We start from the raw sequence: 107,288 nt of genomic DNA, 5'->3' as shown, positions 1-107,288 counted from the left end.
CTTTTGTGGGGGGGATTTTGGGGTTCTTGGTGTGTGATGGGGGGTGGTGGGGGTGGTGTTGTAATCAACCGCCCGGCGCCGCGGGGGGGAGGACGGGAATGTGACGACAGGCCCCAGGGCCGGAGCCGGACTTCCCGATTCACAGTGGCGAGGGCCGCACCGGCATCACACCGGATTTCCCGTTCACCAAGGCGTGGCGACAGTAGTGCTCCCACGGGGGCGGGCACAAGCGGGCCTCGGGCCGGACGGGCACCCCACCGGTCCGCCCCACAGGCCTCAGGGCTGCGGAAACGCCCGGTGCCGCCGCTCGGACATCAGCCGCCTCTCGTCCTCGCCCGTCGTGGCGAAGATCTCCGCACGCCTGTGGTGCAGGGCACGCAGCTCCTCCTCGCCGAGCGACTCGGCCCAGCGGCGGCGCGCCTCGCCCAGGCGGGCGACCTCTTCCGGTGTCAGGGGGCGTTCCACGGCGGTCATCTCCTCGATCACGTCCAGATAGGCCTCGGTCGAGCCGTCGGCGGCGGCGTCCAGCGCGCTCAGCGCGCCGAGCAGCCTCAGCCGCAGCTCGGCGGTCTGCCGCAGCCGCTCCTCGACGACGTCGAGCTGGCGCCGGATCAGCTCCGCCGGATCGTGGTCCGGCTCGGCGTCCAGCGCCGCGCGGATCTGCGCCAGGGGGAGCCCGAAGCTGCGCAGCGCCAGGACCCGGTGCAGGCGCCGGACGTCGTGGGCGTCGTAGCAGCGGTGGCCGCCCTCGCTGCGGGCGGACGGGGTGAGCAGCCCGAGCCGGTCGTAGTAACGCAGGGCGCGGACGCTCAGCCCGGTCTCCCGCGCGAGTTCGCCGATGCGCCGGGTGCCGCCGGTCGTGTGGGTCATGGGTTCCTCCGGGCTCCTGCACGCGTGTGCGACCGAGGCCAGGAGGTGACGCGGCGGCAGTTTCAAGGCCCGTCTCGGCGCGAGCGGCCCCGCTCGGGCCGTCGGACCACCATGTCCCGCAGTCGGGTGGTCAGCGCGGTGGCGGCGGCCGTGAGGAAGACGAAGCTGTAGGTGATCTGCAGGACGGTCACGACCCGCGCGACCTGGCCCTGCGGGTGGATGTCCCCGTAGCCGACGGTCGCGAGCGTCACCACGGTGAAGTACAGGGCGTCGATCTTGGTGTGCAGCCCGCTGAACTCGCCCGGCGACTTGGCCATGGCGTAGTACGTGGCCGAGAAGACGTGCACGGACAGGACGATCAGCAGGGAGATGACCACGCCGGGCCGGCTGTCCGGACGGTTGAGGAGCACGTGCCGGATCTGCCGGAGCAGCAGCACGGCCACGACGGTCAGCAGGACGGCGAACAGCACCCAGCTCAGCACGGGGCGTTGCGGCCCCAGGTTGTCGAGGGGGAGCAGGAAGTAGGCGACGACCACGGCGGCCGCGATCCCGACCCGCACGAGCCAGGACCGCACGGCGTCCCAGCCGGTAAGGCGGCGGGCGCCCCGGCCGGCCGTTCCGTCCGCGGGGTCCGCGGGGTCCGTCCGGTCCGTGGGGCCGGGGTCTTCGGGGCCCGTCGCGCCGGTCACCGTTCCGCCGCTCCCGTCGCCGGCGCTCCGCCCGTCGTCCTGCCCGCCTCCGGCCCGTCCCGGCGCACCATCTGGGCGACGACGAAGGCGACGACCGAGGCCATGACGATCAGCGGCATCTGGTCGTGGGCGTCCCGCCCCATCAGCAGCGCCGCCAGGACCGCGCTGGCCAGCGGCAGCCCCGTCACCGCGGCCGCCGCGGCGGAGATGCCGAGAGCGAGGGCCGGGGTCGCGCCGAAGCCGGGCAGTCCGGAAAAGGCCAGGGCGGCCGCCGCGCCCAGCAGCACGGACGGGAAGATCGGGCCGCCGCGCAGGGCGCCCAGTGCGATGCCCCAGGCCAGTCCCTTGCACGCGACCAGCGCGACGAGCGCCCCCACGGACCAGGCGTGCGGGTGGGCGGCGAGCTCGGCGAGGGTGGCCTGCCCGGACAGCGCGGCCTCGGCCGGGGAACGGCCCGTGATCAGCGCGTACGCGGCGACACAGACGCCGACCGCGGTGGCGCAGGCGACGGTGCGGGCCGCCGTGCGGTGCCGGGTCCAGGTGACCGTGCGGCGGCCCAGCCCGCGGGCCAGCGTGACCAGTACGGCGATCAGGGCGGCCGTGGGAAGGCCCCACAGGAAGTCGCCCGCGTCCGGACCGGCCTGCGGCGGCAGCTCGGGCAGGGCCAGCGCGCCGATCTTCAGCCCCGTCCACTGCCCGAAGCCGGTGAAGACCAGGGCGCCCGTCGCGCTGGCCAGCAGACAGGGCAGCAGCAGTGCGACCAGCTGCGTCCCGGCGAGCCCCGCCCCCTCGATGAGCAGGACCGCCGCCGCGATCGGGCCGCCGAGGATGGTGGAGATCGCGGCGGTGGAGCCGGCCGTGGCGAGGATCGCGCTCGCCCGCTGGTCCGCGTCGCCGCCCGCCCGCCGCAGCGCCAGCAGGGCGAGCCCGCTGCCGACCGCCATGAGCGGGGCCTCCGGGCCCAGTACGACGCCGAGCGGCAGCGTGGCCAGCGCGGCGAGCACCGCGCCGGGCAGGGCCCGGGGGCCGACGGGCGCGCCGCCCAGACCGTTCACCGGCAGATGGCCGCCGCCGCCCGGCATCCGGGTCACGATCGGCGCCAGGATCAGCCCGGCCAGGACCAGCGCGGGCAGCGGCCACCACCAGGGCGGGGTGTCGTAACCGGCCGCCTCGGGCAGCGAGGTCCACACCCAGTGCTGCAACTCGTGCTGGAGCCCGACGAAGAAGAAGCAGGCCAGCGCGATGGGAACGCCGAGCAGCACGCACAGCAGCAGCAGCCGCCCGTAGCCGGGGCTGAGCAGGGTCTCCCGCAGCGACTGCTCCGCCCGGTCCGGGGCGGCGTTCGCCGACGCGGTCACGGAACCCGTGCGCGGGGCCCGCGCCCGGACAGCGGGCCCCGCCGGGGCAGCGGCCGACTCGTCACACGCCCTCCTTGTTCCGCCCCGGGCCTTCGCGTCACCCGTGGCAGCGGATGGCTTCAGTCAACGCGAGTCCGCGAACGACCGCATGCGTACGCCCGCGGGCGGTTCACCCGTCCGGCGGACCCACGTGGCCGGGGAGCGCGGTCGCCCGCAGGCTCTAACAGACCTGTCGGTGCCGTCGGCACCAGTGGGCAGCTGCCCCGTACGGGGGACACAGAAAGGACTCCGCTCATGAGCCAGCACGCCGAACCCTCTCCCGGCCGGCCGTCCCACGGCGGCGACGCCAACTGGGCCCAGCGCCCGGGCGACCGCGCCGACGGCTGGGTGACCGGCGGTGTCGTCTTCGCGGGCGTACTGCTGCTGCTGAACGGCGCCCTCGCCGTCCTGCAGGGCATCGCGGCCATCGCCGAGGACGACGTGTACGCCCGTATCGGCACCTACGTCTACGAAATGAACCTCACCGGCTGGGGGATCCTCCACGTCGTCCTGGGCGCCCTCGTGTTCATCACCGGGTACGGGCTGCTCAAGGACATGGCCTGGGCGCGGATGGCGGGCATCGTCCTGGCCTCGCTGAGCCTGATCGCCCAGTTCCTGTTCCTGCCGTACTCGCCCGTCTGGTCCGTGATCATGATGGCGATCGACGTGTTCGTGATCTGGGCCCTGGCCCGGCGCCAGGAGAGTTCCTCCCGCGTCTGAGACCCCGCGCCCCCGTCGATCACCCCGCGCCCCCGGCGATCGCCCCGGGCACGCCCGGCACCCCCGGCACACGGCGGTCACCCCGCGTCCGCGGCGGTGACCGCCCCCGCGCCCGGGGAGTTCGTCCACGTGGGCTCCCGGACACGGGCTGAACCACCTGGGCTTGTCGCCCCCCGCGCCCGCTCAGTGGCGGCGCAGGCTCCGGGCCAGCACCGCCGCCGCCCCCGCGGTGCCCACCGCGGCCGCAGCCGTGCCCGCGAGGGCCAGAACCCGGGCCCGGCGGCTCGGATCCTGCGGACGGGCACCCGGCGCGGTGCCGTACGCGCTGCCCGGGACCTCGGGGTCGGCCGCAGGGCCGCCCGGCAGGGCCGAGGCCAGCAACTCCGCCAGGTGCACACCCTCGTGGCCGCCGCTGTCGAACTCGTGGATCTGGGTGCGGCAGCTGAACCCGTCCGCGAGGACGACGGTCGACTCGTCCTCCTCCCGCAGCCGGGGCAGTAGCACCCGCTCCGCGCACGCCTCGCTCACGTCCAGATGCCCGCGCTCGAAACCGAAGTTACCGGCCAGCCCGCAGCAGCCGGAGTCCAGCCGCTGGGCGTCCACCCCGGCCCGGCGCAGCAGCTCCCGGTCGGCCTCCCAGCCCAGTACCGCGTGCTGGTGGCAGTGCACCTGGGCCAGCGCACGCGCGGACCGCTCGGGCACCCGCGGCGGTTCGTAGCCGGGGGAGTGCTCGGTGAGCAGCTCCGAGAGCGTCACCGTCTGCTCGGCCAGCCGGCGTACGTCCTGGTCGCCGGGGAACAGCTCGCCCGCGTCCGCCCGGAACACGGCCGTGCAGCTCGGCTCCAGCGCCACGACCAGGCCGCCCGACCGGACGCGCTCGGCCAGGGCCCGCACGGTGCGGGTGAGGACCCTCTCCGCCGTGCCGAGCTGTCCGGTGGAGATCCAGGTCAGCCCGCAGCACAGCGGCTCGTGCGGCAACTCCACCCGCCAGCCCGCGTGTTCGAGGACCCGTACCGCCGCCCGGCCGATGTGCGGGTGGAAGTGGTTGGTGAACGTGTCCGGCCACAGCAGCACGGAGCCGCGATGCCCGTCGCCCTCCGGCTCGTGGTCCGCGAACCACTGCTCGAAGGTCCGCTCCGCGAACAGCGGCACCTCCCGGTCCGCCACCCCCGCCACCAGCACCGCGGCCTTCGACAGCAGCGGGGCGTGCGTGAGCGCGTTGACGACCGGCCCCAGCCGGGTGCGGCCCACCACCTGCGCGAGCGCGGGCAGCCAGCCCATCGACCAGTCCGAGCGCGGCCTGCGCCACGGCCGGCCCGCGTAGTGGTGGGACAGGAACTCCGCCTTGTACGTGGCCATGTCCACGTCCGCCGGACAGTCCTTCTTGCAGCCCTTGCAGGCCAGACACAGATCGAGGGCGTCCTTGACCGCCTCCGAACGCCAGCCGTCCCGGATCGCGCCGTCGCCGTGCCCGTCGAGCATCTCGAACAGCAGCCGGGCCCGCCCCCGCGTCGAGTGCTCCTCCTCCCGGGTCACCTGGTACGACGGGCACATCACCGTGCCGTCGCTGGTGTGCTGCCGGCATTTCCCGACGCCGACGCAGCGGTTGGCGGCCTGCGAGAACGAACCACCGTCGTGCGGGAACCCGAAGTGCAGGTCGCGGGGCTCGAACGGGGCCCAGCCGCTGCCCAGGCGCAGATTCTCGTCCAGTCCGTACGGCGCGACGATTTTTCCCGGGTTCATCCGGTCCAGCGGGTCGAAGACGGCCTTGAGCCGCCCGAACGCCTCGACGAGCCGGTCCCCGACCATCCGCGACAGCAGCTCGCCCCGGCTCTGCCCGTCCCCGTGCTCACCGGAGAGCGAGCCGCCGAACTCGACGACCAGATCGGCCGCCCGCTCCATGAACCGCCGGTACGTCGCCACCCCGTCCGCCGTGTAGAGGTCGAAGGGGATGCGGGTGTGCACGCACCCCTGCCCGAAGTGGCCGTACAGGCTCGGACCGGTGTCGCTCAGGTACCCGAACTCCTCGAACAGGGCCCGCAGCCGCCGCAGATAGTCGCCCAGCCGGTCGGGTGAGACCGCCGAGTCCTCCCAGCCCTCGAAGGTGTCGGGCCTGCCCGGGATGTGCGCGGTGGCGCCGAGCCCGGCCTCGCGCACCTGCCACAGGTCCCGCTCGTGCCCCGGGTCGTCCAGGAACGCGCAGTCGGCGTCGTGCTCCGAGCGGTGCACCGCCTCCAGCATCCGGTGCGCCTGCGCGTCGGCCTCCTCGACGGTGTCTCCTCCGAACTGCACCATCAGGTAGGCGTTGCCCTCGGGCATCTCGGCCAGCGTCTTCTCGTTCAGGTGCTTGATCCGCTCGTCGCGGACCAGCCGGGCGTCGACGCCCTCCAGCGCGATCGGCTCGTGCGGCAGGATCTCGGGCACCGCGTCGGCGGCCTTGTCGATGCTGTCGAACCCCAGCACCAACAGGGAGCGCTTCTTCACCACCGGCACCAGTTCCAGCTCCGCCCGCAGGACGGTGACCAGCGTCGACTCGCTGCCCACCAGGAGTCCGGCCACGTCGAAGCCGTGCTCCGGCAGCAGCGAGTCCAGGTTGTAGCCGGAGACCCGGCGCGGGATGTCCGGGAAGCGGCGGCGGACCTCGTCCCCGTAGGTGTCGCGCAGCGCGCGCAGCCGCCGGTACACGGTGGCCCGCAGATCGCCCTGCCGCTCGATCTCGGCGTACTCCTCGTCGCCGGTCTCCCCGCACCAGAAGCGGGTGCCGTCGTACAGCAGCACCTCCAGGCGGGCGATGTTGTCGACGACTTTGCCGTGCGCCTGCGCCGTGGCACCGCACGAGTTGTTGCCGATCATGCCGCCGATGGTGCAGTTGGGGTGCGTGGCGGGCTCGGGCCCGTACCGCAGGCCGTACGGCGCGAGCTGCCGGTTGAGGTCGTCGAGCACGATCCCGGGCTGGACGACGCAGGTGCGGGCGTCGGGGTCCACCGACTCCACCCGTGTGCAGTACTTGGACCAGTCGAGGACCACGCCCGCGTTGGTGCACTGCCCGGCCAGGCTCGTCCCGCCGCCGCGCGAGAGCACGGGCGCGCCGAACTCCCGTGCCACGGCCACCGCTTCGGCCCCGGCCTCAGGGGTGCGCGGGACGACCACGCCGATGGGGGTCTGCCGGAAGTTCGAGGCGTCCGTGGAGTACGCGGCCCGGCTCCCGGCGTCGAAGCGGATCTCACCGTCCACCCGCTCGCACAGGGCGGCCCGCAGCCCGTCGGTGTCGACCGGCGGCGGTGCCCCTTCCCGCGTGACGGGCTCGGGCAGATCCAGCGCACCCATGGGCACTCCTCCGTGTGGCGGTGTACGACCTCCGGCGCGCCGGCGGCACCCGCCCGGACACGACGGCGTGTCGCTGAGTACCCCGCCCGGCGCCGGGCAATCACCGGACACGGAGCGTCGCCAACCGTGTCGCTGTTGGGCCGAACGGGTGACTTGGCGTAAGAATTGGCTGGTGCACGCAATGAAGGCGAGTGGAATCGGGGGGAGCCGGTGAACAGCCACGACGTCACCGATGAACAGTGGGAAGGGCTCGCCCAGGTCGTTCCCCTGCGCGGGCGGGACGCCTGGCCGTCGGCGGTCGGTCACCGGGCGATGCCTGAGGCGGAGACGGAGCGGCGCCGCCGGTTCGTCGTGCTGCGGGTCAATGTGTTCGCGGACGCCCGTGAGGTCGCCGAGACCCTGATGGCGGGCATCCCGGTCCTCCTGGACCTGACCAGCGCCGAGGGCGAGGTCGCCAAGCGCGTCCTGGACTTCAGTACCGGCGTCGTCTTCGGCCTGGCCAGCGGGATGCACCGGGTCGACCGGAACGTCTTCCTGCTGACCCCGGCGGGGACCGAGGTGAACGGGCTGATGGAGGGCGCGGTGGGGGTCCCCGGGATGTGACGGCCCCGGGTCCCCGGGGAGTGAGGGGACGCCCCGGTTCTGACCGGCCGGTCCCCCGATCGTAGGAAAGCCGTCCGGGCAAAACGGTTCGCCGTCCGGCGGAGTCCTACGGTCCGCATATGGCAGCGTCAACGTCACCTGCGTCCTCAACGTCACCGGAATCGCCCGGATTACCCCGGTCCGCCGCGTCGCCGGCGTCCTCCGGCCCACCCGGGACCTCCCCGTCCTCGACGTCCTCGGAATCACCCGGGTCCGCCGCGTCGCCGGCGTCCGGCGTGGCGCTTCCCGACCGGCCCCGCGTCACCCAGTTGAGGCTGGCCGCCTTCGCCGGGCACCGGCGCTCCGTGCTGCGGCTCGGGCCGCTCACCCTGCTCGCCGGGCCCAGCGGCAGCGGCAAGACCAGCGCGCTCCGGGCCTACGACGCCCTGGCCCGGCTCGGCGGCGGCGCGGAACTCGGCGCGGTGTTCCCGGACCCCGGTGCCTGCGTGCCCGAGCGGGCCCGGCCCGACGCCCAGCTTCGCCGGGGCTTTCGTATCGGCTGCACGGCCGACGGTGCCGAGGGACCGGTGCACCTGGACGTCGCCGTGCAGGCCGAGCCCGAGCTGCGCATCGTGGGGGAGCGGCTGTCGGCGGACGGCGTCGTGCTCCTCGAGACGGCCCTGCGCGACCCGAGCCGCCGTGCCGTGCAGGCGGCCTGGCACACCGCAGGGTCGGCGCCCGTGACCCGCGCACCCCTGCCGGACGACCGGCTCGGCACCCCGCTGCTGCCGCTGCGGGTGGCCGGCAAGACGGAGGGGCAGCGCAGGGTGCTGGCGGCGGCCGAGCAGATGGTGGTCGCGCTGCGCTCCGCCTTCGCCTGCGATCCGCGGCCGGGCCGGATGCGCGAGCCCGTGCCCACCGGCTCGGGGCGCCTGCTCGGCGGCTGCGACAACCTCGCCGACGTCCTGTGGCGCACCCGCGCCGAGTGCGGCCGGCGGCACGCGCAGTTCGTCGCGGCGGTACGCGCCGGATGCGCGGGCCCCGTCGCCGACGTCCTGGCCGAACCGGACGTCGGCGGCGTGGTCCGCGCGCTGGTCGACCGGGGCGACGGCACCCGCACCGGCCTCGCCCGCCTCGGCTACGGCGAACTGCGCTACCTCGCCCTCGCGCTCGTGCTGTTCACCGGCCCCGGTGTACTGGAGATCGACCCGGCCGGTGAGGTGCCCGCCGCCCTGCAGACGCTCACCGTCCTCGCCGACGGCTTCGACCGCGGGCTGGACGTGGACCAGCGCGCCGAACTGCTCCGGCTGGCCGCCCGGATGTGCGACCGGGGGCACATCCGCTTCGTCGGAGCGGTCGCCGACGCCTCGTGGGCGGCGGAGGCGGTCGGTGCCGCGGGGGCGGCGGGAGCGGACGGCGGGCCGGGCGGCGTCACGGTGGTACACCTGGAGCCGTGACCGATCATCCCCGTGACCTTCCGGCCCTGCGGCGCAGGCTGGCCGAGTTCGCCGCCGCCCGCGACTGGCAGCCGTACCACACCCCCAAGAACCTGGCCGCGGCCCTCAGCGTGGAGGCCTCCGAACTCCTGGAGATCTTCCAATGGTTGACGCCGGAGCAGTCGGCCCGTGTGATGACCGTCCCGGACACCGCCCACCGGGTCCGGGACGAGGTCGCCGACGTCCTGGCGTACCTCCTCCAGTTCTGCGAGGTGCTCGGCGTCGACCCGCTGGCCGCGCTGGAGGCGAAGATCGAGCGGAACGAGACCCGGTTCCCCGTGCCCGGCGCACCCCCCGAGGTGAGGGGACCGAAAGGCTGAACCGGGAGGCTGAAGCGAAGGGTCAACCGGGAGGAGTCAACGACTCCGTTATCACTCTCCGCAGTCGGGATCAGGCCAGAAATCGATGTGGTGTCCGAAGATTTCCGCCTTCCTCTAGCTTTTCGCCCCACACACCTTCACTCTGGGTAGTGGACAACGGAGTTCGGGAGGACGCGCCGCGCGCGCGTCGGAAAAGACGGGGGCAGCGCATGGACGCTGTGCGGCTCATCGTGACGAGTGGGCGTGCCCTGGCCGCCGGCGGCGAGGTGCCGGAGGTCTTGGCGGAGGTGTGGCAGGTGCAGGCCCTCGCCCAGGCGATCGGCAGCCGGCTGGCGGTGTACGGACCACCGGAACTGCGGGGCGAGGCCATCGGACTGACCGAGCTGGCGGGCCGGGGCTGCGGGGTGCTGGGCACTCCGGTGCTGCCCCCGGGTGAGCTGCGCGCCGCCCAGCTCACCGAACTGGGCGACGCCCGGCAGGCCCTGATGCGCCTGGGCACCCTGCTCGGCGAGACCGGTATCGCCCTCGTGGGCGTCGCCTGCGCCGCCGACGACGAGGCGACGTACTGGCAGTGCATGGAGGCCATCGACGCGGCCGACGAGTCACGGGACCGGGTCCTGGAGATGCTGCGCAAACTGGCGGACCGCGACGCGCACTTACCGCGGCGGGAGGCCGGCTAGCGTCCCCGGCGTCCCGCGCGTCGCGACCGGAGCCTGTGCCCGACACCCGCGCCCAGCGGGCAGGATGGACGACATGGATCTCCGTATCTTCACCGAGCCCCAGCAGGGGGCCACCTACGACACCTTGCTCACCGTGGCCAAGGCCACCGAGGACCTCGGCTTCGACGCCTTCTTCCGCAGCGATCACTACCTCCGCATGGGGGCCGTGGACGGCCTCCCCGGCCCCACCGACGCCTGGATCACCCTCGCCGGCCTCGCCCGGGAGACCAAGCGCATCCGCCTCGGCACCCTGATGACCGCCGGCACCTTCCGGCTGCCCGGCGTCCTCGCCATCCAGGTCGCCCAGGTCGACCAGATGTCCGGCGGCCGCGTCGAGCTGGGCCTGGGCGCCGGCTGGTTCGAGGAGGAGCACAAGGCCTACGGCATCCCCTTCCCGAAGGAGAAGATCGGCCGCCTGGAGGAGCAGCTGGCCATCGTCACCGGCCTGTGGGCCACCGAGACCGGCAAGACCTTCGACTTCCACGGCAAGTTCTACGACCTCACCGACTCGCCCGCGCTGCCCAAGCCCGCGCAGGCCAAGGTGCCCGTGCTCATCGGCGGTCACGGCGCCACCCGCACCCCGCGGCTGGCCGGCCAGTACGCCGACGAGTTCAACATGCCGTTCGCCTCCATCGAGGACACCGAGCGCCAGTTCGGCCGGGTACGGGCCGCCGCCGAGGCGGCCGGCCGTGCGGCCGACGCGCTCACCTACTCCAACGCCCTCGTCGCCTGTGTCGGCAAGGACGACGCCGAGGTCGCCCGCCGCGCCGCCGTCATCGGCCGCGAGGTCGAGGAGCTGAAGGCCAACGGCCTCGCGGGCTCCCCGGCCGAGGTCGTCGAGAAGATCGGCCGCTACGCCGAGGCCGGCGCTCAGCGGATCTACCTCCAGATCCTCGACCTCGACGACCTGGACCACCTGGAGCTGATCTCCTCCCGGGTCCAGTCGCAGCTCTCCTGAACCGTCCCCGCCGCACGGCCGAATAACCGAAGGCGCCGGTCACCCGCCCTGTGCGATCGTATGACCGTCGCTTTGCCGGAGCCCTCGGGGTACCGCCCCGGGGGCTCCCGCGCGTACGGCGTCAGCAGTCGTCCGTTGCACCGTCGACCCGGCCGGAGAGGCCCATGTTCCTGACCGTCACCACCACCGGCACCCCCGAGCACCCCGCGACCGACCTCGGTTTCCTGCTGCACAAGCATCCCGGGAAGGCGCAGGCGTTCTCCACCTCCTTCGGCACGGCCCACGTGCTCTACCCCGAGGCGGAGGAACAGCGCTGCACGGCGGCGCTGCTGCTGGAGGTCGATCCGGCGGCGCTGGTCAGGCGCGGCAAGGGCAAGGGCCGCGGCGGCGCCCCCGACGCCGCCCTCGCGCAGTACGTCAACGACCGCCCTTACGCGGCCTCGTCGCTGCTCGCCGTCGCGCTGAGCAACGTCTTCTCCAGCGCCATGCGCGGCGTGTGCAAGGCCCGCCCCGAGCGCGCCGCCCGGCCACTCCCACTGCGGATCGAGATCCCGGCGCTGCCCGCCCGCGGCGGTCCCGACCTGGTACGGCGCCTGTTCGAGCCGCTCGGCTGGGCGGTCGCCGTCGAGGCGGTCCCGCTGGACACCGAGTTCCCCGAGTGGGGCGACTCGCGCTACGTCCGGCTCGTGCTGGAGTCCGAGACCCTCACCCTCTCCGACGCCCTGCGCCATCTGTACGTCCTCCTCCCGGTGCTCGACGACGCCAAGCACTACTGGGTCTCCCAGGACGAGGTCGCCAAGCTGTTGCGGGCCGGCGGTGCCTGGCTTTACTACCACCCCGAGGTCAAGCTGATCACCAACCGCTACCTGTCCCGCCGCTGGTCCCTGACCCGCGAGGCGATGGAGCGGCTGGAGCTGCTCCGGCTGGCCGAGACCGACGACAGCGAGGTCGAGGAGATCGACAACGCGGTTGAGGCGGAGGCCGAGCACGAGGAGAAGCCGACCCCGCTCGCCGTGCGGCGCCGCGAGGCCATCCTCACCGCGCTGCGCGAGAGCGCCGCCGCCCGCGTCCTGGACCTCGGCTGCGGCGAGGGGCAGCTGGTGCGCGAGCTGCTCAAGGAACCGCGGTTCACCGAGATCCTCGGCGTGGACGTGTCGGTGCGTGCGCTCACCATCGCCTCCCGGCGACTGAAGCTCGACCGCATGGGCGAGCGGCAGGCCGCACGCGTCCAGCTCCTCCAGGGCTCCCTCTCCTACACCGACAAGCGCCTGAAGGGGTACGACGCCGCCGTGCTCAGCGAGGTGATCGAGCACCTCGACCTGCCGAGGCTGCCCGCGCTGGAGTACGCCGTCTTCGGCTCGGCCCGCCCGCGCACCGTCGTCGTCACCACCCCCAACGTCGAGTACAACGTGCGCTGGGAGAGCCTGCCCGCCGGACACGTCCGCCACCGCGACCACCGCTTCGAGTGGACCCGCGAGGAGTTCCGCACCTGGGCGCGGACGGTCGCCGAGCGGCACGGATACGACGTGGAGTTCCGCCCGGTCGGACCCGACGACCCCGAGGTGGGCCCGCCCACCCAGCTGGCCCTGTTCACCCTGCCCACCACCACGACCGCGACCGAGAGGGAGGCGAAGGCCGCATGAGCACCGAGGACACCACCGGCACCACCGCGGAAACCCCCGTGCGGGCCCGCGCCCTGCCCGTCACCGACCTCTCCCTCGTCGTGCTGATCGGCGCCTCCGGCTCCGGCAAGTCCACCTTCGCCCGGCGCCACTTCAAGCCGACCGAGGTCATCTCCTCCGACTTCTGCCGGGGCCTGGTCGCCGACGACGAGAACGACCAGAGCGCCAGCCGCGACGCCTTCGACGTCCTGCACTACATCGCGGGCAAGCGGCTCGCCGCCGGCCGCCGCACCGTCGTCGACGCGACCAACGTGCAGCAGGACGCCCGCCGTCAGCTGATCGACCTGGCCAGGAAGCACGACGTGCTGCCCATCGCCGTCGTGCTCGACGTGCCCGAGCAGGTCTGCGCCGATCGCAACGCCGGCCGCACCGACCGCGCCGACATGCCCCGCCGGGTCGTCCAGCGCCACACCCGCGAACTGAGCCGCTCCCTGCGCCACCTGGAGCGCGAGGGCTTCCGCAAGGTGCACGTGCTGCGCGGCGTCGCGGAGGTGGAGCACGCCACCGTCGTCACCGAGAAGCGGTTCAACGACCTCACGCACCTCACCGGCCCCTTCGACATCGTCGGCGACATCCACGGCTGCGCCGTCGAGCTGGAGACCCTGCTCGGCAAGCTCGGCTACACCGACGGCGTCCACCCCGAGGGCCGCACCGCCGTCTTCGTCGGCGACCTCGTCGACCGCGGCCCGGACAGCCCCCGCGTGCTGCGCCGCGTGATGTCCATGGTCAAGTCGGGCAACGCCCTGTGCGTGCCCGGCAACCACGAGAACAAGTACGGCCGCTTCCTGAAGGGCCGCAAGGTCCAGCACACCCATGGACTCGCCGAGACGATCGAGCAGATGGAGGGGGAGAGCGAGGAGTTCCGCGCCGAGGTACGGGACTTCATCGACGGCCTGGTCAGCCACTACGTCCTCGACGGCGGCCGACTGGTGGTCTGCCACGCCGGTCTGCCCGAGAAGTACCACGGCCGCACCTCCGGCCGGGTCCGCAGCCACGCCCTGTACGGCGACACCACCGGCGAGACCGACGAGTTCGGCCTGCCGGTGCGCTATCCGTGGGCCGAGGACTACCGGGGTCGCGCGGCCGTCGTCTACGGCCACACCCCGGTCCCGGAGGCCACCTGGCTGAACAACACCATCTGCCTGGACACCGGCGCCGTCTTCGGCGGCAGGCTCACCGCGCTGCGCTGGCCGGAGCGGGAGATCGTCGACGTTCCGGCCGAGCGGGTCTGGTACGAGCCGGCCAAGCCGCTGCGCACCGAGGCGCCCGGCGGCCACGACGGCCGCCCGCTGGACCTGGCCGACGTCCAGGGCCGCCGGGTGGTGGAGACCCGGCACGCCGGGCGGATCACCGTGCGCGAGGAGAACGGGGCGGCCGCCCTGGAGGTCATGAGCCGCTTCGCCACCGACCCCCGCCTGCTGCCGTACCTTCCGCCGACCATGGCACCGACCGCCACCTCGGGCGTGGACGGCTACCTGGAGCACCCCAAGGAGGCTTTCGCGCAGTACGCGTCGGACGGCGTCGCCCGGGTGGTGTGCGAGGAGAAGCACATGGGCTCCCGGGCGGTGGTCCTGGTCTGCCGCGACGCGGACGCGGCCCGCTCCCGCTTCGGTGTGGACGGCCCCACCGGGTCCCTCTACACCCGTACCGGCCGCCCCTTCCTCGACGACGCGTCCGTCACCGAGGAGATCCTCGACCGGCTGCGTACCGCGATCGGGGAGGCCGGTCTGTGGGACGAACTGGCCACCGACTGGCTGCTGCTGGACACCGAGCTGATGCCGTGGTCGCTCAAGGCCGCCGGGCTGCTGCGCTCCCAGTACGCCGCCGTGGGCGCCGCCTCCGGCGCGGTGTTCCCGGGCGTGCTGGCCGCCCTGGAGGGCGCCGCGGCGCGCGGCGTCGAAGTGAAGGACCTTCTCGACCGTCAGCGCGGCCGGTCTGCCGACGCGGCCGCCTTCACCGACGCCTACCGCCGCTACTGCTGGCCGACCGACGGCCTGGACGGCGTACGCCTGGCCCCGTTCCAGATCCTCGCCGTCCAGGGCCGCAGCCTGGCCGCACTGCCGCACGACGAGCAGCTCGCCCTCATCGACCGGATCGTCGAGCACGACGGCAGCGGCCTGCTGCGGACCACCCGAAGGCTGTACGTCGACACGGGCGACCCCGAGTCGGTGGCGGCGGGTGTCGACTGGTGGCTGGAGATGACCGGCCGAGGCGGCGAGGGCATGGTGGTCAAGCCGATCGGCGCCCTCGTCCGGGACGGGAAGGGCCGCCTGGTACAGCCCGGCATCAAGTGCCGCGGCCGGGAGTACCTGCGCATCATCTACGGCCCCGAGTACACCCGCCCCGACCGCCTCGCGCGCCTGCGCAAGCGCTTCCTGAACCACAAGCGGTCCCTGGCGATCCGCGAGTACGCCCTCGGCCTGGAGGCCCTGGACCGGCTCGCGGACGGCGAGCCGCTGTGGCGCGTGCACGAGGCGGTGTTCGGGGTGCTGGCCCTGGAGTCGGAGCCGGTGGACCCGCGGCTGTGACCTCCGTGGTCCGGTGACCCGGCCCCGGCGGTGGGGCGTGCGCCTGCCGGTGTCGCCCGGCGTACGGCTTCACCGCCGTGGACCGGGCCGACTCCGGCCGGCGTTCGCGCGTGGCGATCCGGGCGTTCAGCCGCAGGAGCGGCTGGGCCAGCAGCGTCGTGGCGAGGGCCATGAAGACGAGGACCGTGTGGAGCGGGGCGCTCAGCAGGCCGGCGTCCAGGCCCGCGTCGAGGGCGATCAGCTCGGTCAGCCCCCGGGTGTTGAGCAGGATGCCGACGGTCCGCGCGTCGTGCCGGTCGAGGCCGCCCAGGCCGGCCGCCACCGTCCCGCTGCCGACCTTCGTCGTGACCGCGAGCAGCGTCACCACCGACAGGGCGGCCCAGCCCGTGCCGGTCTTGTTGTCCAGGGCCACGGACCGGCCCGAGAGCACGAAGAAGAACGGCAGCAGCAACGAGGCCACGGACAGCGGCGGCCGCAGCAGATCGGGGTCGAGCGTGCCGCCCCTCTCCCGGGGGACGGCCACACCGGCGAGCAGCGCGCCGAAGATCACGTGCAGCCCCAGCGCGTGCGTGACCCACGCCGAGCCGAGCGCGAAACCGATGAGCAACGCCATCCGCAGCGAGGGCTCCAGGCGGGTGCGCCACAGCAGCAGGCGCAGCAGCGGCCGGGCCGCGCACGCCATCAGGACGACGTAGCCGACGGTGAGCCCCGCTCGCCACGGCCGGCCGAGTCCCCCTCCTCCGCCGCCCGCGTTCAGCAGGACGCCCGCCAGCACGGTCCAGCAGAGCGCGTCCAGCACCCCGGCGGCGGAGACGGCCAGCACCCCGGGGACCGTGCGGGACAGCCCGTTCTCGCGCACGATGGCCGTCAGCACCGGTACCGCCGTAGTGGCCAGGGCGACCCCGGCGAAGACCACCATGGCGGGGGAGAGGTCCCGGGGCATGCCCAGGTCGTGCAGCGTGCCCCGGAACAGCAGCGCGCAGCCGCTGCCCCCGGCCATCGGCACCGCGAACGAGGCCGGTGCCACGGTCACCGAGCTGCGCGCCCGGACGCCGAGCACCTTCAGGTCCAGTTCGTAGCCCACCGCGAACAGGAACACCACCAGCGAGAACTGCGCGAGAGCGGTCAGCGCCGGGCCGATCGCCGCCGGGAACAGGGCCGCGTACACCGTCGGGACCGTGCTGCCGAGCAGCGAGGGGCCGAGCGCGATGCCCGTCGCCAACTGGCCCACGATGTACGGCTGCCCGAGCCGCCGGGCCAGCCACCCGCCGCTGTGGGCGGCCACCAGGATCAGCGCCGACGCCCCGACGAAACGGGTGATCAACGCGTCCGGACTCAGCGCGTCGGCACTCGACGCATCGGGACTGGAAGCGATACCGGAGTTCAACGGGTCTCCCCCCTGACGCGCGGCCGGGTGCTTCGGCCGTCGCCAGGCCTTACGCGGCGCCGCCGGGGGCACCCCGGCGTCGCATGGGGCACCCGGAGGGCGCACTGTGGTCACGGACCCGGGAAAGCAGGGGGTGAACCCGCGTCCGAGTGGTCAGGATGGAGACATGGGATTCCATGTCGACTCCGAAGCCGGGCGGCTCGCCCGCGTCATCCTGCACCGGCCGGATCTCGAGCTCAAAAGGCTCACCCCCAGCAACAAGGACGCCCTTCTCTTCGACGACGTGCTGTGGGTGCGCCGGGCGCGCGCCGAGCACGACGGGTTCGCCGACGTGCTCCGCGACCGCGGGGTGGCGGTGCACCTCTTCGGTGACCTGCTCACCGAGACCCTGGACGTGCCGGCCGCGCGGCGGCTCGTCCTGGACCGGGTCTTCGACGAGAAGGAGTACGGAGTGCTGGCCACGGACCACCTCCGGGCCGCCTTCGAGACCCTGCCCGCCCACGAACTGGCCGAGTGGCTGGTCGGCGGCATGACCAAGCGGGAATTCCTGGAGGCGCACCCGGAGCCGACCTCCGTGCGCTTCCACGCGATGGAACTGGACGACTTCCTGCTCGGCCCGCTGCCCAACCACCTCTTCACCCGGGACACCTCGGCCTGGATCTACGACGGCGTGTCGATCAACGCCATGCGCTGGCCCGCCCGGCAGCGCGAGACGGTGCACTTCGAGGCGATCTACCGGCACCACCCGCTCTTCCGCGACGAGACCTTCCACCTCTGGTCCGAGGGGCAGGCCGACTACCCCTCCACCATCGAGGGCGGCGACGTCCTGGTCATCGGCAACGGCGCCGTGCTCATCGGCATGAGCGAGCGCACCACGCCCCAGGCCGTCGAGATGCTCGCCCACAAGCTGTTCGCCGCCGGGTCGGCCCGGACCATCGTGGCTCTCGACATGCCGAAGCGGCGCGCCTTCATGCACCTGGACACGGTGATGACGATGGTCGACGGCGACACCTTCACCCAGTACGCCGGGCTCGGCATGCTCCGCTCGTACACCATCGAGCCGGGCGCCGGGGAGAAGGACCTGAAGGTCACCGACCACCCGCCGGAGCACATGCACCGCGCGATGGCCGCCGCCCTCGGGCTCGGCGAGATCCGGGTCCTCACCGCCACCCAGGACGTCCACGCCGCCGAGCGCGAGCAGTGGGACGACGGCTGCAACGTCCTGGCCGTCGAACCGGGCGTCGTCGTCGCCTACGAACGCAACGCCACCACAAACACCCACCTGCGCAAACAGGGCATCGAGGTGATCGAGATCCCGGGCAGCGAACTGGGCCGGGGCCGGGGCGGGCCGCGCTGCATGAGCTGCCCGGTGGAGCGGGCGGCCGTGTAGCGGGGCGGGAAGGGGGCTTCTGTATATAAATTCAGAAGTTCGTATAGACTTCCAGAAGTCAGTCCCCGACCCCGCACCTCTGGAGTGCCCCATGGCGACAGTCCCGACCGCCCTCGCCGGCCGCCACTTCCTCAAGGAGCTCGATGTCACCGAGGAGGAGTTCTGCGGCCTGGTCGAGCTGGCCGCGGAACTGAAGGCCGCCAAGCGGGCCGGGACCGAGACGCGGTACCTCACCGGCAAGAACATCGCGCTGATCTTCGAGAAGACCTCGACCCGCACCCGCTGCGCGTTCGAGGTCGCCGCCGCCGACCAGGGCGCCTCGACCACGTACCTGGACCCGGCCGGCTCGCAGATCGGCCACAAGGAGTCCGTGAGGGACACCGCGCGCGTGCTGGGGCGGATGTTCGACGGCATCGAGTACCGCGGTGACAGCCAGGCCAAGGTCGAGGAGCTGGCGGCCTTCTCGGGCGTCCCCGTCTACAACGGCCTGACCGACGACTGGCACCCCACCCAGATGCTCGCCGACGTCCTCACCATGACCGAGCACAGCGACCGCCCCCTGCGGGAGATCACCTTGGCCTACCTCGGCGACGCCCGCTTCAACATGGGCAACTCCTACCTGGTCACCGGCGCCCTGCTCGGCATGGACGTGCGCATCGTCGCCCCGAAGTCCTACTGGCCCGCCCAGGAGGTCGTCGACCGGGCGAACGCGCTCGCCGAGACCAGCGGGGCGCGCATCACCCTCACCGAGACCGTGGCCGAGGGGGTGCGCGGCGCCGACTTCGTCGTCACCGACGTCTGGGTCTCCATGGGCGAGCCCAAGGAGGTGTGGGCCGAGCGGATCAAGGCCCTCGCGCCCTACGCCGTGACCATGGACGTCCTGCGTGCCACCGGCAACCCGGACGTCCGGTTCCTGCACTGCCTGCCCGCCTTCCACGACCTGGGGACCAAGGTCGGCCGGGAGATCTTCGAGGCCCACGGGCTCGACTCCCTGGAGGTCACGGACGAGGTCTTCGAGTCGGAGCACTCCGTGGTCTTCGACGAGGCGGAGAACCGGCTGCACACCATCAAGGCCGTCCTCGTGGCCACCCTCGCCTGACTTCTTCGTCACAGCCCGCCCGACCAGGACCTATGCTGACCGGCGGTTCCGGAGCCACCCCTTCCGGCGCCGCCGGCCGCGACCACCGTCGCGACCCCGCACCACCAGAAACGAGCACCACCCGCAATGCCCGCTTCCCGCGTCAAGTCCCCCCACCTGCTGGTCGCCGAATCCGGCGCCGACCGCGAAGGCCACGGCCTCAAGCGCACGATGGGGCTGTTCCAGCTCGTGTGCTTCGGCGTCGGCGCGATCGTCGGCACCGGCATCTTCGTCGGCCTGTCCGACTCCGTCGCCGAGGCCGGCCCGGCCGTCGTCGTCTCCTTCGTCCTGGCCGCGATCACTTGCGTCTTCACCGCGTTCTCCTTCGCCGAGCTGGGCGGCGCGATCCCGGTCTCCGGCTCCTCGTACTCCTTCGCCTACGCCGGGCTCGGCGAGCGCACCGCCTTCCTCGTCGGCTGGTGCCTGCTCCTGGAGTACGGCGTGTCGGTCTCGGCGGTCGCGGTCGGCTGGAGCCAGTACGTCAACGAACTGCTCGACAGCGTCCTCGGCCTCCGGCTCCCGCACGCCCTGTCCGCGGGCCCCGGCGACGGCGGCGCCGTCAACCTGCCCGCGGTGATCGTCATCGCCCTGGCCTGCGTGCTGCTGGTGCGCGGGGTGCGGGAGAGCGCCCGCGCGACGGCCGCCATGGCCGTCCTCAAGCTGGCCGTCCTGATCGCCTTCTGCGGCATCGGCTTCTACGCCTTCAAGGACGGCAACCTCACCCCGTTCTCCCCGGCCGGCCTCGGCGGCATCGGCGCCGGCACCACGGCCGCCTTCTTCTCGTACATCGGCTTCGACGCGATCACCACGGCCGGTGAGGAGGCCAAGAACCCCCGCCGGGACATCCCCGTCGCGATCCTGGTCTGCATCGGCCTGGTCACGCTGCTGTACTGCGCGGTCGCCGTCGCCGCGATCGGTGCCGTGGGCGGCGACCGGGTCGGGAACCGGCCCGCCGCGCTCTCCTACGTCGTCGACGACGTGACCGGCTCCGCGATCGGCGGCGGCGTGGTCGCCTTCGGCGCGGTCGTCGCCATCGCCTCGGTGGTGCTCGCCGTGATGTACGGCCAGACCCGCATCCTGATGTCGATGTCGCGGGACGGACTGATCCCCCGGGTTTTCGAGAAGGTCTCCCCGCGCACCTCGACGCCCGTCGCCGGCACCCTGATCGTCGGTGTGGTCTTCGCCCTCCCGGCCGCCTTCGCCCCGCTCGACGCGGTGGTCAACCTGTGCACCATCGGCACCCTCGCCACGATGGCCGCCGTCAATGTCTCGGTGATCACCCTGCGTCGGCGGGAACCGGGTCTCGCCCGCACCTTCCGGGTCCCGCTGTACCCGGTGACGCCCCTGCTCGGGGTTGGCTTCTGCCTGTACCTGATGTACGAGACGGGCGGCGCCACCTGGCTGCAGTTCGCGGTGTTCCTCGCGGTGGGCCTGCTGGTCTACAGCGCCTACGGCCGCCGCCACTCCCGCCTGGCCCGGTCCGCCGTCAGCGCGGACGACGCTGAGCGGGTACCGCAGGAAGCCTGAACCAGACCGCCTTGCCCGCCCCGGTGGGCCGGTGGCCGCAGGACGAGCTGAGGGTGCGGATCAGCAACAGACCGCGCCCGCCCTCCCCCCACGGGTCCGGCGGCTCCACGTCCGGCCGGGTGAGGTCGGCGGGCGGCGCCGGGTCCGGGTCGTGCACCTCGACCTGGCAGCCGGTCGGCCGCAGCTCCACCACCAGCTCGATCGGGGTCCGGCCCACCGAGGTGTGCTCGACGGCGTTGGCGACCAGCTCCGCCGTGAGCAGCTCCGCGGTGTCCCCGTCGGCCGTGTGTTCCAGCTCGGCCAGGGCGTTGCGCACCAGCGCACGCGCCACCGGCACGGCCGCGGCGGAGTGCGGCAGCGCGATGCGCCAGGAGGCGGGTACGGGGGAGTGATCGTGCACGGCGGGTCCGTTTCGTGGAGCAGGGGCGTCCTGTCCTGCTTTCAACCTTATGAATGGTACGGCGCCACCCGACAGAGCCGTTCGACGGGCACCCCTCGGGACCTTCGCCCCTCGACACGGACGCCTCCGACGCCCCCCCCGGGCCTTATCGCGCACTCGTGACGACAGTCATGGATGAGTGATAACTTCGAGTGTCATGAGTCCCTTCACCGGCTCGGCCGCCCCCACCCCCGACTGGCGGCACCTGCGTGTCGAGATCACCGACGGCGTCGCCACCGTCACCCTCGCCCGCCCCGACAAGCTCAACGCGCTCACCTTCGAGGCCTACGCCGACCTGCGCGACCTGCTCGCCGAGCTGTCCCGCCGGCGATCCGTGCGCGCCCTGGTACTGGCCGGCGAGGGGCGCGGCTTCTGCTCCGGCGGCGACGTGGACGAGATCATCGGCGCCACCCTGTCCATGGACGCCGCGACGCTCCTCGACTTCAACCGGATGACGGGCCAGGTGGTGCGGGCGGTACGGGAGTGCCCGTTCCCGGTGATCGCCGCCCTGCACGGCGTCGCCGCGGGCGCGGGCGCCGTCCTCGCCCTGGCCGCCGACTTCCGCGTCGCCGACCCCTCCGCCCGCTTCGCCTTCCTCTTCACCCGCGTCGGCCTCTCCGGCGGCGACATGGGCGCCGCGTACCTGCTGCCCCGCGTGGTCGGCCTCGGCCACGCCACCCGCCTGCTGATGCTCGGCGACACGGTCCGCGCGCCCGAGGCCGAGCGCATCGGCCTGATCAGCGAACTGACCGAGGAGGGCCGCGCCGACGAGGCCGCCCACACCCTGGCCCGCCGCCTGGCCGACGGCCCGGCCCTGGCCCACGCCCAGACCAAGGCCCTCCTCACGGCCGAACTGGACATGCCGCTGGCGGCGGCGGTCGAACTGGACGCCTCGACCCAGGCCCTGCTGATGACCGGCGAGGACTACGCCGAGTTCCACGCCGCCTTCACGGAGAAGCGCCCCCCGAAGTGGCAAGGGAGGTAAGGGATGCTCTCGTCCCAGGGAAGGGCAGTCGCCCCAGGGGCGCGGGGAACCGCGCGACCAGCCACGACGTACCCGCAGTCGCGCGACAACCCGGACCGCCCCCACCGCGTAGCGATCGTCGGCGGCGGCCCCGGCGGCCTCTACACCGCCGCCCTCCTCAAACGCCTCGCCCCCGACCGCGAGATCACCGTCTACGAGCGCAACGCCCCCGACGACACCTTCGGCTTCGGCGTAGTCCTCTCCGACGAGACCCTGGGCGGCATCGAACACGCCGACCCCGTCGTCCACGAGGCCCTGAGGGCCCACTTCGTCCGCTGGGACGACATCGACATCGTCCACCGGAACACCCGCCACACCTCCAAAGGACACCGCTTCGCCGCCCTCGGCCGCCGCCGCCTCCTCGGAATCCTGCACGACCGCTGCCGCGACCTCGGCGTGGACCTGCGCTTCCGCACCGAGGCACCGCCCCCGGACCGCCTCGCGCGCACCCACGACCTCGTCGTCGCCGCCGACGGCGTGCACAGCACCACCCGCGAGGCGTACCGCGACGTCTTCCGGCCACGGCTCACGCCCCACCGCTGCCGCTACATCTGGCTCGCCGCCGACTTCGCCTTCGACGCCTTCCGCTTCGAGATCGCCGAGACCGAGCACGGCGTGATGCAGCTCCACGGCTACCCCTACTCCCGCCCGTCGCCCGACCACCACCCCTCAACGAGGCCCTGCGGGCCGCGGAACGAAGCCGCCTCCACCGTCATCGTCGAGATGCGCGAGGAGGTCTGGCGAGCGGCCGGCTTCGACGAACTCGACGAGGCGGAATCCACCGCCCGCTGCGCCGAGATCTTCACCGAAGCCCTCGGCGGCCGCACCCTGCGGTCCAACAAGTCCGCGTGGACCACCTTCCGCACGGTCGTCAACGAACGCTGGTCGCACGGCAACGTCGTCCTGCTCGGCGACGCCGCCCACACCGCCCACTTCTCCATCGGCTCCGGCACCAAACTCGCCGTGGAGGACGCCCTCGCGCTCGCCGCCTGCCTGGAGGAACAGCCCACCCTCCCGCAGGCACTCGCCGCCTACGAGGAGGAGCGGCGCCCCGTCGTCGCGTCCACGCAGCGGGCGGCCAGGGCCAGCCTGGAGTGGTTCGAGGACCTGACCCGGTACCTCGGCCAGCCACCGCGCCAGTTCGCCTTCAACCTGCTCACCCGCAGCCGCCGGGTCACCCACGAGAATCTGCGGCTGCGCGACGCCGGCTTCACCGACTCCGTCGAGCGCGAGTTCGGCTGCCCGCCCGGCACACCGCCGATGTTCACCCCGTTCCGGCTGCGCGGCCTGACCCTGCGCAACCGTGTCGTCGTCTCCGCGATGGACATGTACTCGGCCACCGACGGCGTCCCCGGCGACTTCCACCTGGTCCACCTGGGGGCCAGGGCCCTGGGCGGGGCCGCCCTGGTGATGACCGAAATGGTGTGCGTCAGCCCCGAGGGCCGCATCACCCCCGGCTGCGCGGGCCTCTACACCGGCCGCCAGGGCGAGGCGTGGCGGCGGGTCACCGACTTCGTGCACGCCGGCGCACCCGGCACCGCGATCGGCGTGCAGCTCGGCCACAGCGGCCGCAAGGGCTCGACCCGGCTGATGTGGGAGGGCATGGACGAACCACTGCCCGACGGCAACTGGCCCCTCGTGGCCCCCTCCCCGCTGCCGTACCGGCCGGGCAGCCAGATTCCGCGCGAGCTGTCCCGGGCCGAACTCACCGACGTACGTCGGCAGTTCAGATCGGCCGCGGAACGGGCCGCCCAGGCCGGCTTCGACCTGCTCGAACTGCACTGCGCCCACGGCTATCTGCTCTCCGGTTTCCTCTCCCCGCTCACCAACCACCGCACCGACGCCTACGGCGGCTCACTGGAGAAGCGGCTGCGTTTCCCGCTGGAGGTCTTCGACGCCGTACGCGAGGTGTGGCCCGGGGAACGGCCCATGACCGTGCGGATCTCCGCCACCGACTGGGCCGAGGGCGGCACCAGTGGCGAGGAGGCGGTGGAGATCGCCCGCGCCTTCGCCGCGCACGGCGTCGACGCCGTCGACGTGTCCACGGGCCAGGTCGTGTCCGGTGAACGCCCGGAGTTCGGGCGGTCGTACCAGACGCCGTACGCCGACCGCATCCGGCACGAGGCGGGCGTGCCGGTGATCGCCGTCGGCGCGATCTCCTCCTGGGACGACGTCAACTCGCTGATCCTGGCCGGACGCACCGACCTGTGCGCGCTGGCCCGCCCCCACCTCTACGACCCGCACTGGACGCTGCACGCCGCCGCCGAGCAGGGCTACGACGGGCCGGGCGCCGTCTGGCCGGCGCCGTACCGGGCGGGCAGCCGACCGCCGCGCACCGGACGCACCGACGCCCCCAAGCCGAGGCTGACGCTGCACGGCCCCCGTCAGGACGTGTAGCCCCAGGCCGCGCACATCGGGCGCAGCCGCTCCGTGATCTCGTCCTGTCGGGGCAGCGCGCGGCCGGGCTGCACGGTGCCGGTGCGGATGTTCTCGCGCCAGTCGCCCAGGCCCCGGACCAGTTCGGCGCTGCTCTTCCTGCCGTAGTTCAGCATGGCCGGCGCGTAGTCGACGTCGAGGTACGCGCACAGGCGGCGCATCTCGCGCTCGGGGTCGTCGGTGATGTCCTCGTAGCGCACGGTGAAGCCGTCGGCGTCGGCCGTGCGGGCCTCCTCGACGGCCGTCATGTAGCGCAGCACGTCCGTGACGGCCGTGTCGTGCGGGCGCTTCGCCGGGTCGCTCTCGTGCCAGGAACGGGCGATCGACTCGGGGTGGCGCAGCAGGAAGACGAAGCGCGCGTCGGGCCAGCAGTCCTTGAGGCGCCGGTACATGTACGCGTTGGCCGGGGTCTTCTCGACCACGTGGTCCTTGCCGGACCTGGTGAGGTCGCGGTGCAGGACCCGGTCCCACAGCAGGTGCTCCAGGTCGCCGCGGAGCAGGCCGAGTTCGCTCATCGCACGCTCGGAGTGCCAGTTGGTGCAGGTGACCTCCAGCCGGCCGATGTGCAGCTCGTGCGGGGCGTGCAGCCGCGGATGGGCGCCCATCATCATGCGCAGCAGGGTGGAGCCGGAACGGATGGACGAGATGATGAAGACGGGGCGGCGCAGCAGGCGCTCGGTCGCCAGTTCCCCGGCCGGCGGACATCGGTAGTCGGCCGCCTGCCGTGCCGCGGGCTCGGCCGCGGCGGACTTCTTCCCCTGCTTCCCCTTCGCCGCCCGGGGTGCTCTCCGTACCTGGAGGCCGGTGGTGACGGTGAGGGCCCGGTTCAAGTTGCGCGCGAGACTCATGCCTCCGCACGGTAGGTGGGAAACCTGAGAAGAGGGTCTGAGAGGGCTGAAGGTTCGCTGATCCCGTTTGAATGTGACGTAAGTCACTGTCCGGAAAGTGAAGTTGATCCCGTCGCGGGCCCCATGTCCGCATAGCGGGCGCCCGCGTCGCGCAGCCGCTCGTGCAGGGCCCGGAAGACGGCCGCCGAGCGCGTGCCCGGCCAGTCCCCGGGCAGCAGCCGGGCCGGCAGCCCCGGGTCGGTGTAGGGCAGGTGCCGCCACGAGTCCAGGGCGAGGAGGTAGTCGCGGTAGGCCTCCTCGGGCGGGGTGTCCGCGCGGCGCTCCCAGTCGTGCAGTACGCGCGCGTGCCGGTCGAGGAACGCCTCGTGCTCCTTGGCGATCGCGGCCAGGTCCCACCAGCGGGCCACCGCATCGGCGGTCGGCGTGAAGCCCAGGTGCTCCCCGCGGAAGAAGTCCACGTAGGAGTCCAGGCCCAGGCGGCCCAGGGCGTGCCGGGTCTCCTCGTACAGCCGGGCCGGGGCGATCCACACGCCGGGGGCGGCGGTGCCGAAGCCGAGCCCGGCCAGGCGCGAGCGCAGGACGTGCCGCTTCTGCCGCTCCGACTCGGGCACGGAGAACACGGCGAGCACCCAGCCCTCGTCCTCGCGGGGTGCGGTGGCGTAGACGCGCCGGTCTCCGTCCTCCAGCAACTCGCGGGCCTCGGCGGAGAGCTCGTAACCGGCCGCGCCCTCGGCCGTACGGGCGGGCAGCAGCAGCCCGCGCCGCTTCAGCCGGGACACGGACGAGCGTACGGAGGGCGCGTCCACCCCGACCGCCGCCAGCAGCCGGATCAGCTCGGCGACGGGCACCGGGCCCGGCGCGTAACGGCCGTAGGCGCCGTAGAGCGTGACGATGAGGGACCTTGGGGCGTACTGCACGTGCTGGTCGGACACGTTGATCATCTTATGTCGTCGGCGTCAGGCCCGGCCGCCCAGGGCATCCGGACGAGCACCGGGAGCGGCGGCGGGACCGGGACCGGGGCCGGGAGCGTCCAGGAGGCGATGGCGCTGGAGCTTTCCGGTCGCCGTGCGCGGCAGCGCGTCCAGGAAGACGATCTCCCGCGGGCACTTGTACGGCACCAGCTCCGACCGCAGGAAGGAGCGCAGCGCGTCCGCGTCCCGCACGGCCCCCTCCCGCAGCACCGCGTGCGCCACGACGACCTGACCCCGGTGCCGGTCGGGCCGGCCCACCACCGCCGCCTCCACCACGTCCGGATGGCGCAGCAGCGCGTCCTCCACCTCCGGCCCGGCGATGTTGTACCCGGCGGAGATGATCATGTCGTCGGCGCGGGCCACGTACCGGAAGTACCCGTCGGGTTCGCGGACGTAGGTGTCCCCGGTGACGTTCCAGCCGTCGCGCACGTACTCGCGCTGCCGCGGATCGGCGAGGTAGCGGCACCCGACCGGCCCGCGCACCGCCAGCAGCCCCGGCTCCCCGTCGGGCACCGGCCCGCCCCGCTCGTCCTGCACGCGCGCGTGCCACCCCGGCACCGGAACGCCCGTCGTGCCGGGCCTGATCGCGTCGTCCGCCGCGGACACGAAGATGTGCAGCAGTTCGGTGGCACCGATGCCGTTGATGATGCGCAGGCCGGTGCGCCCGTGCCAGGCCCGCCAGGTGGCCTCGGGCAGGTTCTCGCCCGCCGAGACGCAGCGCCTGAGGCTGCTCACGTCGTATGCGTCCAGCTCGTCCAGCAGCGTCCGGTACGCCGTCGGCGCGGTGAACAGCACCGACACCCGGTGCTCGGCGATCGCCGGCAACAGCTGCTTGGGCCCCGCCTGTTCGAGCAGCAGGGCACTCGCCCCGGCCCGCAGCGGGAAGATCACGAGACCGCCGAGCCCGAAGGTGAACCCGAGGGGCGGGCTGCCCGCGAAGACGTCGTCCGGGCGCGGCCTCAGCACCTGCGCGGAGAAGGTGTCCGCGATCGCCAGCACATCGCGGTGGAAGTGCATGCAGCCCTTGGGGCGCCCCGTGGTGCCGGAGGTGAACGCGATGAGCGCCACGTCGTCGGCGGCGGTGTCGACGGCCTCGTACGGCGTGCCGGGCACCGCGCCGGACGCCGTACGGGACCGCAGGTCGTCCGGCGCGTCTCCGCCGAAGGCCGTGATGCGCAGGCCGGGGATCTCCGCCTTGGCGAGGTCGTCGACCGCCCGGACGTCGCACAGCGCGTGCCGCACCCGGGCGATGTCGCAGATCGCGCGCAGCTCGTGGGGGCGCTGCTGGGCCAGTACGGTGACCGCCACCCCGCCCGCCTTCAGCACCGCCAACCAGCAGGCGGCCAGCCACGGGGTGGTGGGGCCGCGCAGCAGCACCCGGTTGCCCGGGACGACACCGAGGTCGCCGGTCAGCACGTGCGCGATCCGGTCGACGCGCTCCCGCAGCCCGCCGTAGGTCCAGGTGTCCCCGGACGCGGTGCGGAAGACCGGGCGGTCGTCGAGCGGGCCGGTGAGCAGCTCGGCCGCGCAGTTCAGCCGGGCCGGGTAGCGCAGCTCGGGCAGCTCGAAGAGAAGCTCCGGCCACTGCTCGGGGGGCGGCAGGTGGTCCCGCGCGAAGGTGTCGACGTGGGCGGAGCGGTGCGGGTCCGCGTGGCGCGGATCGGCCATGGCGGTTCGCCCCCTTTGTCGTGGTGGGCTCGCGCAACGAGCGTATCGTGTTGGTGACGACAGTCAACGGGGCGCGATAGCCTGGGTCGTGGACGGGCGGCCCGTTCGGCGGCCCGTCCGGTGGGCCGGAAGTCGGGCGCAGGCAGGGCAGGGGAGCAGGGGAAGGGACGGCTGATGACCGCGTTCTCGCTCGAACCGGCACAACTCACCTGGTGCGACGAGCTGCGCGCCCTCGCCGCCGAACGGCTGCGCCCGCTCGCGGAGAAGGGCGAGCCGGGCCGCGTCAACCGCGCCCTGGTCGCCGAGCTCGGTGCCCTCGGTCTGCTGCCCCGCCTGTTCACCTCGGGCGCGCTCGACCTGTGCCTGATGCGCGAGTCCCTCGCCCGCGCCTGCACCGAGGCCGAGACCGCCCTCGCCCTCCAGGGCCTCGGCGCCCACCCGGTGCACGCCCACGGCACTGAGGCCCAGCGCGCCCGCTGGCTCCCCCGCGTGAGCGACGGCACCGCGGTGGCCGCCTTCGCCCTCAGCGAGCCCGACGCGGGGTCCGACGCGGCGGCCCTGTCGCTGCGGGCGGAACCTGACGCCGGGAGCGGCGCGGGCGGCCCCGGCTGGCGGCTCACCGGCGAGAAGTGCTGGATCTCCAACGCCCCCGAGGCCGACTTCTACACCGTGTTCGCCCGCACCACCCCCGGCGCCGGCGCCCGCGGCGTCACCGCCTTCCTCGTGCCCGCCGACCGCCCCGGCCTCACCGGCACCCCGATCGACATGCTCTCGCCGCACCCCATCGGCGCCCTCGCCTTCGACGCCGTGCCCGTCAGCGCGGACGACGTCCTGGGTGAACCGGACCGCGGCTTCCGGGTCGCCATGGACACCCTCAACCTGTTCCGCCCGAGCGTCGGAGCCTTCGCCGTCGGCATGGCGCAGGCCGCCCTGGACGCCACCCTCGCGTACACCACCGCCCGCGACGCCTTCGGCGGCAAGCTGCGCGACCTGCAGGCCGTCTCCCACCAGGTCGCCGAGATGGCACTGCGCACCGAGGCGGCCCGCCTGATGGTGTACGCGGCGGCGACGGCGTACGACGCGGGCGCGCCGGACGTCCCCCGGCGCGCGGCGATGGCGAAACTCCTCGCCACCGAGACCGCCCAGTACGTCGTCGACAAGGCCGTCCAGCTGCACGGCGCCCGCGCCCTGCGCCGTGGCCACCTCCTCGAACACCTCTACCGCGAGGTGCGCGCACCCCGCGTCTACGAGGGCGCGAGCGAGGTGCAGCGCGGCATCGTCGCCAAGGAGCTGTACCGGACGTACGAGACTCAGCAGGCTTAAGGACACCACCACCGAGGAGGCCGGAGCATGACCGCCGAACGGGTGAACCCGCCCGAACTCTCCCCGCCCACCGGCTTCTCCCACGCCGTCGTCGCCACCGGCACCCGCGTCGTCTTCCTGGCCGGCCAGACCGCCCTCGACACCGACGGCAAGACCACCGGCGACACCCTCCCCGCCCAGTTCGAGCAGGCCCTCACCAATCTCCTCGCCGCCCTGCGCGCCGCCGGCGGCACCCCCGCCGACCTCGCCCGCGTCACCGTCTACGCCACCGACGTCGCCGCCTACCGCACCCACGCCGCCGACCTCGGCCGCACCTGGCGGGAGCTGGCCGGCCGCGACTACCCGGCGATGGCGGTCGTGGAGGTCGTACGACTCTGGGACGAAAGGGCGTTGGTCGAACTCGACGGGTTCGCCGTACTGCCGTAGCGCACCCGCCGCGCCTACCATTCCGGCATGTCGGACATCGAACTGAGCGCGGGAACCATCGAGTACGAGGACACCGGCGACGGCCCGGTCTTCGTCCTCCTCCACGGCCTCGTCCTCCCCCACGCTCGGCTTCGCTCGCGCGGGAGGTGCCCCCATCCGGACCGTCTGGCGCAAGGTCATCGCCGACCTGCGCACCGACCACCGGGTGATCGCGCCGACCCTGCCCTACGGCGCCCACCGCCGCCCGATGCGCCGGCCGCCCACCCCCGACCTGGTCAACGAAATGATCGCCGAGCTCCTCGACCGCCTCGACCTCACTGACGTCACCCTCGTCGAGAACGACTGCGGACGCGCCCAGACGGTGGCCGCCCGGCACCCGCAGCGCCTCGCACGGCTGGCCCTCGTCGCGTGCGAGGCGTTCGACAACTACCCGCCGGGCCTGCCGGGAAAGCTGATCGGCGTCGCCTGCCGGACGCCCGGCGACGTGGCCGCGCTGGTCCGCACCCTGGGCCTCAAGCCGCTGCGCCGCCTGCCCGTCGGCATCGGCGCCCTCACCAAGCGGCCGGTGCCGGACGCGGTCGTCGACGGCTGGCTGCACCCGCTGCGCACCGATCCGGCGATCCGCCGCGACTTCCGGCACTACGGCACGCACGTGCGCCGCGACGAACTCCTGGAAGCCGCCCAGGGTCTGCGGAGGTTCGACCGGCCCGCACTCGTCGTCTGGGCGACCGAGGACCTGATGATGCCCCGCGCCCACGGCCGACGCCTGGCCGAACTCCTCCCCCAGGGAGGCTGGTGGAGGTCGAGGACAGCCGGACGCTGATCCCCGAGGACCAGCCGGAGCTGCTCGCGACTCTGCTGCGGGAGTTCGTCGCCGGGAAGCGCAGACCTTATGACTTCACCGGCCCCCGTTTGATCCCTACTGGCTCCTGTCGACCGCTGCCGGGCCGGCCGGCGGAAGCGGTCAGGCGGCCGTCGTCAGATGTCCGACCGGCAGCCGGTGCGGGGCGACGACCAGGCCGTCGGACCGCAGTTCGCCGGTGTCGTCGAAGACGACCGTGCCGTCGCACAGCAGGTGCCACCCCTGCTCCGGGTGGGCGGCGACGACGTGCCCACGGGCGTCGGTTGCCGGGCAGGAAGGCCGGTGGGTACACATGGCGCACCTCCGTGTCGGGAGACCGTCCCTTCGTCGGGACCGTCGCGTGCACCGACCGTGCGCCCACCGGCGAGTCGCCGCCAAGACCCCGGTGGCAAGCGTGACGACACCCGCACAAGCCGGCGACGGTTCCACGACGGCCGACGCGGACTCGCCACCGAGGGGTGACACGGACTCGCCACCGAGGGGTGACACGGACTCGCCACCGAAGGGGTGACGGTCACTCCCGCCCGACCCTCCGCCCGGTACCAGTGGAACCCATCATTCCGACCCACCGGGAGGTTCCCCCATGCGCGTACGATCCGCCGCCCTCGCCACGGCCGCCGGCGCCGCCCTGCTCCTGCTCGCCGCGCCCGCCGCCCCGGCCGCCCCCGACGACGCCCGCCTCGTCACGGAGTCGGTGACCGTCGACCCGATCGGCCGCATCGCCGCCGACGGCAGCGTCACCCTCTCCGGTACCTACCACTGCACCGGCGGCACCGGCCCGGTCTTCGTCAGCTCCAACGTGAGCCAGAGCGACCCGTCCGTCCGGTACGGCATCGGCGGCACCCGCGCGGTCTGCGACGGACTGGAGCACCGCTGGGTCAACACCGGCACGCCCGACACGGTCGTCCTCGAGCCCGGCGCGGCCCACGTCGAAGCCACCCTCATGGAGTTGCGCCCCATGGGCATCGTGCCGCTCCCGAGCTTCCACGCCCGGCAGGCGCGGGACGTGACCCTGACGGCCTCCTGACCCCTCGCGACGGCCGGTGTCCGAACCTGTCGAAGGAACGCCCCACGACGACAGTCGGAGTTCCGTTTCCTTCGCATTCTCCCCGCCCTCCGCGTCCCGCGGAGGGAATGGAACCCTGTTCCGACCGCATTGTTGCGCTCGGGGTCAGATTCTTTTCCCGGGGCGTGTGCCCGGCCGCGGCGGGCACACCTGATTCTGCCGTTGCTGCGGAAGGGACACCCCCTCGGAGACCCCCTTGCCCGACGGATCGTCACCCGGTGTGACGGCGGCGCGCTGCCGGTGGCGCGGCACCGCCCGCCGCGGCGGACGGGTGAGCGTGATCTGCCGGACGACCTGCTGGAAGCAGACCAGCGAGGCCAGGCCGGGCAGGGCGGCCGCCGCGCCGTCGCTGACGGTTCTGGGCGCCTCGACGATGCACAGGAACATCGCGATGGCCGAGAACAGCAGGACGACGGCCCAGGAGTGCACCGCGCGGCGCTGGTGCAGCGCGGCCCGCAGCACCGCCAGCGACGCCACCAGCCAGGGGCCGTAGACCAGCAGGGGCCACCACGACACGACACTGCCCCGGGTGCGGGTCACGGCGGCCAGACGCAACGGTTCGTAGGCCACCATGCCGCCGAACAGGCTCACGGAGGCCGCGATGACCGCGGCCAGCGCGGCGACGAACAGGCTCGCGGCGCGCAGCCGGCTCACCCTTCTCCCTCTGCGGACCCTGCGGTGACTCGTCGGGGACTCCCTCAACGGGGGCAACTCCGCCGTGATCTCCTGGAGATTGCTCAGCGGTGTGCCCGGGGCGGGTGCGAGCGCCGATGTGTCCGTGACGGAGGGGGAGGGGACGCCGGTCTGCTGCTCCATCGCGTCCTGGAGCAGGAAGGCGAGCTCCTCGGCGGGGTCCCAGCCGGGTTCGGGCGGGACCAGCGTCTCCTGGAAGGCCTGCTCGGGCGCGCGGTGCCGGCCCCTGCCCGTGGCGTGGAACGGGCCTTCGCCGTACGGCATGCGGGGGTGAGTGGGTTCTTCGTACACGAGGTGCGGATCACTCCGCCCGGGTGCACGTCAGGGAGCCCTGCGCACGGCCCCACCGCTCGGCGAGGCCGCTCTCCAACTCGGTCATGACGTCCAGGAAGCGCTGCAGGACCGGCTCGGTCACACGGAGAGGGACGGGGTGCCCGCCTCTGGTCAGAGTTCCGTCGCTCGGTGACGGACAGTGAGCTCTGCCGGGCCTGTAGGTGTACGGGCCAAGCGCCGTCAATTCCCCGTGTTCCTCGGTCATATCCGAAGTAACGTCTGCCTACTCCGTCGGATGCGCGGCAGTCGAGTGAACGATTTCTGCGATACTTACCCAATCCCGAATTCACACCGGTTCTGTCGTGGCCCTGTACGAAGAGCGTCAAGGGTTCCCCGGAAAGCCGCCGCCCGCGGATACCGGCCCCTGGGTGGCCGGCCCCCGGCGCGGGTGACCTAGGCTGGCCGCGACCACGGACGGCCTGACGGCGCGGGAGCGGCGATGAAGCGAGCGGCACAGGGACGGGCGCACGCCCGGTTCCGTGGTGTGCTGGCGCTGCTCGTGGGCGTGGTCGCGCTGCTGTGCGTCTTCGGCCACGCGGAACGTGGCGGACAGGACGCGCTCCCGCCCACCGCGGAGCGACCGCACGCCGTCGCGAACACGGCGAACACAGCGGATGCGGCAGATGCGGCCGCGGCCGCCCGTGCCGGAGTTGCCGTCGCCGCCGTCGACACCGTCGCCGAACCGTCGGACGGTGCGGCGGCCCCGTGCGGCAAGAAGGCCGTCGGCGACCACGGCGTGCAGCGGGCGGAGAATCCGCCGCCGCCGTCCACTTCGGGAGGCCGCGCCGGACTCGCGTCCCCGGACACCGATTCCGCGCCACTCGTGTCACAGCACTTCGGGGCGTCGGCAGGCGGCCCCGATCCGCCCCCGGCGACCCTCCACTCCGTTCTGCGGATCTAGACCGGCCCGTAGGCCGCGTCCCTGATTCCTCGGAAACGGAGTTCTTCGGCATGTCCTCTTCCCGGCGCTCCTGGCGGCGGGCGGGTGAGGCGCTGAGCGGTTGGCGGTCCCGACAGTGGACCGTGGCGGGCGCGGGCGCCCTGGCCACGGCGCTCCTGGTCGGCGCGCCCACCGACGTGGTGCCCAACCCGCTGTTCGGCCGGTCGGTCCCCGTGCAGTGGTGGAACTACCCCGCCCTCGCCGTCACGGCCGCACTGGCCGGCATCGTCCTGAGCACCTACGTGCGCGGGCCCGCCGTGCGAGAGCCCTCGTCCGCCCCGGAGCCGCGAACCGCCGACGGCGGCCGTCTCGGGGCGATCGGCGGGGTGCTGTCCTTCTTCGCCGTCGGCTGCCCGGTCTGCAACAAACTCGTCCTTCTCCTCCTCGGAGCCTCCGGCGCCCTGAGCTACTGGGCTCCGCTGCAGCCGCTGCTGGCCGTCCTGTCGGCAGGTCTGCTGGCAGAAGCCGCGCTGCGTCGCCTGTCCTCCCAGACCGAGTGCCCGGTCACGGCTTCCCCCTGACCCGGGGCCCGGTCCCACACCCTTTCCCCTTTCCCTCCCTCGACGTCTGAGGTGCCCCATGACCGGATCGACCGGATCCACCCCGTCCTCGTCCCGCCGCAACCGCAGGCGGACCGTCACGGCCGCCGCGGTTCTCACCGCCGCCGCGGTGACCGCGGCCTTCGCCCCGACGCTCGACGGCTCGGACGCCCGCGAGGAGAAGGCCGGCGAGCCCGCGGCCGTCACCGGCTCCGCCGCCCCCGCGCCCGCCGACGAGAGCCTGCTCGCCCTCGCCCGCCGCGACGCGTCCGACCCGCTGGCCGTCGGACGCGCGGACGCCCCCGTCGTCCTGATCGAGTACTCCGACTTCCAGTGCCCGTTCTGCGGCCGGTTCGCCCGCACGACCAAGCCCGAACTGCTGCGCTCGTACGTCGACAAGGGAATCCTGCGCATCGAGTGGCGCAACTTCCCCATCTTCGGCGAGGAGTCCGAGCAGGCCGCGCTGGCCGGCTGGGCGGCCGGGCGGCAGCAGAAGTTCTGGGAGTTCCACGACGTCGCCTACGGCAAGCCGCGCGAGCGCAACTCCGGCGCGTTCGACGCCGAGAACCTCATCGCCATGGCCCGCGAGGCAGGCGTCGCCGACATCGAGCGCTTCCAGGCCGACATGGCCTCCGACCAGGCCCGCAGCGCTGTGCGCGCCGACCAGGAGGAGGGCTACAACCTCGGTGTGACCAGCACCCCGGCCTTCCTGGTCAACGGCAGGCCGATCCTGGGCGCCCAGCCCACGGACACCTTCGAAAGGGCCGTCGAGACCGCGGCGGACACGGCCAAGGCGGCCGGACGGTGAGCGAGGCCGGCCTGGCGATGGCCTTCCTCGGCGGGCTCCTGGCCCTGCTCAGTCCGTGCAGCGCACTGCTGCTGCCCGCCTTCTTCGCCTACTCCTTCACCAGCCGCACCCGACTGGTGGCGCGCACCGGCCTGTTCTACGTCGGCCTGTGCACCACCCTCGTCCCGCTCGGCGTGGCGGGCTCCTTCGCCAGCCGCCTCTTCTACGGTCACCGGGACGCCCTGGTGACGACGGGAGGATGGACGGTCATCGCCCTGGGCGTGGCCCAGATCGCCGGACTGGGCTTCGGCTCCCGCCGGATGGCGCAGGCCGCGGGCGGGCGCCGTTCGGGCTCGGCCCTGTCGGTCCTCGCCCTGGGCACGGTCTACGGGCTGGCGGGCTTCTGCGCGGGGCCGGTCCTGGGCGGCATCCTGACCGTGGCCGCCGTGGACGGCGACCCCCTGCACGGCGGCGTCCTGCTCGCCGTCTACGCGCTCGGCATGGCGGTTCCGATGTTCGTACTCGCCCTGCTGTGGGACCGGTTCGACCTGGGCGGCAGGCGCTGGCTGCGGGGCCGGACCTTCCGGGCGGGCCCGCTGACCCTGCACAGCACCGCCCTGATCGGCGGCCTGTTCTTCGTCGCGCTCGGGGTGGCGTTCCTGACCTTCGACGGCACCTCCGCACTGCCGTCGGTGCTCAGCACCGACACCGAGTTCGCCCTGGAGGAACGGCTGTCGGGCATCGGGGCTGCGGTGTCCGACCGGACGGTCCTGCTGATCCTGGCCGGCGCGGCGGCGCTGACCGCGCTGCTGATGCTGCTCCGGCCCGCCGCAGGCGAAGCGCGATGCCGACGGGGCCGGTGAGGGTCCGGTTCTGGTCCTGAGTCGCACAGGCCGACGGGTCACTCTGCCGGTGTCGGTCCGATCAGAAAAGATAGCGTGAAGCCGACTGCCCCGCTTCCGGGGCATGGCTTGAGGGGGTACCGGCGATGCCTTTGGCGGCCGAGCGTCAGGAACGCATCCTTGCCGCGGTTCGCAAGCACGGCATGGTGCGGCTGGCCGACCTCGTGAAACAGCTGGGCGTCACCCCCGTGACGGTACGTCGCGACGTGACGCTGCTGGCGGACCGGGGCCTGGTGCAGCGCGTGCACGGCGGCGTCGCCCTGCCGCACAGGGCACAGACTCCTCAGACCCGGGAAGGGGTGTCCGGCGCCTACGGGCCGATGGCGGCCCGGACCCTGGTGGGCATGGTGGTGCCTTCCGTCGAGTACTACTGGCCGCATGTCATCCAGGGCGCGCACGCCGCCGTGGCCGCCGCCCAGGGCAGACTCGTCATGCGCGCCTCACGCTGGGACGACCCCGCCGAGGACCGACGACAGGTCAACGCCCTCCTCGAGCGGGGTGTGCAGGCACTCCTCATCGCCCCCACCACGACGGGGGACGGCGCCATGGAACTGCTGCGCTGGCTGCGCTCACTCACCGTGCCCGTCGTCCTCGTCGAGCGCCGCCCGCCCCAGGAACTGGCCACCCTTGCCCTGGACGCCGTCATGACCGCCCACGCGCTGGGCGCCGGCCTGGCCGTGCGGCACCTCGTGACACTGGGGCACCGCCGCGTCGCGCTGATCACCACCCGTCAGAGCCCTACGAGCACCGCGCTGCGCACCGGGTGGCAGGACGCGGTGGACACCCTGCGGCTCGACTCCCACGAAGGGCTCGACATCGAGGTGCCCTCGTACGGGTCCCCGGGCTGGGCCGAAGCGTACACAGACGTGCTGACGCGCAGTCGGGACCTCGGCGTGCGAGGGCTGCTCGTGCACTCGGACCGTGAAGCCATCGGTCTGATCGAGCAGGGCCGGGAGCTGGGCATCGGCGTCCCGGACGAGCTGGCGATCGTCACCTACGACGACGAGATCGGGGCGGCGTCCGACCCGCCGTTGACCGCGGTGCGGCCGCAGAAGCACCGCCTCGGCGTACTCGCGGCGGAACTGGTGCTGGCGAAGGTGGCCGAGGTCGGCGGGGACTGGCCCGTTCACCGGCTGGAGCTGTGGCCGAACGTGGTGGTTCGCGAATCCTGCGGGACCGCGCCCGAGCCGGAACAGCTGTAGCCCGAGCCCGCGCCCGAGACGAGCGAGCTCGGTGTCATCGCTGACCGCTGACCGCTGACCGCTGACCGCTGACCGCCGGGTCCGCCCGGGCCAGGTGCCGAAGGTGAACGCCGAGTAGCCGCCTCGCAGCGAATGTTCGAACGTGATCGATTTCTTTCGCTTATGGCTGGGGCTCTGGTGGTGCGGTGCGCCCACCCCTTATTCCTTACCCCACGCGTTCCGGCCACTCCGCCTCAACCCAAGTGGCACTTCCCCCTATGAATGGGAGCCCGTACCCCATGCAGACCAAGCCCCCTGCTCTGGTCGTGATGAGCAGGCCGAGCCTCGAGGCGCACTTCGACCGCCCTCGGCTGCAACGCCTGTCCGAAGTGGTGGCGTTGGACGACCCTTTCTGGACGGACGAACTCGACACACCGCAGGCCCGCGCTCGCCTGGCACGTGCCGAGGTGCTCATCACCTCGTGGGGAGCGCCGGCACTGACCCCTTCGCGCCTCGACGCGGCGCCCCGGCTGAGGGCGGTCATGCACGCCGCGGGCAGTGTGCGGGAGTTGGTGGGACCGGACGTCTGGCGTAGAGGGATCCGCGTGACGAGCGCCGCGGACGCCAACGCCGTGCCGGTGGCCGAGTACACGCTGGCCGCGATCATCTTCGCCGGCAAGAAGGCCCCCTTCCTCGCGGCCGACCGGCAACGGGCCTACGGCGGCTGGGGTTCGGTGAGCGGCTACGGCGACCTGTCCAATTTCGAACGCACCGTGGGCCTCGTCGGGTTCTCCCGCATCGGCCGGCGCGTGGTCGAGATGCTCAAAGTGATCAGCGGGACGGAGTGCCTGGTCGCGGACCCCTATGCGGATCCGGAGGAGGTGGCCCGGGCCGGCGCCCGGCTGGTGACGCTCGACGAGATGCTGCCGCAGGTCCACGTGCTCTCGCTGCACGCTCCGGAACTCGCCGAGACCCGCCACCTCATCGGCGCGGAGCAACTGCGCCGGCTCCCCGACTTCGCGACCGTCGTCAACACCGCCCGCGGCAGCCTCGTCGACGCCGAGGCCCTGGCCGCGGAGTGCCGCTCCGGGCGGCTGTTCGCGATCCTCGACGTCACCGACCCCGAGCCGCTGCCCGTCGACTCCCAGTTGCGGCAGGTGGCGAACGTGATGGTCACCCCGCACATCGCGGGCTCGCTGGGCACCGAGATCGGGCGGCTCACCGACCACGTGCTGGACGAGCTGTCCCGCTGGGCCTCCCGCCGGCCCCTCCAGGCAGAGATCACCGAGGAGCACTGGGCCCTCGGCCTCAGCGCATGACCCGCCGCGACTCGACCCCCACGTCGTATCCGACCGCTCGAAGGAGAGCCAACGACATGAAGACGAAGAAGAACCTCACCACCGTCGTCCCCCTGGTCATGGCCGCGGCCCTGGTCGCCGCCGGCTGCGACGCCAGCGGCTCGACCAGCACTTCCGACGGCCGCACCGTCGTCAAGATCGCCCTGTGGAACTACGACACCACGCCGGAGTGGAAGGCGCTGATCGACGGCTTCGAGGCGAAGCACCCCGACATCGACGTACAGCCCGTCGACATCCTCGCCGAGGACTACCCCGACAAGGTCACCACCATGCTGGCCGGCGGGGACACCACCGACGTCCTCACCATGAAGAACGTCACCGACTACGCCCGCTACGCCACGCGCGGCCAACTCGAACCGCTCACCGACCAGGTGAAGAAGCTGCCCCAGGCGTCCTACTCCGGGCTCAAGGACTTCGACCTGGACGGCCAGTACTACGCCATACCGTACCGGCAGGACTTCTGGGTCCTGTACTACAACAGGGCGCTGATCGGCGACGCCGATCTCTCGCACCTGACCTGGTCCCACTTCGCGGACCTCGCCAAGAAGACCACCAAGGGGTCCGGCCCCTCCAAGGTGTACGGCACCTACCTGCACACCTGGCGCTCCGTGGTGCAGGCGATCGCCGCCGCCCAGACCGGCGGCGACCTGCTCGGCGGCGACTACGGGTTCATGAAGGACCAGTACGCGATGGCCCTCGACCTGCAGAAGGCCAAGGCCACCCTGCCCTTCTCCACCGCCTCCAGCCAGAACATCACCTATGACTCGCAGCTCACCACCAAGAAGGCGGCCATGGTGCCGATGGGCACCTGGTGGGCGGCAGCGCTGCTGGCGGAGAAGAAGCAGGGCAAGAACCCCGTGGACTGGGGCATGGCGCCGATGCCGCAGGTCTCGGCGAACGGTGAGACGGTCACCTTCGGCTCACCGACGGCGTTCGCCGTCAACAAGAAGGCCAGGAACGCCGAGGAGGCCGAGGAGTTCGTGACCTGGGCGTCGGGTCCGGAGGGCGCCGCCGCCATCGCGAGCATCGGAGTCGTGCCCGCCTACTCGGACGACAAGATCACGGACCGGTTCTTCGCGGTCGAGGGCATGCCGAACGACCCGGTCTCGCGGCAGGCCATGCAGCCGTCCAGGGTGCAGCTCGAGATGCCGGTCAGCGACAAGTCCTCCGACGTCGACCAGATCCTCACCGAGGAGCACGAACTCGTCATGAGCGGCGAGAAGTCCGTCGACGAGGGCATCAAGGAGATGAACGACCGGGTGAGGAACGACGTCCAGTGACCACAGTCCCGCCTCCCACCGCGAAGGTCACCGCCCCGAACGTCACCGCGGCGCACGCCGCCGCGGCCAGGCGCCGGCGCCGCCGCGTCACCCTCATCGGCTGGACGTTCATCCTCCCGAACTTCCTGGGCTTCGCCGCCCTCACCCTCGTACCGGTCGTCGGCGCCCTGGCGGTCTCGTTCACCCACTGGGACTCCTACAGCACTCCCGAGTGGGCGGGCCTCGACAACTACCGCCGGATGTGGGACGACGACAACTTCTGGACCGCCTTCGAGAACACCTGCTACTACGCGGCCGGACACATTCCCCTCACCCTGGCGGTGTCGCTGGGACTGGCCGTCCTGCTGAACCAGAAGCTGCGCGGCGTCAGAGTCCTCCGGACCGCCTTCTTCTTCCCGTACATCACCTCGCTCGTCGCCGTCGCGGTGGTGTGGAACATGCTGCTGAGCCCCGAAGTGGGCCCCGTCAACCAGTTCCTGCAGTCCATCGGCATCGCCCACCCGCCCGGCTGGACGACCTCCACGGACTGGGCCATGCCGGCGCTCATCGTCACCAGCGTCTGGCGCGACATGGGCTACTACATGGTCCTCTTCCTCGCCGGCCTGCAGACCGTCCCCGCCGAACTCTACGAAGCGGCACGCGTGGACGGCGCCGGCCCGTGCAAGCGCTTCTGGCACGTCACCCTGCCCGGCCTGCGCCCCACCACCTTCTTCGTCCTGGTGATGCTCACCATCCAGAGCTTCAAGGTCTTCGACCTGGTGCAGGTCATGACCGAGGGAGGCCCGGGCCGCTCCACCCTCGTCCTGTCCCAGCTGATCTTCAGGGAGGGCATCACCCAGGGGCGCTTCGGCTACTCCTCCGCGGTCTCCCTCGCCCTCTTCGTGGTCTGCCTCGTGATCACGGCCGTCCAGTTCTACTTCCAGCGAAGGAGCGAGCGATGAACACCACCGTGCTGCGGAAGGACAGCACCCGTTCACCGGCCCCGCCGCCCATGACGGCAGATGCGGAGCGCGGGCGTCCCGGCCGTGCGCTGGGCACCGTCGGCCGCGTCGCGCTCCACGCGGCACTGACCGGCGTGGCCCTGCTGATCCTGCTGCCGTTCATCTGGATGCTGATCTCCTCGGTGAAGGCGGACCGGGACGTCTTCACGGTGCCCATCGAGTGGGTGCCCAAGGAGTACCACTGGGACAACTTCAGCCGGATCTGGACCGACATCCCGCTCGCCGCCTACCTGGGCAACTCGCTCTTCCTCTCCGTCGTGATCACCTTCCTGCAGGTGCTCACCGGCAGCTTCGCCGCCTACGGCTTCGCCAAGATGCGCTTTCCCGGGAGGGACCTGCTCTTCGCCGGCTACATCGCGACCATCGCGGTGCCCTGGCAGGCGTACATGATCCCGCAGTACATCATCATGCAGAAGCTCGGACTGGTGAACACACACCTGTCCCTGATCCTGCTCCAGGCCTTCGGCGCCTTCGGCGTCTTCCTGATGCGCCAGTTCTACCTGACCATCCCCGACGAGATCAGCGAGGCCGCCCGCCTGGACGGACTGAGCGAGTACGGCATCTGGGCCCGGATCATCCTCCCCCTGTCCAAACCCGCCCTCGCCAGCCTCGCCCTGCTGACCTTCGTCAACACCTGGAACGACTACATGGGTCCGTTCATCTACCTCACGGACAACAGCCTGTGGACCGTTCAGCTCGGTCTGCGCTCGTTCATCGGCCAGTACGACGCCCAGTACGCGATGATCATGACCGGTTCGGTGCTGTCCATCCTGCCGATCCTCCTGGTCTTCCTCCTGGGCCAGCGCTACTTCGTCCGGGGCATCGCCACCACCGGCGTCAAGGGATAGCAAGGTCAACGGACATCAAGGGTCAAGGGACATCAAGGGTCAGGGGACAACAAGGGAGGGGCCATGGCCGGCCGAGCCACCACCGCATCCGCCACCGGCGCACGCCTGCGCCTCAACGTCGCCCACAGTTCCTGGGACCTCCTCTGGTCCCACGTCCACCGCATCCTGGTCATCAACCTCGGAATCGCGGCGGCGAACCTGCCGCTGCTGGCCGCGCTGCAGCTGCACCACCACCCCTGGCGCCACCCGCTGCTCTTCGGCCCGCTCCTGCTCCTGACCGGCCCCTCCCTCGCGGCGGCCTTCGCCTACCTCGACGAGGCGGGCGGAGCGGGGCAACCACCGGTTCGCACGTACCTCCGGGCCTACGCACGGCTCTTCCGCCCAGCCCTGCTCACCTCAAGCCCGTACCTGCTGGCGGCCTGCGTCGCCGTCGCCGACGTCGTCATGCTGCGCACAACTCCGCTCGGCCCGCCCCTCGTTCCCATGGCCGCCGTCGTCGCCGTCCTCGCGCTGCTCTCCCACGTCGTCGCCCTCGCCCACGTCGCCGGGCACGGGACCGTCGCACGCAGAGCCTTCGTCCTGGTGCCGTTCGCCGTGGTCCGCCACTGGTTCCTCACCCTCGTGAACCTGGTCCTGCTCACTGCCGGGCTCCTGCTCGTCAACCAGGCGCCGTTGCTCGGACTGGCCGTCCTGCCCGGCTGCGTGCTCAGCGTGATCTGGCACAACTGCCGCTCCATGCCGCCCCTGACCTCGCCGCCCGGGCAGCCCGGCCCCGGCGAAACGGGGAGTCCCTCCAGAAGGGACTCCAACGGCTTGCACAGCTCTCTTTCGGGCTGCCCTTCAGCCGGCGCCGGCGCAATGGTCGCCGGCTCACAGCAACGTCGCGCCCTCGCCCGCCACCCAGGTCCGCCAGACACGACGGGTGTTCGGCAGGTCAGGTCGGTCGAGGAGCCAGAGCACGTACCCGGCGTGGCAACGGGCCCACGGACTGTCCGACTCCGCCGCCCGGTCGAGCCTGCCCCGTAGCCCAGGGCCGTCGACAGCCCGGGCAACCCGCACGTACTCGCGGTCCTTGCAGCGATACGCCCGGCGGACGACGACATCGACCAGGTCGGTGAGCTTCGCCTTGACCGCTTCGTCGTGGCGAGCGCGGGCCACCGCCCGGATCAGGCTCTGCTTCGTACCCCACGCCTTCGCATGCCGCGTCCACTCCAGCGGGTACCTCGCCTCCCACTCCAGGAAGAGCAACACATAGGGCAGCCCCGGCCACAGCGCCAGATCCCCGTCCACGGGACCACCCCACACCCCGTCGGGCAGCGAACACCTCTGGGCCTGCTGATACCTGTGGCGCGCCTGCAGAAAGGCCGGCTCCCGGTACTGCTCGTCCCTTCCCAGGGACCGCGTCAGCAGCCACAGCTCGTTGGACCGGGCGAGCGCGTTCTCGACCTTCCTCTGCGCCTCCGCCAGCCGGCCGAGCGCCGCACGTCGCACCGCCGGATCCTCCGCCGCAAGCCCGAACGCCCAACCCAGTCGCTCAGCCCACGCACCGGCGTCGTCCCCATCCGCACCCGCCTCTTCAGCCACGCACGGGATTCTCTCCTGGCGTGGCCGGCTCACTCCACCCGACGGTGACGGCGATCGCAAGTCGTCGCTCACCTCCCGGCCCGGCGGCCAGGAGTGGCTGACCGTCGCCGGACAGCTCTGACGCCCGGCGCCCGACCGCGGAACGGTTGCTCAGGACGGTCAGCCGATGGCGATCCGGGGGTGGGCGGACGGTTTGATCCAGTTCATGACTCGGTCCATGGTGGCCCGGGGGACGGAGACGCACCCTGCCGTCGCCCCGCTGCCGTTGACATGGAGGAAGATGCCGGCGCCGCGGCCGGGGATGGCGGGCCACCGGTTGAAGTTGATGACGAGCGCTTTGGCGTACTGGGTCGGGTAGCCGATGAGGTGTTCGCTGCCCCGGTCGCCGGACTCGGTCAGCGGGAAGTCCGCGCCCTGTGTGCTGTGCATGGAGTTGTAGAACTCCGACTCGGGGTCCTCCACCCACCAGTCGTCGTCCGTGACGACGTGGTACGGCATGCTCGTGCCGCCCGCTTCCACGCCGAACCCCTCGGTGATCGTGTACGTCCCGGTGGGGGTGGTCCAGGTGCCCTGCCGCCGCGTAGCCCCGTTGGTGACGCCGTTGGACCCGACCCGCCCGGAGGCGGTGGAGAACTGCGCCTTCCAGCCGGTGGATCCCTTGGCCCACGCGGTGACCGTGGCGTAGGAGCCGCGGGCCTCGACCGTGACGACCTGCGTGGCATTGCCGACCTCGACGGGGACCGGGAAGTCCGGGGCGTCGGCGACCGGCGCCGGGTCCGGTTGAGCGCTGGTGTCGGAACCGGAACCGGATCGCGTTCCTCCCGCCGTGTCGCCGTCGCCGTCGCCCGCATCGCCGGCTTCACCGGCGGCCGAGGCGGTCGCCCCGGCGGTCGGCGAGGCGCTCTCGCTCGGTGTGGCCGACGCCGAGGGGGAGGCGGACGCGGTGCCGGACGCGCTGGGGGAGGCCGTGGCCGAGGCGCTGGATTCGGTCGAGCCCGTTCCCGCGTCTGCTGCCACCTGTTCCGCCGCCGCGTCTCCCTCGTCCGCACCGCAGCCCGTGGTGAGGAGCAGCGCACCGCAGGTGGCGACGGCGATGACGAGTTGGTGGGGGCGTATGGGCAGGGTGGCGTGTTCGGACAGCACGAAGGGGTTCCTTCTTCGAGAGTATGAGTACGTGATCAAGTGCCGGCGGCGGGCAGCTCACCCGTGCAGGTGGCCCGGCCGAACTCGCCCACGGCTGTGGCGCGTTGCACGTGCTTGCCGCGGATCGCGAGGGTGCAGGCCGCCTGGCCGCCCTTGTCGCCGAGCACGACGGCGACGGTGGGGGTCTCGCCGAGCGGCACCTGGACGGTGTGCTTCCAGGGCAGTTCGGCGTCCCGCACGACGGTGGCCCTGCCGTCCTCGTCCGGGCCGAGGTAGGAGATCTCGGCCGCGCCGTCGCCGGTGACTTCGTAGGTGACGGCGGCGGTCGGGGTCGTGGACGGCTTCGGCTCGTCCTCGGTGTCGAGCAGTCCGTAGCCGACGAGCCCGGCGCAGGCGAGCAGCAGGACGGCGGCGATCAGGACGCCGGTCCGGGCGCCACCGGTCGCCGTGACCTCCGGGGTCTCCGGGTTCGCCGAGCTGTCCGAGTCCTCCGGTTTTTCGGTGCTCCCGGTGTTCTCCGTGCTCTCCGCTGAATCCTTGGCTGACATGTACGGGGCTCGGCTTTCGACGGTCCGGATCAATTGCGGGGCGGTTATACACCATGGCGAGTCGGCGACGCCATCGAGCGGACAAACGCGGGCGAAACAACGGCGTTTCCGTCAGTCAATTGCCCGATTTGAGTGCTCGCTTGACAGGCCGTCAGTCGCCCTGTCGATAATCCCGCCGCCGCGCCCCGCGAGCCGATTTTTCGCCTGCTCGCCGGGTGCTGCACAGCTATGCACCAAGCCGTGCGGAACTCTCCGCGACGGCTCGTTCGGCGCGCCCGATTCGCGTTCGGCGGAGTGGGTCGCCGATGGCGAAAGGTATGCACGTGAAGGTGCCTTACAGGAGATATTTCTCCTGTCTGGTGGCCGCGGCGTTTGCGGGCACGCTCTTGCCGCAAGTCGCCTATGCGGCTCCACCGTCGAATTCCGGCAAGGACGGTGACAAGGGATTCTTCGCCACCGTCTCGGACTGGCTCGGGAACGACGAGAAGGAGACCCCCGAGCCACCGTCGCACGGCGGTCTCGGCATGGCCGACCGGCAGAAGCTCCCCAAGGGGAAGAACGCGCCGAAGGCGAAGAGGGTCAAGGAACTGACCTCGCACCGCACCCCGACGGCCCGCTTCTGGCAGCTGTCCGACGGGCGGGTCGAGGCGGAACTGACGGCCGCGCCGACCTCCTACAAGGACCCGGCGGGCAAGTCCTGGAAGACGATCGACACCCGGGTGGCGGCCACCAAGGCCAAGGGGTTCGACTTCGCCAACACGGCCAACACCGGTCGCAGCTGGTTCGGGTCCGACCCGGGCCGGCTGCTGCGTTTCGAGGCCGGTGACGGGGGCCGGTCGGTCACCCTCGGTCTGGCGGGCACGAGCGGCCGGCTGAAGCCGGAGGCCGAGGACTCCACCGTCACCTACAAGGACGCGGTCGGCGGTGCCGATCTGTCCTACGTGGTCGGTCCGGGCCGGGTGAAGGAGAACATCACCCTGTCCGAGCGGCCCGCCGGTCCCGTGACGTACACGTTCACGCTGGACACCGAGGGGCTGACGCCGAAGGCCCGCGAGGACGGCTCGATCGCCTTCTTCGGGGAGCTGCCCAACACCCCGGTGCTGGTCGTCCCGGCCCCGTACATGACGGACGCGAAGAAGTCGGCGTCGTCGCCGTACGGGTACGCGTACAGCGCCAAGGTCACGCAGAAGCTCCAACGCGCAGGCGACGGCTGGAAGCTGACCGTCACGCCGGACGCGAAGTGGCTGGCGGCGAAGGAGCGGCAGTATCCGGTCGTGATCGACCCGACGATCACGATCGCGCCGTCGCCGTCGGGCTCGCAGGACACCATGGTCCTGTCCGACCAGCCGGGGGTGAACTTCAACTCCTCCTGGAAGCTGGCGGCGGGCAAGACGTCCGCGTCCGCCACCTCCCGTTCGCTGCTGAAGTTCCCGCTGGACGAGATCCCGGACGGAGTGAAGATCGACGGCGCCCGCCTGGGCGTCTACTTCGACCAGTCGCACACCACCAACGGCAACGACGTCACCATCGAGGCCCACCGCGCGACCGGCGCCTGGGACGAGTCGACGGCCACCTGGTCCAACACGTCCGGCCTGGTCGGCGAGTTGTCCGGCACCAGCGTCCAGGTCGACGACGGCGACGCGGGCACCACGGCCGCGAAGGGATCGTGGCCCGCGTCCGGCTCGACGCTGACGCAGTACGCGATAGGCGACGACTACCACTACAACAAGGACACGGTCGCCGGGGACACCTACACCTGGCAGCCGAAGGTCACCGACAGCGGCACCTACCGCGTCGACGTGCACTACGTCGCGGCCTTCGACCGGGCGACCAACGCCCCGTACACGGTCACGCACCGGGACGGCACCCAGACCTTCACCGTCGACCAGACGGCCGGCACCAACGGCGTGTGGGCGTCGCTGAACGACGGCGGCCAACTGCCCTTCACCAAGGGCACGGTCGGCAAGGTCGTCCTCGGCGACGGACCGGCCTCGTCCTCGACGGCGGTGCTCGCGGACGCGGTGCGGCTGGTGAACCCGGCGCAGATCGTGAAGAACAGGGGCGAGTACAACCAGTGGCACGAGTTCCCGGTCGCCGACACGGTGCAGAAGTGGGTGAGCGGCACCGCCGCCAACCACGGCTTCGTGCTGATGGCGAAGGACGAGTCGTCCACCGGCCCGCTCGGCGGCCCCCGCTACGAGGCCGGTGACGGCGCCTACGGCGGCGAGACGTCCACCATCCCGCGGCTGACGGTGACCTACGGCAAGGTCGGCACCGCGCTGAACTCACCGACCGTGGTGCACTCCACCGGCCCGGAGCTGTCCTGGAAGGCGTACTCCAACACCACCGGTGACGCGGGCCTGGACATCGTGGAGTACCAGCTGCACCGCTCCACCCAGCAGGCGTTCACCCCGTCGGCGGCGACCCTGATCGCGCCGATCAGCGCGTCGGAGACCAGCTACACGGACACCACCGCGGTCCCGACGCCCGACTCGGCCGCAGGCGAGATCGACAAGTCGTACTACTACCAGATCGCGGTGAAGACGAAGAGCGGGGAACTGCTCGGCTCCCCGACCCGCATCGTCGGTATCCCCAAGGCCGGCCGGACGATGAAGATCATCCAGGGCAGCCAGGGCGGCGTCACCGACACCACCCTGTCCTCCGCCCAGCCGTCCACCAACCAGGACACCATCCGCTCCTGGGACGTCGACCAGAAGTGGCTCAGCGTCGGCAACAACTCCGGCACCTACGGCAAGACCCGGGCCGTGCTGAAGTTCCCCACGGACGACATCCCGTCCACCGCCACGGTGATCAACAACCGCATGTACATGTGGGGCGCGGAGACCACCACCGACACCGACGGCGCGATCTACGAACTCCACGCCCTCAACCGGGACTTCTCCGAAACCCAGGCCACGTGGAACAACGCGACCTCCACCACCGCCTGGAGCAGCGCCGGCGGTGACATGTCCGCCGCCGTCTCCGACACCGTGGCGAGCGTGTCGGACGTCGGCCGCCACTGGTGGGACGCCACCGGCCTGATGCAGAGCTGGATCGACGACCCGGCCGGCAACAAGGGCGTCGCGGTGAAGCTCAAGGACGAGTCCGCCTCCGGCCCGCAGGAGCGCACCCTGTTCCTGTCCGCCGAGGCCGCCGACCCGCAGCTGCGCCCGTACATGCAGGTCATCTACGTCGACTCCACCACCGAGGACACGTACTACGCCCCGCAGACGCCGTCCCGGATGACCCCGAACACCACCTACACGGTGGACTTCACGGTCACCAACACCACCTCCGCCCAGTGGGCGGCGGGCGAGCGGGAGCTGTCCTACACCTGGAAGCTCCCCGACGGCACCGACGTCACCACCGGCGGCAACCAGCTCGCCACCCCGATCCCGGCCCTGCTGCCGGGCAAGTCGGCCACGATCCAGGCGAAGGTCTCCACGCCGGTCAACTCGGACTCGGGCAACAAGCGCGGTGAGTACGTCCTGGGCTGGGACGTCCGCAAGAGTGCGGACGGCAGCTGGCTGTCGGCCGGCACGAACGCCATCCCGCCGCTGAAGCAGAGCGTCGCGGTCGAGGACCCCACCTCCAACCAGCTGGGCCTGGAGAAGTTCTACTCCTACACCGGCAAGAACACCGGCGCCGGCTCCACGGTCATGAACAACCTGGCCTCCGGCAACAGCGTGTGGTCCTACAACGCGTTCACCAACCCGGGCCGCGGCCTGACCACGTTCGCGCGTTTCTCCTACAACTCGCTCGACACCTCCGACACCGTCTCGGGCGCGGGCTGGTCCGCGCAGCTCGCCGGTCCCGTCCGCCTCGGCGCGCCCCTGGACTTCCACCCCAACCCGAACCCGACCGAGGTCCGCCTCCCCGACGGCGACGGCACCACACACGTCTTCCGCCTGCAGGACGACGGCACCTGGAAGGCCCCGGCCGGCGTCCACTACCGGCTGACGATGAAGCCCGGCCTGGACTGCAAGCCCAACAAGGACCCCGTCCCGGACGCCTGGACCCTGCTGCGCCCGGACGGCACCCGCTTCCTCTTCGGCTGCGACGGCTATCTGACCTCGACGGTCGACAAGAACGGCAACACGCAGACGTACACGTACGAGGAGCGCAAGTCCAACAACAAGCCGACCAAGTTCCTCAAGTACATCACCGACCCCGCGGGCCGGAAGTCCCTGACCGTCGACTACTACGACAAGGCCGACGCGCCGTTCCCGAAGGTCGCGGACCACGTCCGGTCCATGACCGACATCTCGGGCCGCAAACTGACCTTCGAGTACTCGGACAAGGCGCTGCTGACCAAGCTGACCGACGGTGCGGGCTCGGCCCAGCCGAAGGTGTTCGGCTTCACGTACGACGCCACGCAGGGCAACAAGAACGTCAAGCTGGTCACCGCCACCGACCCGCGCGGCAACGGCACCGACCTGGCGTACTACGCCCCCAAGACCGGCGACGACCCGAAGTACCACTGGTGGACGAAGATCCTTACCGACCGCCTCGGCGGTGACACGGGCTTCACCTACGCGGCGGACACGGCGAACCCCAAGTTCACGGACGCCACCGTGACGGACGCCGAGAGCCACGCGACGAAGTACGTCACCGACGACTACGGCCGCCCCGTCCAGACCACCAACGCCAAGTCCCAGACCACGAAGATGAGCTGGGACGCGGACAACAACGTCACCTACCTGGAGGAGGCCAACGGCGCGAAGACCGCCTACTGCTACGACCAGAAGACCGGCTACCCTCTCTGGCAGCGCGACGCCGAGAACAACAAGAACGGCGTACCGCCGGCCACGGACTGCGCGCCCGGCACGCACCCGGCGGACGCGGCCACGTACGACTACCAGACCCGCGCCGACGGCTACGCCGCCGACCTGTGGCGCAAGACCTCGCCCGAGGGCCGCGCCTGGCAGTTCGGCTACGACACCTTCGGCAACCTGAAAACGGTCACCGACCCCAAGGGCGTCGCCACGGCCACCGCCGACGACTACACCACGACCTACGAATACGACGCCCACGGACAGCTGACCAAGGCCGTCGACGCCAACGGCAACCCGACGACGTACGGGGCCTTCGACGCGACCGGCTATCCGGAGACGATCACGGACGCGCTGGCCCACACCACGGAATTCGTCTACGACGAGCGCGGCCAGGTCACCAAGGTCACCGACGCCTACGGAAAGGTGACCACGCAGACGTACGACACCTTCGGCCGACCCCTGGTCAGCACGGTGCCGAAGAACCAGGACGAGGGTGACCTGATCACCATGCCCGCCCCGGAGTACGACGCCAACGACAACGTCACCACGTCGACGGCGCCCAACGGAGCGGTGTCCACCGCCGTGTACGACGCCGCGGACCAGATCACCTCGGCGACCGCGCCGAAGGACACCACCACCTCGGACGAGCGCAGGAGCACCTACACCTACGACAAGGTCGGCCACCTCACCACGACCACCGAGCCCAAGGGCACGCTGACCACGTCGGACCCGGCCGACTACGTCACGACGAACCACTACGACGAGATCTACCAGCTCACCTCCGTGGTCAATGCGGTCGGCGACACGATCAGTTTCGGGTACGACGACGTCGGCAACACCACCAGGGTCGTCGACCCGAAGAAGAACGCCACGGCCGACACCACCGACTACACCACCAGGACCGCCTACGACCTGAACCACCGCGTCACCTCGGTCACGGACGCCGCGGGCCACACCACCAAGCGGGCCTACGACAAGGACTCCCTGGTCACCTCGACCACGGACGCGGAGAACAACACCACGCTCATCACCTATGACGAGCGCGGCAAGACCGCCGAGGTCAAGGTCCCGCACAGCGGCACGACGGCGATCACCTACCGCACGACCCGGTACGAGTACGACGAGGTCGGCAACACCACCAAGGTGATCACCCCGCGGGCCGTCGCGGCGGACACGACCACGGCCTTCACCGCCCGCACCGAATACGACGCGCTGAACCGGCCCGTCAAGCAGTACCAGCCCTACGACCCGGCGGACGCCCGCCACAACGACCCGAACGTCTACACCGAGACCGTGTACGACAAGGTCGGCCGGGTGGCGAAGACCTCGCTGCCGCCCTCCGAGGGGCAGACGGTCCGCAACACCACGGTGTTCGACTACTTCGACAACGGCTGGGTGAGGTCCTCCACGGACCCGTGGTCCATCGCCACCACCTACGACTACAACGACCTGGGCCAGCAGACGGCCCGCACCCTGACATCGGCGGGCGGTTCCTCCAACCGCACGATGTCGTGGTCGTACTACCCCGACGGCAAGCTCGAGTCCCGCTCCGACGACGGTGTCCCGGTGGGCAGGTCGGTGGTCCTGGTGGACAACTCCGACACCCAGAACACCGCCACCACCGGCACCTGGGCAGCGGGGGACAGTACCGGCCAGCAGGGCTACGACCACCGTACCCACGCCGCCGGCACGGGCACGGACGCCTTCACGTGGACGCTGGACATCCCCGAGGACGGCACGTACACCGCGTACGTGAAGTACCCGGAGGTGACCGGCGCCGCTACAGCGGCCGAGTACACCCTCACCCACGGCACCACCACCGAACCGGCCGTCACCAAGAACCAGACGACCGGCCCCGGCACCTGGGTCGCCCTCGGCGACTACGCCCTCGAGCAGGGTGAGGACACCGAGCTGAAACTGGAACAGAGCGGCACGGGCACGGCGGTGGCCGACGCGGTCAAGCTGGTCCGCGACAACTCCGCCGACACGGACACCGAACAGAAGACGTTCACCTACGGCTACGACGTCAACGGCAACCTGACCTCGATCGACGACACCTCGTCCGGGGCGCGGACCGACGCCTACACGGTCGCCTACACGGGCCTCAACCAGGTCCAGACGGTCACCGAGTCCCTGTCCGGCACGGAGAAGAAGGCCACGTCGTACACGTACGACGCGAACGGGCAGCCGGCGACGGTCACCCACCCCAGCCAGTTCTCCCAGTACACCTACGACCTGCGCGAACTGGTCAAGGCCGTCTCGGTCGGCAAGACGGCGACGGACACCGACCCGAAGGTGACGTCGTACACGTACACGGCCCGCGGCCAGAAGCTGAAGGAGACCAAGGCCAACGACAACACCGTCGACCACACCTACTACCTCGACGGCGCCCTGAAGTCGACGACGGAGAAGAAGGCGGACGGCACCACGCTGGTCGCCTCCCACACCTACGCCTACGACCCCAACGGCAACAAGGCGCAGGACGTCGCGAAGAAGATGAACGCCGACAACCACGCGGCGTACCTCGACTCCACGACCGACTACAGCTACGACCCGGCGGGCCGGCTCACCACGTCCGTCAAGACGGGCAACGGCGCGGGCGCGGAAACCTACGTCCACGACGACAACGCCAACGTCGTGAGCCAGACGGTCAAGGGCACGACGACCGCCTACCACTACGACCGCAACCGCCTGCTGACCGCGACGACCTCCGGCGTCACGGCCGACTACACCTACGACCCCTTCGGCCGCCAGCAGTCGGTGACGTCGCAGGGGCAGGTCATCTCCCGGAGCGTGTACGACGGCTTCGACCACGTCGTGGAGTCCCAGAAGATGGACGACACCGGCGCGATGAAGTCCACCACGTACACCTTCGACCCGCTGGACCGCACCGCCTCGAAGACGGCGGACGGCAAGACCACCGACTTCGAGTACCTCGGTCTGTCCAGCGAGGTCCTCGGCGAGAAGGTCGCGGGCGAGCTGACCAAGTCCTACCAGTACAGCCCGTGGGGCCGGCGCCTGTCGCAGATCAAGCACAACACCGACGGGACGACCGAGGACGGCTACTACGGCTACAACAGCCACACCGACGTCGAAACCCTGACGGACGACAACGGCGACACGAAGGCCACCTACGGCTACACCGCCTACGGCTCCAACGACGAGTCCGAGTTCACCGGCATCGACAAACCCGACACCACCGACCCCACCAAGGAGGACTACAACCCCTACCGCTACAACTCCAAGCGCTGGGACGCCCAGTCCGGCACCTACGACATGGGCTTCCGCGACTACAACCCGGGCCTCAACCGCTTCACCACCCGGGACATGTACAACGGCGCCCTCGCCGACATGGGCCTGGGAACCGACCCGTTCACCGGTAACCGGTACGCGTTCACCGGCGGCAACCCGACCAGTTTCGTCGAGTACGACGGTCACCGGCCCGCGGAATGCAACGAGTCCGGCTACACCTGCAGGATGAACGACGCGGGCGGCTGGGACGTGAGTACGTCCCCGACCTCCACGGGACCCGACAGCACGATGGTGGACAAGACACCGGACTGCTCGGGCTACGGCTACCACGTCAAGGACGCCTGCACGGCGGCCGGTGTGATGCAGATGTCCCAGGAGCACCTCAACCTCATCAAGGGTGCCGCGGGGTTCGACACGGCGGGGCGGGCCTCCTGGTCGGACTGGGACGCTTTCCTCTACCTGATCAAGCAGACCGACGTGTTCGCCTACAAGGCGGACTTCGTGGGCCAGTACGGTGACGTGATCAACGCCGCCGCGAAGAGGTATGACCTGCCCGCCTACCTGCTGGCGGGCGTCGCATACAACGAGGTAGGGGGTGATCCGCCGAGCGCGGACGACGCCAAGAACATCCTCACCGGTGACCCCAACACGTCGTTCGGCGAGGTGAGCATGCAGGTGGACACCGCGGGGGATCTGCTGGGCTACGACTCGGGCAACATGACCCAGTTCCAGAAGAGCAAGGTCATCGAGTCGCTCAAGGACCCGGCGCAGAACATCTTCATCGCCGCCCGCTATCTCTCCGTGGCGCGGGACAAGATCGCGGGCATGAGAAGCGGGAACGAACTGACCAGTACCGATGTGAAGAACATCGGCGCGTACTACAACGGCGGCCCGGACTACTATCTGACGGATCCCGCTCCGCAGGAGTACGGGCAGCTCATCGTCGACAGACAGGGAATGCTGGAGGGGCTGATCGGATGACTACGATGCGAGCGTCTTCCCTCGCCAAGTCCTGCGGTGCCGTCGTGCTGTACGCGGTGGCGGCGGCCCTGGTGCTGTTCAGCTTCGCCATGACGGTCGAAGCGGACAACCCGGCTGCATTCCCGGGACGGCGGGACAACGACGGGGCATTCGGAGCACTGCTGTGCGTCGGTATTGCCGCCCTTTCGGCGGCGGTGGCCGTGACATCGCTCTCGCGACGCCTGCTGTCCAAGGTCGTCTGCGCGGCGATCATCCTCGTGTGCGTCTATCGAGTGGTCGGCGTCGCCGGACAGCTCTGACACCCGCGCCCAACTGAGAGCGGCCGTGCCGGGTTTCTCGGCACGGCCGCTCGTGCGTGGCCGTCTCTGCCGATCCGTCCGGCCGGCTGCTGTGTGCCTCGCCGGCTCTGCCGCGTGCCGTCCACGACGCCCGGGCTGCCCGTGCCTGTCGCTGGTGCAGTTGACCGGCGTCGTGACCCGCCGGACCGACGGGACCCGGTGCTCGGGGTGGACCGGCACTTCCACGGGGCCGTATGAACCGGGCAAGCGCGGTGATCGCAGGTCCTCGGTATGTTCGGCGGCATGGGAGCTAGTAGCTGGTTGTCCTTCATGCCGGCGTCAGCCCCCGTACGCCGGCCAGGCTGACACGTGCCGGCGCCAACCGGCCGGCTCAGGGGTTCCAGTACACGTCGGTGAACGTCCGGTCGAAGCGTCCGGTCTCCAGGTCCTTGCGCTGGATCGCCCAGTGGACGCTTGATCCGGCCGCCACGTCACCGAGGGCGGGGCTCCAGCTCGCGAGCAGAACCCAGTCCTCGACGTTCCCGGACACCGGTCCTCCACTGCCCCAGTTGCCCCTCGACGCCTGCTCCACCGCGCACTGCACCAGACCTTCCAGCGGGTCGAGGTGAACCATCTCCTCGTCGGCGTACCCGCCTATGTGCAGGGGGCCCCGAAGGTCGAGGTAGCGGCACGCCGTCTCCCACTCCTCGGCCAGTTCCTCGGCGTGGGGGAAGCCGGGCAGCGGCTCCAGGTCGCCATCGGGCAGTTCGACCTCGTAGTGGTACGGCAGCGACGGCTCTGTCCTCACTCGCAGCTCGCCCCGGGGGAAGGCGTCGGCCACCTCCCGCGCCTCGGGGACGCCGTCGGGGTCCCACGCGTACTTGTCGTGTTCCTCCGTGGGGGCCCCGAGTGGGACGTGCACGACGGCGCCGTGGTTGGTGAGGTCACCTCTGTCGCGCGGCCAGGCGAAGAGGAGCAGGCGGCCGTCGCCCGGCAGGGGCAGATCGGTCGAGGCCTGCGGCAGTGCCGCGAGGTCGATGGATGCGACGAAGGGGAACGGGGGATGCGGGGTGCCGACCGGCAGCAGGACGGGGCCGCCGAACCGGGCGGCGACCGGGCCGTCGTCGCGCGTCGACAGGACCGCGCAGGGCCGTACCATGTCCATCCACCGGTCAACCTCGTCGGCCGGGATGTCCAGTTGGACCGCTTCGTCGCGGAAACGGGCCAGTCGCTCGCGTAGCTTTTCTGAAGTCACACGACCAAAGTAGAACCCGGCAGTGACATCGGAGTCGGTACTCGGTTTCCGGTGGCGGCAGCGCGGATGCTGGAGCGACACTCTGCCGTGCTGCCCCTGGCCGCACGGCAAGTGGGCGGCGGGACGACCGGTGGACGTGGACGGCGAAGGAATCCTCGCTCGCCGGGGGCGGGGGGCGGGGGGCGGTTACGCCCTCAGTCCGTCCACGGTCGTGTTGATCGCTGCCAGGGCTGCCGCCCTGTCGAGCCCCGCCCTCGATACGAGCGAGAGGCCCTGGACGACATAGAGCAGGAGCTGTGCCTGGGCCTCGGGGGCGTGGGCGTCCGTGACCTCTCCGGCGGCCTGTGCGCGGCGGAGCGCGCCGGACAGGATGTCGGTGAACCGGCGGTACGAGCGGGTGACGATCTCCGTGGCCTCACTGTCCTGGGGGACGAGTTCGGCGGTCGTGTTGCCGACCAGGCAGCCCTGCGGGACACCCACCTCGGAGATCAGTTCGTCCAGCCGCGCGGGATGGGTCAGGATCTCACGCAGGGCGGGCAGGAGCGGGCCGGTGTCGAGCGCGGCGATCAGGTGCCGCTCGTACACCTCCCAGTAGAGCCTGACGGCTTCCAGGTAGAAGCGGCGCTTGTCGCCGAACGCGCCGTAGAGGCTGCCGCGTTCGATCCCCAGTGCGTCGACCAGGTCCTGGATCGACGTCGCCCCGTACCCCCGGGACCAGAACAGTTCGAGTGCGCGCTCCAGCGTCTGTTCCCTGTCGAACTCGCGGGGGCGTCCGGTTCGTGCCACGTGCTCGATACTACGACTTCTTGACTGGGGGTTCAAGAAGTCGTAGCTTCCGTTGGCAGCAGTTCTTGAACGGATGCACAGAAGTCGGCCGCTCGCCGGTCGACACGAAGGGCTGAGCTATGGAATTCGCAGGCAAGACGGCGCTGGTCACCGGGTCCGGTGCGATCGGCGGGCTTGGGCACGCGACGGCCGAGGCGCTGGCCGCGGGCGGCGCCGACCTGATCCTCACCGGCACCGATCCAAGGCGCGGCGCCCGGGTGGTGGAAGACCTTCGCGCAGCCGGTGGCGAGTCCGCCGGGACGGTGCGCTTCGTCGCGGCCGACGTGTCCGACGCGGCGGGCGTGCGCCGGCTGGTCGAGGACGCCGGGACCGTCGACATCCTGATCAACAACGCGAGCGTCATGACGTTCGCCCCGACCGCCGAGCAGGATCTCGCTGATTTCGACGCCGCCTTCGCGGTCAATGTGCGGGCCCCGTTCCTGCTCACCGCCCTGCTCGCGCAGAAGATGGCCGCGAGCGGCGGCGGCAGCATCGTCAATGTCAGCTCCACCGCAGCCGGCCTCGGCATGCCGGGCATGGCCGTCTACGGCGCCACCAAGGCGGCGCTCGAATCGCTGACGCGTACCTGGGCGGCGGAGTTCGCCAAGTCGAACGTGCGGGTCAACGCCGTCGCGCCGGGCCCGATGCGCACCGCGAAGGTGGTCGCGGCCATGGGGCCGGACATGGGCGGCATGGGCCTGACCACCGCACTCGGGCGCACCTCCGACCCGGCCGAGGTGGCCCACGTGGTGGCCTTTCTCGCCAGTGACCGGGCCAGTTACATGACCGGCGCGATCGTCGCCGCCGACGGTGGCCGCACCGCGATCTGAGGGGAGACGGAACAATGGACCGCCTTGCAGGAAAGCACGCACTGATCACCGGGGGGACGAGCGGCATCGGCCTGGAAACGGCCCGCGAGTTCCTCGCCGAGGGAGCGACTGTCGCCATCACCGGCCGCTCGCAGGAAAAGCTGGACGCGGCAGCCCGGCAACTGGACGGCCCGCTGCTCGCCATCGCCAGCGACGCCGGCGACGTACCAGGCCAAGCAGCGCTCGCGGCGCGGCTCCGGGCGGAATGGCCGAAGCTCGACATCCTGATGAGCAACGCCGCCGACGTCACCCACCTCCCGATCGAGGCATGGACCGAGGAGGCGTTCGACAGGCTCCTCGCGACCAACCTCAAGTCACCCTTCTTCCTGATCAGGGACCTGCTGCCGCTCTTCTCGCAGCAGTCCTCGGTCATCCTCGTCGGCTCGGTCTCCGCGTACATCGGACACGAGAACGCGGCGGTCTACGGCGCGGCCAAGGCGGGCCTGCTCTCCTACACGCGCGGGCTCACCCACGAGCTGAAGGGCCGCGGCATCCGAGTCAACGGACTGAGTCCCGGTCCGACGGTCACCAATGCGTTCGCGCCCCTCGGCCCCGAGCGCCAGGCCGCCCTCTACGAGGAACTCCGGCAGACCGTGCCCCTCCACCGTCTGGGAAGCGCCACCGAACTGGCGAAGGCGGCGGTCTACCTCGCCTCGGACGAATCCGCCTACACCGCGGGCACCGTGCTGCGGGTCGACGGAGGCATCGGGCAACTCGCCTACTGACAACTGACCACCGAGGCCCGCGCCCGGGGACGAGGCGACTTGGAGGGCGACGTCCGTCTCGTCAGCCCTGCTCCGTCCCTCCAGGCAGAGCCTGGTCGAGCAGGATCTCCGCCGCCGCCCGCGCGTGCCGACCGTAGTGCGCGTCGTTCAGCACCATGGCGCGACTGGCCGCTCCGTCCGCGAGGGTGGCAAGTTGCTCGGCGAGTGACAGGGGTTCGCGACAGTCCAGCTCCGTCACCACCGCGGCGATCAGCTGCACCATGCGCAGCTTCTGCTCCTTGGCGTAGGAATGCACCGCGCTCTCCGGGTCGGGGAACTCCGCGGCGGCATCGACGAACGGACACCCGCGCACCAAAGTCGCGTCGACCGCCGGCTGGTCGAACAGCCGGCGGATCCGCTCACGGGGGGCGAGGTCCGCACGGGTCAGTACGGCTTCCAGGGTGGCCCCCGACCGGACGAGTTCCTGCAGGTGCGCGATGACGAGGTCGTTCTTGGTGCGGAAGTGCGCGTAGAGCGTTCGCTTGGACACCGGCGCAGCCTCGGCGACCTGCTCCATGCCGGTCGCGCCGATGCCCTGGGTCGCGAACAGCCGGGCGGCGGCGACCAGGACGCGCTCCCGCCCGCCGCGCCCGCGCCGCCCGGACGCCGTGGCCGTCGTGGCCGTCGTGCTAGCGGTCGTGTTCATGAAGTAAGTGTACGCCAGCGTTTACTTGTCTCGTCGCATCGCGTTAGAGTGCCTCAGGTAAACACGACCGTTTACACAAGGGTCTTCCACCCCATCACCCGTCGAGGAGTCTCGATGACCAGGTTTGCCACCACCGAGCTGAGCGGCTGCGCGGAGAAGCTGATACGCGGTCGCCGCGCGACCCGTGCGTTCCGCCCGGAACCCGTGCCCGAGGACACGATGCGCAGCATCTTCTCGCTCGCCGGCGCCGCACCGTCCAATTCCAACGCCCAACCGTGGCAGGTGGAGGTCGTGAGCGGCGCCGCACGTCAGCGCCTGGCCGACGCGCTGCGAACGGCTCACGCCGAGCGTCGCACTTCGGTGGACTACCCGTACTCCGAAGCGATGTACGCGCCGGTTCACCAGGAACGCCGGGTCGTGTTCGGCGCCGAACTGTACGGTGCGCTGGGCATCGGAACCGGCGATCACGCGGCACGTGCGGCCTACGACTCGGAAAGTCTGCGGTTCTACGGCGCGCCCCACGCCGCCTTCCTCTTCGTCCAGGGCGATGGGGAAGCCCGACTGGCCGCGGATGTCGGTGCCTACATGCAGACGCTCCTCCTGGCCATGACGGCGTACGGCGTGGACAGCTGCCCCCAGGGGCTGCTGAGTTTCTACGCCGACACCGTCCGCACCGAACTGGGCGTCACCGGAGGCAGGCTGCTCGTCGGCATCTCCTTCGGGTACGCCGACGAGTCAGCGCCGGTGAACCAGGTCAGGACCGAGCGCGCCCCGCTCGAGTCGACCACCGCTTTTCATGACTAGGGTCGGGCTCCGGAGAGCTTCGGGCCGTAGATCGTGGCCGGCTGACCGGGCACCTAGATCTCACTGACCGCGATCGTGAACCACTGCGTCCTCTGTTCCTGCGGGAGGCAACAGGCCGGCGCCGAGTGGCAGGCCGGCAGGTCCGCGACGAGACGGTCCACCGGGCGGCCGTTCAACAGGCTCGTGTGCGGTTCCTTGCGCTCGAAGAGCCCTCGGGTACGGGCGACAACCGAACTCCTCGAGTTCCGCACAGGTCCCTCCGGGGGGAGCTGGTCGTGGCAGGACGGCCTGCTCCGGCGATTCCCGAGATCGACAGTCTCCGGGGCCGGGCGCAAAGTCCCTGAGAAGTCCCACAGGTGAAGCCGAACTCCCCTCCCGGCTCGCCTGTGCGGCAGCTGAGGAGGGGGGGGGACGGCGTTGATTCTGAAGGCTTTCAGATGTCCCGGGAGGGACCAGGGAGCGCGGCGACCTGCCGCGAAGGGCGTGTGACGATCGACGACGCCCGTCGGCTCCGTCACCGGCCGGCGCACGCCGGCTCAGGCATCCTGGTCGGCGCCGGTCTCCTCGGCATGGCGGCGGCCCGTGCCTGCGACGCCCGCGGCATCCCGGTCACCGTCGCGGACACCGCCTCGCCGCTGGAACGCGTCCTCGGCGGCTGCCAGCCCGCCGCGATCACTGCACACGCCGCGGCGCGCCGTATCCGCTTGGTGCAGGCCACCGGCCTCGTCGACCGACCGGCGATCCCGTCAGCGGTGTGGCACCGCCTGACGGCCCTCACGCCGGCAGAACTCAGTCCCACCGTTGGACCGGTGGACGAGGTGCCTCCGGGGGGCGCGGGGGGTAGGGCGGGGTTGGGGGTGCGTCTTCGCGGTGCTCGTGGGTGGCGGCGAAGGTCCCGGGGGCGGGGATGCCGGGGCGCGGGGGGTAGGGCGGGGTTGGGGGTGCGTCTTCGCGGTGCTCGTGGGTGGCGGCGAAGGTCCCGGGGGCGGGGATGCCGGGGGGAGGCTGGTAGGGCGGGATCGGGGGTGCGTCTTCGCGGTGCTTGCGAGTGGCGGCGGCCTTGGCACGGTCGAACGCAGCCCGGCCCTTGCTCGCCGCAGCGCGATGCAGTTCGGAGTCGACAACTCGTCGTATGGCCTCGTGTCCGGCGATCCGCTGCTCGCCGTGCGGGGTGTTCTGGATGGCGTTCTTCCAGGCTGCCCGCCCATCACGGGCCTTGGCGAGCCCCAGATCCGCAGTCTGGGAGACACCCTGCCGCGCGGCGCCCCAATAGGGCTGGGGCAGCGTGATGTTGCCGACGGTGGTACCGGCCAGGCGGTCGGCGAGGGAGAGCCGGCGGCCCCGGAGGGCGGGGATGCCGTTGGCCCAGAAGACGGTCACCGCGGCCATCCAGCACAACACCGACAACGCGACTGAGCCGCTGATCAGGACGCAGCAGGCCACCGCGAAGCAGCCGACGTCGGCGAGCGTGGTGACACCGGCTCGGATCGCGGCCCGGCGAGGCCCGAGGACACCCGGCTCAGTGGAGTTGACGCGCAGGCCGAGCAACAGCTTGCCCACCGTGCGGCTGGTCAGCACGAGCGCCGTGAAATGGTAGGCAAAGGTGATGAGTACCAACGCGACGAAAGCCTGTTGGACAGCACTCACAGTGGAGCCCCAGACGTGGTCCCACACCTGCTCGGTGGCATCGAGAGGGTGACCTCCCGAGGTGAGAACCTCCCAGGCGCTGCTGCCGACCAGCCCGGTGGTGTCGGTCATCAGCGCGCTGATGCGATGGAAAGTGAAGGAGCCGAGAAGCACGGCCACCGCGACCGTGAGGACAAAATCGATCAGCCAGGCCGTGATCCGGCGACTGGTCCCAGGCATGCGCGGCCCGTCGGCTAAGCCGAATTCTCCGGCTGCCACCGGCCCTGTGGACCTCGGATATTGAGACACTCACGCCCCCGTGGTGACGAAGAGTCAGCAGGTAGAAGCCGACAGCCACAGGTTAGCGCAGTCTCATGACATCGAGCAGGTGCGCGTGGGCAACGAGAACCCGGACGCGGACAGGGGCGCGGTCGTGCGCCGTGCAGGAAAGAGCGGTGTTTGCTGGTTGTGGCTCCCGGGGAGACCGGGACCGGGTACGGTTCGAATCGAGGGGGAGATCCACGTGCCGCAGGAACCGTGGGCAGAGCTGGGTGAGACCATCGGCGTGATTCGCACCGAGTTGCAGAAGGCCATGGAAGAGGGCAGGGCGGAGCCGCTGAAATTCAGGACCGGGCCGGTTGAACTCGAGTTCACGGTGGAGGTCAAGAAGGACCTTGGAGCCAGGACCAGAATCTTCGTTCTTCCGTGGACGGTTGAGGCCCAGGGTGCCGCAAGTGCGGCTCGGACCCATCGTGTCAAGCTCACCCTGCAGCCGGTCGATGGCGACGGCGACGATCTGAAGATCTCCGCCGACTCTCCGCAGCGTCCGGAATAGCGTTCGGTCCGCGTGAAGATCAGCTCGTCTGGTGAGGGGCAGGACGGGGGATGGACCAGGCACGGGTCATGGAGATCTGGAATCCGGTCTCGAAGAGGTCGGGCAGCGGGTACCTGATCGGTGACGATGTGGTGCTCACTGCGCACCACATCGTGGCCGAAGTTCCCCCGCGTGCCGGCGTAGAGGTCCGGCAACTGGACCCGGGGGGTGGCACGGACTGGATGTCCGCCGAGCTCGTGTGGCTGCCGGAAGCAACGGCTTCGGGGGCGTCGCCGGACACGGACGGTGCGCTGCTGCGGATCACCGCGCCGAACTGGCGGCCGCCGGCGACTCCCGCGGTGCGCTTCGGACGGGTCGTGGGCAAGCACCGATTGCCCTGCGTGGGGCTGGGCTTTCCCGATGCGGTGACACGTCCCGGCCGTGTACGGGACACCATGCCCATACGTGGCCATGTGGACCCGTTGCACGGCATGAAGTCGCGGATGACGACGGTGCAGGTCGACGAGGGCATCGTACCGAGCCGCTCGGGCTGGAGAGGCAGTTCGGGGACCGGGCTACTGTGCGGACCGCACCTGATCGCGGTCGTGACCGCGGAAAAGAGCCTGGCCCCCGGTGTGCTGGAGGCCGTACCGGTCAGCGTCCTCGCCGAACTGCCGGGATTCGAACGGACCCTGTACGCCCACGGTGTCCACTTCGTCACCGAGGACATCGACGGGGCGCCCCCGGATCCCGACGACGAGCCGGACTACACACCGATCGCCATACCCCCGCCCTCCTCACGGCACCGCCTGAGGAAACTGCTGGCGCCCACAGCGACAGGGACGGCGACGACCCTGGCGCTCTTGGCACTGACCCCGTCCGCGCCCGGCGTCACCTGGCAGGCCGGGTCGGTGCTCTCCGGCGTTCTGGCCGGGTGGGGTACGGATTGGTTCCGTGGCCCCCGATCCGCGGGAGACGGCCGGGAAGCCGCAGTCCGAAGACTGCGTGAGGCCATTCGGGCAGAGGTGGGACGACGTCGTCGGCAACTGCTGGGCAACGACAACAAGGCCATCAACGTCACTTTCGTCACCTTGCCACAGCACGGCAGGGACGCGGACAGGGCTTTGCCCCGCGGGGATTTCGACGGCATCGCCCGCTATCTGGACGCGCTCCGGCCCCAACGCCTGGTCATCACGGGCGGTCCCGGCTCGGGCAAGACGCTCCTGGCGTATGAACTCGTTCATCGGTTGCTCGCCCGCAGGCACTACAACGGACCGGTTCCCGTTCCGGTCGACCTGTCGGGGTGGGACACCGGCGTGCTGTTCGCCGACTGGTTCAGCGCTCGCCTGGGTCAGGAATACCTGGGCGGTTCCGAAACCAGGGCACGGGACTTGTTGGCCTCCGGCCGCGTCATGCCGGTCCTGGACGGCCTCGACGAGATGGACGCCCCGGACGGCGAGCGGCCCAGAGCCGTCGCCGCGCTCGCCGAGCTCAACCGGTTTGCCGGACCTTTGGCGCTGACCTGCCGTATGAACGAGTACGCAGGGCTCGGCCGCGCCGGTCAGCGTCTCCTGGACTGCGCGACGGTGCGGATCGAGAGGGTCCGTCCCGTCGACGGCTGGCGGTTCCTGGCTGAGCGGTCAACGGACAGGGCCCGGCTCGCCGAGTTGGAGAACGATCTCTGCGCATCGGGCACGGCCACAAGAGCGGTGCTGTCCTCGCCCTGGATGCTCACGCTGGCGTCACTGGCCTCGCAGACCGAAGCCGGAGCCGCGAAACTGCTCTCTTTCATCGGCGCGCCGGCCTCGGGCGGCCGAGCGCAGGAAGAGTTGCGGGCGACCTTGCTGGAGGAACTCATCCCGTCCCTGTGCGAGCCGGATCCGGCCGACCGGCGCCGGCGGTACCAGGCAGCAGCCGTGAGCCAGTGGCTACGGCTGCTCACCGCGAGCCTCCGCGTCGGCCAGACGGAACCGGCCGACGGCAGCGGCGCCGTCATGCCGTCCCGGGACCTGGCCGTCCACACGCTGTGGCCGGTCGCGGGGCCGCGCAGCGCCCGCTACGCCGCCGCGGCGATCACCATCGCCTGCTGGCTCCCCGCCCTGCTGTTCCTGGCGGTCTGCCTCCACCGCAACCACACCCTGCCCCTGCCTGGCGCGGTGCTGCTCCTACTGCTGACCCCCGCGCCGCTGCTGTCGGCCTGGAACGCACGCGCACGGTATGTCGAACCCCGCCGCATCCTGTTCCAGCGGCTGGGCAGCAGACTCGGCTGGAGCCGGATACTCCTGGGAGCCACACTGGGCGGTGTCCTCATGCTGCCCCTGACGCCCGTGTGCGGTCCGGGCTTCGCGTTGGCCGCCGGAGCCGGCTCCGCCGCCGTCTTCGGCTTCGGCCTGGCGCTGTCCGTGCGGGCGGACGTCGACCGCTCTCATCTGATGGCCGTCAGTATCCCGACTGCCCTGCTGGTGACAGTGGGGGCCGGGTTCCTCGTCGGCCGACTCGGCGATTTCATCGGGCTCATCGCGGGATGCGGTGCCGGAGCGATCGGGTTGGCGGTGGGGGTGCCCGCGGGGCTGCGTGCCGCGCGGCGAAGCAATGGCGGAGAGCCGGACCCGGATCCGCCCGGGGTGCCCACGCCGTTGTCCCCCCTGCGCAATGACGTGATGGCAGGGGTGGTGTCCGGGGTCGTCGTCGCGATGCTCACGCTCTACGGGACGCTGTGCGTCGAGTGGTTGCGGGCCCCCTGGCCCCTCGCTGTCCTCACGGCCCTGGCCTGTGGTGTGGCTGCCGGGCCCGGTTTTGTCGCGGTCACCGGTCGCCAGTACCTCGGGCTGCTGCTGGCTATGCGCGGAAAGCTGCCGTGGCGCCTGACCGCGTTCCTCCGCTGGTGCCACGAACGCGGTCTGCTGAGGTCGGCCGGCACCGTCTACCAGGTACGTCACGACGAACTTCTCGAGTGGCTCCGGCGCTGACTCCTGACGGAGCGTCACCCGTTCTGGCACGCGGCGTGGTGACAGCGCGCCACCGGCCCCTGGTCTGCGGAGTCGGGACTGAAAAGAGGCGCCGACGACTTCTGGCTCCCGGAACCGAAACAGCCGCGGGTCAACTGCGCCGCAGTGACTGCGCGGGCGGCAGGCTCGCGGGGTCAGGCCGCGACCGCTGCCTGGCGATCAAGCCACCCCATCAGCGGTCTGGCCTCCCGGCCGACCAGCCGGGGCAGGGTCTGACCTCAGAGCTCGAAGGCTCCGGCGTCGAAACTGCTCACCTGCCGGCGGCTACGGAACCGAGCATCCCCCGGCTCCGTAGCTCCCATTAGGCGTTGATGAGGTCGAACGACTCGGAGGGCCCGATCGTTGTGCGGTTGGCGATGAGCGCGGCGGTTCCGGCGTTGCCGGCGCTGACGTACAGGTTGTTGGCCTGTGCGCGCAGGCTGGTGGTGCCGTCGGAGTTGTTCACGCGCTGGAAGGTCTCCCAGGGGCCGACGGCGGTGCGGTTGGCGATGAGCGCGTCGGCACCGGCGTTCTCGGCGCAGACGTAGCGGCCGTTGACGCGGGCGCGCAGTGCGACGGCGCCTGCGCCGAGGTCGAGCAGGTCGAATCGTTCCCAGTCGCCGACGGTGGTGCGGTTGGCGACGAGTGGGTCGGCTCCGGCGTTCTCCGCGCAGACGTACTGGTCGTTGGCCCGGGAGCGGAGGCTGACGATCCGCCCGGTGGGGAGGGGAGTGAGGACGGCCTCCCAGGTGGTGGTGCTGGTGTTGGAGGTGGCGTCGGCGGGGAGGCGGTCGCGGGCGGCGGTGTCGGCGTAGAGACTCCAGCGCATCCAGTCCACGTAGGTGGCGACGGTCTGGGTGTGGTTGTAGCCGCTCCATATGTACTGGTCGTGACCCGTGCCGCGGTGGGTGAGGAACGCCTTGGGCGCGGGCAGTTCCCCGTAGGCCTGGCGCGCGGAGGAGTACTGGCAGACGGGGTCCTGATCGCCGTGGACGAACAGGACGTTGGCCGTGACTGTGGTGCTGGGGTCGCCCATGTCGACACAGGCGAAGGGCACGGCGGCGGCTATCCGGCTGTCCGGCCAGGCGGTCAGCAGCCCGTGGGTGGTCATGCCGCCCAGCGAGTGACCCGCGACGCCGACGCCGGTGGTGGTGTCGAGGTGTCCGGCGAACGGGTCGCCGGCCGTGGTGTTGAGGGCGAGGGTGTTGGTGATGACCTGGGAGACGTCCATGGACTGGTTTCCGTTGTAGACGTCCTGGATGTTGCCCGAGGTGCCGCTGGAGGTGGTGGGGAAGACGGGTGCGGGGACGACGAATCCGGCCTCGGCCAGGGGCCGGACCAGCGGTGCGTAGCTCTCCGGGTTGCCGCCGAGGCCGTGGCTGAACTCGCAGACGGGGAAGACGCCGTCCGCGACGGGGGCGTTGACGACGGGACTGCCGCCCGGGGTGCCGGTGGCGGGGTAGAAGATCCGGGTGGTCAGCCGACGGCTGCCGCGGCTCCAGGCGTACTCCCTCACCCCGATGGCGAAGCGCTGGGTCGGCGCGGCTGCCGGGGTGAGCGAGGATGCCGTTGCCGCGGTGGTGCCGTACGCATGGACGGCGGCCACGGCTCCGGCCGCGCCCAGTCCCAGGAAGGTACGCCTGTTGATGGCCATGTTGTGCTCCTTGTCGGATGGTGCGGGCGGACGGGGGAGTTCCGGGGCGGCGGGTCTGCCAGGAGGCGAGCGGGCCGTCGGGCCCGCGGGGGCTGAAGCCCCGTCGGTGGGGATCCGCAGGCTTCCACCAACGGAAGGCGGAGCGGCCCGGCCGATCGCGTCTGCTCTCACAAGCGGGCAGCCGTATCGGGCGACCGTTTCCAGCAGGGAGATGGTCATGGTCCGGTCGGTGAAGCCGGTGTACGCCGGACTCCGTGCGCCGGCGGCGCCGACGATGTGGAGAGCGCCATGACGCGCCACGTCGGCCGCGTGCACGATGCGGGCGGCGATGACATCGTGTGACGGCCTGTGATGCTACCCATGGGACTCCTCTTCTGTGTTCGCGCTGGCGCTGAAGTGCGGAAGGCGGCGATCAGTGGAGGTGTACGGGCGGGCGACGCGTGCTGGTGGACCACGGTCCGGAGTCCAGCCGTGTCGGGGGCGGCTCTTGACCGTCGCTGGAACCGATGTGAGCAATCGCCGCTTGGGACGTCCCGCCGGCCCACTTGACGACTGTTCGATATGTCGTTCAATGTTCGCCAACCTGAACGGAGAGTAGGTTGGGGCTGACGGGGTGTCAATCGCCTGATGCGGCGCCTTACGGTCACATCTTGCGCGGCTCCGAGGCGACGTTCGAATAGGTCGCTCCGGAGTGGAGCGTGAGGAGCTACGAATGCCAACGAAATACGAAGCGAGAGCCGATGATGCGGGAGATAGTCACCGGTTTATCGGCGCTCCCGCCAGGGTGCCACTTCCGAAACCCAACGAAATCGACCTTCCCGCCCGCTGTCCGAAACTGTTCCACGCCAGGAACGGGAGGCTCCGGACCGCTCTGCGGTCGGCTGCGGCGACCGGCTGATCCATCGCTCCGTCGGGACTCCGGCCTGGTGATACGTGGTGGATCCGTGCGCGGTCTGGACATGTGACCGTACGGGCTGCTGGGACACGGCTCTGACGCCCGGACGCCGGGGGCCATGAGGAGGCCCCGCTCTCAGGACGGCGACGCCGATGAGGCCACCCACGAGTCGTCGAGGAACGGGCTGGGCTTTCCGTGCCAGAAGACGTCCACACTGTCGCGGGCCCGTGTCGCCGCCACGAAGAGCAGAGACCGGGCGCGCTGGATCTCGTGCCGGTAACGGACGGGGTCCCTGTCGCGCAGGCTGTTGACGGTCTCGCGTGGCACGAGTCCGTCCGTCACCCCCGCGATGACCATGCGCTGGTACTCGAGCCCTTTGAACCGGAACATCGTGCCGATGTGCACTCCGGTGGAGCCGTTCGGGCCGTCGGAGCGGATCTCCACCGAGTCGATGCCGTGCAGTTTCAGCGTGTAGGCCATCTCGGCCGCCATCTGATTCGTCGGCACGCAGATCGCGATCTGCTCGTGCGGGATGGCCGTGTCCGAGTCGGCGTCCCACTCCTCGATGAGCGCGGCCACGCCTTCCCGCTCGGAAGCCCAGTCCGGGAAGGCGTGCCCGGCCGGAAGCCCTCCACTGAGCACCGACCGGTAGCCTGCCAGCGTTTCCTCGCTGCCGTCGAGGTCGTCGTACGTGGTCTCGCCCAGCACACCGAGGGCGGAACGCAGGATCTGCCGCGTCGTGCGGTAACTGAGGCTCAGCTTCGAGGACCGTCCGCGGATGTTGACACCGAGGCTGCCCAGCGTCACCTGGTTCTTGTAGATGCGCTGGTGGGTGTCTCCGACCCGACTCCAGCACCGACACGATCCGCTGGTAGTCCGGCGCCAGGGCCGACACCGTCATGCCGTCGGTCCGGTGGGGCACCACCGAGCCGGCCACTGAACCCCGATGCGGCTCCTCGACCACGGAAGGCGGCTCGGCCGGCACCTCGGCCACCGTTGCACGGGCATCCACCAGCCGCTGAAGAGCCCGTTCCGCCTCGCCGAGCGCGGCCTGCACCCGCTCGGCCTCCTCCTGCAACCGTGCGACCTCTTCCCGCACCTTCTTCTCCCGGGCTTTCAACAGACCGAGCACCGAGGGCACCAGCCACCTCCCGAGCGACGCGAGCGAACGAACCGTCCGCATCTCTCCTGCCGCCAGCCGGAGTTCATGCCCACCCAGCCCGAACCAAACGATCACGTTCGGAAAGCGGATGGCGTTTGAAGTCTGGCCTGGAGGCGAGTGGCTCCAACAGCGGGAAGAGGCCGGGCGCCTGCAGCCGCCACCGGCGATGGCTGGGACTGTGGCTTCCCCGATAGCTCTGCCGCTCAGGATGTTGCCCGGGACGCCGAGGCGTGCCAGGCAACGTCGTCTTCACCACGCCTCAGGCCAGGACCGGTAGCCCCTGTGTCATGCCGGGGTTTCGGCTGCCCGCCCCTGCGGGGTGCGCAGGGGCGGGCACCGTCGCCCGGAGGGACAGGCCCAGATCGAGGCGGTTGTTCATGTCCAGCTCGAACCGGCCGTACGGAGATCCTGAGCCGCTACCTGTTCAACATCACCGCCAGCGGCCCCAGCCAGGGCCTGCGTCGCTTCCGCGCCCCAGACGCGCCCGAGGACGGTGACGAGGAGGAGTAGCCCGAGTCAGTCCGGACCGGGGCCCATTCAAGCTACGAGCAGGCGGAGGCCGAGGTCTGCCGTTTCGAGGTGGGTGAGGTCGCTGTTACGCTCAGCCCACTGCCCGGAGTCGAGGTCGTCGCGGAGGCTTCGCACCGCCCGCTGCTCGGCATCCGGCCCGACCCTCGTCCACACCGACATCGCACGGCGGACGTGCTCCTCCAGATACGCCTCCGGTCTGCGCCAGTACGCCTCGAACAGGCCGTCAGTGCAGTCCCACGGGATTGGCACCGGCTCAGCGCGGGCGCCGATCGCGTCGGCCATCCCCGCGAGTGAGGGAAATTCTGCGAGGACGGTGGCGAACTCGGGCAGGTAGTCGCGGGTAAGCCAGAACCGGTCCTGCCATCCGGGCTCGTCGGTGTCGAACGTCAGCACCACCACCCGGCGGGCCACGCGCCGCATCTCGCGCAGCCCCGCTATCGGGTCCCCCCAGTGGTGAACAGTCGAGACGGCCATCGCGACGTCGAAGGAGTGGGCCTCGAACGGCAGGCTCTCCGCGGCGGCAGCCACGCACGGCGCCGAGCCGGCAGGCCGCTGACGCCGCATGACCTCCGACGGCTCCACCGCGGTCACCTCGCGATCAGCCGGCTCGTAGGAGCCGGTGCCGGCACCGACATTCAGCACCGTCCGCGCGTCCCCGAGCGCGTCCAAAATCTGCGCGGCGATCCGCGGCTCGGTACGCCGCGTCGCCGTGTAGGCGCCGCCGATCGCGTCGTACAGCCGTGCACCGAGCATCCCCAGTTGCTCCTCCGGAGTCACCTTCAGTCCCCTCGCCCGTGCCTCAAGTTCCCTGTCAATGGCCGCCACCATGGCGTCAGCACGATCACGCCGCTCCAGCAGCAGGCCACGCAGTCGGCGCAGATGCGCGACCGCATCGGCGGACGAGTCGCCGACCAGTTCCGCAACCTCCCGCAACCCAAAGCCCAGCCGCCGGTAGGCCAGCACTTCCCTCAGCCGCTCGACGTCACCCGCCGAATAGGCCCGGTACCCACCTGAGGTCCGAGCCGACGGACGCACGAGCCCGACCTCGTCATAGTGATGCAGCGTGCGGACGCTCACGCCGGCCAGCTCGGCCACGCGCCCCACGGTCCAGTGATCTTCCACGGCACCGACTATGCAGCCTGACGTCACGTGAGGGTCAAGAGCCGCACTCATGACCCGCGAGAGCCGACGCGGAGGCCGTCGCTGCACGCCGCGTCACTTCAGAAGCGGTCGCTTGTGAGACCGCAAAGCCGCTGCGGAAACCGCCGACTTCTCCACGCACCTTGGATGCGATGCCATGGGTCTGCTCGCCTACTTGTGGCCCCGGAGGAAGTCCGGGATGTCGGCTCGGGTCGGGTAGTCGGGCAGCGGTGCGGGCTTGTCTTGGAGGAACGCGGTGATGGCGGCGGCTGCTCGTTGGTCGTTGTCACCCAGGCCGTTCCACATGTGGTGGCCGACGCCGGGCATGTACTGGGTGCGCTGGATGGCGGGGTTGTTCGCGAGGATGGTTGTTTGCCACTGACGGACCTGGGAGGAGCACTCGGCGATCATCAGCATCGCGGGTGTCCGGGAGCGCCTGAGCTGCGGGACCATGGAGGGGGAGTCTTTGATCGTTTGCTGGATGCGGAGGCTGGCGGCGGCGCTGAAGGAGAAGTTCTCCGCAGTGTCCTCGACTGGGATGCGGTGCGAGTCCCGCGCGCAGTAGGCGGACGCGGTATCGCTGCCGAGATCGGCAGCGGTGAAGGCATTGTCGCCCTCCGCCTGCCCTACCAGCCCGTTGTCCGGGCTGAGCAGTCCGAGCCGCATGAGGCCGAACGCGACCGCGTACCGCGGGACGTGCGTGGAGCGCGGTCCGGTCATGGCCGGCGCGATGTCGCGGGCCGACGGCCGACCCTTCTGATCGGCAATCCGGGCGGTGGGGCCGTCCATCGGGCCCGGCTCGGCGATGACCGCCCGGCGCAGGTGGTCGGCGATGGCCGGGTCGGCCAGCGCGCGGGTGAGCACGACCGCACCTGAGGAGAATCCCAGTACGTCGGCGCGGCCCTTGCCGAGTTTGCTGACGAAGGCGCCGAGGTCATGGACGGACCGGGTGATCGAGTACTGGCCCATGGGCAGCAGGTCGCTGCGTCCACCACCGGCCTGTTCGTAGGCGTACACGTCGTAGCCCTGTCCCGCGAGCCGCTGCAGGAAGCGGTGGTCAAGCACCGAGATGCCGCGTACCGGGCCACCGTTGAGGTAGACGAGCGGGACGCGTTGCTGGGGGCCGTTGCCGGTGGGCGGGTAGTGGTAGACCGCGACCCTGCTGCCGGTGGACAGGCGCCAGTGCTCGGCGGTCACGAACGACAGGGCGGGCGGGTAGTGGCGCGTCGTGGGGACGGTGGGGACGCACACCGACAGCGTCAGGGCCGCTGCGACGAGCACCGGCAGGAATGGCACCAGCCGTCCGCGCCAAGAGCGGCGGCGGCCCCGCCACAGCGCCGCAAAGATTGCGATGCCGGCAGTCGCGGACCACGCAACGAATCCCGAGCCCGCGCCGTCGGTGGCAACGATCAGCGCCAGGAAGAGGGCGACGAGCCCCACTACCGCGGCGGTGGCCGCCAGCAGGCGGCCGACAAGGCGCATGGAACGTATGACGGACGGTGGCATGGTGAGCTCCCCGAGTTTTGGAACGCTGTTTTGAAACGATGTTATCAGCCTGGGTAAACTGCTTCCCATGGGAAGGCCGAGAACGAACGACGCCGCCGTCAGAGAACGGCTTGTCGCATGCGCGACCGAGATGTTCGCCACCCGCCCGCAGGAGTCGGTCACAGTCCGTGCGCTGGCCACCGCCGCCGGAACGTCGACGGCGGCGGTGTACACCCTGTTCCAGGGCAAGGACGGACTGATCCGCGAGGTGCGCGCCCAAGCGGTCGACAGCCTGTTCCAGGACCTGACGGCCGTTCCCGGCTCGGAGGCCGCCCTGGAGGATCTGTACGCGTTGGCCGTGGCGTATCGCCATTGGGGACGCGAACACCGCCACCTGTACGCGGTGTTGTTCGGTGGCGCGCAGTCCTTCGTACCGTCGACTTGGGTCGGCGACCGAGACCCGGTGCGACCACTCGTCGCGGCAATCGAGCGTGCCGTGACGGACCAGATCCTCGCGGGCGACACCACACTGATCGCCGTCTCGTTGTGGGTCGCCCTGCACGGGCTAGTGACCCTCGAACTGGCCGGCGGTCTCGACGGCACCGCAGCCGAGACCGCATTCCGGTCAACGATCGATGCCGTACTACGCGGCTGGGCAACCCCCGCCGCCTTCCCTGGCCTTCGACGCCCAGACCCGGCGATGTGAAGCGGTTGCTCCGTAGCCACACGAAGGCGACCGGCAGAGGGCCGAGCCGATAAACACGCGCCCCGGCTGGCACAGAGCGGTTCACGGCTATCGCTGCCAGCCGTATCCACGGCCGCCGATTCACCAAGTGAAACGACGCCTACTGAGGTTTTCGTTAGTTCTGTGGCGTTTTTGGATGGATAGTCGGTTTGGTGTGGGTGAGGAAGGACCACGGGAGCTGTTCGTCGGAGCAGACGCGGTGGATGCCGCGTTCCTGCTTGGACCCGTTCTGAAGGAGTACACCCATGTCGCTGGAATCGTCGTCTCGAACGCAGCCCACCGACGCCTGCCCCTCCCGCCGGACGAGGACGCGCCCCGTCGCGCCGGACAGGGCTTTCAGTGCGGATTGCCTCTCGACAGGGTCCGCGAGACCATCGTGATCCCCCGGAGGATCCTCTTGCCCGAGCAGACGAGCCTGATCGCCCGCATGTGCGATGCCGAGTCAGCCTCGCTCAACCGGGCTCTGGCGAAGCTCGGCGTCCCCGGGGGTGTGTCATCCCTGTTGTCAGCTCCTCCGGACCCTCGTCCGGCCCCCCTCTGGACACCGTGAGGCCGACTTCCGGCGTGGGGAGCCTCAGGAGGACCGAGAAGGAAAGGGCTGCAGGCCCCGCCAACAATTTGATCCAGATGAGCCGCTCACCGTGGGCCGCTCCAGTAACCGGGCCTGGGAGGCACTGCGCAACTCCTGGCCCGGCAAACCAGCTCGTTCCTACTCGTGCATGCGGGGCGCCGTGTGTCGCTGCGGGCACCGCCACGGGGCAGCGCCGCCAGTAGCCAGATTGTTCGCCAGCAAGGCCCGTAGTGGCAAAGCGCTCGAGACGGGACATCGCGACGCTGGATGAATGTCTACTCGCCCCATCACGCCGGGACGGCTGCACCGACGTCCGGCCGAGCCGCACGGATCGCCGCGGCCAACGCATGTAGGTGCGGATCGAACATGGCCCGATACTTCGTGGGCGGCGAATGCATCGACACGAACCGTACTTGCGGGTTGCCGACGGGGACGTGGGACGCCACCGTCACCGCCGCTCCTCGGACGTTGCGAGGTCACTCCGACGATGACTCTCCGTGAAGGATGACGGATGGATGACGGATGCTCGGATATCTCTGACGTGTCGTCAACGATTCAAGATCATCTTGCACGTGTGTTGCACAAGGCGCTGAAAACAACGGTGATCAGTGGAGGATCGTGAAGGTGGGTATCCGCAGGTCAGCTGGCATGTTGTGATGTCGTGCCCCTTGCCTCCAAGGGGCACGACATCGCTCCGATCAGATGTCCCGGGAGAGACCAGCCAGCTCGGTGACCTGTAACGTTGTGAGGGAATCGGTTGCTGACCTGGGTGAATGGTCTTTCAGCTGTTTCCCGCTCGTGCCGGTTGATGAGGCCGAACGTCCCAGAAAAGCCCCAGAGTACCCCCACGGCTGACGGATGCTCTTTCGGTTTTGCTCGACGTAGGACAGCGCGGCGGGCCGGGGCTGTGCGCTGGAGGCCGAGCGTCAACAGTTTGCACGTATCGCCCACTCCGCACGTCATACATATCGACACGGTGCTCGATTTTGTTGGGTGCGTACAGATTTTGGTGCCTGCGGCAAAGGGGTGCCGTGGTGTGGGCATGTGACCGCACGGGCTGCTGGGACACGGCTCTGACGCCGGGACGGCCGGGGGCCCATGAGGAGGCCTCACTCTCAGGATGGCGACGCCGACGAGGCGACCCACGAGTCGTCGAGGAACGGGCTGGGCTTTCCGTGCCAGAAGACGTCCACACTGTCGCGGGCCCGTGTCGCCGCCACGAAGAGCAGGGACCGGGCGCGCTGGATCTCGTGCCGGTAACGGACGGGGTCCCTGTCGCGCAGGCTGTTGACGGTCTCGCGTGGCACAAGTCCGTCCGTCACCCCCGCGATGACCATGCGCTGGTACTCGAGCCCTTTGAACCGGAACATCGTGCCGATGTGCACCCCGGTGGAGCCGTTCGGGCCGTCGGAGCGGATCTCCACCGAGTCGATGCCGTGCAGCTTCAGCGTGTAGGCCATCTCGGCCGCCATCTGATTCGTCGGCACGCAGATCGCGATCTGCTCATGCGGGATGGCCGTGTCCGAGTCGGCGTCCCACTCCTCGATGAGCGCGGCCACGCCTTCCCGCTCGGAAGCCCAGTCCGGGAAGGCGTGCCCGGCCGGAAGCCCTCCACTGAGCACCGACCGGTAGCCTGCCAGCGTTTCCTCGCTGCCGTCGAGGTCGTCGTACGTGGTCTCGCCCAGCACACCGAGGGCGGAACGCAGGATCTGCCGCGTCGTGCGGTAACTGAGGCTCAGCTTCGAGGACCGTCCGCGGATGTTGACACCGAGACTGCCCAGCGTCACCTGGTTCTTGTAGATGCGCTGGTGGGTGTCGCCGACCAGGAACAGGTCGTCGGCGCCGCGAGGGGCCATCGCACGCAGCATCTTCCAGTGGGCGGGGCGCAGATCCTGCGCTTCGTCCACCACGATGTGCCGGTACCGGTGGCGCAGCCAGCCCCCTGAGCCGTCCTGGAGGTGGATGTTGTCGAGGCCGCCCGCCTCCTCCCGCTGCCGGGCGATGTTCTGGATGCGCTGTTCGCGGCCGATCTCCAACCGTGCGGCACGTTCTGCCACCTGGTCCCAGGTCTGCCGCCCGAGTCGGTCCAGCCGTTGGGTGAAGCGCTCGGCGAGCTGCCAGATCTCGGCCCGCTCGGCACGGCCGATGTTCCTGCCGCGTCCGGCGCGCCGGGCCCTGAAGTAGTCGGTGCGGGTGCCGACGGCCTGGCCGAGGATGACCTGCGTCCACTCGTCGTGCAGGAACTCCGCGTCCCAGCCGTCCTCTCCCAACTCGTCCAGCAGCCCGCGCCATTCGCGCACCGCCTGGCTGTCGTCGATGGCCTGCTTGCCGCTGCCCGGCTCCGCCTCGCGGACGATGCGCAGGGCCAGCTGGTCGACGTGGCTCACCTCGACCCGGCTCAGCAGTTCCTCGCCGCCCAGCTCCAGAAGCCGGGCGCGCAGGTCGGCGGCGAGGTTCTTGTTGTACGTGGTGAGGAGAACGGGCTTGTCCCGGCCGGGGGGAAGCTGCCGTACGAGATGCCGTACGCGGTGCAGCGCGACGATGGTCTTGCCGGTGCCGGGGCCGCCGCCCACCCGGGCGGGGCCGTTGTAGCGCCGTTCGACCAGTCGGGCCTGGGTGGGGTGGAGGAAGACCTTCCAACGGCCGAAGTCGCCGCTCTCCAGCGCCTCCTTCAAGGCATCGTCGGTGGTGGTGACGACCGTCGCCGGCCGTTGTGCCGCGGCCTCGAAGTCGTCCGGGTCGACCGGTTCGGTGGCGGCCACCGGCCGGGTCACCTGGTCGAGGACGTCGTCGTACGACGCACCGTCGAACAGGGCGAGGAGCACTTCCCCGGTGAGCTGCGGCGCGTACTCGACGAGGCCCAGCAACTGGACCTCGGTGGCGAGGGTGCGGATGACGGGCAGCAGGGGTTCGGCGACACCGAGGTCCGACAGCTGCTCGTCGGACCAGTCGGCGAGCAGGGGCCGTGCCGGCTCGGGCTGCGCCGGTGTGGACGGTTCGGCGCTCGCCGGGGCTTGTGCGGGCGGGGCGGGGAGGCGGCGCAGGACGCTGTCCTCGACCACCTCCAGGTCCACGTACTCGATGCCGCCGGTGACCTGGTTGACGCCGTACGACAGCCGGTTGTAGACGTCCTTGCGGTGCTTGACGGAGACGATCAGCCAGTCGTCGTCGGCGAGCCGCAGCAGCAGCGCCCGGTACTCGTCGTTGACGCGCGCCGACCAGAGCCTGCTGTCTCCCTTGAGCTGCTGAAGTTTCAGTCCGGTGGTGTGGGGGTTGCTCCGGAACTTGTGCTGGAAGTCGAAGAACGCGCCCTTGACCGTACGGGGGAGTCTGAGGATCTCCTTGTCCGCCTTGTCGAGCAGGCGCAGTGTGACGCCGGAGGTGTTCATCGCTTCGGCTCCCCGTCCCTGATGGTGTCGCTGTCGTGCCGTCGTTCCCTGAGCCGGGCGATCATCGCCGCCCGATCCCATTCGGCGGCGGTGCGGACCGTCCAGCCTGCCGCCGAGAATGCCTTGTCCCGGTCCTGGGCCTCGTAGTCCGGCTCGTTGCCGTCCGCGCGAGGACCGAGGACCACTCCGATCCTGGCAGCGGGCCACGCCAGCTCGGCCTGCCAGCCGTGACCGTCCAGCTCGTAGCCGTCCTGAGGCGAGGGCACCGCGGCGTCGGCCAGTGCGTGGGCCAGCTCCGTGAGTCCCGGCTCCTCCGGGTCGAGGTACTCGATGACCCGGTCCCAGCCGGGGTCCCGCCCCGGTGTGTCGCCGCCGCGTGCCTCGTCCGCGGAGGGTTTCGGCGCGACTGTCTCACCACTGCCGACGGCAGGCACCGCGGGCACCGGGGCGACCCCGACGGGCGCGAGTTCGTCGGTGGGCGAGGGCACCGGCGTACGCGTCGACGTCAGCCAGCCCTCCCCACCGGTCAGGGTGAGGACCTCGGGAGTGAAGCCGTCGAGCATGCTCGTCGTCAGCTGGCCGCTGTCTCCACCGCCGTGCTCCAGGAACTGCAGGACGTTGCTCCAGTACAGCCAGGCACGCCAGCGTCGCTTGTGGGCCGGCTCGTCGGCGAGGGCCGCGGCACCGTCGTCCAGGACGGTGAGTCCCGTCCACGCGGGAGGGGTGCGCCTGCCGTCCGCGGCCAGCACCAGACGGCAACCCGACGCGTCGGGACCGCAGAGCAGCCGTACGGGTCCGGCGCTTCCGGCAGGCATGCCGCCGCGCAGCGCCGACCTGAGCCCCTCGCCGGCCTCTTCGCCGGTGAGCGCGGCGGCTCGGACCCCGTCCGCCCCGCTGAGCCCGGCGGCGGCCGCCTCGGCTCGCCGCCTCCAGCGCTCCGGGTCGGGAGAGCGCAGATAGGCCAGCAGAAGCCGGGCCGGGTTGACCCACACCGTCTCGGAGAGCTCACCGGGCAGGCCCCGGCCCACGCGGTCGTAGTAGTCGCGGGCCCGTTGCTGTCCGGCCGCGCCGTACGGCTCCCACACGGGGTCTGCGGGGCCGGCTCCCGCGTACCCCGTGTCCTTGATCCGCTGCCGCCACTCCTTCACGTCGTGGTAGGTCAGCTGGAACACGCGAAGGCCCTCCGCCCGGAGCCTGGTGCGCTTCATCGCGTCGTCCGCCAGCCGGTTGTGCTCGCGGGTGGCGTGGTACGCGTAGCCGTCGAGGTACAGGGCGACGCGCGGGCCGGGGGTGTCCAGCCGTTCGAGGAGTATGTCGGGCCGGGTGCCGTCCAGGGCCCGCTGCTGGGAGACGCGCCAGCTGACGGTGGCCCCGTCGGGGGCTGTCAGTCGCAGGTCGAGGGCGTACGTACCGGCGGAGGTCGTGTACGTGTCCGCCGCGGCCCTCGACTCGGCCAGTTTCGCCCAGTCCTGGAGAGTGTCGATGAAGAGGATCTCCAGGTCGCTCTCGGCCTGCCGCTGCAGCGGGATGTGACGGGTCGTCGCCACCGGCGAGGTGCGCCAACCGGCACCGTCGGCGCCCAGCAGTTCGTCCAGCATCTGGCGGACCTCGCTCCGGCTGACCTTGTCGTAGTCGGCGGCCGGCACGCGCCGCAGCAGGCACTGGTGGCAGCCGTCGAGCCCCTTCTCGCGGCAGGCGCAGCGCTCGATGACGTCCCGTGCCTTGAGCAGTACGTCCCGGAAGCCGTCGGCGGAGGACAGCCGGTGCAGGTAGCCCGTGCCGCCCGGCAGCCGGTCGTAGACGACGAGGAAGCGCCTCGGCCAGTCCGCGTCCAGGTCGTCCCCGTGGTCGGGCATGGTCGCCTCGGCGATGTCGATGTGGTCGGGATCGCCGCCGTAGCGAGCCGCGATCCCCACGAACAGGGCGGCGGTGAACGACGCGAGCCGCTCCTTGACGCGTGCCACCGAAGCGGGCAGCAGAATGCGCACGGCCTCGGTGGTCAGCTCGTGGGCGAGCAGCAGCGGCACGTCCTGGCCCCTGCCCTGCTGTTCGCCCGCACCGGTGACGGGCCTGCGGACACGGCGGCGCGCACACCACAACTGATGGTGCTGCGCGGCCGGAGTGCTCGCCGCCAGCGACTCGGTGAGGGCGTGCTGCGGCGTGTCCACCACCGGCCGGCCGTCCGCCGTGGCGCCGCCGCACTCGGTGCAGACGTAGAACGGGTTGAGCCGTACGTCCTGGCCGGCCAGCGGCACCGTGCTGCTGCCGTCCTCGCGGTCCAGCCCGAGGTTCAGTGTCCGGATCGTGGCGTGGCGGGTGAAGTCCACGCCGAACACGGCGCTGTCGTGCCGCCAGGAACCGGGCGCCAGACGGTCGGGGTCGATGTCGACGGTGGTGAGGACCGCGTAGCGCCTGTGGTCCCGCTCGTCGCGGTCGTCGCGGACCCGGGCGTCGTCGCGCTTGTCGCGGGACAGGACCCGCCTGGGCCGCAGGACGCGCTGGACGCACCCGGCGTCGGCGATCTCCCGGCCGTGACAGCGCGGGCACGGATCGGTGTTCTGCTCCGCGTTCTGCTCCTCGGTGCGGACATATCCGCAGGCGGGGCAGAGCCGCCACACCGACCAGGCGCGGCGCTCGGGACTGCCGATGTCCAGGGCGCGCACCACGTGACGGTAGCCGTTGACGTAGAAGCTGTTGCCCGGGGCGAGTTCGGTGAGAGCCGGCTTGCGGGACCGTTCGTAGTCCCGCGTCTCACTGCGGTACACCTTGCGGACGGCGCCCTGCTCGGCGGCTTGGGCCCCGGCGGAGTCGTCCTCCTCGCCCGGGGTCTCCGTCCAGTACAGGGTCGCCTCCAGCCGGGTGGTGGTGTCCGTCAGGCTGTAGTTGGGCAGCAGCCCGAGGTCCACCAAGGTGGCGTGGGCGCTCGACTGGCTCAGCTCCCGCAGCAGGTCGCCGGCACCCCGCCGCTCGGCGAGCAGTTCGCGCCGCTCCCGGGCCTGCGACTCGTCGGACTGGGCCAGTTGCTCCGCGGCTTCGTCGATCGCCGCGATCCTGCGGCGCAGCTCCTCGCGCCGCCCCGTCCAGTCCTCCTCGGCTTCCTGCAACGCCCGCGCGATCCCGCTGGTCGCGTACGCCCGGAGTTCCTCCGCCGCGTACGCGGAGACGCCCGCACCGTCAGGACCGCCGGCGTCCCGCACGTCGCTGCCGTCGGGGAACAGGGCCAGGAAGTCCTCCACCAGTGCCGCCCCGTGCGTTCGCGCGGCGTCGGCGAGGTCCTCGCACCACCCGCTGGTGCCGAACAGGGCGGAGGACAGCCGGGGGAGCGGAGCCAGCACCTCGCCGTCGGAGGTCCGCAGCTCGCCGCGGGCCGCCAGGTCCAGCAGCCGCGCCGAGTACTGGCGGCGCAGGATCTCCACCGCAGACAGGTAGCAGCCCGGCGGAAGGATGGTCCCCGCGATCATCTCGCGCGGTTCGTCCAGGTAGTACAGGTCGCGTGCCTTGCGTCCGCCGAAGGTGACGACCAGCGCGTTGCCCGTGCGGCGTCCGGCGCGTCCGGCCCGCTGGACGTAGTTGGCGGGGCCGGCGGGCAGGGAGCCGAGGAGGACGGCGGACAGGTCGCCGATGTCGATGCCGAGTTCCAGCGTCGGGGTGCACGACAGCACGTTGGGGTCGGTGTAGTGCGTACCCGCCTTGAACGCCCTTTCCACGCGCTCCCGTTCGGGGCGGCTGAGCATGCCCGTGTGCTCGGCGGTCACCACGCGGAACGTGCCGCCCGTCAGGTAGAGGCGGCGGTAGTAGTCGCGGGTGTAGTCCCGCTCAGGTACGAGGGGGCCCGATCCGAACCGGGACACCTCGGCGTCGGCCGCGGACCGGTCGGTGTGGGGCGCGGTCAGCCGGCCCTTGCACCGGTAGCGGGGGCACGGATGCCCGTACCAGCGGGTCCGGCGCTCGGGCGTCACGACCTGCTGCCAGCGGCAGTCCTCGCAGGCGACGAAGGCCTTGTTGACGACGGCGTCGTCGAGCAGCCGCACCTCGATGTGGCCCGGCTGCAGCCCGTAGACCCGGGTCTGCCGGTCCCGGGCGGTCCGCACCGAGAGGGCGCCCGCGTCGGCGAGAGCGGGCAGCAGTCTGCGCAGGTATTCGGTGGCCCCGGCCGCGTCCAGGTCGAGGCATCTGCGGGTCCAGTCCTGGTACCACCCCAGGCGTCCGGTGAGGGAGTCGAACTCGGTCCTGTCCTTCTGCCCGTCCAGCAGGAACCTCGGCGGGGCGACCCCTTCGGGGAAGGCGGGCATGCCGTCCGGCCTGCGTCCGGAGATGAGGTAGCGGTCGGCGCCGGCTTCCTTGATCCACGTGTCGAGCCACCGGTGCCGCACCGCGCCACGCAGCCGCAACCGCTCCAGCAGCCCCCGGACGTACGCGAGATACCGCTCGGGCGTGGGTAGTCCGCCGACCGCCAGCAGCTGGCCGGGCAGCGACAGGTGCAGGTCCCGCGCCAGGTCCGTGACCCGCTCCGGGTCCGTCACGGCGACCTCGGCGGCGGCGGTCCGGGTCAGCTCCAGGGTCCGGCCCATGCGGCTGCGCAGCCCGAACTCCATCACCGTCGCGAACGCGAGCCGTTCTCCGATCAGCCGCCAGGTCCGCGCGTCGCCGGTGCCGCGGCCGGACAGCAGCCGGTCGACGCCCGGCTCGTCATGCAGGTCGGGGGGAACGACGGCGGCCAGCGCCTCCGGGTCGTCCACCGAGTCCAGGACGTGGCCGATCAGGTCGTTCAGCGCGGTCGGCGCGCCGGACTCGTCCAGGTTGTGGGCGAGCAGTGAGCGCAGCGAGAACTTGTACGAGGCGTTGGCGACGTATCCCGCCCGGTGTGCCGCGTCCTGCGTGGAGTCGTTGAACAGCAGCGTCTTGCGTTCCTCAGGGACGAGCGCGATGTCACCGCCGGTGAACAGCTGGGTGACCGTCGCGGAGGCGAGGGCCGCCCGGGCCGTGCCGAGGAAACGGATGCTGTTGTCGGTGTGGCAGGCCGGGCAGCGGTCGTCCTTGGCGGCCCGGTCGGCGGCCTTCTTGTCGAGCACCGCCAGCGCGAACCAGGCGTCGACGAGATCTCCGTCGTCGTCCCCGGCGGCCGGCAGTCGGTAGGTGCCCTGCCCGCCGTCCAGCACCACCACCGACAACGGGTCGACGCCACCGTCCGAGGGCCGTGCACCGGTCAGCGCGTCGAGGGCCTGCCGTCGCTCGCGGGCGGTGGCGGAGATGAAGTAGCGCAGGCGCCGCTTGTCCCGGCCCACCCCGGCCCGCCAGATCCGGTCCTGGGCCGTCACCAGCTGCTGCGGGTCGGCTTCCGGGGACAGGGCGGCCCACCCCGATCGCCCGCAGTTGCGGCAGTACACGGCGGGCAGGTGCACCTGGGCCGGGCGCGGTGCGGTGTCGGCGCCCGGCAGCGGCGTGCCACTCGCCGACGACGGATAGCCGCCGGACGAGGCGTCCGGGTCCTCGTCACCGGGCGGCGCGGCGTTGAGAGCGGCCCGGCGGGCAGCCGTGCGGTCGTCCTCGTACCAGCGGAACTCGGGGGTGCGGCCCACCCCGCGCAGCACCCGGGTCACGGGCCGCACCCACAGGTGCGCCTCGATGTGCAGCAGGGGTCGGGGCCGGCGCTCGTCGGAGTCCGGGTCGCGGGCGGCCGACAGCAGCGCCACGAACCGGGACAGCGCCTGGAGTACGAGTTTCGGGTTCTCCCGCGCCGTGCGGCCCCAGGAGTAGCCGAACCGGGCGAGCCGATCCCGCAGCGACCACTCGTCCACCGGATCACCGCTGAGCAGCGACAGCGCACCGTGGGTGAAGTCGTGCCGTTTCAGCAGCCGCCCGACGCGGAACGCGTTCAGGCCGGAGCGGCCCAGCATCCGGGTGGCGAGCGCGTCCAGGTCCAGCAGGTCGGGGCGGGCCTCCACGTCCGGTCCGCCGGACACCGCCACGACCTCCTGGGGGCTCGGCGGTTCCGGCAGTTCGTAGTCGACGGCGCCGGTGAACTCGTCGGCGGTCATCCGCTCCTCGCCGATGACGGCGTCCGCGGGGAACGGCATGCCGAACACCCGAGCCGCGACGTCGAGGATGCCCCCGCTCTCCTCGGCCTCTTCGCCCGGCGCACCCTCACCCAGCGTCGCCGAGGTCGCCACCGGGCAGATCGACCCCAGAGGCCTGCCGGGCCGGGACGCGCCGGTGGCGGCGGCCAGCCGGCGCAGCAGCATCGCCACGTCGGTGCCCTGGGCGCCGTCGTACGTGTGGAACTCGTCCAGGACGACGTACGCGGGCTCGGCGCCGTCCCACAGGCTGCGGTCCTCGCCCCGCTGCAACAGCAGGTCGAGCATCTTGTAGTTGGTGATCAGCACGTCGGGCGGCGAGACGCGCATCTCCTCGCGTCGCGTCATCACCCGCCGGAAGTCGGTGTCGGGTCGGTCGCCGATGTACAGGCCCGCCGTGACCTGGGCGAGCTCCGGCCGTGCCAGGTACTCCCCGATACGCCCGGCCTGGTCGGTGGCGAGCGCGTTCATCGGGTACAACAGCACGGCCTTGATCCCGGCCCGCCCCTCGGCCTTCTGCCGCCGGCAGTGGTCCAGTACGGGGATCAGGAAGGACTCGGTCTTGCCGGACCCGGTGCCGGTGGTCACCAGCGTCGGCCGGGCGGGCCCGTGCAGCGTGGAGAGCCGCGCCCACGCCTTGGCCTGGTGCCGCCACGGGGCGAACCCCGGAAAACCGGCCGACCACTCCAGCTCCCGCTGCCAGCCGTCGTCGGCGAGGTGGAACGGCGTCCTGATCCGCAGGTAGGGCCCGCGGAAGATACCGGTCTCGGGATGCCCGAGGAAGCGTTCGAGCGCGCCGCGGGTGTCTTCGTCGGCGAGGGCGTACGTCGTCGTGAGGTACTGCGTCAAACTGCCGCGGAGCTGCGCGGCGGCCATGGTGGGCTTCACGACGGTCCCCCTTGCGATGCCGGTGCCCTGGTGATCGATACCACCGTATAGGGGATGAGTGACAGCCCCGGTCGGTGAGGGACCGGGGCCCTGATCCCTTCAGGGGAGTGGCCGTTTCCTACCTGTTCTTCCAGGAGGCCAGCTGGTCCGCGAAGTCTCTGAAGGACCTGTTGTTGCCGGGCGGACGTGCGCTGACCTGGCGCAGTTTCACGGCCTCCTCCATGATCCTCGGGGAGTCGGATTCCCGGTACGGAGGCTTGCCGAGGTGCTTCTTCAGGTGCTCTTTGGGGTTCGCCAGCCTGGTGAGGTCCTTACGGCGATCCTCCTGCCGCATGGACCAGCCGCGTCTCACCTTCGGAAACGCGTCCGGGAAGAGCATCAGCCAGGACTCCATCTCGACGGCGGACAGAGCCAGTGCGCTGCGGCAGGGCAGGGTCTTGCGCAGCTGGGTCGTGATTCTTTCCCGCACCTGGTCGTACATCTTGTCCGAGACCTCATCCAGGTCGGCGTGGACGACGAAGCCGACAAGCTCCGCGTCGCACCCAGCCGCCATGCGCAGGGCACTGTCGCGCAGTGTCTCGACGCGCGGGCTGAGCTGGAGCAGCGCGGGCGCCAGCTTGATCCTGTCGTTGATCGCCACGACTTTGGGGCACCTGGGGTGGAGGGCGGGTATCAGGTGCTGGAGGACTTCGCGGTCGTTCCTGCTCTCACCGGCGACGACGATGACCGACCGTCGCCCACGCGGGGCGGGGCTCACAGTGCCCCTCCCACCGAACCCGAGAACCAGATGTTGCCCAGGGGTTCGTACTCGGCCGCCTCGACCACTCGACGGGTGTCGGAGGCCTTACGCGCGGGAATCACGGAAGCGCCGCTGGGCCGACGTTCGCAGGGCACGAACTCCTCGGGTTCCAACTCGTTGACGAAGACCGGGGAGTGCGTGGTGACCAGGTACTGGCTCCGCTCGCTCGCCTCTCGGAGGCGTTCGGCCATGAGGCTCAGCGCGTGCGGGTGGATCCCGTGATCGATCTCCTCGATGCAGGTGAGCAGCGGGGGATTCGGGTCATGGAAGATCGCTAGCATGCACAGGATGCGTACGGTGCCCCAGGACGCCTCCGTCAGACGGGTGCGACCCCGCAGTCCCTCCTCCTCCAACTCCACCGCCGTTCGGTGGGAGGCGAAGTCGGGAGGCGTCACCAGGTGGATGTCGCGGATCTGCGGCACCACCTTCCGGACGTCCTCGAGCAGGAATTCCCAGGCGTCTCCGTCCTCCTGGAGTCCTCTCAGGAAGTCGGCGAGGTTTGCCGCGTTGCTCGCCAGGAAGCGGCCCGATTCACTGATGCCGTACGGCTTACGGGCTTCTCGTACGTCCGGGTCGAACACCCGGATCTGAGACAGATGGCGCCTGACGTTCTCCATGGCGTGTGCCGACGGGAGGCCCTCGGGCAGCGCCTGGCCCCCGTGCAGGGCGGATGCCATCGGCCCGACACTGGCAGGTCCCCAGGCCCGCTCCGCTTCCACGGGACTGTCGAGGGTCAGGGAGCCACTGGTCAGCTCGACAGACGTCTCTGCGCCGTCCACCGGATGCTGGGTGAACCGTTCCTGACGGTACGTCGTGTACTGCGGCCTTCCACGGTCCGTCGAAGCCAGCCGACGCCGAGAGATGCTCAGTTCGTAGCGGTCCGGGGTCTCCTCCGAGGCGAAGTCGGACCAGACGCCCTCGACGCCGACCGAGATCCGTGACACCGGCTTCGCACCGCCGCGGAACGCCAGAGCCTCGAATCCGCCGCGTTCCCCGAAGGCCGGCTCGATCCCCCTCCGGGTCACGTCCCCAAGGAACTCCAACGCGTGTAACACATTCGACTTGCCCGCCGCGTTGGGCCCGACCATGACGGTCAAAGGCCCGAGCGGCAGCCTCGTGTCGGTCAGGGTGCGGAAGTTGCGCACCGTGAGACCGAGTATGCGGTGGTTCAAGCCTCGCGCCCATCGTGGAACGGCCGGACGACGACGACCCGGCATCGAACTGGTCGGCGCACGGCGGACGGTCCCTGAGTCAGGCCTGAGTGCTGCTCAGTTCCCCCCGTGAGTCGTCCACTTGGTACGTCCGACCACCGAGCATCACGAAGCGTACAACTTGCCTCACACCGTCACCAGGTACTTGCGCACTTCAGCCATCCGGACCGAAAGGGCTCTCTTTCCCACGGCGTGAGGGTCGCGGACCCTGACGGGAAGGGAAAGCGCGCGGGCAGTGCCGGGGGGGAGCCGCGATGTCCGAACCGCTCTACGTTCCCGTACTGCCGGTCCGCCAGCATGCCCGGATGGCTTACGAGCGCCTCCGGCCCGACATCCAGGCGGCGGTCGCGCCCCTCTGGAATCTTCCGCCCTCTCCAGGGGCGACCCCGGCGCAGCTCAGGAAGGCCCACTGGCAGAAGGAACTGCGCCGGGTGAGAGGCGTGCACCGACGCCATCCGGGCTGGATCGACGCCCCGTTCGCCGAGGCCGCGCAGGCATCCGCACTCGCCGAGATCCTGGCAGAGTGCAGCGCGCTCAACCACCTGCTCCGCCCGGTGACCGGTCCGGAGCGGGGCGAGGTCCAGCAGACGGCCGCGCTGGAGACCGCCCGCCGCTGCGGCTGCGGGGTCGGTGTCCGGGTCCGCATGCCGGGGGAGTGGGACGGAGCCGTCGCCGAGGCCGTCGGGGCCCTGATGGGCCGGGTCGACCGGGAGGTGCCCGTCGATCTGCTGCTGGACCTCGGCGCCGTCCTGCCCGGTCGCCCCGACGCGGGAAAGGAGGCGCTGCGCGCTCTGGACGCCCTCGTGGCGCTGGTCGGCGACTGGCGGACCGTCGCCGTACTCGGCGGGGCGTTCCCGCAGGTCAACGACGACATGATGCCGTTCGGCGAGCCGCACGAGGAGCCCCGCGCCGACTGGGACGCGTGGCACGAGATACGGGCCGCCCGCCGGGATCGCCTCTCGCGGCTGAGATATGGCGACTACGGAGTGCAGCCTCCCGCAGCCCTGGCCACGGAACCGGGTAACGGAGGCCCGCCCTGGGGCGTCCTCCGCTACACCACCGACCGCTCGTTCGTGCTGTGCAAGGTGCTGAACGGAGGGCCGGACCGTACGGCGGGCATCCGAAGAGCCGCCCGCCGGATCCGTGACCTGCCGGACTTTCGCACAGCGGTCGCGAGCGCCGGGGAGACATGGTTCCGCGACTGCGCCGAGGGGCCCACGACGGACAGCGAGGGCACCGGCACGCACACCCAATGGCTCTGGGCAGGCGGCGTCCAGCACATGACACACGTCGTCCGGTCCCTGCCCGGCACCTGAACCGGCCCCTGTGCAAGGGCCGCTCCTGTTTCAGTCGAACACCGGCGCCAGGAGCTCCTCGCCCGCCAGGACGCGCCACGCGGGAATCCGGACCACGCGGCCCACCGGGCACGTCTTCGCCCCGTGGCCCCCGGACGGGAGCCCGGTCAGGAGGTCGCCCCGCGCGTGGGTCAGCCGCAGGTGCCGTGCCGGGTCGGTACCGGGTGACGGGCCGAGGTCGATCAGGACCGCCGTGTTCTGCCCGGCCTCGGTGAACAGCAGGTCCACCGGGTGGCCGCCGACCACTGCCGCCCGCTCCAGGTCGGTGATCCTGCGCTCGACGAGGTACTGCTGGAGCCGGTCGGCGAGTTCCTCGCGGAACCCGGTCGCCGGTGTGGCCGCCACCACCGGCCCCTCGGCCTCGTCGGTGTCCGCACCCAGGAGCGCCGAGCGGTCCGCGAGCAGGGTCGGCAGTCCGCTCTGTCCCTGCCAGAATGCGTGTGCGCCCACGGTGATCAGCTGGGACTTCGCCCGGGTCACCGCCACGTTCCACAGGTTGACCTGGCTCGCGACCCAATGGGTCCTCCTCGGCGGGGTGTTGTGCGTGGCCACGGGGCTCAGCACCATCACGTCGCGCTGCCCGCCCTGGAAGGCGTGCACGGTGCCGACCCGGACGCGGTCGTCGTCGCGCCACACCCGCGCCAAGGCCTCCTTCTGTGCCCGGAAGGGCGTGACCACACCCACGGTGGCGTCCTGCGGCAGCCGCTCCAGCAGTTCGTCCACCACCCGTCGTACCGCCTCCGCCTCCGCCCGGTTGCGCCAGGACCGCCCGTTGCCACCCAGCGCCGACTCGCCGCGCGGCACGTCGACCCAGCCCAGCGCGGGTGCCGGATCGGCCGCTCCCGCCGGGTCGACGGCCGGGACCTGTCGCCGTACGTCGGTGAGCACCTGCAACTGGCCCGCGTAGCAGTAGCCGTTGACGATGTCGGCGATCCGCGGGTGGCACCGGTAGTGCTCGTCGAGGAGCAGCGCGGAGTCACCGTGCTGTTCGGCCGCGTGGTACGAGGAGTAGACGTGGTAGGTGAGCCGGTGGTGTTCCAGCTGCGCCGCGCTCAGCCCGGCCCGGACTCGCGCCCGCTGTTCCTGCTGGGGTGACACGCCGGGGATGTGCCCCAGCTGCATCGGATCGCCGATGATCAGCGCCCTTCGGGCCCGGAACAGCAGTGGAAGCACCGACGGGATGGAGCACTGGCTCGCCTCGTCGATGACGACGAGGTCGAACAGCTTCGGGGTCAGTTCCAGCTGCCGCACCGAGTGCGTGCTGACGGCCCACCCCTTGATGTGCGCCATGAGGTTCTTCTGGCTGCGCTGGAACCCCGAGCGGCTCCGCAGTGCCTGGAGCCGCTGCTGCATGAGGGCCCGCCCTCGCGTCAGCGCCTCGGCGGACAGCGCCCGCGACAGCTCCGCCGACAGTTCGGAGAGCGTGCCCGCCGCCTCCAGCCGTGACCGTCGCAGCCCGTCCTCGTCCCATCCCGTCTGCCGGGGGACGAGCGCCCGCACCTCCGCTTCCACGGCCACGGTGTCCGCCAGCGACTCCAGCAACTCAGCCGGCACCGGCCGCCCGGTCGCCCACTCCGGCCACGACGGCAGGTCCGGCAGGTCCGGCACGCCCGGCCGGTCCTCTTCCGCGCCGGCGGTCGCCGCCGCGACGAGCGCGGCCAGCGCCCGTCCCCGACGCCACGGGCCGAACAGCCACCAGGGGGCACCGGCCACCTTCCGCGCCCGGTCCTCCCAGCGCCCCAGAGCGACCGAACCGTCCTCGCCCGCCGCCGCCCACACCCGTTCGAGGAGCGGCAGCGGCAGTTCCAGCGCTTCCGCCCGTTCTGCCCGGTCCCGGAGCAGCTCCAGCAGGCGACCCTCCTCGCCGACGTGTCGCGCAGCCTGTGCCCGCAGCCCCTCGGCGGTCTTGCGCGCGCTGCGCAACTGCCCGCCCACGGTGACCGAACCGCGTCGCGGCGCCTGGACGGGCTCGCCCAGCAGCCCTTCCAGCTTGGCCGCCTCCCGCACCAGTGCCTCGGCGTTGCCCGTCCGCATCAGCAGCCCGGGAGCGATGTCGTCGCAGCGTTCGGCGACGACATCGACGGCCTTGTTGTTCGTCGAGGCGACCAGCACGGACTGCCCGGCGGCGACACAGGTGGTGACGACGGCGGTGACGACCTCGCTCTTGCCCGTGCCGGGCGGCCCGGTCGCCACCGTCAGGGGCCGCGTCATCGCCGAGGAGATGACCGACTCCTGGCTCTCGTTGCACGGCCCCGGAGCCACCACGGCGACGGAGGCGCCCCGCGCACCGCCCTCGCCGCCGCTCAGCAGGGCGTCCAGGGCGGTGCCGGGGATCTGCCCGGTCCGGGCCGACATCTGCAGCAGGTTGTCCACCAGAGCCTCGGTGGCCTTGGCCTCCACGCCCGAGGGGACCAGCAGGGCGGCCGCGTTGTGCGCGCCGGGCCGCAGCGCCTGCATCACCGTCCGCTCGCTGAGCGCGGACGGATCGAGCGGCTCCAGCTCCGGGAGCCCCAGCGTCTCCAGCAACTCCCGTACGGCGCGCAGCATCTGCGCGTCGTTGCCCTCCTGCCAGGACGGCTGCCAGTGTGCGATGAGGTCGGCCGCGTCGCCCGCGTCGAGCAGTTCCGAGACGACACCCGTGTGCAGGGAGGGAACGCCACTGGGCCGGAGCACGTCCCGGCCCTCTTCGTCCGGGGCCAGTTCCATCTGCTGGATGAGCAGCGGCGCCAGCTCCACCGTCGTACGGCGTCCCCGGGCCCCGCCGTCGCGTACGGGCAGGGTGATCGCGGGATAGCCGTACCAGTACTCCTGTTGCGCCCCCGTGTCACCGCCGCTCGCACCGGCCGACCCGCCCTGCGGCTTCGGCAAGGTCCCGGGGGCGGGAAAGACGGCACCCCGCCCGGACTGGATGGTCTCCTCGCCCTGGCCCAGCAGGAAGTACTTCGAGCCGCGTCCGCTGTCCCGGTCGGGCCGCATGCCGGACGCGGACTGAGCGGTGAGGCACTGCGCGTAGTACCGCAGCAGCCGCTCCCAGTCGACGCCGTCCCGCGCGTCCAGCGCGGCCAGTTCCCGGGCCTTCAGCAGGGCGGGGGACCTCCGAGCCGCCTCGGCCGCGTCGCGCGGCAGCGTCGGGAGGTGCACCGGGCGGGCCACCGACCGGGCGAAGGGCAGCTGGTTCGTGGCCCTGATCGTGGACTTGGTGGGGCGCTGCTCCTCCGGCACGCCGTCGCGCCTCATCTGCGCGGTCAGGTACTCGAAGAGGTCGTCCGGCGTGATCCAACCGCCCTCCTTGATCCGCCCGTTGCGTAGTCCCTCCACGATCTCCCCGGTGAACCGGGACGTACCGAGGCTTGATCCCTCCGGCGCCATCGCGGACGCGGACTGGAGGGCGTCGGACGCGGTGATGAAGTAGACGCCCGTCGGCCGCAGCAGTGTGCTCGGCGCGGGCCGCGCGGGCTCCTCCGTAGGCCCTTTGGCGGTCCATCCCTGGACGACGGAGCCGCTGGAGCAGCAGTCCAGCAGCACCAGTTTCGAGGCCGCCCGGCACGACTGGAGCATCCGCTCCAGGAACTCCGCCGGGACCGCCGTACCCGGCAGGTCGTCCGGGTCGGTGTCCCGGGTCAGGAAGTACAGCTGGTTGTCGTCCTCGCAGAACTCGCCGTGCCCGCTGAAGTACAGCAGGGCCGTCTCGCTGGGCTGCCGCGCGTTCAGGTACGTCTCGACGGCGTGCAGCATCTCCGCGCGGGTCGGCTCGGCGACCATCGCGCAGTCGTTGTACATGCCGATCTCGGTGTTCTCCAGCACGGCCCGCATGTAGTGCAGATCGGCGCGCACGGGCGGCAGGTCCGGGTACGCGTCACTGTCGTACGCGGACACGCCCACGAGCATGGCGAACCGGTCGTTGTCGGTCATCCGCGCTCAGCCCGCCGCAGGGCTGTCGTCGGACCCGTCGAGCTCCGTGCGGCGGGGTGCCTCACCGCCGCCCGCGAGGAACCGTTCGATCCGCTCGTCGTCCTCGCGGGCCTCCTTCCCGGTGATGTGCAGGGTCGCCCCGTCTGGCCGCTTCACGACGATCGTCCGCTGCGGCACCCGTGCCAGCCAGATCTGCACCCCGGCGGCGACCAGCGACCCGGCGCTGATCAGCACGCCGATGGTGTCGGCCGTGAGCCCGCCTTTCAGTGACACGTCGGCCGGCGCGCCCGTGTCCCGTCGGGGAACGTCCAGCGCCGCCTCGGGGTCGGCGTCGGCTACCTGGGCGAGCAGCTCCCGTGCTTCCTTGCGCGCCCGCAACGGGTCCTCGTCGACGATGGAGATCCGGAACCCGGTCCGTTCCTCGGGCGTGGTGGTCACAGCGCGTCCCCTCGATCTGCGGTGTGCCTGGTGGAGGCGTGAGCGGACGACGATAGTCGGCGGGTCTGACAGCGGGCGCCCGTGTTTCCGAAAACCTGTCAGGCGTTGGCGGGAAAGTGACTGATGAGAGACGGTGCGGGGGCCGCTCCGGGCAGCCACAGCTCCGCCCACACGGTCTTGCCGGGTCCGTCGACGCGTGGGGTGACCGCCCAACGAGTCGCCAGCTGGGCGACGATGAGAAGGCCCCGCCCCGACTCTTCGTCGCCGGGCGGCTCCTCGGTGCTGAGCAGCGGTACGCGTTCGGAGCGGGTGTCGGTGACGTCGACGCGCAGGGTGCGCGGTCCGCCGGCGGTCTCGGCCAGTCGTAGGTGGAAGTCCCGCCCGGCGACATGCCCGTGCCGTACGGCGTTGGCGGTCAGCTCCGACGTGATCAGCGACAGCGTCTCGTTGGCGTGCCCGGTGTACGGGTGGCCCCAGGAGTCCAGCCGGTGGGAGACGAGACGGCGGGCGAGGCGTGCGCCACGGGTGGACGACGTGAACCGCATTGCGAACTCGCGGCTGACGGGGCAGGGTGCCGCCCCCGGTGCGGGGGAAGTTTCGTTGTTCATGTGGTCCACGCTGACGTGCCGGTTTTACCTTGACGAGATACGACGTGCACACGGGCGGTAGCTGTAGGTGATGCGTCGGTGCGTGTAGGCGGGGTGGAGCGTGACGGTCGGCGCGGGGGCGCGTTGGCCGGGGAGGCGGTGCGGAACATGAGCGAGGTGGCTGGGTTGGCCGAGGAGGAGTCCGGGGCGGAGGGAGAGGAGCGGGAGTCGGGAGCGGGCTCCGGCATCCTGCGTGTCTTCGGGCGCCAGTTGAAGAGGTTCCGGGTACGGGCGGGGCTGGAGCGGGCCGAGTTCGGGTCCGTGACGGGCTACTCCGTGTCGACCATCGCCGCGTATGAGCAGGGGCGCCGGGTGCCGCCGCCGAAGTTCATCGACCAGGCGGATGAGGTGCTGGACGCGGGTGGGGTCCTTCGGGAGATGAAGGAGGAGGTTGCGCGGGCGCAGTTTCCGGCGTTCTTTCGGGATGCGGCTCGGTTGGAGGGGGAGGCGGTTGAGCTGCACGTGTACGCGAACCAGGCGGTGCCGGGCCTGTTGCAGACGGAGGAGTACGCGAGGGCTGTGTTCGGGATGATGCGTCCGCCGTTGGACGAGGACTCCGTAGAAGCGCGGGTTGTGGCTCGCCTCGCCCGCCAGGAGGTCTTCGCCAAGCGCCCGGAGCCGCTGATGAGCTTCGTCATCGACGAAAGCGTGCTGCGAAGGCCGATCGGCGGTCGAGGTGTGTTGCGTGGGCAGTTGGAGCAGCTCCTGCTGACTGGACAGAAGCGGACGGTCGAGATTCAGGTCATGCCTCTGGGCAGCGAGGAGCACGCTGGACTTGCTGGCCCATTTACCTTGATCGAGACGAGCGAAGGGCGCAGGATCGCTTACGTTGAGGTTCAAAACGTTAGCCACGTACACACTGAGCGACGGCCCGTGAAGGGCCTTGAGGTCAAGTACGGGATCCTGCGGGCGCAGGCGCTCACGCCTCAGGCGTCGCTCACCTACGTTGAGAAGCTGCTGGGAGAGCTATGAGAGCCAAGGTACGGGAGCACGCATCTGGGCTTGTTTGGGTCAGGAGCAGTTACAGCAGCGAGGAAGGCGGCGAGTGCGTCGAGGTTGCCGTCAGCCCTCATGTCGTCCACGTGCGCGACTCCAAGGACATAGCTCGCCGTGGCCTTGTGGTCGATGAGGCGGCCTGGACCGCGTTCGTCGGCTTCGCCGTCCGGTAGGGCGTTGGGTTTGCCCCTGGCAAGGCGCCAGGGGCAAACCTGTGTCCGGCGGGACTCGCCGACTACGGTTGTACGGCTTCGCGGACGGGCGGTGTCCAGCGCCCGGCGGAGATCTCCGCGTCCAGCCGGTCCTGGAAGTGCGCGTGTGCGGCCCTCATCTCGGCCTCTCGGTCGGCCTTGTAGAAGGGGGCCTGGTAGCCCTCCGGGGGAGGGGTGCGCTCCGGGTCCTCCAGGTGGGCCAGCAGATCGAGGTAGTCCTGCTTGGTCTGGCCGTGGCCGTACGTGTTGAAGTCGGCCGCGATCTTGCGGCCGTTGGCGTCGAAGTAGGTCGCCGACTCGTAGTCGTACAGCTGCGGGTAGCGGGAGTTGAAGATCGCGGCGAGCTGGTCGGCGGTGATGCCGAGCCAGACGGCGACGAGAGCGTCGAGTTCGACGAGGGCGGCTCGGCGTTCGTGTTCAGTGCGAAGCGGGGTGCTGTACTCCCAGGTCGGCTTGAGGCCGGCGGCGAGGGGGTTCAGGCGAGGCCAGTGGGGGTTGGCCCAGTCCTCGTAGCCTGCCCAGCGGCGGTCGAAGAGTTCAGCCCAGAGGGGGGCGTAGTGCGTGGTGAGGCTGTTCAGACGGAGGGTGCGGAGGAGTAGGGCAGGGGCGAGAGGGTGCTTCGGATCGGGTGCTGGCATCTTGTGGGCCTCGGCGACTTGGAGGTGCGAGCGGCCGGTGATGCGGAGCAGATAATCGAGTGGAAGGGCCGCCCAGAACCCTGCGTTGAGAACGGTGAGGCGGTTGCCTTCCAGGGCCGTCGAGTGCACGGTGTGAACGTGAGAGGGCCCAGGCGGAATGAGAGCGGCGTGCAGGCAGCGGCTGCTGTCGAAGGGAATCATGACTCGCCAGGCCAGCCGGTAAGAGGAGTCTTGCGCGGCCCCCGGCTTACCGGATGCCCGCACATAATTAGTTACGGGAACGTACCCTTCGGGCAGCTTGGACGGCGTGAGCAAGTCCCAGTCCCTGTTGCTTCGGCAGGGGACTCTCGGTTCCTTTGAGAAGGGAAGTGCCGATGCGAAATGCGGCCCTTGGAGGATGACATCCTTGAGTTCGGAAACGGCCTGGTTGCCCCAGCGGATCGATCCGTCCTTCTTGGCGTTTGCCTCGTCGTATCCCCTTGAGATCATTGGACGCGGGCGGTAATCGGCCAGGCTGTTGCTGTAGTTGGCTAGCGCCTCGACCGCCCCTTGCTCGCCCACGAGGACTGGGTACAGCAGTGGGGCCTGTGCTGCTCCACCCGTTGAAGCCGTCAAGGCCTGCCAACTGGCCAACAAGGCCCTGTCCACATGCACCACACGCTGGCGGTGCGGCCGGATGTCCCACGCGCCATTGTGCTTGATGCCGGGGGGCGCACCTAGCCCATCATGGGTCAGTGAATCAGGCAGGACTTCTGCGTTACGCAGCTCACTGAGGTGTAGGAAGTCAGGATCATGAGGCATTCCGTAGATGTGCATTCCGAACTCAGCAGAACGGTTGAGGTCCTCGAAGGCCCAGTTTGCCGAGTTCACAAAGTGCGCGTGCACCCGGAGATGTCGATATGCGGCGGCCCGGATGACACCTTCGCGTGCGCCGCCGAAATGCGTGTCCGGGTGGATCAGGCCCGCGCTGCCGTGCGGCGCGATCTGCTGCCATACCCGAGCCATGAAAGCCCGGTAGAGGTCGCCTTGGGTACCGACTAGGAGCGGATACGCAGCTTGGCTGCTCAGGGTGGCGACTGATCCAGCATGGGGGGCCAGCTCGTTGAGGAGGAAGTCTTGCCCGTCCGCTAGCGTGGCCAGCAGCTCCGCCTTGCGGAGACGCCATTCGGCCGCGCTCGGCTTTTCCGCCAGCACGAACCACGGCTCCAGCTCAGCCAGAACCACGTCCTCCTGCCACCTGGGCCGAACCCAAGGCGGATTCCCCACCTGCAAGTCAAACCCACCCCGCGCAAACACCTGCGCGAACTCCAGCTCCCAGTGGAAGAACCCCTGGGCCCTGGCCACATCCCTCGCCATGGCCGCCCACAGGAACCGGTTCTCCAGCCGATGGAACCGCTCCATGCCCATCCACTCGGGCAACTCGCGCTCGTACACCGACAGGTCGTCCAGCGTCTCGAACGCCGACACCAGCGACTCGCTCGGCACGTCCTGCGTCCCCAGCAACGCCTCGGCGAACTCGATCCAGTCGTCCAGCCCCGCCAGCGGAATGACTTCCCGGCGCTGCCCCTTGACCTGCTCCTCGCGACGCCCCTTACGGCGGCGCGACACCGAATCCCGCGTCAGTGTCATCTGCTGGGGCTCAGCAGCGAACCCGGGGAGCGCGTCCGCCTCCCAGGCCATCAGGACCCCGGAGTCCTCCTCACCGGCCGCAGCCGAGACCCCGGCCGCCTCGAACTCCGCCGCCCGCTCCGCCAACGCCTCGGCCCGCGCGTACCGCTCATCCGTACCGTCCAGCAGCGCAGCGCCCTGCACGGGCCAGAACCACAGCGCGCACCACGCGTCCATGAGCGTCTTGAGCCGCCAGTACGGCGTGTCCTCGGCCTGAAGGTCGGCCAACACCTCGTCCCGCTGCACCGCGACCTCCGGCCGCCGCAGCCAGTCGTCCTCCGCGCCCCACACCGCGATGCGTCGCGAGATGTCCCGCTCCGACAACTCCAACCGCCGTACGACCAGCCCCCACAGGTACTCGGCCCGCCGGGCCAGCCCCTGAAGCTTGGCCGTCTGCCGCGCCGTCGGCGACTTGGTGATCGCCTTCCGCCACGCACCCAGCGCCTTGGCCGCCTCCGGAGCGAGCGCCTTCGCCTCCTTCTCGGCGGCTACCGCGCCCCACTCCTTGGCTGGAAGCAGGAAGTGGTGCACCGAACCCTCCGGCAGCGCCGCACCCCCCACCGCGTCCGCCAACGCGAACCGTTCCGGGGTCGTCCCCAGCCAGCCGCCCTTCTTCAGGCGGTCAGCGGCGTACACCTCCCGCCGTCCACCGATCAGCGAGTTCCCGCGCCGCAGGTGCAGGCCGAACCAGGGCGCTTCCATACCGGGGTGCATCGTGTTGAGCCACAGCGACACCTCGGCCAGTTCCACGGCCGTCTCGTTGAGGTCGACGCCGAAGGAGTTGTGCAGGGCGATGTACGCCTTGGCCTTCTGCAGCTCGACGGCGTACTGCTCGGTGTCGATCGACCGGGCCAACTCGCTCTGCCTGCGTCGCAGATACTCCGCGGCGACCTGGTTGATCGCCTCGTTGAGGAACGCACCCGAGCCGAGCGCTGGCTCGCAGATCCGCCAGTTCAGCAGCTCCTTCGCCTCGGTCTCCTCGGTGAGCAGCTGCTGGAGGGCAAGCTGCACGGTGACCTTCGTCAGCGACTCCGGTGTGTAGTACGAGGCGGAGGTCTGGCGGTCGCGGCCGGAGAGGCGGTACACGAACGAGCCCGGGGCGTGCCGCACCCGGACGTCCTCGCCGGTGTGCCGGTCCCGGCGCCGTACGAACACCGAGTCCGGATACTCGTCGATCTTCGACTTGGGGACCAGCCAGGAGCCGTCCTTGGGGTCGCCGCCCTTGGCGACCTCGTACAGCTCCTCGCCCGCGATGAAGCCGCTGTACGACATCAGGCCCTCGTACACCGCGCCGAGCTGGTTGATGCCGAGCTGGGCGTACGAGATGAAGCCGCCGCGTTCGCCCCGCTTTCCCCGGGTGATCATCAGGCTGTGCAGCACCTGGTGGAGCGTGGCGTTGCGCAGCCGGGTGTCGAGGTAGCGCACCGACTCGCCCCGGGCCAGGGCCTCGTCGGAGTCGAAGCGCGGGTCGGGCAGGCTGTCGTCGCCGATCAGCCGGATGGCGTCCCGCTCGAACAGCTTGCTGTGCAGCGGCTCGAAGCGCAGGCCGATGTCCTCGCTGGTCTTGGCGTCGATGCCGTCCACCGTCGCCTCCACGCCGTGGGTGCGGCGCGGGCGGTAGCCGTCCTGGACCTTGCCGAAGAGCAGGTCCAGGGATTCGTAGAGGTAGAAGCCGTTGCGGGCCGTGTCGCTGATCGGCTCCCGGTCGGCGATCAGTTCGGCGAGTCGGCCGAGGCCGTACCCCTGCTGGTATTCGGGGTAGTCGGCCGGCAGGATGCCCAGCTCGGGGCGGGCCTCGGCGTAGAGGAGGAACAGGATCCGGTAGAGGTAGCGCAGCGACTCCCGGGTCAACTGGCTTCCCAATTCCGAGAGTTCGCCGACTTCCTCGGGGCGCAGGCCGTGCTCGCGCAGTCGTTCCAGTACTTCGTTCGCGATGAGTTCGACGCTCTTGCGCAGGCCGTCGCGCAGTTCGCTGGAGACGCCCACCGCGTGCTTCGCGGACTTGCCGACGAGTTCCGCGAGCGGGTTCTCGCCGCCCTCCTCCGGTGTACGCAGCGAGTCCGCGCCGAACAGCGCGGCCACCGTGTCGAGTTCGCCGCCCGCCCTGGTGTCGTTGCGCTGGAGTGCGGTGTCGAGGGAGACGCCGAGGGAGCGGCCCTCGCCCCACACCATCCGGTCGGCGAGGACGATCACTCCGCCGCAGAGCAGCAGTACGTACCGGGGAGGTTCCTCGCAGGCGAACAGGAACCTCGCCAGCTTGTCGCCGGTCTCCAGCGAAGGAAGACCGTCGAGTGGCACGGGCTCCAGCAGCCGGCCCCGGCCGTTCTTGTCGAGGGCGGCATCCGGTTCGGCCGCCCAGCCGCAGTCCACCGCGACCAGGCCCTTCTCGGCGTGGGCGACCGGGATCTCATGGGTCTGCCCGGCGCGCACCACGGGGAGCGTGCGCGGTTTGGCGTCGTAGCCGAGGGCACGCAGCACCTCGGCGTTGAGCGCCCGTACCCGCTCCCGCCACGTCGAGTCGCCGTAGGTCACCTCTTCCTCGTCGCGCTCCCGAACCACGCGGATGCCGTCCTCGTCCTCGGGGAGGGCGAAGAAGGACCGAGCCCGGAAGTAGTCGCGGCGCAGCGCCCGCAACCCGGCGCGGGGGGTGACCGGCAGCTCGTCGGCGCCGGGCGCCGACGCGTCGAGCGCGTCGGCCTCCCTAGCGGCGGCGGCACCTCCGGCGGGCGGCTTCGCCGCCTCCTCGCGGTCCTTCCACGCCTGCAACAGGCCCGACTTGAGGTCCTTCGGGAGTACCTCGGCCAGATAGTGGGCCGAGAAGTAGTCGCCGCGGTTGACGAGGGAGTCGTACGTCATGGCAGGGCTTCTCTCAGAACCGGGACGGGGACGCGGCCGGGGCGGCGAGGGAGACGAGCGGCGGGCCTTCGTCGCCGTCCCCGCGGTCCGGGTCCGGCACGAGCACCGCGAGGACCCGCAGCAGCGGCCGGCCCGTCGTCAGCAGGGAGTCGGCGAGATCGGCGAGGCGCTCCTTCGTGCGCTCCCCGGCGAGGGTGGGCTGCCGCCAGGTGCCGAGCCGCCGCTTGTACTGCTCGATGGGCTCGCGCAGCGGTTCGTCCCAGGCGTCTCGGTGCGTGTTGAGGAATGCCTCGGCCGTGTCCAGGACGTCGGGGAGGGCCTCGCGCAGAGGCGCGGGATCGCGGTAGCGGCGCTTGTTCGCCATGGTGGGGCCGACACCGCAGCGGTGCAGCAGCGACACCATGTCGTCGTCGACCAGGCCTTCCCTGCTCGCCTTTCGCCAGGTGACGCCCATCCACTTCACGACCGTGGGCCTGCCCAGCTTGTTCGAGTACACGCCCTGGACGAGATAGATGGGCTCCGCCACGTTCGCCGTGATCATCGGGGCCTCCTGGCGGCCCATCCCGACGAGGACCTTGTCGGTGAGCCACTCGACGACCGGGTGCAGGTCCGTGAGGAGGGAGATCTCCGGCCAGCTCGACGTCGACGACTCCCGGGCGCGCTGGAGGGAGTGTTCGGCGAGGCGGCGGTTGAACGTCACGAGCATGCGCTCGCGCAGCCGCTGCTCGCGCAGGTAGTCGCTCGGGAGCGCCTTCAGGCGGTGGACGAGTTCCGTGGGCGGGCGGAACGAGAGCAGCCCCGACTGCTGGTCGCGGTCCAGCTCCAGCCGCTCCCGGGCGTCCGGGTACACCTCCCGCAGCGCGTCGTCCATGAAGTGCGCGGTCGAGTCGAAGAGACGGGGGAGCACGGGGCTCGCGGCGGCCCTGCCACCCGACGACTCCGTACCGGAAAGGGGAGTGGAGCCGGGACCTTCTGTGGGGTCCGCTGGTGGCGCTTCCTCGCCGACGGGGCCGAAGAAGTCCGCGAGGAAGTCGTCCAGGCCCGCGTCCTCTCCGTCCGCGCCGGAGCGGCGGGCGTCCAGGGACTCGTCCACGGTCCGGCCGCGCAGCAGGTCCTGGATGAGGGACTTCTCCTCCGCCTCCGCCCGGTACAAACCGGTCACCGCCTCCGCCGTTCCCAGCGAACGGTGGGCCTGGTCCTCACGCTCCAGCAGCCGCTCGGCGACCACCGTGTCGTCCTTGGCCCCCTCGACCTCGCTGGTCAAAATCAGCGCGCGGAACTCCGGGGGCCTGGCCTGCCCGTAGCGGTCGATACGGCCGTTGCGCTGCTCGATCCGGATCAGCGACCACGGCACGTCGTAGTGCACCAACTGGTGACACTGACGGTGCAGGTTGACGCCTTCGGAGGCCACATCACCGGTGACCAGGACCCGTACGGGCGTGTCGGCCAGGCCGAACTCCTCGACACAGGCCATCTGCTGCTCGTCGGAGAGACCGCCGTGCATGATCCGGACGCAGTCCCGGGCGGCCCGGCCCTTGAAGCCCAGTGCTGCGGGAAGTACGTCGGCCAGCCACTCCAGGGTCTGCACGCGCTCGGAGAACACCACGACCCGTTCGTCGGAACCGGGCCCCACTCCGATCTCCTCGCGGAGCTGGCGCACGAGCGCGGCGAACTTCGCCGAGTCCGCCTCGGTCAGGTCGGCGGCCAGTTCCGACAGCCGGTGGAGAGCCGCCAGTTCGGCGGCGGTGCCCTGCGGGTCGTCCTTCTTCTCCAGGGTCTTGATGCGCGCGGAGACCGTGGCCCGCAGCGCCGCGTGGGAGGACAGGAACGACTTCAGCAGCGTGTACGGGAAGAGGGGCACCGAACTCACCGAGGTGCCGCCCTCACCGGGCAGCCAGACGGCCGCCAGCTCCTCGAAGATCTTCTCCTCGGCGGGAGTGGCCGGGCAGTGCACGGAGTGGGACGGGCCGCGCTCCGCCCACTGCCCCTTCATCTGCTCCCGCACCTCGGGGCTGATCTTCGTCCGGCGGATGAAGAGGTGCTCGATGTCGGCCGCGCGGTAGCTCTCCGGGTCCCGGATCGCCACCGGGTCCAGCAGGCCGATCAGCTCCGCGAACGACTTCGCGTCGCCGTTGTGCGGGGTCGCCGACGCGAGGATCAGGGCGTCGGTGCGGGGGGCGAGGGTGCGTGCCAGCTGGTTGCGCAGGGAACCGCGGTTGATCAGGTTGTGCGACTCGTCGATGACGACCGCGTCCCAGCGGATCTGCTCCAGATGGTGCTGGTACTGGTCGGTGTTCTTCAGGGTGTCGATGGAGACGATGACCCGCTTGAACGAGGTGAAGGGGTTGCGGCCGGCCGGGATCTCCCGCTGGATCCGCTCGATGCCGACCGAGTCCAGCCGCACCAGCGGGATCGCGAACCGCGTCCACAGCTCGTGCTGGAACTGCTCCAGCACATGCTGCGGGGTGACGACCAGGATGCGCTCGCCCCGGCCGCGCCGGATCAGCTCGGCCAGCGTCAGACCGATCTCCAGGGTCTTGCCGAGGCCCACCACGTCCGCGATCAGCAGGCGCGGACGGAGGTTGGCGCCGGACAGGGCCAACTCGGCGGGGCGCCGCTGGTACGGCAGCGGGTCCATCAGGAACGAGTCGGCCAGCGCCAGCCGACGCTCCGACTGGGGCAGCGCGGTCCGACGCAGGACCGCCTCCAGGAACAGCCGGGAGCGCCGGTAGTTCGGGGAGTCGTCCATGACGAGGGCCGTCTCCCGAGGGTCGAGCAGCTCGATGCGGTCCAGGCCGGAGAAGAACACGGCCTCCTGGTCACGGACGAACTCCGACACCCCGACGACCTCGATCCGGGTACCGTCGTCCTCCGTCGGCATCGAGCTCCTGACCAGCCACTCCTCGTCCCGCACGACCACCTGGGCACCGGCCGGGTGCTGATCCTGGCCTCTCGTGACGCCGCTCTGCTCCGCACTTGTCTGGACGGCGGTCACCCGTGGCCTCCTGAGGCGGTTCGGTCGTACATGGTCAGGCCCCCTTCAGGGCCCGCCCATTATCGCGGGTCGCAGGGGCGTACGGGTCAGAAGGGGGTACTGGCCGCGTATGCCTCACGCAACCGCTGCGCGGTGATCCGGGCCTGGGCGGAATGCCGCAGGGAACGCCGTCGGACGCTGCTGTCATCGCCGCCCAGGGTGCCCCGGCCCGCCGGGCGAAGCGACGGCCGCGCGCTGTCCCGCTCCGCCGTTGTGTCCGCCGGCGGCCGCCCTGCCGCCGGGGAGGCGGGCGCGTCCTCGGCCGGTGGGGGCGCGGGGGCGTCGACGCGGGCGAAGAGCAGTCGCGGATCCGTGGGCGGCGGCGTCACGGCCGGCGGCTTCGGCGGCGTGGGCGGAAGCACCTCGGAATCCCGGCGGCCGGGCCGGGACCCGCTCGGCTCCTGCCGGGCCGGTCCGGGCGTTGCCATGCCCGGTTCCTGCCGAGGGGGCAGGGCGTCGACCGGGTCGTCCTTCGTCGGTCGCGTCCGGGCCGCCGACCCCTCCGCAGCCGGGCGGCTCACGGCGAGCAGGTCGTCGAGGACGTGGGCCGGAGCGGCGGTGTAGTTCGTGAGCCTGCGCCGCGCCTGGGCGATCTTGAGCCCCTGCGCCTCGATCAGGGCCCGGCACCGCCGTACGACGTCGTCGAGCGCGGGCCGGTCCTCGGGGCGGTGGGCCAGCATCGCCGTCAGCAGCGGCGCGAGTTCCTCCGGTGCACCCGAGAGGTCCGGCGCGGTCGCGGGATCGACGACCTGGTGGAACAGGAGATGGATGTTGTCGGCCCGGTAGGGAGCATGGCCCGAGCAAGCGAACAGCAGCACGGCACCCAGCGCGTACACGTCGACCGCGGGAGTTAGCGGTTTCTCGCCGTTCGCCTGCTCGGGCGGCATGCAGGAGGGCGTGCCGACGACCGTGTTGGCCGCGGTCAGGGACACGCTGGACTCCGCGAACACCGCGAGGCCGAAGTCGATCACCTTGGGTCCGTTGGGGCCGAGAAGCACGTTGGCGGGCTTGAGATCACGGTGCAGCAGCCCCTGCTTGTGCACCGTCGCCAGCGCCTCCGCGAGCGTCGCGCCCAGCGAGGCGGTGAGCAGGGCGTCCAGCGGTCCGTGACGGGCCACGTGCCTGCTGAGGTCCAGCCCCTCGACGTACTCGGTCGCCAGCCACGGCGGGTCCGCCTCCGGGTCGGCGTCCAGGAGGGCGGCGATCCTGGCGCCCCACACCGTCTTGAGGATCTCCACCTCCTGCGCGAACCTCAGCCGGGTCTCGGAGTCCACGACGGACGGCTTGATCACCTTCACGGCTGCCGGTTCCCCGCCCGGCGACTCCCCCAGATACACCTGGCCCATGCCGCCCTGCCCGATCCGCCCGAGCAGCTCGTATCCGCCCAGCTCGGCGGGATCGTCGGGGCTGAGGGGCGCGATGTGCACGTGGGTCCTCACAATCGGGACTGGCTGCCGGGGCAGGTGTTCATCGGCACGTTAGACCACTCCGTGCCGGGCAGGTCGGTCTCAGACCGGATACGCCGTATGGATATGGCCGTCGCGGATGACGACTTCCACGTCCCTGGTCTCCCTCCCGCTGCCGTCGATGCCCACGGGCTCGCCGTGTTCGAAGCGGTGAATGTGGCTGTCCTGCCCGGCCCTGGCGCGGGGGTTGGGTATGGCGGGGGTGCCGTCGACGCCCTCGCGGAGCCGTCGGCCCAGGACGAAGTCGTCGCCCTCCCAGAAGAAGTCCTCGTAGAACTCACCTGGCAGTGAGGGTTCCGGTCCGGTGGGGTCGGCGTTGTCCCGCACGCGGTCCTGGGCGCCGGGGCCGTGCTGGCCCTCGATGTGGGCCTCGCGTTCCTCCGTGATGCCGTGCCTGCTGCTCTCGCAGCTCACCAGCCCCCACGGGTCGGTCCAGCGAAGGGGGTCGAGGACGTAGGCGTGGTGGTTCGGCGCGGGAGCGAGGCCCAGGGGGTCCGGGCTGATGTAGCGGGCGTTCTCGGGGTCGTAGTAGCGCCGGAAGTTGTAATGGAGGCCGGTTTCCGGGTCGTGGTACTGGCCCGGGAAGCGCAGAGGGCAGTCGACCGGGCCGGCGGGACCGCCCACCGGCGTGCCCCACAGCGTCGTGCGCGCCCGCCAGGCGACCCGGCCCTCCTCGTCGACCAGCTCGGTGGGGGTGCCGACCAGGTCGGTGACGATGGCGTAGAAGCGGCGGTCGACCTCGTCCTGGTCGATCTGCAGCAGCGCACGGTCGGTGCCGGGAGCCCATTCCCAGCTTCGGGTGGGACCGCCCGCGGAGCTGCTCTGTTCCACCAGGTGGGAGCCGTCCCAGGTGAAGACCGTCTCCTCGACCGGCTGCCCCGCGTCGGACAGCAGGCGCTTGGCGACGCGGCGGCCGAGGCCGTCGTAGACGTACGCCCAGCGGCGCCCGTCCGGGGTCGTGACCTGAGTGAGCCGGTCCTCGGCGTCCCACGTGTAGGTCCACTCCCGCGTCCCCCCGGACAGCAGCTTGCGCGTCTGCCGGACGAGGCGCCCCTGTGCGTCGTGGACGTAGGTGATGTGCCCGGCCCTGCGGATGAGTGTGCCGTCGTGGACCCGTTTCCCCTGCGGGCCCTCCGGTGCGTCCGCCCGGCTGACGTTGCCCGCCGCGTCGTAGGCGTAGCGCTCGGACCACCCGGTGGCGGAGACCGCCTCCACCCGGCCGAGACGGTCACGGCTGAACCGGCGGGTGCCGTGGGTCTGGTCCTCGACGGTGGTCAGGCCGCCGTCCGGTCCGTACGTGTACGAGCGGTGCAACAGGGTCTCGTCCGGTGAACCCGTGTCGGAGGCGACTCGGCCGAGGACCCTCTGCTCGGTCAGACGGTGGCCGGCGTCCCACTCCTGCGTCAGTACCGCCGTCTCCCCGAGCCGCCGCTCGGTCTCGTGGCCCGAGATCCCGTAGGCGAAGGACAGCGAGTCGTCGGCGAGCCTGACCCGGGTCGGCCGGTTGTTCGCGTCCCATTCCCAATGGCTGACGGCACCCGACGGAGTCCGGCGTTCCGTCCGCCGGCCGAGTACGTCGTACGACGTGTGGACCGCGCGGCCGTTGCACTCTTCGGAGACGACACGGCCCACCACGTCGCGTTCGAAAGTGAGCGTCGTCTCAGGGGTGACCGCCGTGATGAGCTGACCCGAGGAGTCGTAGGCGAAGGTTGCGATCGCCTCGCCGGACCGTCGCTCCACGACCCGGCCGCACGCGTCCCGTACATAGACGGTGACCTCGCCGGCGCCGTTGGTGCGCCGGAGCAGACGGCCCGCGGCGTCGTAGGTGTAGGCGACGGCGCGGCCGTTGAAGTCCACTTCGCGGACGAGGCGGCCCGCCGGGTCGTAGGTGTACGACCACACCGCACCCGACGCGCTCGTCACGGAGGTGAGCCGCAGTTCGGTGTCGTACGCGAACCACGTCGTCGAACCGTCCGCCTCCGTCCTGGAGCGGAGCCGGTCGAAGTGGGTGAAGGTGTGGGTCGTGCTCCGGCCGTCGAGGCCGGTGTAGCGGACGATGTTGCCCTCGCCGTCGTAGGACCAGCTCTCACCGCTGCCGTCGGCCATGACGCGCTCGGCGGGGTAGCCCTCCACCGTCCAGGTGGTGCGTGTCGCCGCGCCGGCGGCGTCGACGGCACCCACGATGCGGCCGAAGGCGTCGCGGGTGACGTGCGACGTACCGCCCAGTGGCGCGGTGACGGAGTCGGGCAGCCCGAGCGGTCCCGGGTGGACGCGGTGGGTCGCACCCAGGGCGTTGGTGACGCCGAGCAGGCCACCGGAGGGTTCATGGGCGTAGGTGGTGACGGCACCATCGGCGTCTACGGTCGCCGCCGGGTGGCCGTGCTCGTCGTACGCGTAGCCTCTCCTGCCGCCGTTCGGCAACGTGATCCACAGGGGACGGTCGGAGGAGTCGTACTCACAGGTGGTGACCGTGCCGTCGGGACGGACCACGGAGATGAGGTTGCCACGCTCGTCGTAGCTGTAACGGGACGTGTGGCCCAGCGGATTCGTGCGTGAGAGCAGCCGGTTGTACGCGTCCCACTCGGCGTGGGTGGTGTTGCCGAGCGGGTCGGTCTGGGCGACGACCTGCCGGCGCTCGTTGTACCGGTAGGTCGTGGTGTGGCCGAGCGAGTCGGTGTAGCGGGTCTCCCGGCCTTCCGGGTCGTAGGCGACGGAGCAGGACAGGAACCCGTCGGCGCCTTCCCCGCGTATGCAACGGTCCTGGTCGTCGTAGGTGAAGCGGTACCAGGTGCCGTTGCGGTCGGTCCAGGAGGTGATGCGTCCCTGGAGGTCGTAGTCGTACCTGAGGGGAAGACCGCTGGAGTTGTAGATCTCCGTCAGGTGGCCCTCGGGGCTGTAGCCGTAGCGCCGCAGCGTCGTGCCGTCCGGTCCCGTCTCCTCGTCGCGCAGCCGCAGGCCGACTATGCGGTCGCCCTCGGTGTCGATGTGCACATGGCGGCCGCCGGAGTCGCGGACGGCGACGGGGGTGCCGGTGTCGTCCCGGTCGATGTCGATGCGCCGTCCACCGCGGTCGGTCACGGCGGCCAGGGGAAGGGTGAACGCCTCGTACGCGGCGACGGGTCCGGCGAGCGGGGCGAAGTGGCGGGTGTGTCCGGAGGCCGGGTCGGTGATGCGGAGGGGACTCTCGGGGGAGCCGTCCCAGTCCAGCGGCCAGCGCGGGCCCTCCGTCGGCATGACCGACGCACCGGGGGCGGGTACGGGATACACGAGGATCATGCCGTCTTCGGCGGCGAAGACGACGCCTTCCCCGTCCAGTTCGAGACGCTCGTCCAACGTCGAGGCCCAGGACGGGCCGAACCACGAACCCCAGTTGTACGTCGAGAGATGCGTACGCCGCAGCACGAGCGGGAGGAGCCCGGGAAGCTCGGCGTCGGTCTCCTCCACGAGCATCTCGCCGGAGACCATGTCGACGGGGTCGCCGTTCTTGCAGCGTCCCTTGGCCGGCTTGCTCTTGCCGACCGCGTCGTCGGCTCCCTTGCGCAGGCCTCGTCCGAGGCCCTTGGCCATCGCCTTGAGGCCACCCTTGCCCAGGGCTTTCGCTCCTGCCGCGAGCTTGCCGAGTGTGGTGATGCCCTTGACGCCCGGTATGCAGTCCAGGGCCGCGAATCCCACGTCCCACAGGGACGCTTGGCCTTTGCGGTATTTGTTGAGTGTGTCGGCGAGGACGACGAGGGCGGCCACGACGACGATCGCGGCCAGGATCGGTCCGCCGATGATCATCGCTATGACGCCGACCACGGTCACGACGATCTTGCAGACCGCGACGATGGTGTCCCAGTTGTCGGAGACCCAGTCCCCGATGTCCTCCCACCACGACCGGTTCTGGATGCCGGCGTCGGATGCCTCGTCGATCTTGTTCTTGGCGTCGCGTGCGGCGTCCTCGCGCATTTTGCGGGCGTCTTCGGCCATCTTCTTCGCCGCGTCCAGGGCACTTTGGGCGGTATCGACGGCCGACTGCGCGTTCGTCTGCGCCGTCTTGGCGTGCTGGACGTCCCGGGTGGCTGCCCGCACCTTCGCCTCGTCCGGCTTGTCGGAGTCCGACTTGCTGCCGGTCGGGTCGTCCTTGTACTTGTCGGCCTCCTTGGACGCCCGGGTCACCCAGGAGTCGGCCGAGGAGAGCTTCGACTGTGCCGAGGAGAGGTCGGCACGGGCCTCGCGCGCCTTCACCAGCGCCTTGTCCGCCAGAGCCTGGGCGCGCTCCAGCTTCGGCCAGAAGTCCGTGAGAGCGTCGCCGCACATCCCGTAGGACTTCTCCAGCTTCTTCAAGTTCTTCGGGACGCCCGAGAACTCCTCCTTGAAGACCGTGGCCGACTTGCCCGCCCACTCCGCGAGTGTGCTCTCGCCCGCCATGTTCTTGACCAGGCGCAGGGCGTCGGACACGTCGTCGGCGAAGTCGTGCAGGACTTTCGCCAGCCTGCGCACGCGTTGCGGATCGCCGGGGGTCGGGTCCTTGTCCAGATCGAGGACATGCCAGTCCGTTGGCCGGTTTCCCACGTTCTTCCCCCGTCGCACGGCTCCAGTCAAGACACGTATGCCTCAGCAAAGTTACTTGTTCTCCAGCTCTTAGTGGGCGGTTCGTGAGTCTTTGAGTGGGTCTGCTGTCGCCTGATGGTGTGGCGGCGGGGCGGAATCTGCCGGTCCGCGGTTGGTGATCTG

67 protein-coding genes, 4 pseudogenes and 1 riboswitch are annotated in these 107,288 nt (G+C 70.9%); of the genes and pseudogenes, 39 read left to right on the top strand and 32 right to left on the bottom strand.

Annotation, left to right across the window (positions count from 1 at the left end; translation table 11 throughout):
* Positions 1-105: 105 nt before the first annotated feature.
* A riboswitch (cobalamin riboswitch) is annotated at positions 106-228 on the bottom strand.
* Positions 229-276: 48 nt separating this feature from the next.
* The 3 genes from AB0P07_RS32810 to AB0P07_RS32800 form a co-directional block, all read right to left on the bottom strand.
* The gene (locus AB0P07_RS32810) at positions 277-870 is read right to left on the bottom strand and encodes a MerR family transcriptional regulator (RefSeq protein WP_365557059.1); all 594 of its coding nucleotides are present in this window, start codon (positions 868-870) and stop codon (positions 277-279) included.
* A 62-nt stretch (positions 871-932) separates the two neighbouring features.
* Positions 933-1,445, bottom strand: a complete 513-nt coding sequence (locus AB0P07_RS32805) for a potassium channel family protein (protein ID WP_365557069.1) — start codon at positions 1,443-1,445, stop codon at positions 933-935.
* A gap of 110 nt (positions 1,446-1,555) precedes the next feature.
* Positions 1,556-2,917 carry a chloride channel protein gene (locus tag AB0P07_RS32800; RefSeq protein WP_365557057.1) on the bottom strand — a complete coding sequence of 454 codons (1,362 nt, stop codon included), beginning with the start codon at positions 2,915-2,917 and terminating at the stop codon, positions 1,556-1,558.
* A gap of 294 nt (positions 2,918-3,211) precedes the next feature.
* Between AB0P07_RS32800 and AB0P07_RS32795 the strand changes: the two genes are divergently transcribed.
* Positions 3,212-3,676 carry a hypothetical protein gene (locus AB0P07_RS32795; RefSeq protein ID WP_365557055.1) on the top strand — a complete coding sequence of 155 codons (465 nt, stop codon included), beginning with the start codon at positions 3,212-3,214 and terminating at the stop codon, positions 3,674-3,676.
* A gap of 183 nt (positions 3,677-3,859) precedes the next feature.
* On the opposite strand, the gene AB0P07_RS32790 is transcribed toward AB0P07_RS32795, so the two are convergent.
* Positions 3,860-7,003, bottom strand: a complete 3,144-nt coding sequence (locus AB0P07_RS32790) for an FAD-binding and (Fe-S)-binding domain-containing protein (protein ID WP_365557052.1) — start codon at positions 7,001-7,003, stop codon at positions 3,860-3,862.
* Between the two features lie 210 nt (positions 7,004-7,213).
* Here AB0P07_RS32790 and AB0P07_RS32785 point away from each other — a divergent pair, with 210 nt between their 5' ends.
* From AB0P07_RS32785 to AB0P07_RS32755, 7 genes are all read left to right on the top strand, one after another.
* On the top strand, positions 7,214-7,606 hold the full coding sequence (locus tag AB0P07_RS32785) for a cell division protein SepF (RefSeq protein ID WP_164412024.1): 393 nt from the start codon (positions 7,214-7,216) through the stop codon (positions 7,604-7,606).
* A gap of 119 nt (positions 7,607-7,725) precedes the next feature.
* Positions 7,726-9,042 (top strand): ATP-binding protein, encoded by a 1,317-nt coding sequence (locus AB0P07_RS32780; protein WP_365557049.1) that lies wholly within the window; start codon positions 7,726-7,728, stop codon positions 9,040-9,042.
* Complete coding sequence (locus AB0P07_RS32775; RefSeq protein WP_365557046.1) at positions 9,039-9,401, top strand: nucleotide pyrophosphohydrolase; 363 nt, start codon at positions 9,039-9,041, stop codon at positions 9,399-9,401. The genes AB0P07_RS32780 and AB0P07_RS32775 overlap by 4 nt, the downstream gene beginning before the upstream one ends.
* Positions 9,402-9,610: 209 nt before the next feature.
* Entirely contained in the window at positions 9,611-10,081 is a 471-nt protein-coding gene (locus tag AB0P07_RS32770; protein ID WP_365557044.1) for a DUF6099 family protein, read from the top strand.
* Between the two features lie 73 nt (positions 10,082-10,154).
* Positions 10,155-11,078, top strand: coding sequence for an LLM class F420-dependent oxidoreductase (locus tag AB0P07_RS32765; RefSeq protein WP_365557041.1), 924 nt, complete (start codon positions 10,155-10,157; stop codon positions 11,076-11,078).
* A gap of 164 nt (positions 11,079-11,242) precedes the next feature.
* Entirely contained in the window at positions 11,243-12,721 is a 1,479-nt protein-coding gene (locus AB0P07_RS32760; RefSeq protein ID WP_365557039.1) for a 3' terminal RNA ribose 2'-O-methyltransferase Hen1, read from the top strand.
* On the top strand, positions 12,718-15,288 hold the full coding sequence (locus AB0P07_RS32755) for a polynucleotide kinase-phosphatase (RefSeq protein ID WP_365557037.1): 2,571 nt from the start codon (positions 12,718-12,720) through the stop codon (positions 15,286-15,288). The genes AB0P07_RS32760 and AB0P07_RS32755 overlap by 4 nt, the downstream gene beginning before the upstream one ends.
* Positions 15,289-15,442: 154 nt before the next feature.
* Here the strand turns inward: AB0P07_RS32755 and AB0P07_RS32750 are convergent.
* A pseudogene (locus tag AB0P07_RS32750) lies at positions 15,443-16,573 on the bottom strand (cation:proton antiporter); the annotation flags it as partial.
* 268 nt (positions 16,574-16,841) lie between these two features.
* Between AB0P07_RS32750 and AB0P07_RS32745 the strand changes: the two are divergent.
* The 3 genes from AB0P07_RS32745 to AB0P07_RS32735 all read left to right on the top strand — a co-directional run bounded on the left by AB0P07_RS32745 (position 16,842) and on the right by AB0P07_RS32735 (position 20,730).
* Positions 16,842-18,065: an arginine deiminase gene (locus AB0P07_RS32745; RefSeq protein ID WP_365557035.1), complete on the top strand. Its 1,224-nt coding sequence runs from the start codon at positions 16,842-16,844 to the stop codon at positions 18,063-18,065.
* Positions 18,066-18,156: 91 nt separating this feature from the next.
* The gene (argF, locus tag AB0P07_RS32740; RefSeq protein ID WP_365557032.1) at positions 18,157-19,164 is read left to right on the top strand and encodes an ornithine carbamoyltransferase; all 1,008 of its coding nucleotides are present in this window, start codon (positions 18,157-18,159) and stop codon (positions 19,162-19,164) included.
* A gap of 126 nt (positions 19,165-19,290) precedes the next feature.
* On the top strand, positions 19,291-20,730 hold the full coding sequence (locus AB0P07_RS32735) for an amino acid permease (RefSeq protein WP_365557029.1): 1,440 nt from the start codon (positions 19,291-19,293) through the stop codon (positions 20,728-20,730).
* On the opposite strand, the gene AB0P07_RS32730 is transcribed toward AB0P07_RS32735, so the two are convergent.
* Positions 20,690-21,130 carry an ATP-binding protein gene (locus AB0P07_RS32730; protein ID WP_365557026.1) on the bottom strand — a complete coding sequence of 147 codons (441 nt, stop codon included), beginning with the start codon at positions 21,128-21,130 and terminating at the stop codon, positions 20,690-20,692. The genes AB0P07_RS32735 and AB0P07_RS32730 overlap by 41 nt on opposite strands.
* Positions 21,131-21,326: 196 nt before the next feature.
* Between AB0P07_RS32730 and AB0P07_RS32725 the strand changes: the two genes are divergently transcribed.
* Together AB0P07_RS32725 and AB0P07_RS32720 are read left to right on the top strand one after the other, a co-directional pair.
* Entirely contained in the window at positions 21,327-22,154 is an 828-nt protein-coding gene (locus AB0P07_RS32725) for an enoyl-CoA hydratase family protein (protein WP_365557023.1), read from the top strand.
* 3 nt (positions 22,155-22,157) lie between these two features.
* Positions 22,158-24,590 carry a bifunctional salicylyl-CoA 5-hydroxylase/oxidoreductase gene (locus tag AB0P07_RS32720; RefSeq protein ID WP_365557020.1) on the top strand — a complete coding sequence of 811 codons (2,433 nt, stop codon included), beginning with the start codon at positions 22,158-22,160 and terminating at the stop codon, positions 24,588-24,590.
* Here AB0P07_RS32720 and AB0P07_RS32715 read toward each other — a convergent pair.
* The 3 genes from AB0P07_RS32715 to AB0P07_RS32705 form a co-directional block, all read right to left on the bottom strand.
* The gene (locus tag AB0P07_RS32715; RefSeq protein ID WP_365557017.1) at positions 24,578-25,477 is read right to left on the bottom strand and encodes a sulfotransferase; all 900 of its coding nucleotides are present in this window, start codon (positions 25,475-25,477) and stop codon (positions 24,578-24,580) included. The genes AB0P07_RS32720 and AB0P07_RS32715 overlap by 13 nt on opposite strands.
* 83 nt (positions 25,478-25,560) lie before the next feature.
* Positions 25,561-26,418, bottom strand: a complete 858-nt coding sequence (locus tag AB0P07_RS32710) for a PaaX family transcriptional regulator C-terminal domain-containing protein (RefSeq protein WP_365557014.1) — start codon at positions 26,416-26,418, stop codon at positions 25,561-25,563.
* Positions 26,419-26,433: 15 nt separating this feature from the next.
* The gene (locus AB0P07_RS32705) at positions 26,434-28,116 is read right to left on the bottom strand and encodes an AMP-binding protein (RefSeq protein ID WP_365557012.1); all 1,683 of its coding nucleotides are present in this window, start codon (positions 28,114-28,116) and stop codon (positions 26,434-26,436) included.
* Between the two features lie 174 nt (positions 28,117-28,290).
* On the opposite strand from AB0P07_RS32705, the gene AB0P07_RS32700 reads away from it, so the two are divergent.
* The 3 genes and pseudogenes from AB0P07_RS32700 to AB0P07_RS32690 all read left to right on the top strand — a co-directional run.
* Positions 28,291-29,439: an acyl-CoA dehydrogenase family protein gene (locus AB0P07_RS32700; protein ID WP_365557009.1), complete on the top strand. Its 1,149-nt coding sequence runs from the start codon at positions 28,291-28,293 to the stop codon at positions 29,437-29,439.
* A gap of 27 nt (positions 29,440-29,466) precedes the next feature.
* Entirely contained in the window at positions 29,467-29,865 is a 399-nt protein-coding gene (locus AB0P07_RS32695) for a RidA family protein (protein ID WP_365557006.1), read from the top strand.
* A 27-nt stretch (positions 29,866-29,892) separates the two neighbouring features.
* Positions 29,893-30,741: pseudogene (locus AB0P07_RS32690) on the top strand (alpha/beta hydrolase); the annotation flags it as partial.
* 88 nt (positions 30,742-30,829) lie between these two features.
* On the opposite strand, the gene AB0P07_RS32685 reads toward AB0P07_RS32690, so the two are convergent.
* Entirely contained in the window at positions 30,830-31,021 is a 192-nt protein-coding gene (locus AB0P07_RS32685) for a DUF5999 family protein (protein ID WP_365557067.1), read from the bottom strand.
* Positions 31,022-31,310: 289 nt separating this feature from the next.
* Between AB0P07_RS32685 and AB0P07_RS32680 the strand changes: the two genes are divergently transcribed.
* Positions 31,311-31,754: a DUF6299 family protein gene (locus AB0P07_RS32680; RefSeq protein ID WP_365557003.1), complete on the top strand. Its 444-nt coding sequence runs from the start codon at positions 31,311-31,313 to the stop codon at positions 31,752-31,754.
* 144 nt (positions 31,755-31,898) lie between these two features.
* On the opposite strand, the gene AB0P07_RS32675 is transcribed toward AB0P07_RS32680, so the two are convergent.
* On the bottom strand, positions 31,899-32,750 hold the full coding sequence (locus tag AB0P07_RS32675) for a DUF2637 domain-containing protein (RefSeq protein ID WP_365557000.1): 852 nt from the start codon (positions 32,748-32,750) through the stop codon (positions 31,899-31,901).
* A gap of 508 nt (positions 32,751-33,258) precedes the next feature.
* On the opposite strand from AB0P07_RS32675, the gene AB0P07_RS32670 reads away from it, so the two are divergent.
* From AB0P07_RS32670 to AB0P07_RS32625, 10 genes are all read left to right on the top strand, one after another.
* Positions 33,259-33,720, top strand: a complete 462-nt coding sequence (locus AB0P07_RS32670; RefSeq protein WP_365556997.1) for a hypothetical protein — start codon at positions 33,259-33,261, stop codon at positions 33,718-33,720.
* A 50-nt stretch (positions 33,721-33,770) separates the two neighbouring features.
* Positions 33,771-34,280: a hypothetical protein gene (locus tag AB0P07_RS32665; protein ID WP_365556996.1), complete on the top strand. Its 510-nt coding sequence runs from the start codon at positions 33,771-33,773 to the stop codon at positions 34,278-34,280.
* 58 nt (positions 34,281-34,338) lie between these two features.
* A complete protein-coding gene (locus AB0P07_RS32660; protein WP_365556993.1) occupies positions 34,339-35,106 on the top strand; it encodes a thioredoxin domain-containing protein in 768 nt (255 codons plus the stop codon).
* Positions 35,103-35,948, top strand: coding sequence for a cytochrome c biogenesis CcdA family protein (locus AB0P07_RS32655; protein WP_365556989.1), 846 nt, complete (start codon positions 35,103-35,105; stop codon positions 35,946-35,948). Before AB0P07_RS32660 ends, AB0P07_RS32655 begins: the two co-directional genes overlap by 4 nt.
* A gap of 125 nt (positions 35,949-36,073) precedes the next feature.
* Positions 36,074-37,189 carry a substrate-binding domain-containing protein gene (locus tag AB0P07_RS32650; protein WP_365556986.1) on the top strand — a complete coding sequence of 372 codons (1,116 nt, stop codon included), beginning with the start codon at positions 36,074-36,076 and terminating at the stop codon, positions 37,187-37,189.
* 278 nt (positions 37,190-37,467) lie between these two features.
* Positions 37,468-38,487 carry a hydroxyacid dehydrogenase gene (locus tag AB0P07_RS32645; RefSeq protein ID WP_365556984.1) on the top strand — a complete coding sequence of 340 codons (1,020 nt, stop codon included), beginning with the start codon at positions 37,468-37,470 and terminating at the stop codon, positions 38,485-38,487.
* A gap of 56 nt (positions 38,488-38,543) precedes the next feature.
* Entirely contained in the window at positions 38,544-39,806 is a 1,263-nt protein-coding gene (locus tag AB0P07_RS32640) for an extracellular solute-binding protein (protein ID WP_365556981.1), read from the top strand.
* Positions 39,803-40,747 carry a sugar ABC transporter permease gene (locus AB0P07_RS32635; protein ID WP_365556978.1) on the top strand — a complete coding sequence of 315 codons (945 nt, stop codon included), beginning with the start codon at positions 39,803-39,805 and terminating at the stop codon, positions 40,745-40,747. Before AB0P07_RS32640 ends, AB0P07_RS32635 begins: the two co-directional genes overlap by 4 nt.
* Positions 40,744-41,655: a carbohydrate ABC transporter permease gene (locus AB0P07_RS32630; RefSeq protein WP_365556976.1), complete on the top strand. Its 912-nt coding sequence runs from the start codon at positions 40,744-40,746 to the stop codon at positions 41,653-41,655. Before AB0P07_RS32635 ends, AB0P07_RS32630 begins: the two co-directional genes overlap by 4 nt.
* Before the next feature lie 63 nt (positions 41,656-41,718).
* On the top strand, positions 41,719-42,681 hold the full coding sequence (locus AB0P07_RS32625; RefSeq protein WP_365556973.1) for a hypothetical protein: 963 nt from the start codon (positions 41,719-41,721) through the stop codon (positions 42,679-42,681).
* Between the two features lie 717 nt (positions 42,682-43,398).
* Here the strand turns inward: AB0P07_RS32625 and AB0P07_RS32620 are convergent.
* Positions 43,399-44,382 (bottom strand): L,D-transpeptidase family protein, encoded by a 984-nt coding sequence (locus tag AB0P07_RS32620; protein ID WP_365556970.1) that lies wholly within the window; start codon positions 44,380-44,382, stop codon positions 43,399-43,401.
* A gap of 35 nt (positions 44,383-44,417) precedes the next feature.
* Entirely contained in the window at positions 44,418-44,930 is a 513-nt protein-coding gene (locus AB0P07_RS32615; protein ID WP_365556967.1) for an MmpS family transport accessory protein, read from the bottom strand.
* Between the two features lie 317 nt (positions 44,931-45,247).
* On the opposite strand from AB0P07_RS32615, the gene AB0P07_RS32610 reads away from it, so the two are divergent.
* The 3 genes and pseudogenes from AB0P07_RS32610 to AB0P07_RS32600 form a co-directional block, all read left to right on the top strand.
* The gene (locus AB0P07_RS32610) at positions 45,248-53,938 is read left to right on the top strand and encodes a DNRLRE domain-containing protein (RefSeq protein ID WP_365557064.1); all 8,691 of its coding nucleotides are present in this window, start codon (positions 45,248-45,250) and stop codon (positions 53,936-53,938) included.
* Positions 53,935-54,237 carry a hypothetical protein gene (locus AB0P07_RS32605; protein WP_365556964.1) on the top strand — a complete coding sequence of 101 codons (303 nt, stop codon included), beginning with the start codon at positions 53,935-53,937 and terminating at the stop codon, positions 54,235-54,237. Before AB0P07_RS32610 ends, AB0P07_RS32605 begins: the two co-directional genes overlap by 4 nt.
* Positions 54,238-54,275: 38 nt before the next feature.
* Positions 54,276-54,380, top strand: a pseudogene (locus AB0P07_RS32600) (IS5/IS1182 family transposase); the annotation flags it as partial.
* 227 nt (positions 54,381-54,607) lie between these two features.
* Here AB0P07_RS32600 and AB0P07_RS32595 read toward each other — a convergent pair.
* Both AB0P07_RS32595 and AB0P07_RS32590 read right to left on the bottom strand, forming a co-directional pair.
* Positions 54,608-55,471 carry a DUF1963 domain-containing protein gene (locus AB0P07_RS32595; RefSeq protein ID WP_365556961.1) on the bottom strand — a complete coding sequence of 288 codons (864 nt, stop codon included), beginning with the start codon at positions 55,469-55,471 and terminating at the stop codon, positions 54,608-54,610.
* A 186-nt stretch (positions 55,472-55,657) separates the two neighbouring features.
* A complete protein-coding gene (locus tag AB0P07_RS32590; protein ID WP_365556959.1) occupies positions 55,658-56,257 on the bottom strand; it encodes a TetR/AcrR family transcriptional regulator in 600 nt (199 codons plus the stop codon).
* A gap of 119 nt (positions 56,258-56,376) precedes the next feature.
* Here AB0P07_RS32590 and AB0P07_RS32585 point away from each other — a divergent pair, with 119 nt between their 5' ends.
* The gene (locus AB0P07_RS32585; RefSeq protein ID WP_365556956.1) at positions 56,377-57,126 is read left to right on the top strand and encodes an SDR family oxidoreductase; all 750 of its coding nucleotides are present in this window, start codon (positions 56,377-56,379) and stop codon (positions 57,124-57,126) included.
* 14 nt (positions 57,127-57,140) lie between these two features.
* Positions 57,141-57,890, top strand: a complete 750-nt coding sequence (locus AB0P07_RS32580; RefSeq protein WP_365556953.1) for an SDR family oxidoreductase — start codon at positions 57,141-57,143, stop codon at positions 57,888-57,890.
* Positions 57,891-57,951: 61 nt separating this feature from the next.
* Here AB0P07_RS32580 and AB0P07_RS32575 read toward each other — a convergent pair whose 3' ends face one another.
* On the bottom strand, positions 57,952-58,575 hold the full coding sequence (locus AB0P07_RS32575) for a TetR family transcriptional regulator (RefSeq protein WP_365556951.1): 624 nt from the start codon (positions 58,573-58,575) through the stop codon (positions 57,952-57,954).
* A gap of 114 nt (positions 58,576-58,689) precedes the next feature.
* On the opposite strand from AB0P07_RS32575, the gene AB0P07_RS32570 reads away from it, so the two are divergent.
* Complete coding sequence (locus tag AB0P07_RS32570) at positions 58,690-59,379, top strand: nitroreductase (RefSeq protein WP_365556949.1); 690 nt, start codon at positions 58,690-58,692, stop codon at positions 59,377-59,379.
* A 789-nt stretch (positions 59,380-60,168) separates the two neighbouring features.
* On the opposite strand, the gene AB0P07_RS32565 is transcribed toward AB0P07_RS32570, so the two are convergent.
* Positions 60,169-61,284, bottom strand: a complete 1,116-nt coding sequence (locus AB0P07_RS32565; RefSeq protein ID WP_365556946.1) for an RDD family protein — start codon at positions 61,282-61,284, stop codon at positions 60,169-60,171.
* Positions 61,285-61,324: 40 nt separating this feature from the next.
* Here AB0P07_RS32565 and AB0P07_RS32560 point away from each other — a divergent pair, with 40 nt between their 5' ends.
* Together AB0P07_RS32560 and AB0P07_RS32555 are read left to right on the top strand one after the other, a co-directional pair.
* Positions 61,325-61,840: a trypco2 family protein gene (locus tag AB0P07_RS32560; protein ID WP_365556943.1), complete on the top strand. Its 516-nt coding sequence runs from the start codon at positions 61,325-61,327 to the stop codon at positions 61,838-61,840.
* Between the two features lie 50 nt (positions 61,841-61,890).
* Complete coding sequence (locus AB0P07_RS32555; protein WP_365556940.1) at positions 61,891-64,788, top strand: trypsin-like serine protease; 2,898 nt, start codon at positions 61,891-61,893, stop codon at positions 64,786-64,788.
* Positions 64,789-65,128: 340 nt separating this feature from the next.
* Here the strand turns inward: AB0P07_RS32555 and AB0P07_RS32550 are convergent, their stop codons facing one another.
* The 4 genes and pseudogenes from AB0P07_RS32550 to AB0P07_RS32535 form a co-directional block, all read right to left on the bottom strand.
* Positions 65,129-66,460 carry an alpha/beta hydrolase gene (locus AB0P07_RS32550; RefSeq protein ID WP_365556937.1) on the bottom strand — a complete coding sequence of 444 codons (1,332 nt, stop codon included), beginning with the start codon at positions 66,458-66,460 and terminating at the stop codon, positions 65,129-65,131.
* Positions 66,461-67,490: 1,030 nt separating this feature from the next.
* A pseudogene (locus AB0P07_RS32545) lies at positions 67,491-68,198 on the bottom strand (3'-5' exonuclease); the annotation flags it as partial.
* An 856-nt stretch (positions 68,199-69,054) separates the two neighbouring features.
* A complete protein-coding gene (locus AB0P07_RS32540) occupies positions 69,055-70,152 on the bottom strand; it encodes a MerR family transcriptional regulator (RefSeq protein WP_365557062.1) in 1,098 nt (365 codons plus the stop codon).
* A gap of 207 nt (positions 70,153-70,359) precedes the next feature.
* Positions 70,360-71,694, bottom strand: coding sequence for an alpha/beta fold hydrolase (locus AB0P07_RS32535; RefSeq protein WP_365556935.1), 1,335 nt, complete (start codon positions 71,692-71,694; stop codon positions 70,360-70,362).
* A 67-nt stretch (positions 71,695-71,761) separates the two neighbouring features.
* Here AB0P07_RS32535 and AB0P07_RS32530 point away from each other — a divergent pair, with 67 nt between their 5' ends.
* Positions 71,762-72,379, top strand: coding sequence for a TetR-like C-terminal domain-containing protein (locus AB0P07_RS32530; RefSeq protein WP_365556932.1), 618 nt, complete (start codon positions 71,762-71,764; stop codon positions 72,377-72,379).
* 1,725 nt (positions 72,380-74,104) lie between these two features.
* Here AB0P07_RS32530 and AB0P07_RS32525 read toward each other — a convergent pair.
* From AB0P07_RS32525 to AB0P07_RS32510, 4 genes are all read right to left on the bottom strand, one after another.
* The gene (locus AB0P07_RS32525) at positions 74,105-76,378 is read right to left on the bottom strand and encodes a UvrD-helicase domain-containing protein (protein WP_365556931.1); all 2,274 of its coding nucleotides are present in this window, start codon (positions 76,376-76,378) and stop codon (positions 74,105-74,107) included.
* On the bottom strand, positions 76,375-83,340 hold the full coding sequence (locus tag AB0P07_RS32520) for a DEAD/DEAH box helicase (RefSeq protein WP_365556928.1): 6,966 nt from the start codon (positions 83,338-83,340) through the stop codon (positions 76,375-76,377). The genes AB0P07_RS32525 and AB0P07_RS32520 overlap by 4 nt, the downstream gene beginning before the upstream one ends.
* Before the next feature lie 118 nt (positions 83,341-83,458).
* Positions 83,459-83,980 (bottom strand): hypothetical protein, encoded by a 522-nt coding sequence (locus tag AB0P07_RS32515; protein ID WP_365556925.1) that lies wholly within the window; start codon positions 83,978-83,980, stop codon positions 83,459-83,461.
* Positions 83,981-84,093: 113 nt separating this feature from the next.
* Positions 84,094-85,284, bottom strand: coding sequence for an AAA family ATPase (locus tag AB0P07_RS32510; protein ID WP_365556922.1), 1,191 nt, complete (start codon positions 85,282-85,284; stop codon positions 84,094-84,096).
* A gap of 320 nt (positions 85,285-85,604) precedes the next feature.
* Between AB0P07_RS32510 and AB0P07_RS32505 the strand changes: the two genes are divergently transcribed.
* Positions 85,605-86,666 (top strand): beta family protein, encoded by a 1,062-nt coding sequence (locus AB0P07_RS32505; RefSeq protein ID WP_365556920.1) that lies wholly within the window; start codon positions 85,605-85,607, stop codon positions 86,664-86,666.
* Between the two features lie 30 nt (positions 86,667-86,696).
* Here AB0P07_RS32505 and AB0P07_RS32500 read toward each other — a convergent pair whose 3' ends face one another.
* The 3 genes from AB0P07_RS32500 to AB0P07_RS32490 all read right to left on the bottom strand — a co-directional run bounded on the left by AB0P07_RS32500 (position 86,697) and on the right by AB0P07_RS32490 (position 91,663).
* A complete protein-coding gene (locus AB0P07_RS32500; RefSeq protein WP_365556917.1) occupies positions 86,697-90,617 on the bottom strand; it encodes an AAA domain-containing protein in 3,921 nt (1,306 codons plus the stop codon).
* Between the two features lie 6 nt (positions 90,618-90,623).
* A complete protein-coding gene (locus AB0P07_RS32495; RefSeq protein WP_365556915.1) occupies positions 90,624-91,055 on the bottom strand; it encodes a hypothetical protein in 432 nt (143 codons plus the stop codon).
* Between the two features lie 98 nt (positions 91,056-91,153).
* Entirely contained in the window at positions 91,154-91,663 is a 510-nt protein-coding gene (locus tag AB0P07_RS32490; RefSeq protein ID WP_365556913.1) for an ATP-binding protein, read from the bottom strand.
* Positions 91,664-91,810: 147 nt separating this feature from the next.
* On the opposite strand from AB0P07_RS32490, the gene AB0P07_RS32485 reads away from it, so the two are divergent.
* Both AB0P07_RS32485 and AB0P07_RS32480 read left to right on the top strand, forming a co-directional pair.
* Positions 91,811-92,674 (top strand): helix-turn-helix transcriptional regulator, encoded by an 864-nt coding sequence (locus AB0P07_RS32485; protein ID WP_365556909.1) that lies wholly within the window; start codon positions 91,811-91,813, stop codon positions 92,672-92,674.
* Entirely contained in the window at positions 92,671-92,871 is a 201-nt protein-coding gene (locus tag AB0P07_RS32480; RefSeq protein WP_365556906.1) for a DUF397 domain-containing protein, read from the top strand. The genes AB0P07_RS32485 and AB0P07_RS32480 overlap by 4 nt, the downstream gene beginning before the upstream one ends.
* Positions 92,872-92,933: 62 nt before the next feature.
* On the opposite strand, the gene AB0P07_RS32475 is transcribed toward AB0P07_RS32480, so the two are convergent.
* The 4 genes from AB0P07_RS32475 to AB0P07_RS32460 form a co-directional block, all read right to left on the bottom strand.
* A complete protein-coding gene (locus tag AB0P07_RS32475) occupies positions 92,934-98,072 on the bottom strand; it encodes a class I SAM-dependent DNA methyltransferase (protein WP_365556903.1) in 5,139 nt (1,712 codons plus the stop codon).
* Between the two features lie 13 nt (positions 98,073-98,085).
* A complete protein-coding gene (locus AB0P07_RS32470; RefSeq protein WP_365556900.1) occupies positions 98,086-101,067 on the bottom strand; it encodes a DEAD/DEAH box helicase in 2,982 nt (993 codons plus the stop codon).
* A gap of 86 nt (positions 101,068-101,153) precedes the next feature.
* Complete coding sequence (locus AB0P07_RS32465) at positions 101,154-102,533, bottom strand: serine/threonine-protein kinase (RefSeq protein WP_365556898.1); 1,380 nt, start codon at positions 102,531-102,533, stop codon at positions 101,154-101,156.
* Between the two features lie 81 nt (positions 102,534-102,614).
* Complete coding sequence (locus AB0P07_RS32460; protein WP_365556896.1) at positions 102,615-107,126, bottom strand: DUF6531 domain-containing protein; 4,512 nt, start codon at positions 107,124-107,126, stop codon at positions 102,615-102,617.
* Between the last annotated feature and the right edge of the window lie 162 nt (positions 107,127-107,288).

The organism is Streptomyces sp. NPDC085944 (assembly GCF_040686295.1).
Taxonomy (GTDB): domain Bacteria; phylum Actinomycetota; class Actinomycetes; order Streptomycetales; family Streptomycetaceae; genus Streptomyces; species Streptomyces salinarius.
Note: the sequence above shows the minus strand (reverse complement) of the source record. Positions and strands in the feature narration are given on the sequence as shown.

What these genes read in the sequence shown, in the direction of transcription:
- AB0P07_RS32810 (WP_365557059.1), bottom strand. Translation starts at nt 870, where the DNA reads ATGACCCACACGACCGGCGGCACCCGGCGCATCGGCGAACTCGCGCGG.
- AB0P07_RS32795 (WP_365557055.1), top strand. Translation starts at nt 3,212, where the DNA reads ATGAGCCAGCACGCCGAACCCTCTCCCGGCCGGCCGTCCCACGGCGGC.
- AB0P07_RS32790 (WP_365557052.1), bottom strand. Translation starts at nt 7,003, where the DNA reads ATGGGTGCGCTGGATCTGCCCGAGCCCGTCACGCGGGAAGGGGCACCG.
- AB0P07_RS32780 (WP_365557049.1), top strand. Translation starts at nt 7,726, where the DNA reads ATGGCAGCGTCAACGTCACCTGCGTCCTCAACGTCACCGGAATCGCCC.
- AB0P07_RS32770 (WP_365557044.1), top strand. Translation starts at nt 9,611, where the DNA reads ATGGACGCTGTGCGGCTCATCGTGACGAGTGGGCGTGCCCTGGCCGCC.
- AB0P07_RS32765 (WP_365557041.1), top strand. Translation starts at nt 10,155, where the DNA reads ATGGATCTCCGTATCTTCACCGAGCCCCAGCAGGGGGCCACCTACGAC.
- AB0P07_RS32760 (WP_365557039.1), top strand. Translation starts at nt 11,243, where the DNA reads ATGTTCCTGACCGTCACCACCACCGGCACCCCCGAGCACCCCGCGACC.
- AB0P07_RS32755 (WP_365557037.1), top strand. Translation starts at nt 12,718, where the DNA reads ATGAGCACCGAGGACACCACCGGCACCACCGCGGAAACCCCCGTGCGG.
- AB0P07_RS32745 (WP_365557035.1), top strand. Translation starts at nt 16,842, where the DNA reads ATGGGATTCCATGTCGACTCCGAAGCCGGGCGGCTCGCCCGCGTCATC.
- argF (WP_365557032.1), top strand. Translation starts at nt 18,157, where the DNA reads ATGGCGACAGTCCCGACCGCCCTCGCCGGCCGCCACTTCCTCAAGGAG.
- AB0P07_RS32735 (WP_365557029.1), top strand. Translation starts at nt 19,291, where the DNA reads ATGCCCGCTTCCCGCGTCAAGTCCCCCCACCTGCTGGTCGCCGAATCC.
- AB0P07_RS32725 (WP_365557023.1), top strand. Translation starts at nt 21,327, where the DNA reads ATGAGTCCCTTCACCGGCTCGGCCGCCCCCACCCCCGACTGGCGGCAC.
- AB0P07_RS32720 (WP_365557020.1), top strand. Translation starts at nt 22,158, where the DNA reads ATGCTCTCGTCCCAGGGAAGGGCAGTCGCCCCAGGGGCGCGGGGAACC.
- AB0P07_RS32715 (WP_365557017.1), bottom strand. Translation starts at nt 25,477, where the DNA reads ATGAGTCTCGCGCGCAACTTGAACCGGGCCCTCACCGTCACCACCGGC.
- AB0P07_RS32710 (WP_365557014.1), bottom strand. Translation starts at nt 26,418, where the DNA reads ATGATCAACGTGTCCGACCAGCACGTGCAGTACGCCCCAAGGTCCCTC.
- AB0P07_RS32705 (WP_365557012.1), bottom strand. Translation starts at nt 28,116, where the DNA reads ATGGCCGATCCGCGCCACGCGGACCCGCACCGCTCCGCCCACGTCGAC.
- AB0P07_RS32700 (WP_365557009.1), top strand. Translation starts at nt 28,291, where the DNA reads ATGACCGCGTTCTCGCTCGAACCGGCACAACTCACCTGGTGCGACGAG.
- AB0P07_RS32695 (WP_365557006.1), top strand. Translation starts at nt 29,467, where the DNA reads ATGACCGCCGAACGGGTGAACCCGCCCGAACTCTCCCCGCCCACCGGC.
- AB0P07_RS32685 (WP_365557067.1), bottom strand. Translation starts at nt 31,021, where the DNA reads ATGTGTACCCACCGGCCTTCCTGCCCGGCAACCGACGCCCGTGGGCAC.
- AB0P07_RS32680 (WP_365557003.1), top strand. Translation starts at nt 31,311, where the DNA reads ATGCGCGTACGATCCGCCGCCCTCGCCACGGCCGCCGGCGCCGCCCTG.
- AB0P07_RS32675 (WP_365557000.1), bottom strand. Translation starts at nt 32,750, where the DNA reads ATGCCGTACGGCGAAGGCCCGTTCCACGCCACGGGCAGGGGCCGGCAC.
- AB0P07_RS32670 (WP_365556997.1), top strand. Translation starts at nt 33,259, where the DNA reads ATGAAGCGAGCGGCACAGGGACGGGCGCACGCCCGGTTCCGTGGTGTG.
- AB0P07_RS32665 (WP_365556996.1), top strand. Translation starts at nt 33,771, where the DNA reads ATGTCCTCTTCCCGGCGCTCCTGGCGGCGGGCGGGTGAGGCGCTGAGC.
- AB0P07_RS32660 (WP_365556993.1), top strand. Translation starts at nt 34,339, where the DNA reads ATGACCGGATCGACCGGATCCACCCCGTCCTCGTCCCGCCGCAACCGC.
- AB0P07_RS32650 (WP_365556986.1), top strand. Translation starts at nt 36,074, where the DNA reads ATGCCTTTGGCGGCCGAGCGTCAGGAACGCATCCTTGCCGCGGTTCGC.
- AB0P07_RS32645 (WP_365556984.1), top strand. Translation starts at nt 37,468, where the DNA reads ATGCAGACCAAGCCCCCTGCTCTGGTCGTGATGAGCAGGCCGAGCCTC.
- AB0P07_RS32640 (WP_365556981.1), top strand. Translation starts at nt 38,544, where the DNA reads ATGAAGACGAAGAAGAACCTCACCACCGTCGTCCCCCTGGTCATGGCC.
- AB0P07_RS32630 (WP_365556976.1), top strand. Translation starts at nt 40,744, where the DNA reads ATGAACACCACCGTGCTGCGGAAGGACAGCACCCGTTCACCGGCCCCG.
- AB0P07_RS32625 (WP_365556973.1), top strand. Translation starts at nt 41,719, where the DNA reads ATGGCCGGCCGAGCCACCACCGCATCCGCCACCGGCGCACGCCTGCGC.
- AB0P07_RS32615 (WP_365556967.1), bottom strand. Translation starts at nt 44,930, where the DNA reads ATGTCAGCCAAGGATTCAGCGGAGAGCACGGAGAACACCGGGAGCACC.
- AB0P07_RS32610 (WP_365557064.1), top strand. Translation starts at nt 45,248, where the DNA reads ATGCACGTGAAGGTGCCTTACAGGAGATATTTCTCCTGTCTGGTGGCC.
- AB0P07_RS32605 (WP_365556964.1), top strand. Translation starts at nt 53,935, where the DNA reads ATGACTACGATGCGAGCGTCTTCCCTCGCCAAGTCCTGCGGTGCCGTC.
- AB0P07_RS32585 (WP_365556956.1), top strand. Translation starts at nt 56,377, where the DNA reads ATGGAATTCGCAGGCAAGACGGCGCTGGTCACCGGGTCCGGTGCGATC.
- AB0P07_RS32580 (WP_365556953.1), top strand. Translation starts at nt 57,141, where the DNA reads ATGGACCGCCTTGCAGGAAAGCACGCACTGATCACCGGGGGGACGAGC.
- AB0P07_RS32575 (WP_365556951.1), bottom strand. Translation starts at nt 58,575, where the DNA reads ATGAACACGACCGCTAGCACGACGGCCACGACGGCCACGGCGTCCGGG.
- AB0P07_RS32570 (WP_365556949.1), top strand. Translation starts at nt 58,690, where the DNA reads ATGACCAGGTTTGCCACCACCGAGCTGAGCGGCTGCGCGGAGAAGCTG.
- AB0P07_RS32555 (WP_365556940.1), top strand. Translation starts at nt 61,891, where the DNA reads ATGGACCAGGCACGGGTCATGGAGATCTGGAATCCGGTCTCGAAGAGG.
- AB0P07_RS32550 (WP_365556937.1), bottom strand. Translation starts at nt 66,460, where the DNA reads ATGGCCATCAACAGGCGTACCTTCCTGGGACTGGGCGCGGCCGGAGCC.
- AB0P07_RS32535 (WP_365556935.1), bottom strand. Translation starts at nt 71,694, where the DNA reads ATGCCACCGTCCGTCATACGTTCCATGCGCCTTGTCGGCCGCCTGCTG.
- AB0P07_RS32530 (WP_365556932.1), top strand. Translation starts at nt 71,762, where the DNA reads ATGGGAAGGCCGAGAACGAACGACGCCGCCGTCAGAGAACGGCTTGTC.
- AB0P07_RS32525 (WP_365556931.1), bottom strand. Translation starts at nt 76,378, where the DNA reads ATGAACACCTCCGGCGTCACACTGCGCCTGCTCGACAAGGCGGACAAG.
- AB0P07_RS32505 (WP_365556920.1), top strand. Translation starts at nt 85,605, where the DNA reads ATGTCCGAACCGCTCTACGTTCCCGTACTGCCGGTCCGCCAGCATGCC.
- AB0P07_RS32500 (WP_365556917.1), bottom strand. Translation starts at nt 90,617, where the DNA reads ATGACCGACAACGACCGGTTCGCCATGCTCGTGGGCGTGTCCGCGTAC.
- AB0P07_RS32490 (WP_365556913.1), bottom strand. Translation starts at nt 91,663, where the DNA reads ATGAACAACGAAACTTCCCCCGCACCGGGGGCGGCACCCTGCCCCGTC.
- AB0P07_RS32485 (WP_365556909.1), top strand. Translation starts at nt 91,811, where the DNA reads ATGAGCGAGGTGGCTGGGTTGGCCGAGGAGGAGTCCGGGGCGGAGGGA.
- AB0P07_RS32480 (WP_365556906.1), top strand. Translation starts at nt 92,671, where the DNA reads ATGAGAGCCAAGGTACGGGAGCACGCATCTGGGCTTGTTTGGGTCAGG.
- AB0P07_RS32475 (WP_365556903.1), bottom strand. Translation starts at nt 98,072, where the DNA reads ATGACGTACGACTCCCTCGTCAACCGCGGCGACTACTTCTCGGCCCAC.